The following is a 91012-nucleotide window of genomic DNA, read 5'->3' on the forward strand; positions in this document are numbered from 1 at the left end:
TACGGCGCGGCGAGATCGACCTGCTGGACGGGGCCTCCCCGGAGGAGATCGCCGCCGCGACCCGCTGGCGGCACTGACCCGGCGCGCCGTCCCGCCTAGAACGTGACGAGCGGGTCGCCCACGAAGTCGGCCACGAAGTTGACGAAGAAGAACCCGAAGAACAGGAAGTTCAGCACCAGGATCGCGTGGTGCCACGGCCGGGGCCGCGCCGCCCGCGGCAACCGGGAGTTCAGGTACATCAGCATGAACGGGTAGATCAGCGCGCCCAGGTTGGACATGTTGGCCGACCACTGCACCAGGCTGACCGGCAGCGCGAGGTGCAGGACGACCGCGATGACCACCAGCAGCACCAGCATGAACGGGTAGTACAGGCGGCGCGGGTCGCCCTCCAGGAGCGCGCGCAGGCGGGGGCTGGTGGCGTGCGCGGTGTCGGTCGCCGCCCGCACCATCCCCTCGAAGATCCCCAGCTGGGTGCTGAACAGCACCAGCACGCCCAGCAGCAGCGCCAGGTAGAACAGCCACCGCCCGTACTCGGCGTCGAGGGCGGAGGCGACGAACGTGGGCATGTCGGCCTGCGTGGGCCGGGTGCCGGTCAGCTCGACGGCGCGGGCCATCAGGATCGTCGGCAGCAGCATGCCGAGCATCGCACCGACGAAGAACACGCCCCACATGTCCGCCAGCAGCAGCCGGTACCAGCGGCGCCACAGCGCGGTGTTCTTCTCGTCGTCGGGGAAGGTCACGCCGCTGGGCAGGAGCTTGACGCGTTCGCCGCGCATCCCGGCGATGAACCCGGCGCGGTGGCCCATGCCGTAGCCCTTGTCGCGGTAGTGCCCCATGACGTACCAGTTCAGCCCGGACGCCAGCGCGGTGAACCCGGCCAGCCCGCCGATCTGGGTGGCGGTGATGCCGTCGGGCGGCGCGGCCGGGGTGACGAAGCCCTTGAGGCCGTCCCACCACAGCCCGAAGGGCACCACGAACAGGCACAGGATCAGCAGGCCGAGCAGGATCGTCCCGACCATCAGCCAGTTGGCCAGCTCCAGCGCGCGCGACACGCGCCGTGCCCCGGCGGCGATCAGGAAGACGACGACCAGCAGCGCGATCGCCCACAGCCGCGGCTCCTCGGCGCCCTCCCCCGGCACCTCCCCGTGCACCAGCGCGTACATGCCCTGCCCGGCGGACGCGGCCCAGCCGCCCGCGATGAACGCGAAGATCACCACCAGGACCGACAGCGGCACCCACAGGAACCAGCCGGGCGGGACGCGGCCCCAGCCGACCACCGGCGCCTCACCGGTCGCCATCACGTACCGGGAGCACTCGATGTTGTAGAGGGTCTGCAGCACCGCCGACACGACGATGACCCAGCCGACGCCCTCGAAGCCGAACTGGCCGACCGCCTGCGGGCCGAGCAGCCACTCGCCGCTGCCGATCGAGATGCCGAGCGCGATGAGGCTCGGCCCGAGCGCGTGGCGGAACAGCTCGCGGGGGCCGATGCGGCGCACCCCGAAGACCTCTTCGGGGGTGGGCAGGTCAGTGATCGGCAGGTCGGGCCGGCTGACGCCGAGCGGGCGGGTGGCGGAGCGAGCGTCGGGGGCGGGGGTGGGGCCGGCCATACGGATCTCCAGGCGGACGCGCCCCCGACTTCCTCGGCTGACTGCATGATCCGTCACCGAGGCGACGCCGACAACCCCCTCCAGCAAACGTTTTCCGGATTTCGCGGCGTCAGCTCCGGCGCGCCGGGCTCACAAGCCGGGTGGAGCGGGGTCGGTGCGGGAGGGACCGCACGAGGCCGTGACCACCCGTCCGGCCGCGTACGGCTGCACGCGGACCTGCACCTCACCGCAGGCGCAGCGGGTGTAGGCGACCACTCCCTCGGAGGTCAGGTGCCGCGACAGCACCTGGTAGATCTCGCTTTCCGGCCAGCCGCAGCGCGGGCACTCGTCCACGACGCTCCCGTCCGTCTGTGTCTCCGGCGTTCCCACCGGACGTCCGTAAGGGTTATAACTAATATGTCGTTTACAGCATGACATGGGAGTGGGAGCCGGGGCAACGATGCGGATCACGGGATACAAGAGCCACGGGGTCGCGGCCGCCGTGGCCCTGGTGAACGCGGTCACCTCACGGGACGGCGATGACGGCGAGGACGCGCTGCGGGCGGTGCTGCGCGAGAACGGTTTCTTCTGGCACCAGTTCGAGTCGCGCGACGCCGAGCCGTTCCGCCGCTGGGGGCGGGCGCTGCGGCCGTTCTTCGAGGCCACCGAACTGGAGCAGGCCGTGGCGCTGCTCAACGAGCTGATGGCGGAGGTGCCCATGCACCCCCACCTGGCTGACCACGACCCGCACGGCCTGCACATCCACTACGCGCCGCCGTCTGCGCGCCTGCCGCACCGCTTCCGCGCGACGACGCTGATGAACCTGTCGGAGCTGGTGGTCGAGCACGGGCTGAGCCGCACGGGCGTGTGCGCCGCGCCCGGCTGCGACCGCGTCTACGCCGACACCTCGCGCGCCGGGCGGCGCCGGTTCTGCTCGGAGAACTGCGCCAACCGCACCAACGTCGCCGCCTTCCGCGCCCGCCGGCGCGCCCCCCGCGACGCCGACCCCGGCCCCGGCGACTCCGGGCCCGACGACTCCGGGCTCTGAGCCGCGGCCGGGACGCCGCTGGGGCACGGTGCCGGTCGTCCGGACAGCGGGACGCCCCGTCCCGCCGAGGGCGGGACGGGGCGTTGGGGGGAGGAGAAGGGATCAGTGGGTGCCGTGGTCCCGGGCCGCCGAGGCGCCGCCGGGGAGCGACGGGCCCCGCGGCGGGATCCTGTCGGCGGCGGCCGGGTCGAGGCGGTCAAGGGCGCCGGACGCGGCGGCCTCGGCCAGCTCGACCATCGACCGGTAGGCCGTGCGGACCTGGAAGTGCTCGCGCTCGGGCGGCAGGGCGCTCAGCTCGACCAGCAGGGAGGCGCTGCCGAGCAGGCCGTAGGCGTTGCGCGCGATGCCCTGGTAGGTGCCGCCCGGGTACTGCGACACCACGGCGCCCGCGCGGGTGAACGCGTCGTGCACCGCCACGCCGACCTGCTTGGAGCGGCGCAGCGCGGCGGCGGACACCGACGGGTGGTTCGGCCACAGGATCGACGTGGTGATCTCGCGGCCGTCCGGCGGCGGGAAGGCGTAGCGGCCCTGCATGTGGTAGTCGACGACGATCGACGGGCGGAACGCGGCGTAGGTCCGCTGGATCACCGCGGCCTCGGTCGCCGGGTTGTCGCCGGGCGCGACGGCCGGGTCGTGGTAGCGGTTGATGTCGTAGCCCTTGCCGGGCTCGCCGTACTCGGGGTCGGCGTCGGGGTCGTAGTTGTAGCGCCACTGGTGCTCGTGGCCGTCGGGGTTGGCGCGCACCACGATCCCCAGCGTGATCTTCGAGCGGACGGCGCGGGCGGCGCGGCTGTCGGACTGGCCCAGGGTGCGCAGCGCGGCCAGGGCCGACTCGGTGCCCAGGGGCTCGTCGCCGTGCTGCTGCGTCACGTACATCACTCGCCTGGGTCCGGAGCCGAGCGTGGCGAACCAGATGGGACGGCCCTCGTTGGACTTGCCGACGCTGCGGACGGTGACCCGCCCGTGGGAGGCGCGCTCGATCTGCTTGAGGGTGCGCGCCAGCTCGGCGTTGCTGTGCAGCCGGACGCCGCCCTTCTGCGCCTGGGGCGCGGCGGCCTGCGGGGCGGCGGTGATCGTCGTGGCGTGGGCCGGGGCCACCAGTGCTCCGGCGGCCATCGCGAGTGCGGCCAGGCCGACGGTTCCGGTGCGGGCACGCGGATGCGTCACGGGGGGATTCCTCCAGATGGGGGGTTCGGGGGATGTGACCTCGGAGGGCTTTGGGGTTTCCTGGACCCGCCGCGCGTGCCGCCTCAGCGGAAGGTGGTCTTCAGGATGTCGATGCCGCGGGCGTGGTCGGCCACGTACACGTAGTCGCCGTGGTAGTAGGCCGCCCATGCGCGGGCGTCGTCGGGCCGGTAGTAGGCGATCTGGCGCGGGTTGGTGGGGTCGCGCACGTCGATGAACCGGGTGCCCTGCGAGTAGAACGCCTGGGCCAGCACGCCGTTCTTGACGTCGAAGTAGTGGGCCGAGCAGTCGTCGGTGTCGGGACGGCTGCCCTCCTGGCCCGCCACGCCCCAGGTGCCGAGGGTCTGCAGCCGGAACGGGTTGGCGGGCGTGGACCGCCAGCCCTGACCCCCGTACGAGCCCTTCAGCGACGCGATGACGAGCAGCCCGTCGTTGGCGCAGCCGTCGTTGAAGGTCTCCTCGGTGACGACGAGCACCTGCCCTTCGCCCCACTTGCGGGGGTCGGGCCCCTGGTCACGGGTGCGGCCCACGGCACGGAAGCTGTTGTGCATGAACGAGGAGTTGGTGGTGGCCTCGTCCAGGCCGCCGCCCGCGTACGGCACCGGATCCCAGGCGGTGGCCGTGCGGTGGCGCTTCTTCACCGGGTCCCAGTGCCGTCCGCTCGTGTAGTAGCCGCGCACGCCGCCCCGGCCGGACGCCCAGGCGACCCCGGCCGAGTCGACCTGGATGTCGTGGGTGTAGTCGGTCTTGCCGTCGTTGCGGCCGGTGTCGATGGGGTCCTTGAAGACCTTGGGCTTGCGCGGGTTGCGCACGTCCGTCACCCACACCGGGCGGCCGCCCCAGTCGGCGGGCATCCAGTTCGCCTTGGCGGGGCCGCCCGACCACAGGTACTGGCAGTCGTTGATGCACGAGGTGGTGTGCCCGGCGGGGATCACCTGGTAGGCGATCTGCCGCGGGTTCTCGGGCTTGGCCACGTCGATGACGTAGACGCCGGACTCGCCGGTGTCGGTGGTGCCGCCGAAGGCCCGCGGGTCCCGGGACAGGTAGATGATCTTGCGCTTGTGGTCGGCCTCGGTGTCCTCGCCCTGCCAGAAGCCGGGCAGGTCGAACTTCCCGACCAGCTTGGGGCTGCGCGGGTCGGCGCTGACGTCGTAGGCCTTGAGCCCGAACCGGCCGCTCACGTACATGATCGTGCGCTTGCGCGGGCCCGAGCCGTAGTCCATGAAGACCAGGGACGTGGCCTCCTTGGCGTCGGGCACGTTGCCGACGCGCTGCGCGCCCTTGATCGCCTCGGACACCTGGGAGGACGTCTTGCCGACCGGTCCGCTGCCGTGGCCGGCGTGCGCGCCGAGGTCGCGTCCCTCGCCCTGGGCCTGCGACACGGTGGTCCGCTGGTTGCCGGGCTCGGGCGGGCAGGCCCACGCCGTGCCGGCCATGGCGAGCGCGGAGGCCGCCGCCGCGGCGGTGCCGACGAGGACACGCCTGGACTGTCGCTGGGGTCGGGTACGCATCGCGCCTCCACGCCGAGGGGATGAGGGGCCTAGGCAAGTGTGGACGCGTAGATCGCCGCGCTCAATCGGCGAGTAGTCACAAAAAACCCGGCCCGGTTGGTGATCAGATGATCGCCCGGCAGGTGGACACCGGTAATCCGGCCCATGCGCCCGGCCGTTTTCGGACGGCCCATGACGGCCGCGTGCCCTTCCCGCGCCAGGGGACGGTGCCGTACGCTCACCCGCGTCGTCCGCCACCGCCGTCGGAAGGGACCGGTTGAGCTCTGGAAAGGCCCCGGGGAGGGGCGGGTGAGGAGCGTCACGCGCACGGCCGCGCTGGTGACCGGCGCGGTGGCGATGCTGGTCGCGCCGGTGGTGGCCCTGCGGGCGTGGAGCGACCCGGCCGAGCCGCGGATCTCGGTGGGCGCGGCGCCGCCCGCCACGCTGGTGCCCGGCGACGTCCACGACCCCGCCGGCCGCATGATCGCCGGTGCGGTGTGGACCGGGCTGACCGCCCACGACGGGCGGGGCGGCACGCCGGTCGACGCCGCCGCCGAGTCGATCACCAGCCCGGACCGGCGGGTCTGGACCGTACGGCTGCGTCCCGGCGGGCGGTTCCACGACGGCTCCCCGGTGACGGCGCGGTCGTTCGTCGACGCCTGGCGCGCCACGCTGCGCGAGGGCTGGCACGGCGCCCGCCTGTTCACCGACGTGGCCCGGGTGAAGGGCGCGGGCGGCCGGGACGACGACGTCGACGGGCTGAAGGTGCGCGACGAGCGCACGTTCGAGGTGACGCTCGACCGTCCGCTGGCCGGCTTCCCCGCGCTGCTGGCCGATCCGGCGTTCCTGCCGATGCCCGACGCCGTGCTGCGCTCCCGCGACTGGGCCTCCTACGGGCGCGCGCCCGTGGGGAACGGCCCGTTCCGCGTACGCTCCCACGACGCCCGCGAAACGGTGCTGGAACCGCGGGACGGCCGCGGCCGCACGGTCGTGGTGCGGGCGATGCCGGACGCCGCCGCCCAGTACCGCGCCGTCCAGGCCGGTGACCTGGACGTGGCCACCGCCGTCCCGCCGGACCGGCACGGGTCGATGGACACCGACTTCCGCCGTCATCACCTGGTGGTGCCCGGCCGGGCCATGACGTACCTGGTGATCCCCGAGTGGGAGAAGCGGTTCGCCGGTCCGACCGTGCGGCACGCGCTGTCGATGGCGGTGGACCGGCGCGCGGTGACGGAGGGGCCGCTCGGGCATCAGGCCAGCCCCGCCAACGCCCTCGTCCCGCCGGGCATCGCGCTGGGCCGCCGCGAGGGCCAGTGCCGGGTGTGCGTGCACGACGGGCCCGCCGCGTCCGCGGCGCTCGCCGACGCCGGCGGTCTCGACGGTCCCGTGCCGATCTGGTACGAGGCGGGCGCCGGTGACGACGCGTGGGTGAAGGCGGTCGCCGACCAGTGGCGTTCGACGCTGAAGCTGGACGCGCGCCCCAGGGCGGTGCCCGCCGCCGAACTCCGCGAGGCCATCGCCGACCGGAAGGTCGACGGCCCCTTCGTGCAGCACTCGGCCGCGGACTACCCCGCCCCCGCCGCCGCCCTGGCCCCGCTGCCGAACCCCGGCGGCGACGCGTCCGACCTCATCGAGCAGGCCGAACGCGCCGCCGCACCGGACGAGAGCGTGGTCCCGGCGCGGCTGGCCGAGTCGTCGCTGCTGCGCGACATGCCGGCGATCCCGCTGTGGTACGGGCACGATCACCTGGTGTGGTCGGAGCGCACCCGCGGGGTCACCGCCGACGCCTTCGCCGGGCTGGCGCTGGCCCGTCTCACGGTGACGGACTGACCTCGGCCAGGGCGGACCACTCGGCCCTGACGCTCGCCGACTCCTCCTCACGTTCGAGGATGGCCAGCCCGCGCCACAGCCGGTTCAGCACCTCGGTGAGCCGCCGGCGGTGGAAGGCCGAGCCGTCCCGGGCCGGCGGACGGTACAGATCGGCGGACTCGGCGAGCGCGGCCACCGCCTCGGCGTCCCGGTCGATCTGGATCAGGCACACGGCCAGGTCGCGCAGCGAGCCCGCCAGCTCGTCGCGGACCTCGGGGTCGGCCGGGTCGCGGCGACGGTGCTGCCGGACCGCCTCCTCGAAGTACGGCACGGCCTCGCCGTCGCGTTCCAGCATCGACAGGGCGACGCCCAGCCGGTTGGCGGCGACGGCCAGGTTGGCGCGGGCGTCGGGACGGCCGGGGTCGTCGGCGTGGTCGCGGTAGACCTCGACGGCCTGCCTCAGCCGCCCGGCCGCGTCGTCCAGGCGGTCCTGGACGAGCAGCCGCAGGCCCAGGTCCAGGGCGGCGTCGCCGAGCTGGACGGTGTCGGCGAGCAGCCGGGCGTGCGCGACGGCGCTCTCCCCCACCCGGATGCTCTCGTCGACGCGCCCGGCCTCCTCGAGGAGCTGGCCCAGCAGCAGCTCGCACGCCACCAGCGGCTCGGCCTTCCCCGCGTCGTCCGGCGCGGGCGGGTCGGCGGGCTCGGGCGACTCGTCGCGGGCCGAGGTCGCGGCGGCGATGGCGCCGTCGAGGTCGCCGGCGGCGCGCAGCCTCCGCGCCAGCCGCGTCAACGCTCCGATGCGGTGGCCGTGCAGCGAATCCCGGGTGCCGTTGGCCAGTTCCTCGTCGCGGTAGCCGGTGGTGGCCGCGACGATCTCCCTGAGCAGCGGCACGGTCTCGTCGGCCCGTCCGGACGCCGCCAGCCGCCCCTCCAGGTTGCGCAGTGCGACGACCAGCACGCTGCGGTACCGCACCGGGTCGCGGTCGAACAGCCGCCGCGCGGCGGGCACGGCCCGGCGCAGGTCGCGGACGGCCTCGTCCATGCGGCCGGCCGCCGCCAGGTCGTGCGATCCGTTCACCAACGCGACGACGGTCTCGGCGTCGAGCTCATCGGCGTCGGGTGGGGAGGCGCTGCGGGACACCTCGGTCAAGACGGGAACCCCCTCGGGAGACGCGAAACTGCGGTTGATCAACGTAACGGACGGGGCCGCCGGGCGATCGGTTCCGCACGCGCCGTCACGCCGGGGCGGCCAGGCGGTGGGCCAGGGCGGTGTGGCGGCGTCCGGCGCCGGCGGTGCGGACGGCTGCGGCCAGCGCGCGGCGCGAGCCCACCAGCACCACCAGCTTCTTGGCGCGGGTGATGCCGGTGTAGAGCAGGTTGCGGCGCAGCATCATCCAGGAGCCGGTGGTCAGCGGCATGACCACGGCCGGGTACTCGCTGCCCTGCGAGCGGTGGATGGTGATCGCGTACGCGTGGGTGATCTCGTCCAGCTCGTCGAAGGCGTAGTCGATGTCCTCGTCCTCGTCGGTGCGGACGGTGAGGGTGTGCTCCTCCTGCGAGACCTTGGTGACGACGCCGACGGTGCCGTTGAACACCCCGGCCTCGCCCTTGTCGTAGTTGTTGCGCAGCTGCGTGACCTTGTCTCCGGGCCGGTACACCCGGCCGCCGTAGCGGCGTTCGGGCTGCCCTTCGCGGTGCGGGGTGAGGGCCTCCTGCAGCAGCGTGTTGAGGGCCCCGGCGCCCGCCGCGCCCCGGTGCATCGGCGTGAGGACCTGCACGTCGCGGCGCGGGTCCAGGCCGAACCTGCGGGGGATCCGGTTGGCCACCACGTCCACGGTCAGCTCGGCGGTCTCCTCCGGGTCGTCGCACGGGAACAGGAAGAAGTCGGGGTAGCCGCGGGTGTGCGGGTGCTCGCCGGAGTTGACGCGGTGGGCGTTGACGACGATCCCGGACTGCTGCGCCTGCCGGAAGATCCGGGTGAGCCGCACGCGCGGGATCACCTCGGCGTTCAGCAGGTCGGCCAGCACCTCCCCGGCGCCCACCGACGGAAGCTGGTCGACGTCGCCGACCAGCAGCAGGTGGGCGCCGCGCGGGACCGCCCGGACCAGCTTGTTGGCCAGGATCAGGTCGACCATCGAGCTCTCGTCGACCACCACCAGGTCGGCGTCCAGCGGGTTGTCCAGGTCGTACTTGGGGTCGCCGCCGGGCTGCAGCTGCAGCAGCCGGTGCACGGTGGCGGCCTCGTGCCCGGTCAGCTCGGCCAGCCGCTTGGCGGCGCGTCCGGTCGGCGCCACCAGCACGATCCGGGCCTTCTTGGCGGCGGCCAGCTCGACGATCGACCGCACCGTGAAGCTCTTGCCGCAGCCCGGCCCGCCGGTGAGCACCGCGACCTTCGAGGTCAGCGCGAGCCGCACCGCCTCCTCCTGCTCGGGCGCCAGCTCGGCGCCGGTGCGCCGGCGCAGCCACGCCAGGGCCCTGTCCCAGTCGACGTCGGCGAACGCCTTCAGCCGGTCGTGCCCGGCGTCGAGCAGCTCCCGCAGGCCGCGCGCCAGCGACCGCTCGGCCCGGTGGAACGGCGGCAGGTAGACCGCCGGGACGGTCCCCGCGCCCTCCGCCGTCCCCGGCACCGGCTCGCGGACGACGCCCTCCTCCTCGGCGGCGAGCTCGTCCAGCGCCGGGCCGATCAGCTCGCGCGGCACGCCGAGGATCTTCTCGGCGGCGGTGATCAGGTTGGGCTCGGGCAGGAAGACGTGCCCGTCGTCGGCGGCCTCCGACAGCGTGTACCGCAGCCCCGCCTTGATCCGCTCGGGGCTGTCGTGCGGGATGCCGACCGCCTGGGCGATGGTGTCGGCGGTCTTGAACCCGATGCCCCACACGTCGGCGGCCAGCCGGTACGGCTCGCGGCGCACGGTGTCGATGGACGCGTCGCCGTACTGCTTGTAGATCCGCACCGCCAGCGACGTGGACACCCCGACGCCCTGCAGGAAGACCATGACCTCCTTGATGGCCTTCTGCTCCTCCCAGGCGTCGGCGATGCGCCTGGTGCGCTTGGGGCCGAGCCCCGGCACCTCGACGAGCCGCTCCGGCTCCTCCTCGATGATCCGCAGGATGTCGGTGCCGAAGTGCTCCACCATCCGGTCGGCCATCACCGGGCCGATCCCCTTGATCATGCCGGAGCCCAGGTAGCGGCGGATCCCCTGCACGGTGGCGGGGAGCACGGTGGTGTACGACTCGACCTCGAACTGCCGCCCGTACTTGGGGTGCGACCGCCAGCGTCCGGTCAGCCGCAGGCTCTCCCCCACCTGCGCGCCGAGCAGCGCACCGACCACGGTCAGCAGGTCACTGCCGGTCTTCTCGGTGGCGACACGGGCGACCGTGTACCCGGTGTCCTCGTTGGCGTAGGTGATGCGTTCGAGGACGGCCTCCAGCACCACGGGCCCCGGCGCCTGCCCCGCGTGCTGCGGTGCTCGGCCTGAGTGCCGCGGGCCCTGGCCCGCGTGCCGTCCAGAATCCGGCGCGCCGTTCGTCACAGATCACATCATGTCGGATGCGCCGCCGCGCTCGGCACCGAACGCGGCGGGCTCGCCCTCCGTCCCCGCGGCCGGCGGCCCCCACGACTTCGGATTCGAGATCATCTCGTGGAACGATGAAGTCCCCGCCCCCGCACCCGGAACCTGGAGCCATGCAGCCGCCCCACGACCTCCCTGAGAAGATCGGCCCGTACCGGGTGCTCGGGCGGCTCGGCGAGGGCGGCATGGGCCAGGTGTACCTGGCCGCCTCGCCGAGCCGCCGGCTGGTCGCCGTGAAGATGATCAGGCCGGAACTCCTGGACGATCCGCACTGGCGGGCCCGGTTCCGCCGGGAGGTCGCCTCGGCGCGTTCGGTCAGCGGCTTCTACACCGCCGCCGTGGTCGACGCCGACCCCGACGCCGAGCTGCCCTGGCTGGCCACGCAGTACATCCACGGCATCAGCCTCGCCGAGGCGGTACGGGAGAAGGGCCCGATCCCCGAGCAGGCCGCCTGCCATCTGGGCGCCGGGCTCGCCGAGGCGCTGATCGCCATCCACCGCGCGGAGATCGTCCACCGGGATCTCAAGCCGTCCAACGTGCTGCTGGCCGGCGACGGCCCCCGCGTGATCGACTTCGGCATCGCCCGTCCGCTGGACGCCCGTCCGCTGTCGCGGTCGACGATCGTGGGCACGCCCGCGTTCATGTCGCCCGAGCAGGCCCTCGGCGAGGCCGTCACGCCCGCCAGCGACGTGTTCTCCCTGGGCTCGACGCTGGTGTACGCGGCGACGGGCACGGCCCCGTTCGGCACCGACCGCAAGACGCGCGGCCGCATCGTGCACCGCGCTCCCGACCTGACCGGCCTGCCCGACCCGCTGCGCGGGCTGGTCACCCTGTGCCTGGCCAAGGCCCCGGAAGAGCGGCCGACTCCCGAGCAGGTGCTCACGGCGTTGTCCACGTTGCTGGACGCCCACTACGGCGAGGAGTGGCTGCCCTCGGCCGTCGGCGAGCTGATCGGCGCCCAGGAACTCACCCTCGCGCAGCTGACCGCCGAGCTGACTCCCCCGCACGAGTAGTTCACAGGCCGTCGGCCAGGGCGTCCCAGAACGCCTTCTCGTAGGCGTGCAGCAGCCGGGCGGCGCGGGCCATGTCGGCGGGCTTCTCCCCCGCCTCCAGCGCGGCCGCGATGACGGCCGTGGCCTGCCCGTCGAACCCCGGCGGAGGTTCGGCGAAGAACCGGAAGAACCCCACCGCCTCCTCATCGAACCCGTACCGCTCCGTGAGCGCGTCGGCGGCATGCCCGCAGTACGCCCCCCACTCCTCCAGGTTGGCCAGCATCGCCAGCGCGACCTCACCGGCCGTGCCGAACACCGCACGCTGCGCCACATAGGCGGGGTAGGTCTGCGCCGAAGGACGCGGCTCGTAGGCGATGAGATCCATATCACTCAGCCCCAGTGCCGCGGCGAAGGCACGAAGGAGCTCCAGCGCCCGCCCCTCGCCCTGCGCGAGCGCCAGGAACATGTCACCGGCGGGCGGCTCCGGGTAGCGGGAGGCCAGCAGCGCGAAGCTGCGCCGGTCGCTGCCGAGGATCCGGTACTGCTCCCCCGCCAGCCACACCAGCCGCTCGCGGGGCACGTCGCCGCCCTCCAGCAGCTCGAGGAACCGGTTGCCGGAGGCGGCCGCCTCCTCCCGCACGGCTCGAACCAGCTCCGTCGCGTCATGGGTCGACATGGCCTCAACCCAGCATCCGGCGCCCCGCCCCGTCAACCCACGGCCGGTCAGAGGACCCCATCAGCGGACTGATCACCAACTTTCGGATCTTCCGTGACAAGACCGCCCAGCCCGCAGCAAGACCCATCTGATCACGTGGATACGATGAAACTCGGAGCGTCTACGCAGGTGTGGACAGCAGTTGGGAGCGAGTGCATGTCCGATTTCGAGCTCAACCACACGGGCGGGCGGATGCCTCTTGAGGTGACGCAGGCCACCGAGGGACCCTCGGGGCTCGGCATCAACAGTCTCCTCAAGGAGACCGGCCACGTCACCCTCGACGCGGGGTTCACCAACACCGCGTCGACCACGTCGTCGATCACCTATATCGACGGCGAGGCGGGCATCCTGCGGTACCGCGGCTACCCGATCGAGGAGCTCGCCGAACGGTCGTCCTTCCTGGAGGTCGCCTACCTGCTGATCTACGGCGAGCTGCCGACCGCCGATCAGCTGGAGCGGTTCACCGACCGGGTGCGGCGGCACACGCTCCTGGACGAGAAGTTCCGCAACTTCTTCTCGGTGTTCCCGCGGCGGGCCCATCCGATGGCGGTCCTGTCGTCGGCGGTCAGCGCGCTGTCCACCTTCTACCAGGACAGCCTGGACCCCTTCGACGACGAGCAGGTCGACCTGTCCAGCGTCCGGCTGATCGCCAAGCTGCCGACGATCGCCGCGTACGCCTACAAGACCTCCGTCGGACAGCCGCTGCTCTACCCCGACAACTCCCTGGGGTACGTGGAGAACTTCCTGCGGATGACGTTCGGCCTGCCCACCGAGCCGTACGAGGTCGACCCCGAGATCGTACGAATCCTGGACATGCTGTTCGTCCTGCACGCCGACCACGAGCAGAACTGCTCGACCTCCACGGTGCGGCTGGTCGGCTCCAGCCACGCCAACCTGTTCTCCTCGGTCTCGGCGGGCGTGGACGCGCTGTTCGGCCCCCTGCACGGCGGCGCCAACCAGGCCGTCCTGGAGATGCTCGAACGCATCCACGCCGAGGGCGGCGACGTCGAGGGCTTCGTCCGCCGCGTCAAGAACAAGGAGCCGGGCCTCAAACTCATGGGCTTCGGCCACCGCGTCTACCGCAACTACGACCCGCGCGCGGCCGTGGTGAAGAAGGCCACCAAGAAGGTCCTGGAGACCCTCGGCCAGGACGACCCGCTGCTCGACCTGGCCATGCGCCTGGAGGAGGTCGCGCTCAGCGACGACTACTTCGCCGAGCGCAAGCTGTACCCGAACGTCGACTTCTACACCGGCGTCATCTACAAGGCCATGGGCTTCCCCACCAACGCCTTCACCGTCCTGTTCGCCCTGGGCCGCCTTCCCGGCTGGATCGCCCAGTGGCGCGAGATGATGAGCGACCCCGCCACCAAGATCGGCCGCCCCCGCCAGGTCTACGTCGGCCCCGGCGAACGCCACTACGTCGACATCTCCGACCGCTGACCCTTCACGCACACGCGCCGGGGACACGGGCGGTGTCCCCGGCGCCTCGTTTTGTGCGGCGGTTATCCCCAGAACGTCGTTCTATTTTCGTGGGGGTCGCCGACGGCCGAACCTGTATGGCGAACGCACGCCACAGGAGGCCGCCATGTCCGAAACGATCGACGTCACCGTGCCCGAGGAGGTCACCGCGACCTTCGTCGTCGCGGCCGACCAGGCCGATCTGCCGCTTCCTTTCGAGGGACTGCCCGAGCCGTTCGCCGCCGAAGCGGCCGAGCGGCTCGGCACGCCTGCCCTGTCGGTGACCACGTACAGCGCCGACGCCTCACCATGGGACCTCCACCGTCCACTGCACGCGCCCGACGAGGACGAGCCCGAATCGGCGCGGAAGGCCGCGCACCATATCGGAGTCACCGCCACCGTCCCCGCGCACGACCTGCCGTTCGGCCTCCAACTGGCCCGCGCCGTGACCGGCGCCGTCGCGGACGCCGTCACGGGCGTCCCGATCGACATCGACACCCGCCAGGTCGTACCGTTCTGGGACGCCCCCGAACCGTCACGGTTCGCTCTGGCCGACGACTGGCTGGGCGCCTGGCTGCCGCCCTTCCCCGTCAACCCCCAGTGCCCGGCGGCCGACGACGACCACGACGGCTGCGCGTGCCTGGAACTCACCACCCGCGGCCTGACCCGCTTCGGCCTCCCCGAACTACGCATGACCGCCGTCAGTTGCCGCCATGACCTCGCCGCTCTCAACATCCTGCGCACCACGGCCCAACGCCTGCTCCCCCTCGGAAGAAGCCCCGGACGCCACGCCCTCTCCAGAGAACTCGCACTCACCGGCATCGACTTCGGCGCCTACTGGGGAACCGACGAACCGATGTGGAGCGGCGGCCCGGTGCCCGTCCAGCTCACCCGCCTCCGCCCGGACCTGCTGAGAGTCGGCCCTCCCCCCGACTGGCCCGGCTCACAGAACGAGTGGCTCTGGGACGAACTCCCGCCAGTCCTCTACGACCTCCTCAGCTACACCCCCGACCCCCCAGCCCCCGTGGCCCCGCAGTAACCCACCCCAAAACAAGAGACCCGTCGTCCCACGCCGCAACCGAACAGACGGCCCCCACCCAGCCGCCCTAGAAGCCCCTCCACGAACCGCAGCGACGCATGAACGCCACACGACAGCACACGGCCCACTCGCAAGAATCGTGCCCGCCAGGCCGCGACGAAGGTCCAGCAGCAAACGCTGTTTCCTCAGGGGCGTTGCGGCCGGCCGGTGAAGTGACGCCGCCGGATCATTCAGGACAACAGCGCGCAACCGCCAGCCACGCCTTCAACTCACCGAGCACGACTCTCACCACAACGTCGATTCGGCTAAGAACCTGTCCGACAAATGGGCGCCGCAAGGTGGCAGCGCCCAGCGCCATGTCGCAGCGCCCGACGACCCACGTCACACAACTCGACGGCCCACGTCGCAGCACCCGGCGGCCGCGTCACACGACTCGGCAACCGCGCCGCACAGCTCGACGGCTCATGTCGCAGCGCCCAGCCGCCGCGTCACACGGCTTGGCGGTCTGTGTGGCGCGGCTTGGGGCGGGTGGCAGGGGGCGGCGGGCCAGTAGGGGTTCTACTCCCCTGGCTGCAGGCTGTGGACGGCGACGACGTCAGCATGTCCCGGATTCGCTGCGCCGCGTCTGCCAGTGGCAGCACGCCATCTCGCTGGCATTGACCGGCGAGATGGCGGCCAGTAGCGGGCGTACTGCCAGTCCGGCGGTGAAGGGGGCGGCGTCAGGGCGATGCCGACGCCGGTGGTGGCGTGGTGCTGTGTCGTAGGGCTCGGCTCGTGGGCGGGAGACGGCGGGGAGGGGCGTGCTGAGGCGGTGTCAGCGTTCGACGGCCAGGCGTACTCCGAGGCCGATGAACACGCCGCCCGTCGCGACGTCGATCCGGCGGCGGGCGGCCCGCCTGCGGCGCAGCCATCCGCCGATCCGTCCCGCCAGCACGCCGACCGTCCCGTCGACCAGGAACTCCAGCACGATCAGGAGCGTCCCGAGAATCGCGAACTGCAACCACACATGGCCGAGCCCCGGGTTGATGAACTGCGGGAGGAAGGCGATCGTGAACGTGACCATCTTCGGGTTGAGCAGGTTCGTCAGCAGGCCGGACAGATACGCCCGGCGCCCCGGCATCCCGCCGCTCTCGACCGGCACGTCCTCCATGGCGGCCTTGCGGTGACGGATCATCTGGACTCCGAGGTAGATCAGGTAGGCGGCACCGACGACGCGCACCACCGTGAAGGCGACCGGCACCGCCGCGAACAGGGCGGCCAGCCCGGCGGCCGCCACCGCGACGTGCACGGCCTCGCTCGTCGCGACCCCGGCCGTGGCGAGCAGGCCGGCGCGCGGCCCGCCCCGCATCCCGCACCCCAGGACGAACAGCATGTCAGGCCCTGGAGTGATCATGGCGACCATGGTGGTGACGGTGAACGCCACAAGAAGGTGCTGGTCAATCGGCATGGGGTGATCGTCGCACATCGACACATCCCACGATTACTGAATATTCGCTCGACAACGGTTGCGAGTCTGTGGAACAGGCGCCATCCCCGGCCAGGTGGTGGGTGCAGCAGAGGCAGGTTGGCACCCGAAGGCATCCGGAAAAATGGGAAGCACCTGCGCACCGCCCTCCACCGCCGCAACGCAGCGGCGAACAAACGACGTGCGCGCCGACATGCTCGGCGTGACGGCAGCGCCGCCCAGTTCCGAGGCCACGGCCAGACCGCCGGTTTCAGGATCGCTCCGCGCAATTCCACCGGGTCGACCGCTTCCACGAGCCGCCACCGCGGCCTGATCGGGACCATCGCCCACCAACTGCCTGTGGCGTTTCCGTACCACGCCTGCACGTCCGGAAAATCCTGCTTGACCCGTTGGGGAGCGGACGGGGTGGGGTGTTCGCGGCTTGGGGGTGTGGTGGAAGTCAGGCTGGGCGGTGTAGGGGGGTGTGGCGTTTGCGGAGGCTGTCCAGGCGGCTGGCGGTCAGGTCGTAGCGCAGGGTCAGGGCGATGGACGCGGCGGTCAGCGCGGCGGGGACCAGGGTCGCGCCGAAAAGAATGGCGTCGACGGCGCTGTCCGGCTGGGCCACCGGCTCCTCGGGTTCGGACGAGACGAATCTGGTGGCGGCCAGCAGCCAGCCGAACAGCAGGGCGCCGAGTGCCATCGTGACGGTTTCGAGGGCGGTCCACAGTCCGGTGAACACTCCGGCGCGGCGCGTGCCGGACCGCAGTTCGTCGTAGACGAGGGTGTCGGCCAGCATGGAGAACTGCAGCAGTTGCAGACCCGCGTATCCGATACCGACCAGCATCGTGCACAGGTGCGCGTACACCGCGCCGAACATCGGGGTCAGCGTCAGGCACGCCCCGCCGAGCAGGAACAGGCCGCCGGCGACGACCATGGCGCCGCGCTTGTCGTAGTGGCGCGCCACCGCCACCCAGCCGGGCATCACCAGCACCATCGGGCCGATGAGGGCCAGGAAGATCGTGGTGATCGCGCCGGTGTCCTCCAGGATGTAGGACGCGAAGTACGGCGCGCCCGCCAGCATGATCCCGACGGCCAGCATCTGGGCGCAGCTGAGGCAGGCCAGCAGGACGAACGGCCGGTTCCCGCGTGCCGCGGCCAGTTGCCGCCGGAGGGTGGCGTGTTCCGCGGGGCGGTCGGAGTCGCTCCGGACGATGCGGGGCGCCCGGGCCGTGCCGAAGAACGTGCCGACCATCCCGGCGAGCATCACCGCGCCGATGACCAGGCCCATCAGCCGGTAGCCCGGAATGGTCGGGTCACCGCCCCGCGAGTTCACGAGTAGCGGAGCCAGGCCGCCCGACAGCAGGATCGCCAGGCCCAGGAAGGCCATCCGCCAGGTGAGCAGCACGGACTGCTCGTGGTAGTCGTCGGTCATTTCCGCCGGCATGGCCTTGTACGGGACCTCGAACAGCGCGTACGCGGTGGCGGCGAGCACGAAGCATCCGCCGATGTACAGGGCGGCGGGCACCCCGCGCAGCGAGGTTCCGGCGAACATCAGCACGAACAGCGGGGGCAGAGTGATGGCGCCCGCCAGCAGCCAGGGCCGTCGCGCGCCGTGTCGTGACACCGTGTGGTCGGAATACCGTCCCACCAGCGGATTGATCAGCAGGTCCCATACTTTTGGCAGGAAGACGGCGACCCCGGCGACTCCCGCGGGAACGTCGAGCACATTGGTGAGGTAGTAGAGAAGCAGCAGGCCGGGGATGGTGCTGAACGTTCCCGTACCGAAAGAGCCGATCCCATAGCCGATGCGCAGCGAGCGGGGCAGTGGAGCCGGAGGCATTGGCCCATTAGAACGTGTTCCACCACGGTGGAGCAATGTGACTATATGGTCATTTTTGGCCGGTTATGGCGTACTCGCTTGTCGATTGCCAAGAAGGCGCCGTAACGGGCGGCTTGTGCCGCGGCGCGCCGTACCGCCTGCGTGCCGGACCTCCTAGTGAACGTGCCGCCGACCGTGGGGAGATGGTCGTCCTTTTCACGGCTGCACCGGCCCGGTGGAGGCGCATCGGTGCCGCTGGGAGGTCCGGCAACCGCCTGCGCGTGTCTTCGTCGCGGTGCTGTTCGGACCTGTCTTAGTACTCCCACCAGGTCCCGGTGTGCAGGGCGAACAGGATTCCGCGCAGCACCTTGCGATCGTCCAGCCGCTTGCGGCCGGGGTGACGCTTGCGGCGCTCGACCGTCGGCAGAAGCGGCTCGATCCGCTCCCACAGGCTGTCGGGCACGATCCACGGGGATTGCTCGCCTTACGCACACCGCCACACCACACCAGCCATCACCATGTGCCGCGCTGCATGCTTTTATGACCTCTTAAGCGCGGTCGGGGCCGCGGTTGCGACGTCTGCGAGCCGTGGTGGCGGCCATCCTGGCCGGCCTCGGCAACATGGTGGACGCCGGGCTTCCATGCTGGCGGTGGACTGCCGCGGGCACCGTGCTCAGGTTCGCACCGGCGGCTAACGTCGTCTGCCATGGAGACCGAGGGAGTGCCGGGGGCGCTCGGCCGGGTGCTGGACGACATCGCCGAGGAACGCGCCGCACAGGATCGTCGGTGGGGTGTGCAGGAGTTTCCCGACGGCAGCGGGCCGCAGTACGCCGAGGCGGCCGAGCGCGCGAAGCGCGAGTGCGCGGAGGCGTGGACGCGCGGAGAGCTGACCTGGCGGCACGTGCTGACCGAGGAGTTCTACGAGGCGCTCGCGGAGTCCGATCCCGCCGAACTCCGCACGGAACTGATCCAGACGGCCGCCGTCGCGGTGAAATGGGTCCAGGATCTGGACCGCCGGCACGGCGCCGCGTCCCGTCCCGGTGGCAGCGGCGGCGCACGAGCCGAGAAGCTGGTCCGCGACCGCGTTCCCGACATCATCCGGGCCGACGGCCGCGAACCGGACGTGCGCGTCGTCGCGGAACCGGAGTACGCGGCGATGCTGCGGGCGAAGTTGTACGAGGAGGCCGGGGAATACGTTTCGAGCGGGGACGCGGAAGAACTCGCCGACCTGCTTGAGGTCGTCCACGCGCTGGCGGCCCTGCACGGCCTCGACCCGGAGGAACTCGAACGGCGACGTGCGGCCAAGGCCGCCGAACGTGGTGGATTCGCCGGCCGCACCGTCCTGCGGCTGCCTTCCGGCAGTTCGCAGAGCTGACTGTGGGACGTCGCACCGGGCCTCCGTCTACGGGCAACGGCCCCGGGCGGGCAGGGAGGTCGGGCCGAGCGAGTGCACGTCGGTCTGATGGCGGACGGCGTCGATTGTCCTTCTCTAGACGAGTGATTCCTAATGATCACGATGTGGTGGGCCAGCCACCGGACGCGAAGAGGGTGTCCAAGATCGTTGTGTGACGAACAACCTGGACACCCTCGTGATCGCACTGTACGTCAAGATCGACGACGACGCGGCCGGGATCGCCCGGCTGCCCGGACGGCCACCCAAGCTCAGCCATGCCGAGCTGCTCTGCCTGGCGGTCATGCAGGCCATGCTCGGGTTCACCTCCGAGGCCCGCTGGCTGCGTCACGTCCGCAGCCACCTGGGCCACCTGTTCCCCTTCGTCCCACAGCAACCCGGCTACAACAAGCGGCTGGCCGCGCCGTCCGCCCGTTCAACCGAAAAAGATCAGGCGTCCATACGGTGGCGGCGGCGGTGGGCCTTCTGGCGGCAGGCCTGGCCGCAGTACCGGGCCGGACGCCCCGTCCCCGCCGTCTGCAACGGGGCACCGCAGACCGCACACCCCTTAGTTTCGTTACTATTTTCGTTACGTGACGGATGTTTCGTTACGGGACCGTCCGGCGGGCGGAGCGCGTCGCCGACCAGCTCGATCATTCGCCCCGGGCGCCCCGCCGCCCGGCGCTGCCGTTCCATGACCAGGCATCCGCTCATGACGGCTCGCACGTCGGCCACGTCCACGTCGCCGCGCACGGCACCGGCCTGCTGGGCGCGGCGGAGCAGTGCGCCGAGGACGTCGTTGAAGTCAGAGTCGATGCAGCCGACTTTGAACCGGTCGATGCCCCCCTCGTCGGCCAGGGCCTCGCACAGCGCGTGGTTGAACATCGCCCGGTCGACGACGGCGGCGAAGAAGCCGAAGAACGCCGCGCCGGGATCAGCGGCGGTCAGCAGGGCGCGCGCATCCGTCACGATGCCGTTCAGCCGGTGGCTCACCACCTCCCAGAAGAGCGCCTCCTTCGTGGGGAAGTGCCGGTAGACCGTGCCGGCGCCGACGTTGGCGCGGCGGGCGATCTCGTCCAGCGGGACCAGCCTGCCCTCCTCGGCGAACGCCTCCTGCGCGGCCCGCAGGATCCGCTCGCGATTACGCCGGGCGTCAGCCCTCAGCCGCGTCCCCTCGTCAACGCCCACCTGACCGGTCACCTCCCAGACCCCCTTCACGACGTCCTGGAACCCGAAGACCCCCGCACGACCTGCCGCCGATCCCCAGCCTCCCAGAACTTCACGTCAAGGCGACACATTCCATGTCCTCACCCGAACGACGGACGGCGCCACCGGGCGATGGCGATCTTCGAAAGCCTGTATGCCGAATCGGTACGGGCGTGCCGTGACGGCGCCATGACCCGGCGCACCGGTGCCTGCCGTCCCAAGAAGCCCGCGTCGAGCAATCGTCGGAGGGGTACAGCAGGGGGCGGCCGACGACCAGCCGCGCACGGCCGGCAGCACAAGGGCCTTCAGCCAGGCGGCCAGGGCGTCGCCGGGATCGGCGGGCAGCGTGGAGGCCGTCATGACCTGTTGCGTCCGGTCCACCTTCAGCCAGGTGTACGCCGGACGTCGTGCCGGGCCGGGCGACCACGGGGCCCACCAAGTGACGTTCCCAGGCGCAGCACGCTGGACGACCATAACGCCGCCACACCGGCAACCACGGCGGGCTCGCCCACGAAGCCACAGCGCCGTGCGCACCGCCCGCGCGTTCACCTTCCGGCGGCTCGGCAGGGCCGACCGTCGACCCGCAGGGGGCACGACTACGTTGACAAGCGGGGCGAGCGTTCCGGTATGTTCCCTCTTAACCGGGCCGATCGTTCCGGATCATCGGACGTCACGGCTGGGCGACGAGACGAGGAGATGTGCGGGATGACGAATACGGCGGTGGTCGAGGCCCGGCGGCGGCTCGGCCGGGTCGGAGCGGGGCTGATGGTTCCGATCGCGCCGGCCGAGGAGTGGCGGCGGGCGGTCGGGCGCGTGGAGAAGGCCGGTTTCGGGTCGGTGTGGATCAATGAGGCGATCGGCGGGCGGGAGGCGTTCGCGCAGCTGGGGGTGCTGCTGGCGGCATCCGACCGGCTCGTCGCCGGAACCGGCATCGCCAACCTGTGGGCGCGCCACCCCGCGGCCATGCAGGGCGGCGCCGCGGTGCTGGCCGACGCCTATCCGGGGCGGGTGGTGCTCGGCGTCGGCGTCAGCCTGGGAGCCATCGTCGAGGGCAGCGGCCAGAAGTGGGACGCGCGGCCGCTGCGGCGCGTGCGCGAATACCTCGACGCCATGGACGCCTCCGCCGAGCAGGCGCCGAAGCCGGCGGTGCCCTTCCCCCGCCTGATCGCCGCGCTCGGCCCGAAGATGCTGGAGCTGGCCGCCGAACGCGCCGACGGCGCCATCACCGCCGCGCTGCCGGTCGAGCACACCCGCATGGCACGCGAGGTCCTCGGCCCGGACAAGCTGCTGGTCGTGGGGCAGGCCGTCGTCCTCGAGACCGATCCGGACAAGGCCCGCGCCATCGCCCGCCAGGTCACGAACCCGGGACTGCCCGAGTCCCCCTACGACAAGGCGCTCAGGCGGATGGGATACGGCGACGAGGACCTCGCCGACGGCGGAACGGACGAGCTCGTCGACAAGCGCGTCCCCTGGGGCACCCCGGACGCCATCGCGGCGAAGATCGCGGCGCACCTGGACGCCGGCGCCGACCACGTGTCCGTCTTCGCCCTCACCCCGGACCTGGAGGCCACGACCGATCAGCTGGAGGCGATCGCCCCCGCCCTGGTGAAGCTCGGTTAAGCCCGGCTGGGGCCCGGTCAGCGGGGGCGGACGACGCCCGTCTCGTAGGCGACGATGACGAGCTGGGCCCGGTCGCGCGCGTGCAGCTTGGCCAGCAGGTGCCCGATGTGGGTCTTGACGGTGGCCAGGCTGAGCCGCAGATGGTCGGCGATCTCGGCGTTGGACAGGCCGCGCGCGACCAGTTCCAGCACCTCCAGCTCGCGGGAGGTCACCCCGTCCAGCTCGCGGGCCACCGGGCGGGACGGTTCGGGGCGGCGGACGAACTCGGCGATCAGCCGCCGGGTGACGGTCGGGGCGAGCAGCGCCTCCCCCGCCGCGACGACGCGGACGGCCGCCAGCAGGTCGGCGGGCGGGGTGTCCTTGAGCAGGAATCCGCTGGCGCCCGCGCGCAGCGCCGCGTAGACGTAGGCGTCCAGGTCGAACGTGGTGAGGATGAGCACCCGCACGTCCGAGGTGGCGCAGATGCGGCGGGTGGCCTCGATGCCGTCCATCTCGGGCATCCGCACGTCCATCAGCACCACGTCGGGCCGTTCACGGGCCGCCAGGTCGACGGCCTCGGCGCCCGTCCCGGCCTCGCCGACGGCGACCAGGCCGGGCGCGGTGTCGACCAGCAGCCGGAAGCTGCCGCGCACCAGCGCCTGGTCGTCGGCGACCAGTACCCGGATGTCGGTCATCCGCCCCTCACGGTGTCGTACGGCAGGCGGGCCCGCACCGCGAAACCGCCCTCGGGGCGGGGCCCGGCGGTGAAGTCCCCGCCGTACATCATGGCGCGTTCGCGCATGCCGATCAGTCCGTGCCCGGCACCGGGCGCGGGGTCGGGCGGCAGCGTGCGCGCGCCGGGCCCGTCGTCGGTGACCTCGATGCGCACCTCGTGCCCGTCGGCCTCGACCAGAACGCGGCAGCGCGCCGGGGCGGCGTGCTTGACCACGTTCGTCAGCGCCTCCTGGACGATCCGGTACGCCGACAGCGCGACGCCTTCGGGCAGCTCCCCCACCCTCAGTTCCAGCTCGACGCGCACGCCCGCCAGCGCCGCGCGTTCCACCAGTCCCGCCAGTCCGGCCAGGCCCGGCGCGGGCGCCAGTTCGGCGTCGGCCGGACCGCCGGTGCGCAGCACCCCCAGCAGCTGGCGCATCTCGGCGAGGGCGCCGCGGCTGGCGGATTCGATGACGCGCAGCGCGTCGCGGGCTTCCTCGGGACGCTCCTCGGCGACGTGGTTGGCGACCCCCGCCTTGACGGCGATCAGGCTCATGCTGTGCGCGACGACGTCGTGCAGCTCGCGCGCGATCCGCAGCCGTTCCTCGGCGACCGCCTGATCGGCCAGCCGTGTCGCCGACTGCTCCGCCTGCGCGCGCCGTTCCCGCACGGCGCGTCCGAGCGTCCACGCCCCGCCGAGGACGGCCAGGGCGAGCAGGATGTCGAGGAGGCGTTCGGCGCGCCAGTCGCGGGGCCCGACGAGGGCGCCGGCGAACAGCGTCACGCCGCTGAACGCGCCGATCGCGGCGGTGGGGATCCAGCGGCGCCGTGGCTGGACGAGCGCGACCGCGTACAGCGCGTACGCGGCGGCGGCGAACGACAGGTTCGGCAGGTCGGCGGGCACGGAGACGATCGACAACGCCAGGACCAGCGCGAACACCGCGACGGGCCAGAGGCGGCGGACGGCGAGCGGCAGTCCCGTGCCGGCGATGACGAGCCATTCGGCCGGGCCGGGCAGCGCGGCGTCGTCAGGGGCGCGAGCGCCGGTCAGCCCCATCAGGAACAGCGTGTAAAGGACGGCGAACGCGGCGTCCATCGCGATGAGCTGACGGCGGTCCAGCCGTCTGGCCAACAGGGAACGCAACTCCGAATCCGCCACGTGCCGACCGTAACGGCGCCGACGCCCGATCGCCTCCGGCCACGGGATGTCATCCCTGGGTCTGACAAGCGCGCGCGAGGAGAGCCGCCGTCGCCCCCTGGTCGCAGGTGCGGTTTCGGCTCGTGCTCCGATGCCTCACCATGCCGTGACACGCGACCGTTGGCGGCATGATCGAAGTACGTGAGCTGACGAAACGCTACGGCCCCACCACGGCCGTGGACCGGCTGTCGTTCCAGGTCTCCCCCGGCACCGTGACGGGTTTCCTGGGGCCGAACGGCGCGGGCAAGTCCACGACCATGCGCGTGCTGCTCGGCCTGGCATCGCCCACCTCCGGCGCTGCGCTGGTCAACGGCAGACGCTACGCCGAGATGCGCCGTCCCCTGTGCGAGGTGGGGGCGCTCCTGGATGCGACGGCCGTGCACGGCGGCCGCACCGCCTACGACCACCTGCGCTGGCTGGCGCGCAGCAACGGCATAGGCACGCGCCGCGTGGCGGACGTGCTGGAACAGGTCGGTCTGGCCGGGGTGGCGCGCAAGCGCGCCGGCGGTTTCTCCCTGGGCATGAAGCAGCGGCTGGGCATCGCGGCGGCGTTGCTGGGCGACCCCGGCGTGCTGGTGCTGGACGAACCCGTCAACGGACTCGATCCGGACGGCGTGCGCTGGATCCGCGAACTGCTGCGCGCGCTCGCCGCCGAGGGACGGGCCGTGCTGGTCTCCAGCCATCTCATGAGCGAGATGGAGATGACCGCCGACCGTCTCGTCATCGTCGGCCGGGGACGCCTCATCGCCGACACCTCCGTCAAGGAACTGGCCGCGCGGTTCCAGCGCGGCGTCCTCGTCCGGTCCCCCCGGCAGGCCGAGCTCACCGGCGCGCTGGCGGCGGCGGGCGCGAGCGTGGACACGCTGCCCGACGGCGGGCTGTCGGTGAGCGGCCTGGACGTCGCCCACATCGGCGAGCTGGCCGCCGCGCGGGGAATCCCGCTGCACGAAGTGAGGCCGCGCGGCGCCTCCCTGGAAGAGGCGTACATGGAGCTGACCGGCGCGGACGTCGACTACCGCGCCGCCGGGAGGGCGCGGTCGTGAGCGGGGCGCTCGCCGCCGAGTGGATCAAGCTGCGGTCCGTCCGCTCCACGTACTACGTGTTCGCCGTGGTCGCCTCGACGCTGCTGCTGGCGGCGCTGATGGCGTGGAACGGCACCAACGCCTGGGACTCGGGGACGCCGGAGCAGCGCGCGGCCTGGCAGCGGGCACAGCCGCTGGAGACGATGTTCCTGCCGCTCGTGCAGTTGTGCGCGGCGGTGCTCGGCGCGATGGCGATCACCTCCGAGTACACGACCGGGATGATCCGCACCAGCCTGACGGCCGTGCCGTCCCGCCCCGCCGCGCTGGCGGCCAAGGCGGCGGCCGTGGCCGCGCCCTCGCTCGCCACCGGGCTCGCCGCGATGTTCGCCACGCACGGCATCGTGCGGCTGGTCATCGGCGACCGTCCCCTGGCCGACTACGACACGCCGTTCCTGGACTCGGTGCCACTGCTGCTGTCGCTGGGGGTGTCGGTGGGGGCCGTGGCGTTGGTGGGCCTGGGCGTGGGCACGGCGTTGCGCTCCACGGCCGGTGCCATCGTCACTGTCTGCGTGCTGCTGTTCGTGTTGCCCGTCCTGCCGGCGTTCCTGCCTTCCCCCTGGGACGAGCGTCTGGCCGGTGTGCTGCTGCCCAACCTCGCCATGCAGCTGGCGGGGGCGGCCGATGACCCGCTGCTGCCACCCATGGGGGCCTTCGCGGTCATGGCCGCGTACGTGATGGTCGCCCTGGGCTCCGGTGCCGTACTGCTTCTGAGGAGGGACGCATGACGAACACGACCCCCGGGTTCACCGCGGGCAGCGTCCTCGCGGCCGAATGGCTCAAGCTCCGCACGCTCCGCTCCACCTTCTGGACCCTGACGGCGGCGGTCGCGTTCGTCGGGCTGGCCGCCCTGCTCGCCTGGTACTCCGCCAACGTCTGGGACGACCTCACCCCGCAGCGACGGGAGCGGTTCGCGCTGTCCCCGCTGGCGGACCTGACGTCGTGGGCGGTGTCGCTGTGCATGGCCGTCCTGGGCGTGCTGGCCGCCACGTCCGAACACCGCACCGGCACGATCCGCGCGACGTACGCCGCCGTGCCGCGGCGCGGGATGGTGCTGGCGGCCAAGGCCGCCGTGGTGGGCGCGGTGGCGCTGGCCGCCGGGCAGGTCACGGTGTTCGGTACGTTCCTGGCGTCCTCGGCGATCATCGGCGACCGGCCGATCACCGGCCAGAACCTCGTCCTCGCCGACCAGGCGGCGCACCTGCTCGTCGTCGGCCTGTCGGTCGCGGTGTTCGCCCTGCTGGGCCTCGCCCTCGGCGTCCTGCTGCGCTCGACGGCCGGCGCCATCGTGATCGTCGTGCTGCTGTGGCACATCGTGCCGCTGCTGGTGGCCAACCTGCCCGCGCCCTGGGACGCACGGATCGGCTCGTTCATGCTCGCCGGCCTGCCCGAGCAGGTGGCCGAAGGGACCGGCACACCGTCCGTCTACGGCGACCTGCTGGCGCCGCCGGCGGCGCTGGCGGTGCTGCTGGCCTACGCGGCGGTGCCGCTGGCCGCCGCCGCGATCACGGCCGGTCGCCGCGACGCCTAGCCCGCGCGCAGGTGGGCCGTCCTGACGGACAGGCGCCTGCGCATCAGGTCGATCGCCTCGGCGAGGTCGGGGGCGGCGGCCTGGGCGCGCAGGCGCCTGCCGTCGATCTCCACGACGGCCTGGGCCAGCGCGGGCCGCGGCAGCGACGGGTCCTCGACCACGCTCAGGGTGACGCGCACGGACCGGACCCTCTCGCGCGTGCCGGCCAGCGCCTCGTGGACCGCGTCCGTGGCGGCCGCCCGTTCGGCCTCGCCCACCTTTCCCGAGGTCAGGAATGCTGGTGCCGGCAGTTCATGACGTGTCGCGTTCATGATCTCTCCCACTGTGCGGCGGTCAACGCCGAATGGTCGGATCGCCTCCATGAACAAGGACTTCGAAGCCCTTCCCGGAGTTCACCCGGCCAGGCGAGAGCTTCATCACGAGAGCCTCGTCACGAGACCCCTGTCACTCGGCCGGCGCCCCCCGGATACCGCCACGCGCCAGGCCGACCCGGTCCACCCGGGCGGCGGCGTGGGCGGCCGTGCGGGCGGGAGCCCGATCCGGGGACGCCGAAAAGATGAGATATGGAAATGAAGGTTTTCGGGTTCATCAGCGAGGAAAGCCGCGTACAGTTGAGGCCAACGGTTCGCACCAGTACTTGAGTGACGGCCGGGTGGTCTCGGCCACTCGCATGCTCCCATGCCGTCACGGCGGCGCAGCGACGCCGCGTGTTTTCGTGTGCATCCCACAAAACCCATCAGATCCTCTAGCATGGGGCGCGTATCTCCCGCCTGAGAGCGGGCCCGTCGACTGGCTGGTGAACCCTTGCCCCAGGATGCAGCTGCCCCCACTCCTCCTCCGGCCGAGGGTGACTCACCCGCCGGCCGGCTGATCGACTACCCGCGCCGCGGCGGTCCGACCGTGCTGCGCATCCTGCTCGGCGCGCAGCTGCGCCGGCTGCGGGAGGCTCGGGGGATCTCCACGGAGGAGGCCGGGTACGAGATCCGCGGCTCCCACTCCAAGATCAGCCGCATGGAGCTGGGCCGGGTCGGCTTCAAGGAGCGCGACGTCGCCGACCTGCTCACCCTCTACGGCGTCACCGACCCCGAGGAGCGCACCCCGCTGCTGGAGCTGGCGCGCGAGGCCAACACGCCGGGCTGGTGGCACCGCTACGGCGACGTGCTGCCCAACTGGTTCGAGCCCTACCTGGGGCTGGAGGAGGCGGCCTCGCTGATCCGCGCCTACGAGGTGCAGTTCGTGCCGGGGCTGCTGCAGTCGGAGGACTACGCCCGTTCGGTGGTGCTGCTCGGCCACTCCGACGCCGCCGAGGAGGAGGTCGAGCGCCGCGTGCAGGTGCGGCTCACGCGCCAGCAGCGGTTCACCGAGCCCGGCGCGCCCACGCTGTGGGCGGTGCTGGACGAGTCGGTGCTGCGCCGCCGCATCGGCAGCCGCGAGGTGATGCGCGGCCAGATCGAGCACCTCATCAAGATGTGCGAGCTGCCGAACGTCACGCTGCAGATCGTCCCATTCGGGGCGGGCGGGCACACTGCGGTGGGCGGCCCGTTCACGATCCTGCGGTTCGGCGAGCCCGGCCTGTCGGACGTGGTGTTCATCGAGCAGCTCACCAGCGCCCTCTACCTGGACAAGCCGACCGACGTCGACACCTACATGCGCACGATGAACAACCTGTGCGTGACGGCCCACCGCCCCGACGAGACGGCGACGTTCCTCACCAAGGTCCTGCGCGAGACCTGACGATCCCGGGGCGCCCGGCACCGCCAGGTCTCGGCGGTTTCCGGCGTCAGGAGCCTTCGTTCAGCACGGCCAGCTCGCGCCACTCGCGGGTCGTCAGGCCCTGCGGCTGCGCGGTGATGACCTGGATGGCGACGTGGTCGGCGCCCGCGTCGAAGTGCTCGGCGACCCGCCGCGCCGCCGTGTCGACGTCGCCCAGCGCGAAGACCGCGTCCAGCAGCCGGTCGCTGCCGCCGTCGGCGAAGTCCTCCTCGCCGAACCCCAGCCGCAGCAGATTGCCGGTGTAGTTGGGCAGCCGCAGGTACATCTCCAGGTGGCCGCGGGCGGCGGCGCGGGCACGGGACAGGTCGTCGTCCAGCACCACCTTGACCTCGGGCGCCAGCACGGGGCCGGGGCCCAAGATCTCGCGCGCGTTGCGGGTGTGCTCCGCCGTGACCAGGTACGGGTGGGCGCCCGCCGCGCGGTCCCGGGACGCGGCCAGCATCCGCGGGCCGAGCGCCGCCAGCACCCGCTGCGAGGCGGGCGATCCGGCCGCGTCCAGCCGGTCCAGGTAGTCGATCATCTTGGTGTACGGCCGCTGGTACTTGTCCCCGATCAGGGGTCCGTGGCTGGCGCCCAGGCCCAGTACGAACCGGCCCGGGTAGTCCTTGGCGAGCAGGGACTGCTCCTCGGCCACCCGCTCGGGCTCGTACTCCCAGATGTTGAGGATGCCCGTGGCCACCACCAGGCGGGACGTGGTCTCCAGCAGCGGCCTGGCGTGGTTCACCCCCGGGTTGCCGCCCAGCCAGACGGCACCGTATCCGAGTTCCTCCAGTTCGGCCGCGGCCTCCGCGATCCGCGGACGCGCCGCGGGATCGTCCGACCGCAGCCCGATGCTCCAGATGCCCACCCGGCCGAGTTCCATGGCCACCTCCATACCGTCACGGCTTCGCTCATGGCGCGTTCGGTCGCGACAACCGCGGCGCCGCCGGCCGTATTTCACCGCCGTGGTGCTCCGGCGGCGTCAGCTCCCCGGCCCGTCCGGCTCCGCCTCGGCGATCACGCTTTCGTTCCTGCTGCGGCTACTACCCCGGAACTCGGCGATGACGACCCCATCGCCCATCCGGCGCACGGTGACGTCGTAGACGCCGTTGCGGCCGTAGCGGACGCGTTCGTCCGCCACCGCCTCCAGCACGTCGCCGGCGCGGGCGGGCGCCACGAAGGTCACGTCGGCGGCCGCCGCGACGGTGACCGCTCCGTGGGTGTTGCAGGCATAGGCGAACGCCGTGTCGGCGAGCAGGAACACATAGCCGCCGTGGGCGATGCCGAACCCGTTGACCATCACGTCGGTGACGGTCATCCGCACCCGCGCCCGCCCCGGCGCGACTTCGGTGATCTCCATGCCGAGGTGCCGTGTCGCCTCGTCCCGTTCGTACATCGCCTTGGCGCATCGCCGCGCCCTGTCCGCCGCCTCGCTCACCCGCCCAGCGTATTGTTCCGTGCCGGCCGGGTAAGGATCTTCGGCGATCACCGCGATGTCCCGGCTCCGAGCCGCCGCGTCCGGCTGCGCGGTACGGCTCGGCGGTGCGCGGGCCAACGCCGACCGAGAGGGGTTTCATGCTGTACGGCAAGGAGCACGTCAAGCGGTACCAGGAGACCGACGGGGCCGAAGGGCACGACTGGCAGGGCACCGTGACCCTGCTGCTCACCACCAAGGGTCGCCGCACGGGCCGCGAGTACACCACGCCGCTCATCTACCAGAAGGTGGGGGACGACTACGTCATCGTCGCGTCCAAGGGCGGCGCGCCCGAGCACCCGGAGTGGTACCTGAACCTGCAGGCCGACCCGGAGGTGAAGGTGCAGGTCAAGGGCGACAAGTTCACGGCGCGGGCGCGGACCGCCACCGCCGAGGAGAAGCCCGGGCTGTGGCGGACGATGGTCGCCGCCTGGCCCGACTACGACGAGTACAAGCGCAAGACCGACCGCGACATCCCCGTGGTGGTCCTCGAACGCCGCTGAGATACCACCGGGCGGCGCCGGGCGCGCCGGGCCGTGCGCCGGGGCGCACCGCGCCGCCGGTTCCGCTTCCACCGCACCGGGCGGACGTGTAGCGTCGGTACGTGAACATCCGTTCGAGGGCCACCGAGGTGCTGGGGTGCCGACGTCACAGAGCGCTTGCGACACCGAGCTTCCACCGCGGCTGCTGAAGCGCTGGCCGATCGGCGCGCCCGCCGGGGCGCCGACACCGGTGGCCGAGCGGCCCGGCCGCCGGTGCTGGCGGGTGGACACCGCCGACGGGGCGTACCTGCTCACCGGGTACACCGGCGTCGACCGGCGCGCGGTGCTGTTCCAGCACGCGGTCACGACCGAGCTGGACGCGGCGGGGCTCCCCGTCCTGGCGCCGGTGCCCGCGCGCGGCGGCCGCACGCTCGTCACCTCGGCCGGAACGGCGTACGCGCTGCATCCGTGGGTGGCGGGGCGGCGGCGCGGCGGGCTGGAGCTGACGTTCGTCCAGTGCGAGCGGCTCGGCGAGCTGCTGGGCGCCCTGCACGCCGAGCTCGACCGGCTGACCCCGCCGGTCCAGCAGAGCATGCTGGTCCCCACGCCGCGCGCCGCCGACGCGATCGACGCCGTCGACCGGATGCTGGACGCGCTGCCCGGCGACGGCACCGACTTCGACGCGCTCACCGCCCGCCGCCTGCATGAGCGTCGCGAGCTGCTCGCCGAGTTCGCCGACCACCAGCCCCCCGAGATCGAGGTGTGCACGGTGGGGCACCTGCACGGGGCGTTCCACGCCGGGAACCTGCGCTACGGCGGGTCGGGCAACGTGACGGCCGTGCTGGGCTGGGACGCACTCACCACCGGACCGGTCGCCGGTGAGGTGGTGCGCGCCGCCGCGTCCCTGTTCGCCTCCGACGACGAGCCCGGCCTCGACCTGGACCGGGTGCGCGCGTTCGTCCGCGGTCACCGCGCGGCGTTCCCCCTGGACGCGGGGCAGATCCAGTCAGCGGTGCACCGGGTGTGGTGGGAGCGCCTGTGCGACGTGGCGCCGCTGCGGCAGCGCTACCTGGGCGACGACCGTCCCGGCGACCGCGCCCCCGCGGGTCCGGCCGGGCTGGTCACCTGGTGGTCCGCGCACCTGGAGCGCACCCTCGACCTGTTCGCCGCCCCCTACACCGACATTTCCGACGAGGCTCCCGCCTACGGCTGATCCGAGCCCTCCGCCCCTTACTTGACTGATCGTTACAGAAAATCCTAGGGTTGGCGGCATGGGGCGTACCCGGGAGTTCGACGTGGACGCGGCCGTCGCCGACGCCATGGAGCTGTTCTGGCGGCGGGGCTATGCGGCGACCTCCATCCAGGATCTGGTGGCGGCCACCGGCATCGGCCGGGGATCGCTGTACGCGGCGTTCGGCAGCAAGGACGGACTGTACGAGGCGGCGCTGCGGCGCTACGCCGAAGAGTCGCTGGCGCGCATGCGGGAGCGGCTGGAGCGCGACGAGCCGGTCCGCGTGGTGCTGCGCGACCTGCTGCTCGAGCTGGTGGACGACACGGTCGCCGACCCGGCCCGGCGCGGCTGCCTGATGACCAACACCGCCGTGGAGCGCCTGCCGGGCGACCCGCTGGCGGGACGCGTCGTCGGCCGCGCGTTCGACCTGCTGGCCGAGCTGGTGGCGGCGGCGCTGCGGCGCGGCCGCGAGCGCGGCGAGCTGCCGCCGGACGCCGACGTGACGGCGCTGGCCGACTTCCTGGTCACCACCATCCAGGGCCTGCGCGTGCAGGGAAAGGCCGGTGCCGACCGGCGGCGCCTGGCCGCCGTGGTCGACACCGCCGTGGGCGCTCTGCCGGCCGCCCCCGCCAACTAATCGGAACGATCGGTCAAGAATTTCTGGGAGAGCGTCATGTCTTCTGTCGCCGTGCTGGGCACCGGGATCATGGGAGCGGCGATGGCCCGCAACCTGGCGAGGGCGGGCCTGGACGTGCGGGTGTGGAACCGCACCCGTGCGCGCGCCGAGCCGCTGGCCGCGGACGGCGCGACCGTCGCCGACTCCCCCGCGCGGGCGGTCGACGGCGCCGACGTCGTCATCACGATGCTCAGCGACGGGGAGGCGGTGCGCTCGGCCATGTCCGACGCCGCGTCCGCGCTGCGGCCCGGCCAGGTGTGGGCGCAGATGAGCACCGTCGGCGTGGGCGCGTTGCGGCCTCTCGCCGACCTGGCCGCCGAGCACGGCGTCACGTTCGTCGACGCGCCCGTGCAGGGCACGAGGCAGCCCGCCGAGCAGGGCAAGCTGGTCATCCTCGCGGCCGGCCCGGAGGAGGCGCGCGCGGCGCTGGAGCCGGTGTTCGGCGCGGTGGGACAGAAGACGCTGTGGCTGGACGAGGACGGCGCGGGCGGCGCCGGCACCCGGCTGAAGATGGCGACCGTCAGCTACGGCATCTCGCTGACGTCGGTGCTGGCCGAGGTCCTCGCCCTGGTCAAGGCGCTCGGCCTGGACCCGGCGCTGTTCGGCGAGGTCGTCACGGGCGGCCCCGTGGACAGCCCGTACCTGCAGGCCAAGATGAAGGCCATCCTGGCGGGCGACTTCACGCCCAGCTTCACCGTGGGCAACGCCGAGAAGGACACCCGTCTCATCAGCGAGGCCGCCGCCTCGGCGGGCGTCCGGGTGGACATGAACGAGGCCGCGGGCGAGCGGTTCCGCCGCGCCAAGGCCAAGGGCCACGCCGACGACGACATGGCCGGCGGCTACTTCGCCAGCTTCCCGGACTGAGCGGCTTCGGACGCGTTCAGTCCAGGTAGGACGCGCGTGCCGGGGCGGCGGGCTGGGCGGTGGCGGCGCCGGCCAGGTGGGTCGTGCCGCCGCCGACGACACGGAACCCGTGCTGGCCGTTCGGCCGCCACAGTTCCGTGACAGCGCAGTTGGGGATGTCGCACGCGCCCTGGAACCGCCGGTAGGAGCGCATGGCGGCGGCATCGGGGTCGGTGACGCCGGAGAACAGCGTCCAGATCACCGCGCGCATGAAGATGCCGTGGGTGAACACCGTGATGAGTCCGTCCTCGGGGCGTTCGGCGAGGCGGTCCAGGAACGCGCGGGCGCGCGTGATCAGTTCCCGGAACGACTCGCCGTCGCCGCCGCTGACGTGCGCGGGGTCGCAGCGCTCCCAGTACGCCCGGGCGAACGGCTGCCGCTGCTCGGCGGTGGTCCGGTGGGCGTGCAGGGCGCCGAGGTAGGTGAACTCCTGGACGGGCCACTCCTCGTACGGCACGTCCGGGAAGCGGTCGAGGGTGGCCTGGGCGGTCTGCCGCGCGCGGACGAACGGCGAGCTGACGACGAGGTCGGGCGGCGCGGTGAACGCCGCCGCCATGCGCGCCGCCTGCTCACGCCCCAGTGCGGTCAGCGGGGCGGCGCCCGGTCCGTTCGTCGGGAGCCCGGCGTTGGACTCGCTCTGCCCGTGCCGGATCAGCCACACCGGCCGCACCCTCGTGTCGATCATGTCGTCCACCCTGGCACGCGGCGTCCGCGTCGGGAAGGCCCCGGCACCTCCTGGTGATCGTTATCGTGGGGGCTCTCCGACGACCACGACCGCCGCGCCCGGCCCCCGCGCGGCCCGCCCCCCAGGAGGACGCGTGCCCCTTCCGGCGACATCGGACCCGGCGCACGACTACTGGAACCACAACACGCACTACCACGGCGTGGTGCTGAGCTCGGTGCCGCGCGGCTGCGGCGCGGCCCTCGACGTGGGGTGCGGCGACGGCCTGCTGGTGCGGCGGCTGGCGCCGCGCGCCGAGCACGTCATCGGTCTCGACGCGTCCGCCGAGATGGTCGCCAGGGCGCGGGAGCTGAGCGAGGGCGTGGGCAACGTCGAGTTCGTCGAGGCCGACTTCCTGGAGTACGACGTGCCGCGCGAGCACTTCGACTTCGTCTGCAGCGTCGCGGCGATCCACCACATGGACTTCACGGCGGCCCTGAGCGCCATGCGCGACGCGCTGCGCCCCGGCGGGAGCCTGGTGGTCATCAGCGTGGCCGGCAACGGCGAGCTGACGGACCTGCTGTACGACGCCGTGGCCGTGCCGACGCACTACTTCCACCGGTGGCGCAACCGGCGCCGCGCCGGGAACCCGGGCGCGCCGGTCGCCGACCCCGACATGACGTGGGCCGAGGTGCGGGACGAGGCGCTGCGGGTGCTGCCCGGCGCGCGATTCCGCAGGCACGCGCTGTGGCGCTACTCGATCATCTGGCGCAGGCCCCGCTGACGCTCCCCCGACGCCACAGCCGACACTCCAATCACTGGAAAACACTGGAACTGTCGGGAAGCTGCGTTAGTCTCACCCGCATGCCGACGTCACCCGACGCGCTCACGCCCGAGGCGCTGGAGGAGCGCATCGCCGAGCTGCGCGCCGCGGTCCGGCGCGCCATGGCGGCCGGTGACCGCGGGCAGGCCCGCACGCTGCGCGCCGAGCTGCGCGGCGCCGAACGCGCCTGGGACGAGGCGGTGCTCGGTGACGGCGGCGATCCCGCCGACGAGCGCCCCCGGACGGGCGGCGGCGCCGAACGCGGGCTGCTGCCGGTGCGCGACCAGGTCCACCAGGCCCTGACGCTGCTCGGCGTGCCCGCCGCGCCCAAGCTGATCGGGTCGGTGTACGCGGCGTTCTTCCCCGGCGAGATCCCGGGCACGCGGCTGACCAGCCTGCGCCGCGACGAGGAACGCTCGTTCCGCGCCGCCCCGTACGCCCGGCCGTACTACCTGTGCGCCGGGCTCACCGCCGACCTGCTCGCCGCGGCGCGCGGCCTGGTGACGGTGAGCACGTGGCCGCTGGAGCAGCGGATCGTCGGGCCGCTCAGCCCGCGCACCGACTTCCTCACCGCGGCGATGCGCGTCGCCGAGCACGCCGGGCGCGGCGACGCGGCGTCGTCGCCGGAGGTGCGGCGGCTGCTGTGGCGGTTCGCGGCCAACATCCCCGGCGCGGCCGACGTGCCGGCGACGGGGACGGTCGGCGTCGTCGACCCGGCGGTGCTGGCCGAGGCGGCGCGGGCCGAACTCGACGTCCACGAGGCGGCCGACCGCGACCAGCGCAGGCAGGCCGCCGAACGCGCCCGCGCGCAGCTCGACGAGGCCGAGCTGCTGTTCGGCACCCGCCTGCGGGCGATGCGCACCGCCGCGTCCGCCGTCGGCGGCGTCCCACCGGGCGCCCCGGCTCCCGCGGTGCCGCGCCAGCGCCGGGCCGGCACCACCGCCTCACGCAAGAGCACCGCCGCCGCGTCCCGCAAGAAGACGCCCAAGCGCCGCTCGTCCGCGCCGGCCCCGGCCGCCAAGCGCGGCAGGGCGGCGACGGTGCCGTCCGGCGGCCCGGGCGGCGAGGCGGCACCCCGCACCTCCCGTCGGACGAGCGACCCGGCCCCGCCGCGGCGCCGTCCGGACGGCGCCAGCAACGGAGACGACCGATGACCGACACCGCACTCGACCTCGACCGGTTGCGCGGCGGCGCGCAACCGCGCAACCACGACGCCCGCACCATCGCCGCGCTGACGGCCAACCCCGGCTGCGCGCGGCGCGGCGTGATGGACGCGGCGGGGGTGGACAAGGACGCCGTCGCCCGCGCGCTGGGCTTCCCCGCGCAGTTCGGCCAGTCGCAGTTCGCCATCACGCGCGGCAACGCGTTCGAGGCGCAGGTGAAGGCCGACGGCTGCGCCGAGCTGCTCACCCTGCTGCGCGACCGCCTCGGCCTGGAGGTGCCCGAGGTCGCCTACGACGACCTCGAGGTGGTCGGCGGCAACGAGGGCCGCGAGCTGCGCTACACGCGCACCCGGCGGCTGCTGGCGCGCGCGCTGGAGTCGGGCGAGGGCACGCTGTTCGACCATCCGCTGCTGCGGCTGGACATCGCGGGGCAGCCCGCCTACCTGGAGCCCGACGTCATCGCCTTCCAGCTGGAAGGACGCTTCCACGTCATCGAGATCAAGTCGTTCGCGGTGATCGACGGGCAGGCCGAGCCCGACCAGGTGGCCGCCGCCGCCCGCCAGTCCGCGGTGTACGTGCTGGCGCTGCGCCGCCTGCTGGCCGAGCTGGGCGCGCCCGCCGACCGGGTGTCGCACGAGGTGTTCCTGGTGTGCCCGGAGAACTTCTCCAACCGTCCGACCGCGTCGCCGCTGGACGTGCGGCCGCAGCTGGCGGTGCTGGAGCGGCAGCTGGCGCGGCTCACCCGCGTCGACCGCATCCTGGAGACGCTGCCGGACGACCTGACGTTCACGCCCGGCGACACGCTGCCCGAGGCGGTGCGCGCGGTGGCGGCCCGCTACGCGCCCGAGTGCATGTCTACCTGCGAGATGGCGTTCTTCTGCCGGGACGAGGCGCGCGCGTGCGGCTCGACGGGGGCGCTGGGCCGGTCGGTGCGCGACGACCTGGGCGGCGTCGACTCGGTCGGCACCGCGCTGGCGCTGGCGAACGGCACGATCGAGCCGTCGCCCGATCTGGCCGAGACCGCCGCGCAGCTGCGCACCGCCGCCCGCCTGCGCCGCGAGGCCCTGGACGGTGCCGCGTGACCCGCGCCCCGCGAACGCCGGTGGAGGGGCACCGGTAATGAGGGAGCCGGAGGGGCGCGGCGTCGCCTGGACTGACGAGCGAGGGACGAGTGAGGAGGGAAGGCGGCGCCTTCTCGGCGCCCCGGAGGCGAGCGGGGGGCAGGCATGAGGGAGCCGGAGGGGCGCGGCGTCGCCTGGACTGACGAGCGGGCGAGCGGGGGGCAGGGTTGAGTGCGCTGACGTCGCTGGCGCAGCTGGAGGCGGTGGCCACGGGCCGGGCGCAGCCGCTGGCCACGGTGCGGCACTGCCATCTGGCCGAGGCGCCGCTGGTGATGGTGCCGCTGAAGCTGGCCGGTGAGGCGGCCGCGCCGCTGGCGGTGATGCTCGGCACGCGCCCGTCCGACCCGACGCTGCTGGTGGTGCCGCAGCCGCGCAACCGCGACCTGCGGTTCGCGTTCGCCGCCGACCTGGCCAAGGTGGTGCTCGACCACGTGGAAGCGAGCCGCGGGTCGGTGGAGCAGCTGCCGCCGGGACGCGACGGCGAGGAGAAGACCCGCTACAGCGACGCGCCGCAGCTGCTGGTGCCCAACCGGGGCGGGGTGGCGTTCCTGCGGATGCTGGGGCGTTCCACGCGGTTCCGGCGCACCGAGGGCCCGTACGCGGTGGACGCGGCGGTCCCGGCGCTGGGCCGGTGGCTGACCTGGTTCACCGAACGCCACGACCACCCGGGCAGCTCGCTGCTGCTGGCGATGACCGAGGTGCTGCGGCTGCACTGGGCGACGGGGCAGAGTTCGCTGGAGGACGGCAACCTGGCGGCGCTGCTGGGCTGGATCGACCCGCCGGACGGCATGGACGGTCCCGCGGCGGCGGCGCTCGCCGAGGACCCGGTGACGTGTCCCCCGGCCGGTCCGGCGACCGACCCCACGTTCGACAACGAGGTGCTGGCCCCGGCCATCGCCGCCTACAACGACCGGGCGCCGCAGGCGGAGGAGAGGATCCGCGCGGCGCTGGAGAGCCAGCTGACCCCGACCTGGGATCTGATGTGGCGGGGGATGCGGTTGCTGCGCGAACTGCCGGAGGGCGCCAGCGTGCCCGCCCGCTGGGAACGCGACCGCGACGCGTTCACCTACTACCACCAGACGTTCGGCGAGGCGTATCCGCAGGCCCGCCGCGACCCGCCGGTGCGGGCGGCGCGGCGGCTGCACGACCTGGAACGCGCCCAGGAGAGCTACGACGCGCAGCGCGCGTTCGACGATCCGCTGGTGATGGCCGAGCACCGGCTGGCGGGCCAGGCGTTCGGCGGCGTGGTCACCGAGTGCGACCCGACCCGGCTGGACGAGACGGGCAAGCGGCCCCGGCTGCGGCCGTACCTGCGCGTCGGCACCGAGGACCCGGTGCGGCTGGAGCCCGGCACGACGGTGTGCAGCGCCGACCGTCCCGCGCTCAAGGGCCGCGTGGTGGAGCTGGACGCGGGCGGTGTGCTGCTGGAGCTGACCGGCGGGATGGGCCGCAAGCTGACGCCCGAACCCGGGACGATCCCGCAGGTCGGCGACCGGGTGTGCTTCACCTCGCGGGTCGCCGACTCCTGGGGCGCGGCCCGGTTCCCCGACCGGGAGGAGACGCCGTGGACCCACGGCGGCCCGCCCGAGGACTACGTGCCCACCGACGAGGACGCCGCGGAGGAGTGGTCATGACGGACCGTACGGTCATGACGGGCGCACGCCCGTCCGCTGCGGGCCCGCTGCGCCTGGTGCGCGGGCCGCAGGACGAGCCCGAACCCTCGGTCGCGGCGGCCCGGGTCGTGGACGCGGTGCTGGCCGACCTGGCGGGCGAGCACCGGGGCGTGGTGGTCGACTCCCCGCCCGGCGCGGGCAAGTCGACGCTGGTGGTGCGGGCCGCGGCGCACCTGGCCGAGGCCGGGGAACGGCTGATGATCGTCGCGCAGACCAACGAGCAGGTCGACGACCTCATCGACCGCATCGCCGTCAGGCATCCGGCGCTGGGCATCGGGCGGCTGTCGGCGTCGACCTACGCGCCGTCGGAGCGGGTCACCGCGCATCCCTCGGTGCGGGTCGCACAGAAGGCCGACGACCTGGCCGACCGCGACATCGTGATCGCGACGGCGGCCAAGTGGGCGACGCTGGCGGACGGGTCGTGGCCGTGGGCGATCGTGGACGAGGCGTACCAGATGCGCTCGGACATGCTGCTGCGCATCGCCGGCCGGTTCGAGCGAGCGCTGTTCGTCGGCGACCCCGGGCAGCTCGACCCGTTCTCCACCGTGGAGGTGGAACGGTGGGCGGGGCTGACCTGGGACCCGCTGCGCAGCGCCGTGGCGGTGCTGCTGGCGCACAACCCCGACCTTCCGGTGCACCGGCTGCCGGTGTCGTGGCGGCTGCCCGCGTCGGCGGCGCCGCTGGTGTCGGAGGCGTTCTACCCGTTCACCGGGTTCCGTTCGGGCACCGGTCCGGACGACCGGCGGCTGGAGTTCGGCGCGCGCGGCATGGGCACCACCTACGACCGGGCGCTGGAGGAGGCCGCGGCCACCGGCTGGGCGCTGTACGAGCTGCCCGCCCGGCACACGCTGCGCACCGACGCCGAGGCGGTGCGGGCGACGGCGGCGCTGGCGGTGCGGCTGCTGCAGCGCGGCCCGGTCGCCCACTCCGAGCTGGGCACCAAGCAGGTGAGCGCGGACCGCGTGGCGATCGGCGCGGCGCACCGCGACCAGGTCGCCGCGATCCGCGCGGCGCTCGGCTCGCTGGGCGCGGGCATCACCGTCGACACCGCCAACCGGCTGCAGGGCCGCGAGTACGACGTGACGGTCGTGCTGCACCCGCTGTCGGGCCGCCGCGACGCCACCGCGTTCCACCTGGAGTCGGGGCGGCTGTGCGTGCTGACCTCGCGGCACCGGCACGCGTGCGTGGTGGTCGCCCGCGCCGGGATTCCCGAGCTGCTGGACGCCCATCCGTCCACCGAGCCGGTGCATCTGGGCGTGCCGGTGAAGTTCCCGGACGGGTGGGAGGCCAACCAGTCGGTGCTTGCGCACCTGGCCGCCCACCGCGTCCCCGCCGACGCCTGAGGCCCGTCGCGCCGCGTGCCACGGGGCGCCCGCTGCGGCCGCGTGCCTACGGGGTTCCGGCGGTGGCGGCCCAGCGGCCGTTGTGCCGGGAGATCGTCACGGGGTGCTCGAAGCACGCGCTGACCAGCTCGGTGGTGAGCACCTCGTCGGCCGGGCCGGCGGCCAGCACCCGGCCCTCGTTGAGCAGCAGGGCGTGGCTGGTGCTGGTGGGCAGCTCCTCCAGGTGGTGGGTGACCAGCACGGTCGTCAGGTCGCGGCGCCGCTGCCGCAGTTCGTCCAGGCTGGCCAGCAGGCGTTCGCGGGCGGCCAGGTCCAGGCCGGTGGCGGGCTCGTCGAGCAGCAGCAGCGGCGGGTCGGGCATCAGCGCCCGCGCGATGAGGGTGCGGCCGCGCTCGCCCTGCGACAGGTGGGGCCAGCGGGCGTCGGCGCGGCGGGCCAGGCCCATCAGCTCGATCAGCTCGTCGGCGCGGGCCCGCTCGTCGTCGGTGGGCGTCCAGCGCGGCACCAGCTCGATCGTGCCGGTCACGCCGGTCAGGACGATCTCGCGGACGGTGCGCGCCGACTGCAGCGGGTGCCGCGGGTTGACCTGCCCGATGAGGGCGCGCAGCTCGTGCACGTTGACCCGGCCGAGCCGGTGCCCGAGGATCTCGGCGGTGCCGCGCGTGGGGTGGGTGTAGGCGCCGAGGATGCCGAGCAGCGTGCTCTTTCCCGCGCCGTTGGGTCCGAGGAGGGCCCAGTGCTCGCCGGTGAGCACCGTCATCGTCACCTGGTCCAGCAGTGTCCGGCCGTCGCGGACCAGGTCCACCTTGTCGGCGTTGAGGACGACGTCGGTGCGGGCGGGAACGAGTGACACGGAACCTCCTCGGTCGGGCTCGGGCGTGGAAACCGGCGCGGAGAGCCGGATGCGGCGGCCGGAGGGAAGGGGACGGGGGCTGCCGGGATCACCGGAGCGCACCAGGGAGGATCATCAAGGTACCCGACGGTGCGCGCCCCCGCCCGCGGGGCACCCCGGATCCCGGTGCCCGCCCCGGCGGACGAGCACGGCCGCGGCCGGATACTGTGAGAGCCGGTGCCCAGCGAACCGGGGAGGGACATGGAGGACATCGGCTTCATGTGCGCCCGCTGCGGCGGCGAGGTGCATGACGTGACGCACAACCGCGAGGGCACGCTGGACGGCGTCGGCTACCGCCACAACCGGCGGGTGGAGCCGTGGGACCACGAGCTGGAACTGGCCGTGGGCGCCCCCGAGCAGCGCGACCGCATGTGCGACTTCTGCGGCTGCTCCGGCCCGCGCTGGCTGTACTACCCCACCCTGGACCCCGACGACACCGACATCTTCGAGGTCGAGCTGGACACCACCCACCTGTCGGACGACGACACGGCGGTGGCCGTGCTCAACATGCTCTACCCCTGGTACGCGTGCGACACGTGCTCGGTGCTGGTCGCCGATCGCAACGTCGAGCAGCTGATCGCCCGGGCGCTGGAGCGCACCCCCGTCCCCGAGGACGGTCCGGTGGACGAGGCGACGGTGCGCGCCCGGCTCACCGGGTCGCTGTCGGTGTTCTTCACCACCCGGCCGGGTCGTCCCCAGCCGTCCCGCGCCCTGTGACCGCGCCGTCGTTCTGACGGGAACGGTTGACGCGCTCCCATGCGAAAAGGTCTCGGGAACGCGCGAGCCTTGACGGAACGGGCTTACCGCTGCGAGTGGTCCACGGCGCGGCCGCCCTTCCCCGGGCCGGGCAAGGGCCGTTGCTCACGGTAGTAGCGGCAGGTCACCCGGGGTGCGGAACTGTCGGGGCGGATCACTATTATCGGCGGAGTTTTCATACCTAGGCGGACTCCGGGGGATTCAGTTGATCATAGAGACGCGGTTCCGGGGGCCCGAGGGGTCGGGCAACGGCGGCTATGTGGCGGGGCTGCTCGCCGGTCACCTGTCCACCGACACGGTGACCGTCACGCTGCGCCGCCCGCCGCCGCTCGACACCGAGCTGCGCGTGAGCGTGGACGACGAGCGGGGGCTCAGCGCCCGGCTGTGGGACGGCGAGGCGGTGGTCGCCGAGGCCCTGGCCGGGGCGATCGTGGTGCCGCCGGTGGCGGCGGTGCCGTACGAGGATGCGCTCGGGGCGGCCGCGAACTTCCGCGGCGTGGACGACCATCCGTTCCCCGGCTGCTTCGTGTGCGGCACCGACCGCGAGCCCGGCGACGGGCTGCGGCTGGCGCCCGGCCCGGTGGGCGACGGCACCGTGGCGGCCCCGTGGACGCCGGCCGAGGAGCCGGGACGGGAGCTGGTGTGGGCGGCGCTGGACTGCCCGGGCGTGTGGTCGTTCCTCGAACCGGGCCGTCCGTCGGTGCTGGGCACGATGACCGCGCAGGTCACCGATGTCCCCGCGGCGGGCGAGCGGTGCGTGGTGATGGGGCTGGCGCGCACCCGCGAGGGCCGCAAGACCCACGCGGCGACGGCGCTGTACGGGGCCGACGGCCGCCTGCTCGGCCGGGCCGAGCAGATCTGGATCGAGGTCGATCCCGAGCGGTTCGCGCCGCCCGCCGAGTCCGCCCCCGCGGCCAAGCCTGAGATGTCCCCTTCGGTGAGCTTCGCTCTGGAGGAGACCACGCCGTCGACCGAGCACTGCTGGTCGTCCTGACCGCGGGGCGCGTCCGGCCGTTGCCGCCTGCCCACTGCGGCGGGCACGGCGGCGTTTCCGGAGCCGTCACGGGCCGGTGAACAGCGGGTCCTCGCGGTCGGTCGGCACGGCGCCCTGCTGCCCGCGTGCGGCCGCCGAAGCGCCGCCGGGGACGGGGAGGCCGGGGACGGTCGGTGACGGGCCCTGTTCGCCGCCCTGCTGCGCCAGAAGCGCGTTCGGGTAGGGCGGGGGCGTCCCGAACTGCGGCGGATGCCCGGCCGCGGGCGGCGGCGGGGCGGGCACGAAGTTCGACGAGAGCGTGCCCTGCGTGAGCTGGTCGATCTGGCGGCGCGCCCGGTCGGCCTCGGCGCGGGCCGCGTCGCGCTCCTCGGCCAGCGCGGCGAGGGCGGCCTGCTGCTCGGCCACCGACTGGGACAGCTGCCGCAGCTGCAGCGCCTGGTCGTTGACCTTCGTGGCCAGCTCGTCGCGTTCGGCGGTGGCCTGCCGGGCCTGCGCGAGCGCGGCGTCGCGTTCCTTGACGGCGTCCTCGGCGCGGGCGTTGGCCCGCACCACCTCGGCCTCGGCCTCCGACTGGGCGCGCAGCGCGGCCGCCCGTTCGGCCTCGGCCTTGCTGGCGGACTGCATGGCGCGCTGCCGCTGCGCCTCGGTGTCGCGCATGGCGGTGCGCAGGTCCTCGGCGCCCTGCTTGGCGACGGCGGCCTCCACCCGCTGGGCCTCGACCGCGCCCTCGGTCTCGGCGAGCTTGGCGTGCAGGGCGACCAGCTCGGCGCGGGTGTTCTCCAGCGCGGCCAGCAGCTCGGTCTCCCGGGCGGCGATGCGGTCGCGTTCGCTCTCGGCGGCCAGCTTGGCCGACACCGCCTGCTGGGCGATCTGGTGGGCCTCCTCCCACGCCTGCTGGGCGGCGTCCCGCTTGGAGGTGGCCAGCTTGGCCTCCTCGCGGGCCTTGGCGGCGGCCTGCTCGGCGTCGTCGGCGCGCTGGCGGGCCGCGGCGGCCTCCTGCCAGGCCTCCTCGGCACGCCGCTGGGACACGTCGCGCTCGCTCTGCGCGATGGCCAGCTCGCGGGCGGCCTCGGCCCGCACCTCGGCGACGCGCCGCTCCACGCCGGCGACGCTCAGTTCCTGGGTGAGCGACTCGGCGAGCAGGTCGGCGGTGCGCTCCAGCCGTTCCACCATCTCCCAGGTGGCGGCGACCTGCCCGGTCAGGCCGGGCGCGTCCCGGCCCCGTTCGCGCCGTTCGCGCGCCTCGCGGGCGCAGGCGCCGTCGTTGTCCTGGCAGTAGCGGACGGTGCGCACGGCCCCGACCGGCTGCGGCACCGGACGGCCGCAGTTGGCGCACGGCCAGACCGCGACGGGATCCCCCACCCGCGCCACGGCGGCGTCGGTACGGCGCTCGGGCACGGCGGCGGAGGTTCCGGTCTCGGCGGCCGTGTCGACCGCCGCGGCGGCGTTCTCGGCGGCGTTCTCGGCGGCGGTGGTCTCGGGAGCGGCGGGAGCGCCCTCGGTGGACTGTGCGCCTGCCTCTGCGACAGCGGCTTCGGGAGTCACGGTCTGCCCCCCAGGACCGCTGTTGTCGCGCTCATCGCTATTAGGCATGGAATGAACGATACGCACTAGTACCCGTGACTGCAGTGACTTGGGGGGCGACGAAGATGATCAACACGCGGGCTGACAGACTCCGACCGGGCGGCCGACAACCCCGCCTCAGACCGTGATCTGCGCCATCGCCTTGCGGATGCGCTTGTCCGACACCGGGACGCGCGTGCCGAGCTGCTGGGCGAACAGCGACACCCGCAGCTCCTCCAGCATCCAGCGGATCTGCCGGACCGCCTCCTCGTCGCGACGCGCCGGCGGCAGCCGGTGCAGCAGCGCCTCGTACTCCTGCTCCACCTGGTGGACCTGGAAGGTCAGCTGCCGGTCGCGGCCCGGGTTCTCCGGCAGCTTGTCCAGCCGGATCCGCAACGCCCGCAGATAGCGGGGCAGGTCGGGCAGCCGGTGCCAGCCGGTCGCGGTCACGAACCCCGGATGGATGAGCCTGCCGAGCTGCTCGCGCACGTCGGTCAGGGCCGGCACCAGCGTGAGGCTCGTCGTGCCGCGCAGGCGCCGGTCGATCTCGTGCGCCTCCGCGAGGATCCGCTCGACGTGCGTCACGATCGCGGCGGTCGCGTCGTGCAACTCGGCGCGCACGTGGTCGTACAGGCGGCGGAAGCCCGCCTCGTCCCACGCCGGCCCGCCGGCCTCGGCGATCAGCCGGTCGGCGGCGGCCGTGACGCAGTCGTCGAACAGCTTGGCCACCGAACCGTGCGGGTTGTGGCTGAGCGCCAGCTTGCCCTGGTTCGTCAGCCCCTTCTGGATCAGCTTGGCCGGGGACGTGCAGTTGAGCAGCACCAGGCGGCGCGTGCCGAGCCACATGGCGCGGCGCTGCTCGGCCTCGGTCTCGTACATGCGGACGGCGACGGCGTCGCCCTCGTCGGTCAGCGCCGGATACGCCTTGACCTCGTACCCGGACTGGCTGCGCTGGTAGGTGCGCGGCAGTTCGCCGATCGTCCACTCGCGCAGCCCGGCGCGTTCGATGCCCTCGCTCGACGCGGCCTTGGCCAGCGTGCCGCGCATCGTGCCGCGCAGCTTGCGCTTCAGCGCGTCCAGGTCGGTGTGCTCGCCGAGCACGCGATCGCGCTCGTCCACCACCCGGAAGTTCATGCGCAGGTGGGCGGGCAGGCGCGCCAGGTCCCAGTCCTCCCGGGCAACCGGCACGCCGGTCATGGCGGTCAGCTCGCGTTCCAGCGCGGCCAGCAGCGGCTCGGTGCGCGGCGACACGCGCTCCAGGACGCGCCGCGCGAAGTCGGGCGCCGGGACGAAGTTGACGCGCACCGGCTTGGGCAGCGACCGGATCAGCTCGGTGACCAGCTCCTGCCGGAGCCCCGGCACCTGCCACTCGAACCCGTCTGGCCGCACCTGGTTGAGGATCTGCACGGGGATGTGCACGGTGACGCCGTCGGCGTCGGTGCCCGGCTCGAACTGGTACGTCAGCCGCAGCCGCAGCGGCCCCTGCCGCCAGGCGTCGGGATAGTCGGCCTCGCTGACGTCGTCGGCGCTCTGGTTGATGAGCATCGACTTCTCGAAGTTCAGCAGGTCCGGCTCGGTGTGGCGGGCCTTCTTCCACCAGGCGTCGAAGTGCCGCCCCGACACCACGTCCGGCGGGATCCGCTCGTCGTAGAAGTCGAACAGCGTCTCGTCGTCGACGAGGATGTCGCGGCGCCGCGCCCGGTGCTCCAGTTCCTCCACCTCGTCCAGCAGCGCGCGGTTGTCGTGGAAGAACCGGTGACGGGTGTCCCAGTCGCCCTCGACCAGCGCGTGCCGGATGAACAGCTCGCGCGACAGCTCCGGGTCGATGCGGCCGTAGTTGACGCGGCGCTGCGCCACGATCGGCACCCCGTACAGGGTGACCTTCTCGTACGCCATGACCGCCGCCTGCTTCTTGGACCAGTGCGGCTCGCTGTAGGTGCGTTTGACCAGGTGCTGGGCGAGCGGCTCGACCCACTCCGGCTCGATGCGGGCGTTGATGCGGCCCCACAGCCGGGACGTCTCCACCAGCTCGGCGGCCATCACCCACCGGGGCGGCTTCTTGAACAGCGCCGACCCGGGGAACACGGCGAACTTGGCGCCCCGCGCGCCCAGGTACTCCACCTGCGGACGCCGCCGCTGGTTCCCCTCGTCCTTCTTGCGGTCGGTGTCCTGCAGGCCGATGTGCGACAGCAGGCCCGACAGCAGCGCCACGTGGATGCGGTCGGGGTCGGCGTCGGCGCTGTTGACGGTGACGCCCAGCGACTTGGCGACCTGCTTGAGCTGCGAGTGCAGGTCCTGCCATTCACGCACCCGCAGGTAGTGCAGGAACTCCTCGCGGCACATCCGCCGGAACGCGCTGCCCGACAGCTCCCGCTGCCGGTCCCGCAGGTAGTTCCACAGGTTCACGTACGCCAGGAAGTCCGACGTCGGGTCGGCGAACCGGCGGTGCTTCTCGTCGGCGGCCTGCTGGTGCTCGGCGGGACGCTCCCGCGGGTCCTGGATGGACAGCGCCGAGGCGATCACCAGCACCTCGCGGACGCAGCCGCCCTCGTCGGCCGCCAGGATCATCCGGGCCAGCCGCGGGTCGATCGGCAGCTGCGCCAGCCGGCGGCCCAGCGGGGTGAGCCGCTTGCGCGGGTCCTTCTCGGCCGGGTCGATGGCGCCCAGCTCGTGCAGCAGGTCCATGCCCGCCTTGACGTTGCGGCGGTCCGGCGGCTCGACGAACGGGAACGCGGCGATGTCGCCCAGGCCCAGCGCCGTCATCTGCAGGATGACCGACGCCAGGTTGGTGCGCAGGATCTCCGGCTCGGTGAACTCCGGCCGCGCCTCGAAGTCCTCCTCCGAGTACAGCCGGATGCAGATGCCCTCCGACACGCGTCCGCAGCGGCCCTTGCGCTGGTTGGCCGACGCCTGCGAGATCGGCTCGATCGGCAGCCGCTGCACCTTGAGCCGGTGGCTGTAGCGGGAGATGCGCGCGGTGCCCGGGTCGATGACGTACTTGATGCCGGGGACGGTCAGGGACGTCTCGGCGACGTTGGTGGCCAGCACGATGCGCCGTCCGCCGTGCGGCTTGAACACCCGGTGCTGCTCGGCCGCCGACAGCCGCGCGTACAGCGGCAGCACCTCCGTCTGCGGCCCCCGCCGCCCCTTGAGGTGCTTGCCCAGCGCGTCCGCCGTGTCGCGGATCTCCCGTTCGCCGCTGAGGAACACCAGGATGTCGCCCGGCGCCTCGCCGGACAGCTCGTCCACCGCGTCGCAGATCGCCTGGATCTGGTCGCGGTCGGGGTCGGCCTGCGGGTCGTCGGGGTCGACCAGCGGACGGTACCGGACCTCCACGGGATACGTCCGGCCCGACACCTCCACGATCGGCGCGTCGTCGAAGTGCTTGGAGAACCGCTCGGGGTCGATCGTCGCCGAGGTGATGATCACCTTGAGGTCGGGCCGCCTCGGCAGGATCTCCTTGACGTATCCGAGCAGGAAGTCGATGTTGAGGCTGCGCTCGTGCGCCTCGTCGATGATCAGCGTGTCGTAGCGGCGCAGCAGCCGGTCGGTCTGGATCTCGGCCAGCAGGATGCCGTCGGTCATCAGCTTGACCAGCGTGTCGTCGCCGGACCGGTCGGTGAAGCGCACCTTGTACCCGACCGCCTCGCCGAGCTCGGTGCCCAGCTCCTCGGCGATCCGGTCGGCCACGGTCCGGGCGGCCAGCCGCCGCGGCTGGGTGTGCCCGATCGAGCCGAGCACGCCGCGGCCCAGCTCCAGGCAGATCTTGGGGATCTGGGTGGTCTTGCCGGACCCGGTCTCCCCCGCCACGATCACCACCTGGTGGTCCCGCACGGCCGCCAGGATGTCGTCCTTCTTCTGCGACACCGGCAGCGCGGCCGGATAGGTGATCGCCGGAACGGCCGCACGCCGCCGCGCCACCCGCCGCTCGGCGGCCTCGATCTCGGCGCCGATCTCCGCCAGCACCCGGGCGCGCCGCCGCTCGTCACGCAGCTTCTGCGCACCGTCGAGACGGCGGCGCAACCGGTGCGAGTCGTACAGGGTCAGCTCGGGCAGGCGCGCGCGCAGGTCGGCGAGCGGCGATTTCACGTGCGTCCTCATTACCGTCGAACGGGTGACCAAGGGCGGGGCAGGGCGGCCGGGCGGCGCCGGGCGGGCGTCCCCGCAACCTTGGCACCGTAGCCGGGACGACGCGCCCAAGGCGATCGGTTTTCCCGGCCGTCCCAGGGTCTAACAACATCATCCACACGCCCGTCATTCCACCGCCGGCACCCCCCGCCCGTCGATCGCGGAGGAGGCGGCGAACCCGGCGGGCGGCGGCTGCGGGAACAGAACACCGGTCCATGTTGCGGGGTTGCGGCCGGACGGCCGCCGCGCCTATCTTGGAACAATCGTTCCAAGATAGGTGGTGACGCGGATGCCCGACGTGAAGCACTTCGATCCCGACACGGTGCTGGATCAGGTGGTGCGGCTGTTCTGGGAGCGGGGGGCCGCCACGGCGGGCATCGCCGAGGTGGTGAACGCGACCGGGCTCAGCCGCTCCAGCCTGTACGCCACCTTCGGCGGCAAGCGCGACCTGTACGCGGCCGCGCTGCGCCGCTACGTCGAACGCCAGTCCCGCCCGGTGTTCGAGCGCCTGGCCGCCGACGTGCGCGGGCTGCCCGCCATCACCGAGTTCTTCGACCGCCTGGTGCGGGCGCGCTGCGAAGGCGAGCACGCCCGCTGGGGCTGCATGGTCTCCAACGCCCACGCCGGTCCCGACCGGGACGACCCGCAGGTGCGCGAGGTCCTGGACGACCACCACCGCGGCCTGCGCGCGGCGATGCGCGCCGCGCTCCAGGACGCCCGCACCCAGGAGCAGATCCCGCCGGACCTGGACCTGGACGCGGCCGCGGACATGCTGGCGCTGCTGGCCTACGGGATGAACCTGCGCTCCCGCGCCGGCGCCCCCGCGGCCGACCTGCTGGCCACCGCGACCACCACCCTGCGGGTCCTCACCGGCGCCGCCCGCCCCTGACCGGGCGCGACCACAGATCCGTTCACCCCGAACCCACACCACGGAGGACCGCCGATGACCGGCTTCACCGTCTACGACGAGACCAACGCCCCCGAGGCGGCCCGCCCCCAACTGGAGGCCGCCAAGCGCCGGATGGGATTCGTGACCACCCTCAACGGGGTGATGGCCGAGTCCCCCCAACTGCTGGCCGGGTACAACGCCCTGGCCGAACTGTTCGGCAGGTCATCCCTGCCCGGCCCCGCCAAGCACGTCGTGTGGATCACCGCCAGCGTGGAGAACAACTGCGAGTACTGCGTGGCGGCCCACTCCACCCTGGCGCTGCGCTCCCGCGTCCCCGCCGACGTCGTACGGGCGCTGCGCGACGGCAAGCCGCCGGCCGACCCCGCGCTGGAGGCAGTCCGCCGCTTCACCCAGGCCATGGTCACCCGGCAGGGATGGGTGGAGGAGGAAGAGGTCGAGGCCTTCCTGGCGGCCGGCTACACCCGCCGCCACGTCATGGACATCGTCCTGGGCGTCGGCATGAAGACCCTGTCCAACTACACCAACCACATCGCCCACACCCCGCTGGACCCCGCCTGGCAGGACCAGCGCTGGAGCCGCGCCTGATCCGGCCCGGTCGTCAGCCCGTCGTCCAGGGCCGGAGCTTCTCGGGGTTGCGCACCGCCCAGATGCGCCTGATCCGGTCGCCGACGACGTCGAACGCCATCACCGCCACCGTGACGTCGTCCGGCCGGGCCACCAGACCGGGCTGGCCGTTGACCAGGCGCTCCGTGATCGTCAGGTCGGTCGCCCGGTCGGCGATGTCGACCAGGAAGCGCGCGACCCGCTCGGCGCCCTCGACCGGCTCGAGCACGGCGCTGACGAGGCCGCCGCCGTCGGCGATGCCCGTGGCGTCGGGGTCGAGGAGGGCGATGAGGGCGTCGAGGTCCTTGGCCTCCCACGCCTCCTTGAAGCTCCGGACGACGGCGGCGCGCTGGGCCGCCGGGGTCGCGGGCCCCTGCGACGCGCGGACGCGGCGGCGGGCCGAGGAGGCCAGCTGGCGGCATGCCGCCGGGGTACGGCCGACGATCTCGGCCACCTCCGCGAAGGAGAAGCGGAAGACGTCGTGCAGGACGAACGCCACCCGCTCGGCCGGGGTCATCGATTCCAGCACGACGAGGAAGGCCATGGTGACCGACTCGTCCAGGGTGACGCGGTCGGCCGGGTCGGCCGGGGCGCTCCCCTGCCGCCCGTTGATCCACTCGGTGGAGTCGGGCAGCGGCTCGGGGATCCATTCGCCCACGTAGCGCTCGCGCCGGGCCCGCGCCGAGCCGAGCAGGTCGTAGCAGATGCGGCCGGCGACCCTGGTCAGCCATGCGCCGGGGGACTCGATGGCGTCCTGCTGCGGCCGGGACATGGCGTACCAGCGGGCGTAGGTCTCCTGGACGACGTCCTCGGCCTCGGCCAGGGAGCCGAGGAGCCGGTACGCCATATTGATCAGCTGACGCCGCTCACTGATGATCGCGTTCAGGCTCGGATCGGGCCGGTCCCGTTCCGGCTCGGAGGTGGTCATGGTGTCGCAGGCTCCCTTGGTCGCGTCCGCCCTCACCAGTCCGACGAGACAGCCGGCCGAACTGTGAGGCCGGCGCCGGCGACGTCACCGTGCGACGGGGCCCGGCCGGCTCCCCCGGTCGCCGACGCCTTCGCTGACGCCTTCGCCGGCGGCCGGTGGGAGCTTGGTACGGGCGACGGCCTTGACATAGTAAGGTGCGCGCCGCGATCTTCCGTCAGGGATTCCAGACGCCGGTGGCGGCCGTGGACTTGACGTAGTCGGCGAAGGGGCGGGGAGCGCGTCCCAGGGCGCGCTGGACGCCGTCGCTGAGGTGTTCGCCCCGGCCGTCGGCGATCTTGCCCAGGAGCGCGGTGACCGTCTCCACCACGTCGGACGGCCACCCCTGCGAAGTCAGCGCCGCCGTGAAATCGGCGACGCCGACGGGCAGGTAGCGGATGTCGCGGCCGGTGGCCTCGGAGATCAACGAGGCGACGGAACGCAGTGACAGCGCCTCCGGCCCGGACAGCTCGTAGATCTCCCCCGCGTGGCCGTCCGCGGTGAGGGCGGCGACGGCCACGTCGGCGATGTCCTCGGCGTCGACGAACGCCTCACGGCCTTCTCCGGTGGGCAGCGCGAGCTCGCCCGCGAGCAGCGGGTCGAGGAAGAAGTCCTCGCTGAAGTTCTGGGCGAACCAGGCCGGACGCAGGATCGTCCATTCGGCGCCGGAATCGCGCACCGCGCGCTCGACGGGCTCCTGCTCCGGCAGCGCGCGGCCGTCCCCACCGCGTGCCGACAGCAGGACCAGCCGCCGCACCTTCGCCTCGGCGGCCAGGCGAACGAAGTCCTCCACGGCGGACTGGTCGACGAACTCGTTCATGGGGACGACGTACACGGCGCCCACGCCGTCGAGCGCCGGGCCCCACGTCTCGGGGGCCGTCCAGTCGAAGCGGGTGCCGGTCGTGCGGGAGCCCACGCGCACGGGCACGCCGCGGTCCTGCAGGCGGGCGACGACGCGGCGGCCCGTCTTGCCGCGGCCGCCGAGAACGAGAATCGGTGCGTTTTCGGTCATGCGCCCAGCTCACCAGGCGGGGACGCGACGGACCATGGACGAGCGTCCACGTCCCATACGCGATCGTCTCGTTCGGGCGTCTCGCTCAGGCGTCTCGTGCGGGCGTCTCGTTCAGGCGCCGTAGGCGGGTTCCGGGGCGGGTGCGCTGGAGAGCAGGCCGGCGACCACGTCGTCCAGTTCGGACGGGTCCCAGCGGCCGCCCTTGTCGATCATCGGGCCGTGCCGGAAGCCGTCCATCACGCAGATCCTCCCGCCCTCGACCTCGAAGACGCGGCCGGTGACGCCCCGCGAGCGCGCCGACCCGAGCCAGGCCACCAGGGGCGAGACGTTCTCCGGGGCCATCGGGTCGAACTCGCCTTCGGCGGGCGGCGCCATCGTCCGCGCGAAGACCTCCTCGGTCATGCGGGTGCGGGCGGCCGGCGCGATCGCGTTGACGGCCACGCCGTAGCGGGCCAGTTCGGCGGCGGCGACCAGGGTGAGGCCGACGATCCCGGCCTTGGCGGCGGAGTAGTTGCCCTGGCCGACGCTGCCGAGCAGCCCGGCGCCGGAGGAGGTGTTGACGACGCGGGCGTCCACGGCCCTGCCCGCCTTGCTCTCGGCGCGCCAGTGGCGGCCCGCGTGCTTGAGCGGCAGGAAGTGGCCCTTGAGGTGGACGCGCATGACCGCGTCCCACTCCTCCTCGGTGAGGTTGACCAGCATCCGGTCGCGCAGGAACCCGGCGTTGTTGACGAGGGTGTCCAGGCGTCCGAACGCCTCCAGGGCGGCGGCGACCAGGGCGGCGGCGCCGTCCTCGGTGGCGATGTCGTGAACGCTGGCGACCGCGCGGCCGCCCAGCCGCTCGATCTCCTCGACGACCCGCTGGGCGGGGCCGTCGGCCGCGTCCCCGGTGCCGTCGCGGGCCACGCCGAGGTCGTTGACGACCACGGCGGCGCCCTGGCGGGCGAACTCCAGGGCGTGGGCGCGGCCGAGGCCGCGGCCCGCTCCGGTGACGGCCACGACGCGGTCCTCGCAGATCACTTGGCGTCCTCCTCGTTCAGGCCGGGCCTGTTGGCGGTGGCGGCGTCCAGGAAGGCGGGGCGTTCGCCGCCGCCGTGCATGAGCAGTGCGGAACCGGTGACGTAGGCCGCCAGGTCCGAGGCGAGATAGACGCAGGCCGCGCCGACGTCGGCGTACGGGTCGGCCAGGCGGCCCAGGGGGACGGTGCGTTCGACGGCGGCGATCCCCGCCTCGTCGCCGTAGTGCAGGTGGGAGCTCTCGGTGCGGACCATGCCGAGGACGAGCGCGTTCACCCGGATGTCGTCGGGGGCCCATTCGACGGCGAGGGAGGTCGCCAGGCTGTGCAGGCCCGCCTTGGCGGCGCCGTAGGCGGCGCTGCCGGGCGAGGGCCGCACCCCGCTCACGCTGCCGATCATGATGATGGAGCCGCCGCCGGGCCGGGCCCGCATGCGGGCGGCGGCGGCCCGGGCGCAGATCAGCGGGGCGGTCAGGTTCAGTTCGATGATCTTGGCGTGGGTGCGGAGGTCGCCCTCCGACAGCGGCAGGAACGGGGTGCCGCCCGCGTTGTTGACCAGCACGTCGATCCGGTCGAGGCCGTCCATGAAGTCCCGCACGGCGTCCGGGTCGCGCACGTCGAGGGAGACGAAGCGGGCGGTGCGGCCGTCCACGGACGGAAGGTCCGGCGGCTCGCGGCGGGCGACGGCGACGACGTCGGCCCCGGCGGCCAGGAACGCCCGGCTGATGCCGCGTCCGACGCCCCGCACGCCCCCGGTGACCACGGCGAGGCGGCCGCTCAGATCCAGCGTCAGCGACATCGGGCCCTCCCGGCGGGTTCCTGCTACCGTCTGTTCTAACAAATGTTTGGTGGAAAGGTAGCGCATGGGAGTCTCCACCACGACCCACCCCGACGGGGTGGCCGAGATCGTCGTCACCGCGCCCCCGGTCAACGCGCTCACCGTCCGGGGCTGGTACGACCTGGCCGACGCCGTGCTGGCGGCGGGCCGCGACCCGGACGTCGGGGCGGTGGTGCTCCGCGCCGACGGACGCGGCTTCAACGCGGGCGTGGACATCAAGGAGATGCAGGCCGCCGAGGGGCACACCGCGCTGGTCGGCGCCAACCGGGGGTGCTACGCGGCGTTCGCGGCGGTGTACGAGTGCGAGGTCCCGGTCGTGGCGGCGGTGCACGGGTTCTGCCTGGGCGGCGGCGTCGGGCTGGCCGGCAACGCCGACGTCGTCGTGGCGTCCGAGGACGCCTACTTCGGCCTGCCCGAGGTGGACCGGGGCGCGCTGGGCGCCGCCACCCACCTGGCCCGGCTCGTCCCACAGCACCTGATGCGCGCCATGGTCTACACCTGCCGCAACGTCACCGCCGAGGAACTGCACCGGCACGGATCGGTGCTGGAGGTGGTCCCGGCGGCGCGACTGCGCGACGCGGCGATGGCGGTGGCCCGCGACATCGCCGCCAAGGACCGGTACGTGATCCGGCGGGCCAAGGAGTCGCTGAACGGCATCGACCCGGTCGACGTCAAGCGCAGCTACCGGTTCGAGCAGGGCTTCACGTTCGAGCTGAACCTGACCGGCGCGGGCGACCGGCACCGCGACGCCTTCGTCCGCAGCGGCCGGGACGGCCGGGCCGCCGAGGAGGGCCGATGAGCAAGGTCATGACGGTGGACGAGGTCGTCGCGTCGCTGGACAGCGGCATGACGGTCGGGATCGGCGGCTGGGGCTCGCGCCGCAAGCCGATGGCGCTGGTGCGGGCGATCTGCCGGGCGCCGGTCACCGACCTGACGGTGGTGTCCTACGGCGGCCCGGACGTGGGCCTGCTGTGCGCGTACGGCAAGGTCCGCAGGCTGGTCGCGCCGTTCGTCACGCTCGACTCGATCCCGCTGGAGCCGCACTTCCGGGCGGCGCGGCAGAACGGGGCGATCGAGCTGACCGAGTACGACGAGGGCATGTTCATGTTCGGGCTGTACGCGGCGGCGCACCGGCTGCCGTTCCTGCCGACGCCGGCGGGCCTGGGCTCGGACGTGCTGCGCGTCAACCCCGAGCTGAGGACCGTCCGCTCGCCGTACGCGGACGGCACCGAGCTGATCGCCGTGCCCCCGCTGACGATGGACGTCGCGCTGGTCCACATGAACCGCGCGGACGCGCGCGGCAACGGCCAGTACCTCGGCCCCGACCCGTACATGGACGACCTGTTCGCCAAGGCCGCGGCCCGCGCGTACGTGTCGTGCGAACGCCTCGTCGACACCGGCGACCTGCTCAAGGAGGGACCGGTGCAGTCGCTGCTGATCAGCCGCTCGCACGTCGCGGGCGTGGTGGAGACCCCGAACGGGGCGCACTTCACCACCTGCGAACCCGACCACGGCCGCGACGAGGCGTTCCAGCGGCTGTACGCGCAGTCGGCGGGCGATCCGGAGAAGTGGCGGGCGTTCCGCGACCGCTTCCTGTCGGGCGACGAGGCCGCCTACCAGGACGCCGTCCGGACCTGGCAGGAGGAGTCGCGATGAGCGCGGCGACGCGGGCCGAGGTGTGCGCGGTGGCGTGCGCGGAGCTGTTCCGGGGGGACGGGGAGATCGTCGCGGCGGCGGTGTCCGGGATGGTGCCCGCGCTGGGGGCGCGGCTGGCGCGGATGACGTTCGAACCGGACCTGCTGACCACCGACGGCGGGCCGAACCTGACCGCCGAGCCGGTGCCGCTGGGCGCGCCCGCCGGTGCGGTCGAGGGCTGGCTGCCGTTCCGCGACCACCTGTGGCTGGTGCTGAACGGGCGCCGGCACGTGGTGCTGGGCGCCAGCCAGATCGACCGGTTCGGCAACTCCAACATCTCCTGCATCGGCGACTGGGAGCGCCCGGCGCGGCAGCTGCTCGGCGTGCGCGGGGCGCCCGGCAACACGCGCGTCAACACCACCAGCTACTGGATTCCCCGGCATTCGCCCCGCGTGTTCACCGAGAAGGTCGACTTCGTCAGCGGCATCGGCTGCGACCGGGGCGCCTTCGAGCTGCGCACGGTGGTGACCGACCTCGGCGTCCTGGACTTCGACACCCCGGACCGGCGGATGCGGCTGCGCTCCACGCACCCCGGCGTGACGGTCGAGGACGTCGTCGCCCGCACCGGTTTCGAACTGGTCGTCCCGGACGAGGTGCCCGAGACGCGCGCGCCCACCGCCGAGGAACTCCGGATCATGCGCGAGGTGCTCGATCCCCACGGACTGCGCGAACGCGAGGTCCCCGCGTGACCGGCGACGCGACCGGGCACACGACCGGGCAGGCGTCCGGGGAGGTGACAGGGCAGGTGCTCGACACGCCGCTGACCCGGCTCACCGGCGTGCGGCACCCGATCGTGCAGACGGGCATGGGCTGGGTGGCCGGGCCGCGCCTGGTCACGGCGGTGGCGAACGCGGGCGGCCTCGGCGTGCTGGCGTCGGCGACCATGACGGTCGACCGGCTGGCCACGGCGATCCGCGAGGTCAAGGACCGCACGGACGCGCCGTTCGGGGTCAACCTGCGGGCCGACGCCGCCGACGCGGGCGAGCGCATCGACCTGATCGTCAAGGAGGGGGTGCGGGTCGCCTCGTTCGCCCTGGCCCCCAAACGCGAGCTGATCGCCCGGCTGAAGGACGAGGGCGTGGTGGTGATCCCGTCCGTGGGGGCGCGGCGGCACGCCGAGAAGGTCGCCGGGTGGGGCGCGGACGCGGTGCTGGTGCAGGGCGGCGAGGGCGGCGGGCACACCGGCCCGGTCGCCACGACGCTGCTGCTCCCCCAGGTCGTGGACGCCGTCGACATTCCCGTGATCGCCGCCGGCGGGTTCTTCGACGGGCGCGGCCTGGCCGCCGCGCTGGCCTACGGGGCGGCGGGCGTGGCGATGGGCACCCGGTTCCTGCTGACCGCCGACAGCTCCGTGCCCGACGCGGTCAAGAGCGTCTACCTGCGCGCCGCCGAGACCGTGGTGACGCGGCAGGTCGACGGGCTGCCGCACCGGGTGCTGCGCAGCGACCTGGTGGACGGCCTCGAACGCTCCGGCCGCGTCACCGGCCTGGTCCGGGCGGTGCGCAACGCCGCCCGCTTCCGGCGGATCTCCGGCATGTCGTGGCGGGCGATGCTGGCCGACGGGCGGGCGATGCGGCACGGCAGGGACCTGTCGTGGTCGCAGGTGCTCATGGCCGCCAACACCCCCATGCTGCTCCGGGCGGCGATGGTCGACGGGCGTCCCGACCTCGGCGTCATGGCGTCCGGCCAGGTCGTGGCGATGATCGACGACCTGCCGACGTGCGCGGAGCTGATCGGCCGGATCGTCCGCGAGGCCGCCGAGGCGATCGCCGCGCAGCAGTCGATGATCGTGCGGGGTTAGCGGCGGGTCAGCGGGCGCCCGCCTCGATCCCGGCGAGCACGGCGGCCAGCCCTCCGTCGAACTCCTCATCGGGCGTGACGGTCTTCGCGCTGCGGGCGGTCTCGGCGAGCCGGGGGTAGGTGTCGTCCGGCAGGGCGGCCATCACATCGGTGCCGGCGCCGGCCAGCGGGCCGAGGTGTTCGAGCTGGATGGCGCCGAGGAGGTAGCCGAGCAGGGCGCGCAGCGCGATGACGCGGCTCCGGGCGTCGAACCCCGCCCCGGCCAGCACGTCCACCACCGCCTCCCCCCAGCGCAGCGAGGCGGGCGAGCTGTGCCGGTGCGTCATCGTCAGCGGGACGACGGCGGGATGCGCGGCGACCGCGTCGCGCACCCGCCGCACCAGCGTCGCGACCTGCTCGCGCCAGGGCGCGCCGGGCGGCGGCACGGTGTCGACGGCGCCCAGCACCAGCTCGACGACGAGCCCTTCCAGCTCCTGCCGGTCGTCGACGTACCGGTACAGCGACATCGTGCCCATGCCCAGCTCCTGGGCGACCGCCCGCATGGTGAGCGCGGGCAGGCCGTCCCGGTCGATCACGGCGAGTGCGGCCTCGGCGATGCGGGCGGGGCTGAGCGAACGGGGCCTGGGCATGCGTACAACATACGCCTACACTCGTAGGCGTATGTTGTACGCCTACGAGCGGAGGTTCCCATGTCCAGGCTTTCGGTGGGCTCGCCGGTCACCGCCCGCGAGCTGGCCGCCGTCGGCGGCCCGCCGGTGCCCGTGCCCGATCCGGAACGGCTCGTCCACCTGCAGTTCCGGCGCTTCGCCGGATGCCCGGTCTGCAACCTGCACCTGCGGTCGGTGACGCGGCGACACGCCGAGATCGAGGCGGCCGGCGTCCGCGAGGTCGCGGTGTTCCACTCCCCCGCCGAGGAACTGCTCCCGTACGCGGCCGACCTGCCGTTCGCCGTCGTCGCCGACCCCGGCAAGCGGCTGTACCGGGAGTTCGGCGTGGAGGCCGGCCGCCGCGCGCTGCTCGACCCGCGCGTGTGGGGCCCGATCCTCGTCGCGGTGTCCCGCTCGGCGGTGCGGGTGGCCCTCCGGCGCGACCGCACGCCGGCCGCCCGCCAGCCCCACGGACGGCTCGGCCTGCCCGCCGACTTCCTCATCGCCCCGGACGGCCGCGTCGTCGCCGCCGGGTACGGCCGGCACGCCTACGACCAGTGGCCGGTCGACGAGCTGCTCGCCCTGGCCGCCGAGGCCAGGCGCGCGGCCCCGGTCGCGTGAACGCGGCCGTCCGGCCGTGAGCCCGCGTGCGGCGCGCCCGCCCTTGCGAGGTGACGAGAAAGCCACGCCGTGACGAGGAGGCGCGCCGCGCCGCGGGGACGGGTCAGTAGCGGCTGCCGGCCGGCGCCGGGATGTCGTCCAGTTCGGCCAGGTCCTGCTCGGTGAGGTCCAGGTCGGCGGCGCCGGCGTTGTCGCGCAGGTAGCGCTGCTTCTTGGTGCCGGGGATCGGGATGACGTGCTCGCCCCGCGCCAGCGTCCAGGCGATGGCGACCTGCGCGGGCGTGGCGCCGTGCCGTTCGGCCACCCGCCTGACGACGTCGACGATGCGCATGTTCTGCTGGACCGCCTCATCCTGGAAGCGCGGGTTGCGCCTGCGGAAGTCGTCGTCGTCCAGGTCGGCGGTGGTCACCGTGCCGGTGAGGAAGCCGCGGCCGAGCGGTGAGAACGGCACGAACGCCGCGCCGTGGGCGGCGCACCAGCCGACCACGTCGCCCGGTCCCTCGCCGCCCGCGGCCGGGTCTCCCCCGGAGAACGCGCCGACGATGCCGCCCGGCGCGCCCATGGCGTCCCGCGTCCACAGCGACAGCTCGGACTGGATCGCGGCGACCGGGTGGACACGGTGCGCCTCCTCGGCCTGCGCGACCGTCACCTCCGACAGGCCCAGGTGCCGCACCTTGCCCTCGGCGACCAGCTCGGCCATGGCGCCCCAGCTCTCGGCGAGCGGCACGGCCGGGTCGACGCGGTGCAGGTAGTACAGGTCGATGACGTCGGTCTCCAGGCGGCGCAGGCTCTCCTCGGCCGAGCGCTTGACGTACTCGGGGGTGCCCCGGGTGGCCATCCTCATCTTCTCGACGTCCTCGACGACCAGCCCGGTCTTGGTGGCGAGCACGGCCTCGTCGCGGCGGCCCCGCAGCGCGCGGCCGACCAGGGTCTCGTTGTGCCCGACCCCGTAGACCTGGGCGGTGTCCAGGAACGTGACGCCGAGGTCGAGCGCCTCGCGGATCAGCGCGACCGACGCCTCGTCGTCGCGTTCGGAGGCGCCGTAGGCCCAGCTCATGCCCATGCAGCCGAGCCCGACCGCCCCGACCGGCGTCCCGGCGAACGTACGTGTCCTCATGGGGTCCCTTCTGGCGGATGTGGAGATCGCGGCGGCGTCGTCGCCGCGCCGGTTCACGCCTTCGATCCTGCCCGGCGCGCGGCCGCTCAGACAGGCTCCCCTCTTCCTGGTGGTGCCACCACCACCCTCGCGACCCGTTGACGCCGCGAACGGGACGACCCTAACGTTTAACCGACCAGTCGGTATGTGTTCTCGAGCACGACGGACCGGCCGGAGGAATCGCCGGCACACGCATTCGCCCCCCCGGAGAAACGCATGATCCGAAGCACGATGCAGGACTTCCCGCTCACCGTCGGCGCGATACTCAGGCACGGGTCCCGGGTGTTCGGGCGGAGCGAATGCGTGACCTGGACCGGCGCGGGCGCGCGCCGCGCCACGTACGCGGAGGTCGCCGAGAACGCCGAGCGGCTCGCCACCGCGCTGACCCGGCTCGGGGTGCGCACCGGCGAGGCGGTCGCCACGTTCTGCTGGAACCACCAGGAGCATCTGGAGGCGTACTTCGCCGTGCCCGGCATGGGCGCGGTGCTGCACACCCTGAACATCCGGCTGTTCCCCGACCAGCTCGCGCACATCATCGGCCACGCCGAGGACCGGATCGTCATCGTCGACGACAACCTCGTCCCGCTGCTGGCGCGCGTCGCCGGGCGGGTGCCGAGCGTGGAGACCTACGTCGTGGTGGGCGACGGCGACGCGACCGCGCTGGAGGAGGCGTCGGGCGGCCGGGCCCGCGTGCTGCGCTACCGCGAGCTGCTGGCGGCCGAGGAGCCGGGCTTCGCCTGGCCCGAGGTGGACGAGCACGCGGCCGCGTCGATGTGCTACACCAGCGGCACCACCGGCGACCCCAAGGGCGTGGTGTACTCGCACCGTTCGACGTTCCTGCACGCCATGGCGGTGCAGTCGGCGTCGCTGGTGGGCGTCACCGAGGCCGACCGGGTGCTGACGATCGTCCCGATGTTCCACGTCAACGCCTGGGGCCTGCCGTACGGGGCGCTGCTGTCGGGGGCGACCCTGCACATGCCCGGGCCGTTCATGCAGCCCGAGCACCTCACCCGGTTCATCGCGGCCGAACGCAGCACCGTGGCGTCCGCGGTCCCGACGATCTGGAACGGCATCCTGGAGTACGACGCCGAGCGGGAGATCGACCTGTCGTCGTTGCGCACCGCGACGTCCGGCGGCGCGGCCGCGCCGCGCGCCATGCTGGAGCGCTTCGAGGAGCGGTACGGGCTGCGGATCATCCAGGGCTGGGGCATGACCGAGACCAGCCCGCTGGGCGGCATGGCGTTCCCGCCGCCCGGCGTGAAGCCCGGCACGCCCGAGGACGTGGACTGGCGGATGCGGTCCGGCCGGGTCGCGGCCGGCGTGGAGATGCGCGTCGTCGACGACCGGGGCGAGGAACTGCCGTGGGACGGCGCGTCCGTCGGCGAGATCGAGGTCCGCGGGCCGTGGATCACCGGCTCCTACCACCGCGACCCGGCGCCGGAGAAGTTCCACGACGGCTGGCTGCGCACCGGCGACATCGGCACGCTCGACGAGCGCGGCTTCTTCCAGATCACCGACCGGGCCAAGGACGTCATCAAGTCGGGCGGCGAGTGGATCTCCTCGGTGGAGCTGGAGAACCACCTGATGGCGCATCCGGACGTACTGGAGGCCGCGGTGATCGGCGTGCCCGACCCCCGCTGGACCGAGCGTCCGCTGGCGTGCGTGGTGCGGCGGCGGGGCGCGACCGTCTCGGCGGCGGAGCTGGCGGCCTTCCTGGACGGCAAGGTGGCGCGCTGGCAGGTGCCGGAGAACTGGACGTTCCTCGACGAGATCCCCAAGACGACGGTCGGCAAGTTCGACAAGAAGCCGCTGCGGGCGCGGTTCCGCGAGGCCGCCTTCGAGGTGGAGCGGGTCGAGCGGGCCGCGCGGGGCTGAGCCCGCGCCGGTCTCAGGCGGACGTCGCGCCCCGGTCGTCCCGTCCGGGACGGCCGGGCGCCGCCGCCGGGGCCTCGGGACGCGCCCGCAGGCCGTTGAGGAACAGCTCGACGTAGTACTCGCTGATCTCCTGCGCGTCCAGCCGCCCGTCCGGGCGGTACCACGTGCTGATCTGGTGGACTGCGCCGAAGAAGTAGTGCACCGACAGGTCGGCGGGGACGTCGGCGCGGAAGACGCCCTCGCGCTGCCCCTCCTCCACCAGGGCGCGGAACTCCTCGTGGTAGCGGCGCCGCTCGGCCCGCACGGCGCGGCGGCGCTCCTTGGGCAGCACGTGCATGGAGCGGAAGAAGACGGTGAACTCGTCCAGGTACTGGAAGCTGGTGGACAGCACGTCGACCGCGGCCGCGCGCAGCCGCTCCTCCACCGTGCCGGGGCCGCCGGCGAACTCGCGCAGGCGCCGCGTCTGCAGGCCGAGGAGCCGGTGGTAGATCTCGTAGAGCAGGTCGTCCTTGGCGCCGAAGTAGTGGTACATGGCGCCCTTGGTGACCCCGGCGGCGGCGACGATCTCCTGGACCGAGGTGCTCTCGTAGCCCTTCTCCGCGAACAGCCGCGTCGCCACGGCCAGCAGGCGGTCCGGGATGGACGCGTAGGCGGACGCGTTACCCGCCAGCCGCTGCGCCATGACTCTCCCCTGTCCCGAGGCCGGTCCCGCCGCGGGGACGGCCTTCCCTCGTGATCAGCGTTCAGCGTACCGGCGCCGGTCTCCCAGCCCGGCACCCGCAGGCCCTCGCCATGTCGCCGAACCGGCTATTGACGGGTTCCCGCCCCGATCATACGCTGCTGAGACCGACTGGTCGGTATGCAATTCCCCGCACATTTTCCGGGCTCGCGTCGTCACTCGGAATGGGGCCGCCATGTCCGAAGATCCGACTCGCACCGACCCCGAAGCCCCCGAACTCCCTGAACTGCTCGGCCTGCGCGAGGTGACCGTCCGTTTCGGCGGGCTGGTCGCCCTCGACGCGGTGTCCCTGACCGTCCCGTCCGGCCGCGTCACCGGCGTGATCGGCCCGAACGGCGCCGGCAAGACGACCCTGTTCAACGTGATCTGCGGTTTCGTCCGGCCGCGGCGGGGCGAGCTGCGCTGGCGCGGGCGAACCCTGTCCCGGCACCGCCCGCACGACCTGGCCCGCCTCGGCATCGCCCGCACGCTGCAGGGCGTGGGCCTGTTCCCCGGCCTGACCGTGCTGGAGAACGTGCTGGTGGGCGCCGACCGGCACGCCCGCTCCGGTTTCCTCGGCGACCTGCTGGCGCTGCCGCGCGCCGACCGCGACGAGCGCGCGCTGCGCGAGCGGGCGATGGCGCGGCTGGACCGGCTCGGCGTGGCCGGCGTCGCCGGGCGGCTGCCCGGCGAGCTGTCCTACGGCGTGCGCAAGCGGGTGGCGCTGGCCCGCGCCCTGGCCGCCGAGCCGGACCTGCTGCTGCTCGACGAGCCCGCGGCCGGGCTGTCGGCCGGGGAGATCGCCGACCTGGCCGAGCTGGTCCGCGGGCTGCGCGAGGAGCTGGCGGTGGTGCTGGTCGAGCACCACATGGACCTGGTGATGGACGTGTGCGACCGGGTGCTGGTGCTGGACTTCGGCAGGGTCATCGCGCACGGCACGCCCGCCGAGGTCCGCGACGACCCGGCCGTGGTCGCCGCCTACCTGGGCGAGGAGGTCCGCGAGCCGGAGGTGCCGGGTGCTTGAGGTGAGGGATCTGGTGGTCGCCTACGGGGCCGAGCCGGTGCTGGACGGGGTGAGCCTGTCGGTCGCCGGCGGCGCCCTGACGGCGGTGCTCGGGGCGAACGGCGCGGGCAAGACGACGCTGCTGCGCACGATCTCCGGGCTGCTGCGGCCCCGGGCGGGCGGGGCGGCGCTGGACGGCCGCGACCTGACCGGGCTGCCGGTGGAGGAGATCGTCCGGCTCGGCGTGGCGCACGTGCCGCAGTCCGGCGGCGTCATCACCGAGCTGACCGTCGAGGAGAACCTGCGGCTGGGCGGGCTGTGGCGGTGGCGGCGCGGCGACCTGGCCCGGCGGACCGGCGCCGTCTACGAGCTGTTCCCGCCGCTGGCCGGACGGCGCGCCCGCGCCGCCGCCACCCTGTCGGGCGGGGAACGGCAGATGCTGGCGCTCGGCCGGGCGCTGGTCGCCGAACCGCGGCTGCTGCTGGTGGACGAGCCGTCGCTGGGCCTGGCCCCCCGCGTGGTGGCCCAGCTCATGGCGGTGCTGCGGCGGCTGTGCGACGACACCGGCCTGTCCGTGCTGCTGGTCGAGCAGAACGCGCGCAGCGCGCTGTCGGTCGCCGACCGCGCGCTGGTGCTGAACCTCGGCGCCGTCGCGGCCGAGGGCGCCGCCGCCGCGCTCGCCGCCGACGACCGCCTCCGTCACGCCTACCTGGGGTTCTAGGGGGTCGCCGCCATGGTCCGGTTCGTCAACCTCACGCTGGCCGGGATCACCTCCGGCATGGTGTTCGCCACGGTCGCGCTGGCGCTGGTGCTGATCTGGCGGTCCACCCGGATCGTCAACTTCGCGCAGGGCGCGATGCTGATGGTCACCACGTTCCTGGCCTGGTCGGTCATCGACGCGGGCGGCTCGTACTGGGTCGCGCTGGCGGTGGCCCTGGCGTCCGGGCTGGTGCTCGGCGCGGTGGTCGAACGGGTGGTGATCCGCCCGGTGGAGGACAAGCCGCCGCTCAACGCGGTGATCGTCACGCTGGGGCTGTTCGTGCTGCTGCAGGCGGGCGCCGGGATGATCTGGGGCGACACGCCGCACTCCTATCCCCCGGCGTTCGGCATCCGCGGCTTCTCGGCCGGCGGCACGCGGCTGCTGCTGTCGCCCAACGACCTGTTCGTCCTCGGCGCGGCCGGCGCGGTGATGGTGGCGCTGACGGTGCTGTTCGTGCGCACCGACCTGGGGCTGCGGCTGCGGGCGGCGGCGTTCGCGCCGGAGGTCGCGCGGCTGCTGGGCGTCCGGGTCGGGCGGATGCTCACGCTCGGCTGGGCGCTGGCCGCGCTGGTCGGCTCGCTGGCCGGGGTGCTGATCGCCCCGTCGGTGTTCGTCGGGCCCGCGCAGTTCGACGCGGTGCTGGTGTTCGGGTTCACCGCGGCGGTGATCGGCGGCCTGGACAGCCCGGTCGGCGCGGTCGTCGGCGGGGTGCTGCTGGGCTGCGCGCTCAGCTACGTGTCCGGGTACGTCAGCGCCGACCTGGTCACGCTCGGGGCGCTGGCGGCGCTGATCGCCGTGCTGCTCGTCCGGCCGGACGGGCTGTTCGCCGCGACCACCGGGAGGCGGGTGTGACCGAAGCGACCCGGCGGGCCTCGGGCCCCGTGCGCGCCGCGGTCCGGGCGCGGCTCGTGCTCGGCCGGTACCGGCTGGCGCGGCACGCGCTCGGCGCCGTCGCCGCCCTCGCCGCGCTGTACCTGCTGACCGGCGCGGCCGGCCCGTACCGGGACCTGCAGATCGCGCAGGCGGCCTACCTGACGTGCGCGGTCGCCGGGCTGACGGTGCTGACCGGGCTCGGCGGGCAGATCTCCCTCGGGCACGGCGCGTTCATGGCGGTCGGCGCGTACACCACCGCGCTGCTGCTGATCCACCGGGCGTGGCCGCTCGCCGCCGTGCTGGTCGCGGCCGTCGCCGTGACGGCCGCGGTGGGCACGGTGGTCGGGGCGGTCGCGGCGCGGCTGCACGGCCCCTACCTGGCCGGTGCGACGCTGGCGTTCGCGGTCGGCCTGCCCGGGCTGGCCGGGTACACGCCGCTGCTGGACCTGCTGGGCGGGCAGAACGGGCTGGCGGTTCCGCCGGCGGCACCGCCGGCGGCGCTCGGCGAGACGTTCCCGGTGGAGCGCTGGCAGGCGTGGATGGCCTGCCTGGGCGCGGTGCTGACGCTGTTCCTGCTGGCCAACCTGACCCGCGGCCGGTTCGGCCGGACGCTGCGCGCCACCCGCGACGACGAGATCGCCGCCGCCCTGCACGGGGTGCGGGTCGCCCGCGTCCGGATCGCCGCCACGGTGGTGTCGGCGGCGTGCGCGGGCCTGGCCGGGGGCCTGCTGGCGGTGGTGACCGCGCTGGCCGCGCCGGGCGCCTTCCCGCTCACCCTGTCGCTGCAGCTCATCGCGGCGATCGTCATCGGCGGCCCGGGCAGCCTGGCGGGCGCGGTCTGGGGCGCGCTGGTCCTGGTGTTCGTGCCGGCCTGGGCGTCGGACGTGGCGCAGCGGGCCGACCTGTCCCACAACGTCGCCTCCAACCTGCCGCTGGCGCTCTACGGACTGGTGCTGATCGTGGTCACCCTGGCGTTCCCGCGCGGCGTGCAGGGCGGGCTGCGCGCGGCCTGGGCCGCGCTGAGCCGGGCCGCCCTGGCCCGCCGCCGCCGTCCGACCCGCGGCGCCACCGGCTGACCGGCTCGTCCATCGGGGGCCCACCCACCGCTCAACTGGAGGAACGCATGAAGCGACCTCGACTCGCGCGGGCCACCGCCGCGCTCACCGCACTCGTGCTCGCGGCCGGCACGACGGCCGCGTGCGGTTCCGGGGACGACGGCGGAGGCGGCGGGGCCTCCGCTCCCGGTGTCACCGACACCACCGTGACCATCGGCAGCCACCAGCCGCTCACCGGGCCCGCCGCGCCGGGGTACAGCGCCAACTCCGCCGCGTCCAAGGCGTTCTTCGACCACGTCAACGCCAACGGCGGCGTCCACGGCCGGAAGATCGTCTACCGGTACGTCGACGACGTCTACAACCCGACGCAGACCGTCGGCGTGGTGCAGCGGCTCGTCCTGCGGGACAAGGTCTTCGCGATCTTCAACGGGCTGGGCACGCCCACCCACTCCAAGGTGGTCGGCTACCTCAACGCACAGCGCGTGCCCGACCTGTTCGTGGCGTCCGGCTGCGGCTGCTGGGACCAGCCGAAGCGGCATCCGCAGACGTTCGGCTGGCAGGTCGACTACGTGCGCGAGGGCAAGATCCTCGGCGACCACGTGCGGCGCGCGTTCGCGGGCAGGAAGGTCGCCTACTTCTACCAGAACGACGACTTCGGCCAGGACGGCGTCAAGGGCCTGGACAAGTACATCCCGGCGAGCCAGGTCGTCACCCGTCAGTCCTACCAGCCGGGCGGCACCGACGTCGGCGCCCAGGTGCAGGCGATCGCGCAGTCAAAGGCGGACGTGGTGGTGCTGTTCTCCATCCCCACCTACACCGCGCTGTTCCGCCTGGCGGCGCTCAAGCTCGGCTACAGGCCGCAGATGGTGGTGAGCAACGTCGGGTCGGATCCCGTCACGCTGACCGGGCTGCTGGAGAGCCACGCCAAGCGCGGCGGCGCCCAGGTCGAGGGCAACCCGCTCATCCAGGGCATCATCACCGACGCGTACCTGTCGGCGCCCGGCAGCGACGACAGCTGGATCCGGCTGTTCCGCCAGATCCACCGCCAGTACATCCCCAAGCTGCCGTTCAACGGCAACATCATCTACGGCATGTCCGTCGCCTACACCTTCGTGCAGGCGTTGCAGGCCGCCGGGCCGCACCCCACGCGCAAGGGCCTGGTCGAGGCGCTCGAGAAGTCCAAGTTCACCGGGCCGGGGCTGGTGCCGTTCGCCTACAGCAAGGACTCGCACGCCGGATACACCGGGGCGCAGATCGGTGTCATCAAGGGCGACACGGTCGTGCTCCAGGGACAGCCGATGACGACGGACGCGGGCGACGGCCCCATCCAGCCGTACACGGGCGGGCAGCCCCAGGCCCCCGCCAACGGCATCCCGCCGCGGAACTGAGCACGGCCGGGCGGCGGGACCGGCCCGCCCGAGTTCGTCACGCGGGCCGGTCGGCGGAGGCCGCCGTCAGCGGGTGGCGGACCGGCGTCGCGAACGACGGCGTGCCGCACGGCCCAGGGAGCGACCACGACGCGACGGCGGTGTCGGGATGGTCCCGCATACCGCGATATGCGCCATCCTCTCCCGGCCCGCGGCGGGCCCGGCGGGGCCGGGCCTTAGGCTGACCGCGTGACCGGTCCGGGAGCGGCTGTGCCGCGGTACGTGCGAGGCGGGTTCCTGGCCGCCGCGTGCACGCTGCTGGCGCTGGGCGGTCACGTGTGGGGCGGCGCGCGGGACTGCTGCCTGCCGCCGCTGCCCGCCGTCCTGGTCACCGGCGGCGCGGTGGGCGCGTTGAGCGTCGCCGTGACGCGCCGGACGACCTCGTTCTGGAAGATCCTCGCCGTCATCGGGTGGGCGCAGGTCGCCTTCCACATGGCGTTCACGGTCACCGCGGGCTCGGCGTCCGCCGCCGCGCACCATCCGTCCGCGGTCCCCGAAGCGGCCGCCACAGGTCCGTCGATGCTGGCCGGGCACGCCGTGGCGGCCGTCGCGGGCGCCGCGCTGCTGGCGGGCGCCGACCGGGCGCTGTGGTGGCTGTGCGGGGCGATCTTCGCGATCGTCGTGGCGCGGCTGGTGTCGCGTCCGGTCGCGGTCGAACGCCCCGCCTGGGTGGTGGTCGTTTCCGGCGACCGGCCGCCGCCCGCGGGCGTCGTGCTGGCCCGGGCCGTCCGGCGCCGCGGCCCTCCGGTGATCGGCCCGCACGCCGTCTGAGCCCGTCCGGCGACGGGCCGCGCGGCGTGCCCGCGCATGTCCTGATCACCGGAACGCGAGGAAGTCTTCGATGTTCGACCGGCCGTTCCGGCGCGCCGCGCTGTCTGCGTGCGCCGCCGTGACGCTCACGACCACGCTCGTGACGTCGGGATGCGCGAACTCCGCTCCCGACGACGAGCCGGACACGACGCTCAGAGCCGTCCTGTCCGCCCCCCGCAGGACCACCTATCCGCTGACCCTCGACAACTGCGGCCGGAAGGTGACGTTCACCGGGCCGCCCCGGCGCCTGCTCATCCTCAACGGGACCTCGGTCGCCGAGGTCGAGAGCGTCGTCCTGCTCGGCCTGCAGAAGCACGTGCTGGCCAACGCGCAACGCTACGGCGTGTCGGACCACCCCACGATGCTCCGCGACGTCCAGGCCCTGCCCGACGGCGGGTTCACGATGAACAAGAACTTCGAGGTGCCCGCCGAGCGGGTGCTGTCGGCCAAGGCGGACCTGGTGCTGTCGACCTGGTCGGGCGGGTTCGACGCCAGGCGCGGCCTCGCCACGCGCGAGCAGCTCGCCGCGACGGGCGTCAACACGCTCGTCAACCCCGTCAACTGCGCGCTGGGCAAACCGGACGCCTCGCCGGAGGAGAAGGCCGCGTACGAGGGCATCTCCATCGAGTCGTCGTACGAGTTCCTGGCGCTGCTCGGGCTGGTCTTCGACGTCCAGCACCGGGCGGCGCGGGTCAGCGCCGAGCTGCGGCGGCGGGTGGAGGCGGTGCGCGCCCGCGTCCACGGCCGACCCGCCAGGAAGGTGCTGATCGCCTACCCGGGCATGGCGATGATGAACGTCAACGGGCTGCCCGCGGTGATGACCGGCCGCCTCACCGACGAGGTCGTCCGCGCGGCCGGAGGCGTCAACGCGTTCGCCGGCCGCTCCCGCGACGTCACCTCCACCCTCAACCGCGAACAGCTCGCCGCCGCCGAGGTGGACGTGCTGGTGGTGGGCGCCTTCGAGCCGAACGTGGACCTGGACGCCGAGGCGCGGAAGCTGTTCGCCGCCTACCCGCAGTGGCGGGCGTCCCGGACCCGCACGTACACCACCGCCTCCGACGGGGTGTTCCTCGGGCCGCTCAACGCGTGGGCCGTGGAGAAGATCGCCAAGGCGGTGCACGGCGATGGCTGAGGCGCGGGTGCGCGGGCGCGGCCCGCACATGGTGCCGGGGCACATGACGGGCGTGCTCGTCGCGGGCCTGGCGGTGGCGCTCGTCGCGGTGTCGGTGGTGGCGATCTCGATCGGCTCGGTCACCGTTCCGGTCGGCGCGGTGTGGCAGGTGATCGGCGCGCATCTGACCGGTGCGCCGTCCGATCCGCTGCGCGAGCAGGTCGTCTGGGAGATCCGCACGCCGCGCGTGCTGGTGGCGGCGCTGGCCGGCGCGGGACTGAGCGTCGCGGGCGTGGCGCTCCAGGCGCTGGTGCGCAACCCGCTGGCCGACCCGTACGTGCTGGGGGTGTCGGCGGGGGCGTCGCTGGGCGCGGTGCTGGTCGCCGCCGTCGGCGCGAGCGCGCTCGGCGGTCTCGGCGTGACCGGCGCGGCGTTCTGCACCGCCATGCTGACCGTGCTCGCGGTGTACGCGCTGGCGCAGCGCGGCGGGCGGCTGGTGGACTCGCGGCTGGTGCTGGCGGGCGTCGCCGTCGGCTACCTGTGCTCGGCCGCGACCAGCTACGTGCAGCTGCAGATCGACGAGACCGAGCTGCAGGGGCTGATGTTCTGGCTGATGGGCAGCGTGGCGGGCGCGTCCTGGTCCGACCTCGGGCTGCCCGCCGCGGTCATCGCCGGCTGCACCGCCTACCTGCTGCTGCGGGCCCGCGGCCTCAACGCGCTGCTGGCCGGGGAGGACGCGGCGGCCGGGCTCGGCACGTCGGTGCGGACGCTGCGCGTCACGCTGCTGGTCGTCGCCTCGCTGCTGACCGCGACGGCGGTGAGCGTGGTCGGCGGGATCGGCTTCGTCGGGCTGATGGTGCCGCACGCCACCCGGTTCCTCGTGGGCGCCGACCACCGGCGGGTGCTGCCGGTGGCGCTGCTGCTCGGCGCGGCGTTCCTGGTCGTGGTGGACGTCGCCGCCCGCACCGTGGACCGTCCCGACGAGCTGCCCGTCGGGGTGATCACCACGGTGCTGGGGGTGCCGTTCTTCCTGTGGCTGCTGCGCCGGGGGACGCGCTGATGCGGCTGGTCATCGACGGCGTGACCGCCGAGATCGAGGGCGTGCCGATCGTGTCGGACGTCGACCTGGTGGCCGAGCCGGGTGACTTCGTCGGGCTGGTCGGGCCGAACGGCAGCGGCAAGTCGACGCTGCTGCGCACCGTCTACCGGTCGCTGCGCCCGGCCGCCGGGGCGGTGTCGCTGGACGGCGACGACCTGTGGCGGATGCGGGCCCGGCAGGCGGCGCGGCGCCGCGCCGTGGTCACCCAGCACGGCGAGCTGGGCGGGGAGTTCTCGGTCGCCGAGGTGGTGGCGATGGGACGCGCCCCGTACAAGGGACTGCTCGACCGGGAGGACGCCGGCGACCGCGCGATCGTCGCCGACGCCCTGGAACGCGTCGGCATGGCGTGGGCGGCCGACCGGCTGTTCTCCACGCTGTCGGGCGGCGAACGGCAGCGGGTGCTGGTGGCGCGGGCGCTGGCGCAGCGGGCGCCGCTGCTGGTGCTGGACGAGCCCACCAACCACCTGGACGTGCGGGCGCAGCTCGGCCTGCTCGACCTGGTGAAGTCGCTGGGGCTGACCCTGCTGGCCGCCCTGCACGACCTGGACCACGCCGCGTCCTACTGCGACCACGTCGTCGTGCTGAGCGGCGGCACGGTCCGGGCCGCGGGGCCGCCGCTGGAGGTGCTCACGCCCGAGTTCGTGGCCGAGGTGTTCGGCGTGCGGGCGCACATCGGCCCGCATCCCCTGACGGGCCGTCCGCACATCGCCGTGGCGTCGCTGCCGTGAGCGACGAGGGCGTCCGGCGCGGCGCCGGACGCCCTCCGCTCAGCTCTCCTCCAGCAGGCGCCGCCCGATCACCATCCGCTGGATGTCGGCCGTGCCCTCGCCGATCAGCAGCATGGGCGCTTCACGGTAGAGCCGCTCGATCTCGTACTCGGTGGAGTAGCCGTATCCGCCGTGGACGCGGAAGGCGTCCTCGACGACCTCCTTGCAGTACTCGCTCGCCAGGTACTTGGCCATCCCGGCCTCCAGGTCGTTGCGTTCGCCGGAGTCCTTGCGGCGGGCGGCCATCACCGTCATCTGGTGCGCGGCCTCCACCTTGGTGGCCATCTCGGCGAGACGGAACAGCACGGCCTGGTGCTCGGCGATCGGCCTGCCGAACGTCTCACGCTGTCTGGCGTGGCCGAGCGCCAGCTCGTAGGCGCGCCGCGCCACCCCGCAGGCGCGCGCGGCCACGTTGACGCGGCCGACCTCCACGCCGTCCATCATCTGGTAGAAGCCCCGCCCGGGCTCCCCGCCGAGCACCCGCTCGGCGTCGATGCGGTACCCGTCGAACAGCAGCTCGGTCGTGTCGACGCCCTTGTACCCCATCTTGCCGATCTTGCCGGGAACGGTCAGGCCGGGCGCGACCTCCCCGAACCCGGGTTCCTTCTCGACCAGGAACGTGGTCATCCCCCGGTGCCCGGCGGCGGGGTCGGTCTTGACGAGCACGGCGACGAGGTTCGCCGTGGCGCCGTTGGTCAGCCACATCTTCTGCCCGTCGATCACGTACGCGTCGTCGTCGCGCACCGCGCGGGTGCGGATCGCCGCCACGTCCGACCCGCATCCCGGCTCCGACATGGAGAAGGCCCCGCGCACCTCCCCGGCGGCCATCCGCGGCAGGTACCGCGCCCGCTGTTCGTCAGTCCCGTGCTGGACGATCATCCAGGCGACGATGAAGTGCGTGTTGACGATCCCCGACAGGCTCATCCAGCCGCGCGACAGCTCCTCGACGACCAGCGCGTAGGTCAGCAGGGACTCCCCGAGCCCGCCGTGCTCCTCGGGGATCGTCAGCCCGAACAGCCCGAGCTCCCGCATCCGGTCGACCAGCTCCCGCGGGTAGGCGTCGGCATGCTCCAGCTCCGTCGCGACCGGCAGCACCTCCTTGTCCACGAACGCCCGGACGGTCGCGATGATCTCCCGCTGCTCGTCGGTCAACCCGTACGTCTGCTGCAACCTGTCGCCCATGCCACCAACCTTCCAGAATCTCCCGGCCCCGCACCAGATTGATCGTTAGTGTTGGATCGCTCCCACTGGTGGATCGCCCCCACGGGGGCCGGGCGGTTCGGGGAGACCATGGGATACATGTGGGCGGTGTCGCGGGCCCTGTTCAGGGCGTTGCGCGACAGCGGACGGGCCAGGCGCAGGCGCCGCCGTCCTTCGCGTGGGCGGCGGCCGCCGGCCGACCCGTAGACCCCGGTCAGGCGAAGGTCGCGGTCATGGCCGTGACGGCCGCCGGGGCCTCGATGGACAGGTGGCCGTCCGGGGAGCCCGCGGCGACGAACGGCTGCCCGACATAGACGGGTTTGCGGGCGCGGAACGCCAGCTCGCTCACCTTGTGACCGGCGCGGCGCGGCAGTTCCAGGCACAGGATCGCCAGCAGGGGGCCGTGCACCACCAAGGCCGGATGGCCTTCCACCTCGGTCGTGTAGACGGGGTCGTAGTGGATGCGGTGGGCGTTGTAGGTCAGCGCGCTGAACCGGAACAGCAGCACCGGGTCGGTGGTCGCCGGCAGCGTCCACGGCGCCTCCACCTGCGGCGGCTCGTACGAAGGAGCGGACGTGGGCGTGGCCGGGTCGCCGCTGCGGTAGACGAGGTCCTGTTCCTCGACGGCGATCTCGGCGCCGTCGCGCAGGTAGGTGTGGCGGACGGTCACGAACAGCAGCTCGCCGCTGCGGCCGTGCTTGAGCGTGGTGTCGGCCGTCTCCGAGCGGCGGGTGAGCGTGTCGCCGAGGCGGATCGGCTGGCGCAGGGTGAGCCGGCCCCCGGCGAACATGCGGCGCCGGTCGGGGATCGGCGGCAGGAAGTGGCCGTCGCGGGGATGGCCGTCGGCGCCCAGGTCGCCGGTGCGGGGACGGTCGAGGAAGTACAGCCACTGCCACAGCGGCGGCAGTTCCGGACCGGGCGGGTCGACGTCCAGCAGTCCCGCCAGCGCCAGGGCGGGCGCGGGGTGGATCGTCTCCGTGCGCTCCTGCGGGCCGGGCTCCCAGCCGGCGATGTCGATCAAGCGACCACTCCCTTCGCGCGCAGCCCGGCGGGGTCCAGCCCCAGCTCGGCCAGGACGGCGTCGGTGTGCTCGCCCAGCCTCGGGGCGGGCACGACCGTGCGCCGGCCGGTGTCCAGGGGCGAGGCCGGGGCGTGCACGCGGCCGACGCCGGGCTGATCGATCTGTTCGAGCAGGGGGCTGGCGGCGGGGTCGAGGTCGGCGAAGCGGCGGTACGGGGCGTACAGCACCGACGTCGGCGCGAGCGCCTTGTCGACCTCGGCGAGGGTGCGTCCGGCGAACCAGGGGGCGAGCAGGGCGAACAGGGACTCGCGGTGCCGGTAGCGGTCGCCGTCCAAGGTGAAGTCGGCGCCCAGCAGGCGTTCCAGCTCGGCCACGGTCCCGGTCAGCCCGGTGGCCGCGCACAGGTCGGTGAAGTGCCGGGCCGTCAGCGCCACCACCATGACGCGTTCGCCGTCGGCGAGGGGGAAGTCGCGGCCGAGGCCGCCGTACAGGTCGTTGCCGATGCGGGGACGCTCCGCGCCCAGTTGCGCCTCGGCGAGGAAGCCCAGGTTGCCGGCCATGGCCAGCGCCACGTCGTGCAGCGCCAGGGTGATCCGCGCGCCGGCGCCCGTGCGGGTGCGGCGCCGTTCGGCCGCGAGCAGGCCCACGGCCGCGTACAGCCCGCACGCCACGTCCCAGGCGGGCAGCACGTGGTTGACCGGGCCGGCGTGGTCGGCGGGCCCGGTGACCAGCGGGAACCCGATCTCGGCGTTGACGGTGTAGTCGACCGCCGCGGTGCCGTCCGCGCGTCCCTGGATCTGCAGGTGGATCAGGTCGGGGCGGGCCTGCGAGAGCGTCTCGTACGACAGCCAGGCCCGGCCCACCGCGTTCGTCAGCACGGCTCCGGCGTCGGCCACCAGGCGGGTGACGACGTCGCGTCCCTCCGGGGACCGGAAGTCGACGGTGACCGACCGTTTGCCCTTGTTCAGCCCGGTCCACACCAGGCTGGTGCCGGACGGGGCCAGCGGGTGGCGTCCCACGTCGGCCGCGCCGCCGAGCGGGTCGACGCGGACGACCTCGGCGCCGAGCTGGGCCAGTGTCATGCCGCCGAGCGGGGCCGCGACGAAACTCGACACCTCGACGATCCGCAGGCCCTCCAGCATCCGCCCATTATGCAACTCGGCGGTCGCGGCGCCGTCAGAGGCGTTCGAGGATGGTGACGTTGGCCTGGCCTCCGCCTTCGCACATGGTCTGCAGCCCGTAGCGGCCGCCGGTGCGCTCCAGTTCGTGCAGCAGGGACGTCATGAGGCGGGCGCCGGTGGCGCCGAGCGGATGGCCGAGCGCGATGGCGCCGCCGTTGGGGTTGGTGCGGGCCGGGTCGGCGCCGGTCTCCTTCAGCCAGGCCAGCACCACGGACGCGAACGCCTCGTTGATCTCGATGGCGTCCATGTCGCCGATCTTCATCCCGGCGCGGCGCAGCGCGTGCGCGGTCGCGGGGATCGGCGCCGACAGCATCCGGATCGGGTCCTCGCCGCGCGCGGAGATGTGGTGGACGCGGGCGCGGGGCGTCAGGCCGTGGTCGCGCACGGCGCGTTCGGACGCGACGAGCAGCGCGGCGGCGCCGTCGGAGATCTGCGAGGCCAGCGCGGCGGTGAGGCGCCCGCCGTCCACCAGGGTCCGCAGCCCGGCCATCTTCTCGGGTGAGGTGTCGCGGCGCGGCCCCTCGTCGGCGGCGACGTCCTCGTAGGGGACGATCTCCCGTTGGAAGCGCCCCTCGTCGATCGCGCGGATCGCGCGCCGGTGCGAGGTGTAGGCGAACGCCTCCATCTCCTCCCGCGAGATGTCCCAGTCACGGGCGATCATCTCGGCGCCGTTGAACTGCGACACCTCCGCGTCGCCGTACCGGCGCGTCCAGCCCCTGGACCCGGCGAACGGGCCGGAGCCGAAGCCGAGCGGCTCGGCGGCGGTCATCGCGTAGGCGATGGGGATCTGCGACATGTTCTGCACGCCGCCCGCCACCACCAGGTCGGCGGTGCCCGACAGCACCGCCTGCGCGGCGAAGTGCACCGCCTGCTGGGACGAGCCGCACTGCCGGTCGACGGTCACGCCCGGGACCTCCTCGGGCAGCCCGGCCGCCAGCCAGCAGGTGCGGGCGATGTCACCGGCCTGCGGCCCGACGGTGTCGACGCAGCCGAAGACGACGTCGTCGACCGCGGCCGGATCGGCGTCCACCCGGTCCATCAGCGCCGCCAGCACGTGCGCGCCCAGGTCGGCGGGGTGCGCCCCGGACAGCCCCCCGCCGCGCCTGCCGACCGGTGTGCGGACCGCCTCGACGATGAATGCCTCGGCCACCTTAGGGCCTCCCTCCTCAGGCCTGGATGCCCTCCAGGACCATGGCCAGGTACTGCTTGGCGATGTCGTCGGCCGCCAGCCGCCCGCCGTGCCGGTACCAGCTCGCCGCCACCCACACGGTGTCGCGGACGAACCTGTACACCAGCGGCAGGTCGAGGTCGGCGCGGAACGCCCCCTCCCGCACGCCCCGCTCCAGCAGCGACATCCACATCCGCTCGAAGCGGCGGTGCGAGTCGAGCAGGTAGGAGAAGCGTTCGCTGGTGGCGGCCAGGTGGCGGGACTCGTTCTGGTAGACGACCACCGCGGCCCGGTGCCGGTCGATCGAGCGGAACGACTCCACGACGATGGCCTCCACGGTCTCGCGCGCGCCGAGCCCGGCGGCCAGCACGCGGTCGTAGGCGGCCCACATCTCGTTGAGGAACGTCGAGAGGATCTCGTCGACCATCGACTCCTTGGAGTCGAAGTGGTAGTACAGGCTGCCGCCGAGGATCCCGGCCGCGTCGGCGACCTGCCGGACGGTGGTGGCGGCGTAGCCCTTCGCCGCGAAGACCTCGGCCGCGGTGGCGAGAAGCTCGGCGCGCCGTTCCGCGCGCGCGGCCGCGGTGCCCTCGGTGTCGCGCCGTCGTGGGCTCATGGGCGGTGTGCTCCTAAGGATGCCGGCTGGAAACGGAGACCACCTCGCCCGTCATGTAGGACGAGTAGTCGCTGGCCAGGAAGACGATAACGTTGGCCACCTCCCAGGGTTGGGCGTAGCGGCCGAACGCCTCCGCGCGCGTCAGCTCGTCCAGCAGGTCCTGTGACGTCACCTTCACCAGGTGCGGGTGCATCGCCAGCGACGGGGCCACCGCGTTGACGCGGACGCCGTGCGGGGCGGCCTCCAGCGCGACGCAGCGGGTCAGCGCCATCACCCCGGCCTTGGCCGCGGCGTAGTGGGCCTGGCCGCGCTGCGCCCGCCATCCGATCACCGACGCGTTGTTGACGATGACGCCCGAGCCGTGCTCCCGCATGATGCGCAGCGCGGCCCGGGTGCAGCGCATGGTGCCGTTGAGCGTGACGTCCAGCACGCGGTTCCACTGCTCGTCGGTCATGTCGGCCAGCTCGGCGGTGCCGCCCAGCCCGGCGTTGTTGACGGCGACGTCGAGGCGTCCGAAGCGCTCGACGGCGGCCGCGTACAGCGCCCGCACCTCGTCCTCGGACGTGACGTCGCAGCGGCGGGCGGCCACCCGGTCGGCGCCGAACTCCTTCTCCAGCGCGGCGCGCGACTCGGCCAGGCGCCGCTCGTGCGCGTCGGACACCATCACGGCGGCGCCCTCCTCCAGGCAGCGGCGCGCGGTCGCACCGCCGATCCCGGCCCCGGCCGCCGCCGTGATCACCACGACGCGGTCGCGCAGCAGGCCGTGCCCTTCCACGTACCGCGGCATCGCCTCGGTCATGCGGTCCCCTTCGGCTCGCGCGGCAGGCCGAGCACGCGCTCGGCGATGATGTTGCGCTGGATCTCGTTGGACCCGGCGTAGATGGTGTCGGCGCGGGAGAACAGGAACAGCCGCTGCCAGTCGTTGAGGTCGTAGGGTTCGCCGTCGGCGACGAGCCCGGCCGCGCCGAGGACGTCCATGGCCAGCTCCCCCAGCTCCCGGTGCCACGTCCCCCACACCAGCTTTGAGATGGACGACTCGGGGCCGGGGGCGCCCGAGGCGACGCCCGCCATGGTGCGCACCGCGTTCAGCCGCATGATCTCCAGGCCCATCCAGGCGCGGGTGAGCCGGTCGCGCAGCAGCGGGTCGTCGACGGCGCCGGTGCGGCGGGCCAGCTCGACCACGCCCTGCAGTTCGCGGCGGAACCCGACCTGCTGGCCGAGCGTGGCGACGCCGCGTTCGAAGCCGAGCGTCGCCATCGCGATCCGCCAGCCGTCGCCGGGCGCGCCGACGATGTTCGCGGCGTCGGCGCGGGCGCCGTCGAAGAACACCTCGTTGAACTCCGAGGTGCCGGTCATCTGCACGATCGGGCGGATCTCCACCCCGTCCTGGCGCATCGGGACCAGCAGGTAGGACAGCCCGGCGTGCCGCGCGGACCCGGGTTCGGTGCGGCAGAGCGCGAAGCACCAGTCCGCCTCCGTCGCCAGGGACGTCCACACCTTCTGCCCCGTGACGCGCCACTCCCCGCCGACCAGCTCGGCGCGGGTCTGCACGCCCGCCAGGTCGGACCCCGCGTCCGGTTCGGAGTAGCCCTGGCACCACAGCTCCTCCACCGCGACGATCGGCGGCAGGAACCGGGCGCGCTGCGCGTCGGTGCCGAACGCGATGATCGTCGGGCCGAGCAGGTTCTCCCCGATGTGGCCGACCCGGGCGGGCGCGCCGGCCAGCGCGTACTCCTCGTGGAAGATCACCTGCTGGGCGACGGTGGCGCCGCGTCCGCCGTGCTCGACCGGCCAGCCGAGGCAGGTCCAGCCCGCGGCGGCCATGTGCCGCTCCCACGCCAGCCGGGCCGGGAACGCCTCGTGCTCGCGGCCCGGCCCGCCGAGGCCCCGGGCGCCGGCGAACTCGCCCGCCAGGTTGGTCTCCAGCCAGTCGCGGACCTCGGCGCGGAAGGCGCGGTCCGCCGCGCTCTCCCGGCCCGGCGCCCGGCCCGTCCCGTACCGCGTCCTCACACCGGAGGACTCTACCAAACGATTGTTAGAAAATATCGCCCCGGCCCCGGCGGCTAGGCCACGCGGACGACGAAGAGCGTGGTGTCGTCGGCGAACGGGTCGTAGCCCATCCGGGTCAGCACCAGGTCCAGCAGCCGGTCCGGCTCGCAGTCGTGCTTCTCGACGATCCGGGCCAGCCGGTCGATCTGCTCGTCCAGGTCGCTGTCGCGCCGCTCCACCAGGCCGTCGGTGTAGAGGACGACCACGTCGCCCGGCTGCAGCTGCGTGGTCAGCGTCCGGTACGTCAGCCGGGGGAAGGCGCCCAGCAGCGGGTCGGGCGTGTCGTCCAGCAGCCGCGCCCGCCCGTCGCGCACCAGCAGCGGCGGCGGGTGACCGGCGGTGGCCCACTTCATGCGGCAGGTCTCGGGCTCGAAGTGCGCGATCACGGCGGTGCCGGTGGCGGTCGGCTCCTGGTCGTTGGCCAGGTCGTTCAGCCAGCCCATGAGGCGTCCGGCGGACTCGCCGGTGTAGGCCAGGCCCAGCAGCCCGTGCCGCATGCGCGCCATGTCGGCGGTGGCGGCCAGGCCGTGGCCGCTGCAGTCCCCGACGGCGAACAGGGCCCGCCCGTCCGACAGCACCCGCGTCACGTGCCAGTCGCCGCCGATGCGCGCGGTGTTCTCGGCGGGAATGCTGCGGACCGCGGCCCTCAGCCCGCTCGCCCCGGCCAGCACCAGGTCGGGCGGCAGGATCGCGCGGCGCAGCGCCAGCGCCACCTGCCGCTCCCGGGCCGACTGGCCCTGCAGGCGCAGCAGGTCGCGGCGGGTCTCGGCGAGGGCGCCCTCCAGGGACCGGCGGTGACTGATGTCCTGGGTCAGCATCCGCACGCCGACCAGCAGGCCCGAGGAGTCCAGCACCGGCTCGGCGTACAGCCACAGGTGCCGCCGCTCGCCGTCCGGGGTGCGGATGCGGTGCTCGTACTGGACGGACTCGCGCCGGTCCAGCACGGTGTGCAGCGCGTCCTCGGCGAGCGGCAGGTCCTCGGGGACCACGACCTCGGATATCTCCTTCAGCGTGACCGGCCCGTCCTGCTCCGTGCGGCCGTAGTTGGCCAGCATCTGCGACGACCAGTCCTGCTCCCCCGTCGCCACGTCCCACTCCGCGAACCCGATGCGCGCCAGCCGCTCGGCCTGCTCCAGCCGCCGCGCCGTGCGCTCCTCCTCGTCGTGAAAGCGCCAGATCAGGCAGATACCGGTGGGGACGCGCACCGACCGGATGGTGAGCCGCATGGTGCGCGGAGTGCCGTTACGGCTGGTGGTGTAGGAGAACGGGCCGCGGGCGAACGGCCGTCCCGTCTCCAGCACGTCGACGTGGGCGGCGAAAAGGCCGCTCAGCACCGCGCCCGGGTCGGCGCGCAGCAACCGGCGCCCCCGCAGCTCGCGGATGCCGCGGCCGAACGGGTCCACGGCGTGCTCGTTGAGCGCGGCGTAGACGAAGTCGACGACACGCCCCTCGGGCGAGCGGACCGGCACCAGCCAGGCCGCCGAGACGATCGCCGCGTCCAGGATCGCCCGCGCCACCGGGTCGTCCGGGGTCGCGGCCAGCAGGTCGGCGTCGGCCTCGGCGTCCTCGGTGATCGGCCGGCCCAGCAGCTCCTCGACGGCCACCATCGGATCGGTGTCGCCGCGCGGGGTGGTGCGCCGCCGCGCCCTCAGCGCGCTCTCCCGGACCACGGCGTACGCGTCGCCGCCCGTCTCCCGGGCCGCCGGACGGTCCCCGACCAGCAGCGCGGCCGTCTCCTCCAGCTCCATGCCGAGGTCGCGGGCCAGCCAGATCAGGTGCTGCAGGGCCTCGCCGGGCTGGCAGCCCAGCCGGTCGGCCAGCACCACACGGGCCTCGGCGATCACGGCGCGTCCACGCGCCGCGGCCTGCATCCCCTGCAGCATCGGCACGCGCCGCCGCCCCGGCTCAGCAGCGCGCGCGGCCTCACCGGATTCGTCGCGGGTCCCCGCCTGACCGGGAGCAGCCCCCTCCTCAGGTACACCCGTCTCCTGGCCCTCAGCTTGCTCTGAGGCCGCCGCCTGCTCCGGCGCGGCGGTGGGTCCAGGCGCAGCGGGCTGCGCCTCCTTTGCAGGCTTGGTGGCCCGTGGGGGCTTGCTCTCGTTCGGAGGGCCGCCGTCCGGCTGGGCGGCGTCGTCCACGTCGTCGGACGCCGGCGCGTCCGACGGCGTGACCTTGCCCGGCACCTTGGGCGGCGGCTCCGCCCGCACCGGCTCTCCGGGAGCCTCTGGCGCGGCGTCCCGGGGGCGTCTGCCGCCCGCCGGAAGCCGCGGCTCGCCGTTCGTGGAGGAGCCCGCGCCGACCGCCCCGGCGGCGTGCCCCGCCCGCCCGGCGGCGGACTGGGCGCGCTCCGTCCCAGGTCCGGCCTGTCCGGCTACGTCGTCCGGCCGCGACCGCCCACCGGGCGGCCGCTTCCACCCCGCGTCCACGATTTCCACAACACCGGAATATAGGACGAACCGCAATGAGTGTCGGCATCGTCGACAAACCGGTCGAGGGGCGGGAACTGCGGTACTACAAAGCCAGGGTCAAGAGTCCTCCTCGGAGGCATCACCAGCACGTACGCCCGTTGAAGATCTTCTGCTCCGCCGCCATGGACCAGTAAATTCCTCGTCAGCAAAAGATGTTTCTGGAATCGGCTCGGAAACGATCGGCACGTTCCGGTGCAGCAACGTGAAGAGCCTTTCCCAGCGGTCGAGGACGGCGTCGGGACGGTAGCGCTCCACCGACGCGCGGGCCCGCGCCCCCATGGCCCGGCGCAGGGCGTCGTCCCGGATGAGCCGTCCGAGGGCCGCCGCGAGGGCGGCGGTGTCGCCCGGCGGCACGAGCAGCCCGTCCTGCCCGTCGGTGAGCAGGGCGCGGACGCCGGGGGCGCAGTCGAAGGCCACGGTCGGCAGGCCGTAGGCCATCGCCTCCAGCACCGACATCGGGAACCCCTCGGCCCGGGACGGCAGGACGAAGATCGAGGAGCCGGCGAGCGCGGTCTCGACGTCGGAGACGACCCCGCGGAACTCCACCGACGTGGCGATCTCGGGGATCGAGGCGACCTGGCGGCGCAGTTCGTCCTCCTCGGGTCCGGCCCCGTACACGCGCAGCAGCCAGCCGGGGTACCGGGACGCGACCCGTGCCCACGCCTCCAGCAGCAGGTCCACGCCCTTCTCGGCCGACAGCCGCCCCACGCAGGCCACGATGGGGGCGTCGAGCGATGGCAGGCGGCGCGGCGTGACGTGCAGGGGGTTGGGCATGTGCCCGACGTTGGTCATGCCGTCGCGCGCCCAGGCGTCGGCGTCCTCGGCGGTGAGCGCCAGCAGGCGGTCACAGTGGGCGAACAGCTCCCTGACGCGGGGATAGCGGGACGATTGACGCGTGGCCTCGTACGACTCGTGCGTCATGCCGATGACCTTGAGCCCGGTGGTGTCGGCCGCACGGACCCACTCCATCGCCCACACCTGCGCCGCGATGACCACGCCGCCGGGGCTCGCCCCGGCGAACAGCTCCGACAGGCGCGCCGCCCCCTGGCGGAGGGTCCTGGTGCGCCACAGGTCGCGCCCGTAGGCGGCGACGTTGAGGCGCTGACGCACGGAGTGGGGGCGCCATGCCATCATGGGGGGCCGCCACTGCTCGTGCAGGGTGACGACGGCGTACGAGCCGTCCGCCTCGTAGTCGTGCCGCTCGGCGGCGTGGGTGACGCCGACGAGGGTGACGTGGTGCCCGCGCCCGGCCAGCAGGCGCGCGAGGTGATGCGCCCACCGTTGCAGGCCTCCCACGGCGTCGGTGTTGTTGCACACGATGAAGACGTCCCTGGGCTCAGCCATCGCGGGCCCCCTCCCTGGTGGTGAAGAACCGCTCCACGACGGCGCGGGCGGCGGTGCCCCGGTCGTACTCGCCGAACCGCTGGACGAAGGCGCGGCGGCGCCGGGCGTATCGGGCGCCGACGCAGTCCAGGTCGGCGAGGGCGGCCACCAGGTCGTCCTCGGTGGCGGTGACCGGGCCCGGGGCGTGCTCGGTCAGGTCGAAGTAGCCGCCGCCCAGCGTCTGCGGGTCGGGCACGTGCAGGATCATCGGCCGGTCCAGCAGCGCGTAGTCGAACATCAGGGACGAGTGGTCGGTGATCAGCGCGTCGGCGAGCAGCAGCAGCGGCGTGACGTCGGGCAGGCGGCCCGCGTCGAGGGCGCGGATTCCGGCTGCCGCGGGCCGCCGGGTACGGCACAGGTAGTGCGGCCGTACCAGCAGGACCATCACGTCGCCGAACTCGCGCGCGAACCGCCGCGGCTCGATCGGCGGGTCGACGTGGCGCACCGGCTCCCCGTCCGGGCCACGGCGGAACGTGGGCGCGTACAGCACCACCCGCCGCCCGTCGTCCAGGTCGAGGGAGCGGCGCAGCGCCTGCGCCTCCGCGGCCACGTCGGGATCGGCATTGACGAGCGGGTCGTTGCGCGGATATCCGGCCGGCACCAGTTCGGCGCGTACGCCGAGACCTCTGACGAGCGTGTCGACATCGTGCCGCGAGCGGATCAGGAAGCAGTCGTAGCGTTCCACCATGCGACGCAGCCGCGCGCGTTCGGCCCGCCCGGCGCGCTTGATCCGGGGCTGGTCGAAGCCCATCAGCTTGAAGGCCGAACCGTGCCAGGTCTGGATGTAGGTGGTCTGCGGCCGCTTGCGCAGCCCGCCGGGGAATCCCTGGTTGTCGATCCAGAACTGGGCTCGGGCCAGCTCCCAGTGGTACGCCCACGAGTTCCGGCGCACCAGCACGGCGTCCTTGGGGAAGCCCCGGGGTGAGGAGTCGTACGCCCACACGGCCCGTACCGGAACCCCTGCCCGGCGTAGCTCACGATGGATGTACTTGGGGTTGTCGGCGTAGTGGCGTCCCATGTGGCTTTCGAAGACGACGGTGCCCGTGCGCACGGGCAGCCGGCTCAGCACGTGGTTGAACACGGCCGTCTTGGTGGTACGGGACGTGACCGCACGCCGGGCCGCCCTGTGGAGGCGTCGCGCGGCTCTCAGCGTGCGGCGGGCGCTACGGAGAGCACGACGCCCCAGCGGCGCTTTCGCGGCCGCCCGGGCGGTACGCCACGCGCGTCCGCTCCTATGCAGGACGAAGGCCAGATTCCCCCTCGTGGTGATGTAGGGACGCAGACTCCCGGCCGCGAGTCGTGAAAGGCGCGGACGCACCGGCAACAGCACGTGCTCCACCGCACCGCCGAGTTCCCTGCCGGACAGACGGGTGACGACCTCCTCGCCGTCCACGTTCAGGCGCAGCCGCACGTCCCACACCGCGTCGGCGACGCCCACGGGACCAACCTGCCGTACCGGATCGAAGTCCGCCGCCCACAGGAGCCGATCCCCCGCGTGGGTGACGGTCGCGGTGACGCGGAAGACCCGCCGGGGCCTCAGCCTGGCGGACAACTCAAGGCTCGCTGTCATGGTCGCGTCCCCCGCCACCCTGCCCAGGGGATTCAGAACGTGCCCGCGCAAGCGCGCGCGGCCGTCCCGCACCGTCAGCCCGGTGACCACATTGAGGGGGCGAAGCTCACTGAGCGGGCACTGCTGCAGCCCCAGATGCGTCACGTCCAGAATCCGGCGCGCTTCGCGCGACGAGGCATACCGCCCGCTCCAGAAGACACGTTTGTCGTGTTGGACCAATTCGGCACCGAGCACGGGATACTCCGCCGCCGCCAACGCCCCGTCTTGGTCGCCCTCACGCAACAGGTACGCGGCGATGGCGGCCATGGGGCTGGCCGCCTCGTAGACCCGAGGGTCGAGGCCGGCCAGATAGTCGGCGGCCAGTGCACGGAAACCCTCCCTGTAGACGGCGTCGCGGCACGGCAGATCGCGCATGTAGAGCAGCAGGTCGTGGTTGACGAACTTGACGTCCTTGGCGAGCCGCAACTCCTCGTCACCGTGCCGTCGCAACAGCGCGTCGATGCGCCGGTGTATCTCCAGCCGGTCGGCGAAGTTGGCCAGTTCCGAACGCCGGCTGGAGATCGACCGCGTATGGGGCTCGACCAGCCAGTTGTAGACGCGATGCGGAATGAGCGCCGTACGGGACGCCGCCAGGTACGCCTCCGCCGTGAACAGCAGATCCTCGTAGTGCAGCCGTTCCGCGAACCGCAGCCCATGCCTCTCCAGGAAGGCGCGCCGGTAGAGCTTGTTGGTGGCGAGGGTGTCGTACAGCAGGTCCGGGTTGTCGCACAGCGCGCCGTAGACCGCCGTCCGCTGGTAGAGCCACGGGTACCAGGGGCGCTCCCGTTTGCGCACCCGGTCCATGTGAACGCGCGTGCACAGCCCGGAGACCAGGTCGGCGCCCGTGTCCTCGGCCGTGGTCAGCAGGTTGAGGCAGGCGTGCGGGTCCAGGACGTCGTCGCTGTCGAGGAACATCACATACCGGCCGCGTGCCCGCTCCACGCCCGCGTTGCGCGGGCGGCCGCACCCGCCGGAGTTGACCGGCAGCCGCACGACCCGCATCCGTCCCGGATGCTCGGCGGCCAGCCGTTCGGCCACCAGCCCCGTCCCGTCGGTGCTCCCGTCGTCCACGACCACCACCTCAACAGCGCTGAGCGACTGCCTCAGCGCCGAACCGACCGCCCGGGGCAGCCGACCCGCGTCGTTGAAGGCGATCACGACCACGCTCACGTCAGGGCCGCGCGGACCAGGCCGGTGGGAGCCGGGCAGGAGGCGCCCAGACGGGACGTGCCCGTGCGGCCCTGCCCTCATGGACGTGTCCTCCCCCCGTCCCTGCCCGCGTGCCGGATACCTTTCCGGCCACCGCAACGACGGAGTAGAAGACACCACAAAAAAAGTGAATGATTGCGGCATTCAGGACGACAAAGGGCGCCCGGCGCGTGCCGGACGCCCTCCGCTGCCCGCCGATCGTCAGTCGGCGTCGTAGTCCGGGTACCCGTACCCGGCGACGAGCGACTTGGGACGCACCCGCTTCTCCACGGCGTTGTTGGTGTTGCCCTCAACGGTGGTGATGGTGCCGTCCCCGTTGTCCTCGACGACCAGGCCGACGTGGTCGATGCCGTAGATGCCGCCCCCGGACCCGTTCTGCCAGTCGAAGAACACCACGGCCCCGGGCTTGGCCTTGTGGCCCCAGCGCCCCTTCTTGGCGAACCACTTGGCGTGCTGGACGGTGTAGGCGTCCCAGCCCATGTCCTTGACACCGAGCTGCGCACCGACCCAGGACACGAACATGTTGCACCACTCGGCGCCGTTGTAGGCGTCCACACTGAACCCGCCGTCACGCTTGGCCGTCATCTTCGCGTTGGGCGTCGAGACGAACCAGTCGTGGTACTTGGTCTGCCGGTCCGGCCCCTCCTTGACACCGACCTGCTCCAGGGCCAGACGGATCGCCTCGGACGGCTCGACCTTGCGGATCGGAACCGCGTAGCCCTCGGGCTTTTCACCGATGGCGACACTCCTGTGCGCCTTCTCCACCTGTGCCTGGGCGATAGGCCCCTTGACCTGCGGCTCCTCGTTCGAGGAAGGAGCGATGAGGGCGAAACCGACGGCTCCGGCCAGCACCGTCCCCATGGCGACGCCCACGCCCAGACGAGCCTCGGGGGATTGAGAAGCGATTCGATCGGGCATGCAGAGAACTCCTTGTCTCCCATGGCGCCTACCGGGTTAGCTGACGGATTCGGGCATGGAAGAGCCCTACGGCGCGCATCGTCGACGCGCCGATTCACCCCGGGGCCTGCTCGGCCCGACTTGGGTCCCCGGCTCCGGTCCTCGCTCAGGCGACGGACACGGACTCGGCCACGGCCACCGCTGCCCACGGCGGCCGCTCACTGGTCTGATCTCGGTGGGGGGCGCGTTCCCGCGCGCCACGGTCGCGCCCCGGTCCCTCCCGGGTCACGACGGGCCACGACGCATGGCGCGCGTCGCGGGATTCGGGCCTGACGTTATCAGATGCCCACGCTAGGGCAAAAAACGTAAAGGCACTCTGACCTGCAACAACACCAGGAACGAGCCCCCCATTCCCCCCTGCTGTCACAAGGCGCACACCTGGCGGGTCAAGGCCGTGATCCTGGCGGCCGCCGTGGGGTAGGACGTCCCCGCCGGCTGCAGCGTGAGCACCGCCACGACGTACCGCTCCCCCGGCCCCACGAGCCCGGTCGTGTGCAGGACCGGCCGCCCCAGCCCCAGATCCCCCGGCACGACCCCGGACGCGCCCTGCCCGAAGCCCGACCAGCCCTGCTTGACCGCCCACGGCTTCGGCACGGCCCGCGGAATCCCGAAGTACTGGTCGTAGCCGTCCGTCCCCCGCCTGGTGGCCCTGCGCAGCTCCCGCAGCACGACCTCGCGGTGCTCGGGCCGCGCCCTCTCCAGCAGATAGCGGTACGTCTTCACCACGTCCGCGGCGCTGAGCGCGGTGTACCCCCAGAACCCCGGCTTGTCCGTCGGCGGCGGCCTGGTGTCGGTGAGCCCCATCCGCCGCGCCATCCGCTCGACGATCGCCCCGCGCCCACCCCGCCGCCACAACGCCGTCGCCGCCGCGTCATCGCTGGACCGCAGCATCGGCCCCAGCCGCGGATCGGCCTCCCGGCTCCGCTCCAGATGATCGAGCGCGATGAGGATCTTCACCACCGACGCCGACCGGAACACCCGGTGCGCCCGGTACTCCCGCACCGTCCTCCGGCTCTCCCGGTCGAACACCACGTACCCGGCCCGTGTTCCCCGAGGCACCACCGGCTCCCGGGCCACCTTCGGGGTCGCCCTCTGCGTCGCCTGCTGCGTCGCCTTCTGGGTCGACTCCACCGCCCCACCACTCACCGGCCCAGCCCCCGGCGTCCGCTCCGCCCCCTGGTCACACCCACAAACCACCCCGAACGCCGCCACCAGAGCCACCCCGACCCGGCCCACCCGAGCCCAGGCTCCCGCTATCTCGGTACGCATGACCCCGCAGACTGCGCTACAGTAATCACGCCTGCTGCGGCAGGCGCCGGGACGTAGCGCAGTTTGGCAGCGCACTTGACTGGGGGTCAAGGGGTCGTGGGTTCAAATCCCGCCGTCCCGACAGAGAAGTAGCAGGTCAGAGGCCGGTTCTCAAGATCGAGAACACGGCCTCTTGATCATTTGTTAGCCGCTCGTTAGCGAACCCGGCACCCCCTCCCCGCACGAGAACGGTTCACACAGCACCCGACGGCACGCCTCCCCCAACGCATTGTGTTCACTGAGCGCTTTTCATCCTTGGCGGCGGCGGCGATCTCACGGTGTTGCAGGACGTGGATGGCCCCGGCGAGGCAGCCGGCCTTGTGCGGGCAGCGCAGCTTGAGCAGGACGCGCCAGGTCTTCAACTGGGCATGGGCTCGTTCGCCGCGGCCGCGCAACCTGGCGTGCGCGCGGTTGGCACCCTCCTGAGACTCCGGCTCACCCTCCCCCTTGTACGGCGTGATCAACGGTTCACCCGCGCCCCAGTAGCCCTTGTCGCCCAGCGCGAGCACTCCGGCAGCGCGCAACTCGCCCAGGACACCCCCAGATGCGAGCCGCAGTCACATCACCACGCGCCCGGCTGCGCCCCGACACCCACACGATGTCGCCGCCAAGAGTGACGATGACCTCCAGGCTCATGCCGTGCTTCTTGCGCTTTCCCGAGTAGAACAGCCGGGCGACGGCCACACGGCCGATCGGGAGTGCCGTCCAGCACCAGATAGGCGTGCCCGTCGGCCTAAACGCGCCGCAGCGCCGCACGCAGCCCGGGAGCGCGGACGCCAGCAAAGCCGCCCCAAGATCCCAGCATCCGGGAGCAAGTCAAAGAGTTCTTCCGGCGTCCGGACGCGTCGGCGGTTTGGCAGACGACGGTCCGCAGTACGGCCGGGCGGGCCGCCGGGGCATATCCCGACCGGATACCGGACGGTAGTCCGTGGACGCCCGACGAGCCTGTGGACGGTCGCGTCCGCAACGGCGCCGAAGCGTGGGAAGGATCAGGTCAGCGGCGAGTATGCCGCCGCCGTACCAAACCGGCTGTCCGCCATGCACGCCGCCGGGACCATCCCCGCGTGTGCGAGGAGCACACCGGCCGCGATGGTGGCCTCACCGGTCAGGGGCCCTCCCCGCCGTGCGCGGGGAGCGTCGATGCGTGTTGAGGGTCCCCGGGACCGGGGGCCACCCCGCGTGCGCGGGGAGCACGACTCGACGCTTCACGTCTGTATCTCCCGCGCCGGACCATCCCCGCGTGCGCGGGGAGCACATCACGAGCACGTGGCCGGGGTTGGCCGGGAAGGGACCATCCCCGCGTGCGCGGGGAGCACCTGGACGCGGGCCATCGCGTCGCGGCCTGAGCCGGGACCATCCCCGCGTGCGCGCGAGCACATCGGCGGCGCGCGCGTCGGCCTGGTCGAGCCGGGACCATCCCCGCGTGCGCGGGGAGCACTGACGCCCTGTCTCGGGTCGGACACCCGGGGGGGACCATCCCCGCGTGGGCGGGGAGCACCCGCCCGCCGTGCGGTACAGGTTCTGGCCCCGGGGACCATCCCCGCGTGCGCGGGGAGCACGCTACGGCGTTCCACATCTTGACGATGCCGCCGGGACCATCCCCGCGTGCGCGGGGAGCACCGGCATCTCCACCGGCCCGGGACGCGATGGGTGGGACCATCCCCGCGTGCGCGGGGAGCACACTGAACATCCCGCAGCCAGTCTCCGTCAATGGGGACCATCCCCGCGTGCGCGGGGAGCACGCCGCCCGCAACCCCACCGACCGGGCGAAGGCGGGACCATCCCCGCGTGCGCGGGGAGCACTCGGCGCGGGCCCACTGCCCGATGCCGGTGACGGGACCATCCCCGCGTGCGCGGGGAGCACCTCGCGTGCTGCATCCTGAACGGGCGGCCGTGGGGACCATCCCCGCGTGCGCGGGGAACACGACGCCGACCGGATCGTGTGGACGGCGCACCTGGGACCATCCCCGCGTGCGCGGGGAGCACAGCTCACGGTGAGAGATCGTCGCGTGCTGGCCGGGACCATCCCCGCGTGCGCGGGGAGCACTTGTAGATGGGGCCGAGGTAGAGCAAGTCCGGGGGACCATCCCCGCGTGCGCGGGGAGCAGGTCCTGCTCGACGCCCTGGGCGCCACGCTGACGGGACCATCCCCGCGTGCGCGGGAAGCACTGAGTTGATTCCAACTTCATCTGGCCTGGTGGTGAAGGGTGAGGATGGCCTGGACGATGGCGGTCAGGCGGCTGGGTGAGCAGCGGGCCTTCCGAAGGATGTGCCAGCCCTTGAGCGTCGCGGCGCCTTGCTCGCCGAGCGCGCGAGTGCAGGCATGGTCCCGGTTGAACAGCTTTTTGCGTTTGCCGAGCTTGCGGCCCTTTTTCCGCTTGTACGGGGTGCCGATCGCGCCGCCCGCGCCGACATACCCCTTGTCGGCGTAGCAGGCGATCGCCCGCGCGGTCAGGCCCTGGACAATGCCGTGCGCGCGGGCGGCGGTCAGATCGTGGGTCGAGCCCGGCAGCGCGGGCGACGCCCAGATCAACTCGCCGTGGGGACCGGTGAGGAACTGGACGTTCACTCCGTGCCGACGATGCTTCCCTGAGTAGTACAGCCGGTCGTTCTCGCCCGAGAGACGGTCGGTGCAACCAGGGTGCCGTCCAGGATCACGTACGCCTTGCGGGCCGCGATCCGCAACGCTTGCCGCAGGTCAGGTGCCAGTTCGGCGAGCAGGTTCACCACCTCGGTGACGTACCGGTGGGCGGTCGCGGCACCGATCCCGAACGCCGCGGCCAGGCCGGCGAAGGTCTCGTTCCGCCGCAGATGCACCAAGACCAGCAACGCCTGGCGGCCGGGTGGCAGCACCCGCCAGCGCGATCCGATTCGGCGTCGGTGGTCACGGATGAGGCCGGCTACGAATCTGCCGGTCGCGGGCGACAGATCCAGCGCAGCGCGATAGAACAACACCAGAAGCTCCTGGCAGGGCGGTTCGTCTTGGTCGACTCCGCATCTACCAGGAGCTTCGCCACGTCATGATCGCTTCCCGCGCCTCGCAACCAGCCTGTGACCAGCCAGATCAGGACGGAAAGGGCTCACTGCCGGACTGAGCAGGTCGCGATGATCCGGTCGGGACCATCCCCGCGTGCGCGGGGAGCACTCCTTCTACCAGGGGCCCACACCCGCACCCGGGGGACCATCCCCGCGTGCGCGGGGAGCACGGCGCTGGGGCTGGGCGCCCTGGTGGGTGCGGTGGACCATCCCCGCGTGCGCAGGGAGCACTCGAACCCGTCCTCGTCCCAGTCGATCCCCACGGGACCATCCCCGCGTGCGCGGGGAGCACTATGGGCCCGACTTCCGGATAAGGCTGGCCCAGGGACCATCCCCGCGTGCGCGGGGAGCACTTCGACGGCGCGCTGCTCGGCCTGGTGGGCTCGGGACCATCCCCGCGTGCGCGGGGAGCACTCTCGCTCCGTTCTCGCAGCGGAGGCTCGGCTGGGACCATCCCCGCGTGCGCGGGGAGCACTTCGACGGCGCGCTGCTCGGCCTGGTGGGCTCGGGACCATCCCCGCGTGCGCGGGGAGCACTCTCGC

80 protein-coding genes, 1 tRNA gene, 2 pseudogenes, 1 CRISPR repeat array and 1 riboswitch (1 of these 85 only partly in view) are annotated in these 91012 nt (G+C 73.2%); of the genes and pseudogenes, 41 read left to right on the forward strand and 42 right to left on the reverse strand.

What is annotated here, in order from left to right; all coding sequences use genetic code 11:
- Positions 1–77: the 3' end of a glutamine synthetase family protein gene (locus ABZ801_RS24380; RefSeq protein WP_360701657.1), read on the forward strand. It extends 1369 nt beyond the left edge of the window; 77 of the gene's 1446 nt are visible here — the last part of the coding sequence; its start codon lies beyond the left edge, outside the window; its stop codon occupies positions 75–77.
- 18 nt (positions 78–95) lie between these two features.
- On the opposite strand, the gene ABZ801_RS24385 is transcribed toward ABZ801_RS24380, so the two are convergent.
- Together ABZ801_RS24385 and ABZ801_RS24390 are read right to left on the reverse strand one after the other, a co-directional pair.
- Entirely contained in the window at positions 96–1610 is a 1515-nt protein-coding gene (locus tag ABZ801_RS24385) for an Nramp family divalent metal transporter (protein WP_360701660.1), read from the reverse strand.
- 129 nt (positions 1611–1739) lie between these two features.
- Positions 1740–1979 carry a hypothetical protein gene (locus ABZ801_RS24390; RefSeq protein WP_360701663.1) on the reverse strand — a complete coding sequence of 80 codons (240 nt, stop codon included), beginning with the start codon at positions 1977–1979 and terminating at the stop codon, positions 1740–1742.
- Positions 1980–2049: 70 nt separating this feature from the next.
- Here ABZ801_RS24390 and ABZ801_RS24395 point away from each other — a divergent pair, with 70 nt between their 5' ends.
- Complete coding sequence (locus ABZ801_RS24395) at positions 2050–2637, forward strand: CGNR zinc finger domain-containing protein (protein ID WP_360701666.1); 588 nt, start codon at positions 2050–2052, stop codon at positions 2635–2637.
- A gap of 102 nt (positions 2638–2739) precedes the next feature.
- On the opposite strand, the gene ABZ801_RS24400 is transcribed toward ABZ801_RS24395, so the two are convergent.
- Both ABZ801_RS24400 and ABZ801_RS24405 read right to left on the reverse strand, forming a co-directional pair.
- Entirely contained in the window at positions 2740–3804 is a 1065-nt protein-coding gene (locus tag ABZ801_RS24400; protein WP_360701669.1) for a M14 family zinc carboxypeptidase, read from the reverse strand.
- A gap of 83 nt (positions 3805–3887) precedes the next feature.
- Positions 3888–5333 carry a hypothetical protein gene (locus ABZ801_RS24405; RefSeq protein WP_360701672.1) on the reverse strand — a complete coding sequence of 482 codons (1446 nt, stop codon included), beginning with the start codon at positions 5331–5333 and terminating at the stop codon, positions 3888–3890.
- A gap of 288 nt (positions 5334–5621) precedes the next feature.
- Here ABZ801_RS24405 and ABZ801_RS24410 point away from each other — a divergent pair, with 288 nt between their 5' ends.
- The gene (locus ABZ801_RS24410; protein WP_360701675.1) at positions 5622–7142 is read left to right on the forward strand and encodes an ABC transporter substrate-binding protein; all 1521 of its coding nucleotides are present in this window, start codon (positions 5622–5624) and stop codon (positions 7140–7142) included.
- On the opposite strand, the gene ABZ801_RS24415 is transcribed toward ABZ801_RS24410, so the two are convergent.
- Positions 7126–8262 (reverse strand): tetratricopeptide repeat protein, encoded by a 1137-nt coding sequence (locus ABZ801_RS24415; RefSeq protein WP_360701909.1) that lies wholly within the window; start codon positions 8260–8262, stop codon positions 7126–7128. The two genes, ABZ801_RS24410 and ABZ801_RS24415, sit on opposite strands and share 17 nt — an antisense overlap.
- Before the next feature lie 94 nt (positions 8263–8356).
- Positions 8357–10555 carry an ATP-dependent RecD-like DNA helicase gene (locus tag ABZ801_RS24420; RefSeq protein ID WP_344946850.1) on the reverse strand — a complete coding sequence of 733 codons (2199 nt, stop codon included), beginning with the start codon at positions 10553–10555 and terminating at the stop codon, positions 8357–8359.
- A gap of 248 nt (positions 10556–10803) precedes the next feature.
- On the opposite strand from ABZ801_RS24420, the gene ABZ801_RS24425 reads away from it, so the two are divergent.
- Complete coding sequence (locus tag ABZ801_RS24425) at positions 10804–11703, forward strand: serine/threonine-protein kinase (RefSeq protein WP_360701677.1); 900 nt, start codon at positions 10804–10806, stop codon at positions 11701–11703.
- Position 11704: 1 nt separating this feature from the next.
- Here ABZ801_RS24425 and ABZ801_RS24430 read toward each other — a convergent pair whose 3' ends face one another.
- Positions 11705–12358, reverse strand: a complete 654-nt coding sequence (locus ABZ801_RS24430) for a hypothetical protein (protein ID WP_360701680.1) — start codon at positions 12356–12358, stop codon at positions 11705–11707.
- A 195-nt stretch (positions 12359–12553) separates the two neighbouring features.
- Between ABZ801_RS24430 and ABZ801_RS24435 the strand changes: the two genes are divergently transcribed.
- Together ABZ801_RS24435 and ABZ801_RS24440 are read left to right on the forward strand one after the other, a co-directional pair.
- Entirely contained in the window at positions 12554–13837 is a 1284-nt protein-coding gene (locus tag ABZ801_RS24435; RefSeq protein ID WP_344946502.1) for a citrate synthase, read from the forward strand.
- Between the two features lie 145 nt (positions 13838–13982).
- Positions 13983–14894 (forward strand): hypothetical protein, encoded by a 912-nt coding sequence (locus ABZ801_RS24440; protein ID WP_360701683.1) that lies wholly within the window; start codon positions 13983–13985, stop codon positions 14892–14894.
- A gap of 814 nt (positions 14895–15708) precedes the next feature.
- On the opposite strand, the gene ABZ801_RS24445 is transcribed toward ABZ801_RS24440, so the two are convergent.
- The 3 genes from ABZ801_RS24445 to ABZ801_RS24455 all read right to left on the reverse strand — a co-directional run bounded on the left by ABZ801_RS24445 (position 15709) and on the right by ABZ801_RS24455 (position 18620).
- Positions 15709–16341 carry a LysE family translocator gene (locus ABZ801_RS24445; RefSeq protein WP_344946495.1) on the reverse strand — a complete coding sequence of 211 codons (633 nt, stop codon included), beginning with the start codon at positions 16339–16341 and terminating at the stop codon, positions 15709–15711.
- 457 nt (positions 16342–16798) lie between these two features.
- Positions 16799–18178 carry an MFS transporter gene (locus ABZ801_RS24450; RefSeq protein ID WP_360701687.1) on the reverse strand — a complete coding sequence of 460 codons (1380 nt, stop codon included), beginning with the start codon at positions 18176–18178 and terminating at the stop codon, positions 16799–16801.
- Between the two features lie 292 nt (positions 18179–18470).
- Positions 18471–18620 (reverse strand): transposase, encoded by a 150-nt coding sequence (locus tag ABZ801_RS24455; RefSeq protein WP_344946489.1) that lies wholly within the window; start codon positions 18618–18620, stop codon positions 18471–18473.
- A 243-nt stretch (positions 18621–18863) separates the two neighbouring features.
- Between ABZ801_RS24455 and ABZ801_RS24460 the strand changes: the two genes are divergently transcribed.
- Positions 18864–19532, forward strand: coding sequence for a nucleoside triphosphate pyrophosphohydrolase (locus ABZ801_RS24460; RefSeq protein ID WP_360701690.1), 669 nt, complete (start codon positions 18864–18866; stop codon positions 19530–19532).
- 136 nt (positions 19533–19668) lie between these two features.
- On the opposite strand, the gene ABZ801_RS24465 is transcribed toward ABZ801_RS24460, so the two are convergent.
- Positions 19669–19920 carry a hypothetical protein gene (locus tag ABZ801_RS24465; RefSeq protein ID WP_360701693.1) on the reverse strand — a complete coding sequence of 84 codons (252 nt, stop codon included), beginning with the start codon at positions 19918–19920 and terminating at the stop codon, positions 19669–19671.
- A gap of 77 nt (positions 19921–19997) precedes the next feature.
- Positions 19998–20735, reverse strand: a complete 738-nt coding sequence (locus ABZ801_RS24470; RefSeq protein ID WP_360701696.1) for a helix-turn-helix domain-containing protein — start codon at positions 20733–20735, stop codon at positions 19998–20000.
- A gap of 723 nt (positions 20736–21458) precedes the next feature.
- Between ABZ801_RS24470 and ABZ801_RS24475 the strand changes: the two genes are divergently transcribed.
- Positions 21459–22373 (forward strand): TIGR03620 family F420-dependent LLM class oxidoreductase, encoded by a 915-nt coding sequence (locus ABZ801_RS24475; RefSeq protein ID WP_360701698.1) that lies wholly within the window; start codon positions 21459–21461, stop codon positions 22371–22373.
- A 17-nt stretch (positions 22374–22390) separates the two neighbouring features.
- On the opposite strand, the gene ABZ801_RS24480 is transcribed toward ABZ801_RS24475, so the two are convergent.
- Positions 22391–23047, reverse strand: coding sequence for a response regulator transcription factor (locus ABZ801_RS24480; RefSeq protein ID WP_344946472.1), 657 nt, complete (start codon positions 23045–23047; stop codon positions 22391–22393).
- The gene (locus ABZ801_RS24485; RefSeq protein ID WP_360701702.1) at positions 23044–24225 is read right to left on the reverse strand and encodes a sensor histidine kinase; all 1182 of its coding nucleotides are present in this window, start codon (positions 24223–24225) and stop codon (positions 23044–23046) included. The genes ABZ801_RS24480 and ABZ801_RS24485 overlap by 4 nt, the downstream gene beginning before the upstream one ends.
- Before the next feature lie 167 nt (positions 24226–24392).
- Here ABZ801_RS24485 and ABZ801_RS24490 point away from each other — a divergent pair, with 167 nt between their 5' ends.
- From ABZ801_RS24490 to ABZ801_RS24500, 3 genes are read left to right on the forward strand one after another with little or no spacing between them, the layout of a single operon-like run.
- Positions 24393–25307 (forward strand): ATP-binding cassette domain-containing protein, encoded by a 915-nt coding sequence (locus tag ABZ801_RS24490; RefSeq protein WP_360701705.1) that lies wholly within the window; start codon positions 24393–24395, stop codon positions 25305–25307.
- Positions 25304–26071: an ABC transporter permease gene (locus ABZ801_RS24495; protein ID WP_360701708.1), complete on the forward strand. Its 768-nt coding sequence runs from the start codon at positions 25304–25306 to the stop codon at positions 26069–26071. Before ABZ801_RS24490 ends, ABZ801_RS24495 begins: the two co-directional genes overlap by 4 nt.
- Positions 26068–26874: an ABC transporter permease gene (locus ABZ801_RS24500; RefSeq protein ID WP_360701710.1), complete on the forward strand. Its 807-nt coding sequence runs from the start codon at positions 26068–26070 to the stop codon at positions 26872–26874. Before ABZ801_RS24495 ends, ABZ801_RS24500 begins: the two co-directional genes overlap by 4 nt.
- Here the strand turns inward: ABZ801_RS24500 and ABZ801_RS24505 are convergent.
- Complete coding sequence (locus tag ABZ801_RS24505; RefSeq protein ID WP_360701712.1) at positions 26871–27185, reverse strand: hypothetical protein; 315 nt, start codon at positions 27183–27185, stop codon at positions 26871–26873. The genes ABZ801_RS24500 and ABZ801_RS24505 overlap by 4 nt on opposite strands.
- A gap of 556 nt (positions 27186–27741) precedes the next feature.
- Between ABZ801_RS24505 and ABZ801_RS24510 the strand changes: the two genes are divergently transcribed.
- Positions 27742–28608, forward strand: coding sequence for a helix-turn-helix transcriptional regulator (locus ABZ801_RS24510; protein ID WP_360701911.1), 867 nt, complete (start codon positions 27742–27744; stop codon positions 28606–28608).
- Between the two features lie 46 nt (positions 28609–28654).
- On the opposite strand, the gene ABZ801_RS24515 is transcribed toward ABZ801_RS24510, so the two are convergent.
- Together ABZ801_RS24515 and paaI are read right to left on the reverse strand one after the other, a co-directional pair.
- Positions 28655–29509, reverse strand: coding sequence for an LLM class F420-dependent oxidoreductase (locus ABZ801_RS24515; RefSeq protein ID WP_360701715.1), 855 nt, complete (start codon positions 29507–29509; stop codon positions 28655–28657).
- A gap of 99 nt (positions 29510–29608) precedes the next feature.
- Complete coding sequence (paaI, locus tag ABZ801_RS24520) at positions 29609–30022, reverse strand: hydroxyphenylacetyl-CoA thioesterase PaaI (protein ID WP_360701914.1); 414 nt, start codon at positions 30020–30022, stop codon at positions 29609–29611.
- Positions 30023–30201: 179 nt separating this feature from the next.
- On the opposite strand from paaI, the gene ABZ801_RS24525 reads away from it, so the two are divergent.
- The 4 genes from ABZ801_RS24525 to ABZ801_RS24540 all read left to right on the forward strand — a co-directional run bounded on the left by ABZ801_RS24525 (position 30202) and on the right by ABZ801_RS24540 (position 33353).
- Entirely contained in the window at positions 30202–30603 is a 402-nt protein-coding gene (locus ABZ801_RS24525) for a nitroreductase family deazaflavin-dependent oxidoreductase (protein WP_344959152.1), read from the forward strand.
- 136 nt (positions 30604–30739) lie between these two features.
- Complete coding sequence (locus tag ABZ801_RS24530; RefSeq protein WP_360701717.1) at positions 30740–31795, forward strand: phosphotransferase; 1056 nt, start codon at positions 30740–30742, stop codon at positions 31793–31795.
- Between the two features lie 58 nt (positions 31796–31853).
- Positions 31854–32450 carry a helix-turn-helix domain-containing protein gene (locus ABZ801_RS24535; RefSeq protein ID WP_360701719.1) on the forward strand — a complete coding sequence of 199 codons (597 nt, stop codon included), beginning with the start codon at positions 31854–31856 and terminating at the stop codon, positions 32448–32450.
- 36 nt (positions 32451–32486) lie between these two features.
- Entirely contained in the window at positions 32487–33353 is an 867-nt protein-coding gene (locus ABZ801_RS24540; protein ID WP_360701722.1) for an NAD(P)-dependent oxidoreductase, read from the forward strand.
- Between the two features lie 16 nt (positions 33354–33369).
- Here the strand turns inward: ABZ801_RS24540 and ABZ801_RS24545 are convergent, their stop codons facing one another.
- A complete protein-coding gene (locus ABZ801_RS24545) occupies positions 33370–34077 on the reverse strand; it encodes a histidine phosphatase family protein (RefSeq protein WP_360701725.1) in 708 nt (235 codons plus the stop codon).
- Positions 34078–34210: 133 nt separating this feature from the next.
- Here ABZ801_RS24545 and ABZ801_RS24550 point away from each other — a divergent pair, with 133 nt between their 5' ends.
- From ABZ801_RS24550 to ABZ801_RS24570, 5 genes are all read left to right on the forward strand, one after another.
- Positions 34211–34837 carry a class I SAM-dependent methyltransferase gene (locus tag ABZ801_RS24550; protein ID WP_360701728.1) on the forward strand — a complete coding sequence of 209 codons (627 nt, stop codon included), beginning with the start codon at positions 34211–34213 and terminating at the stop codon, positions 34835–34837.
- A gap of 80 nt (positions 34838–34917) precedes the next feature.
- On the forward strand, positions 34918–36030 hold the full coding sequence (locus ABZ801_RS24555) for a hypothetical protein (protein WP_360701731.1): 1113 nt from the start codon (positions 34918–34920) through the stop codon (positions 36028–36030).
- Positions 36027–37121 (forward strand): hypothetical protein, encoded by a 1095-nt coding sequence (locus tag ABZ801_RS24560; protein ID WP_360701734.1) that lies wholly within the window; start codon positions 36027–36029, stop codon positions 37119–37121. Before ABZ801_RS24555 ends, ABZ801_RS24560 begins: the two co-directional genes overlap by 4 nt.
- Positions 37122–37327: 206 nt before the next feature.
- On the forward strand, positions 37328–38794 hold the full coding sequence (locus tag ABZ801_RS24565) for a hypothetical protein (RefSeq protein WP_360701737.1): 1467 nt from the start codon (positions 37328–37330) through the stop codon (positions 38792–38794).
- Positions 38791–40176, forward strand: coding sequence for an AAA family ATPase (locus tag ABZ801_RS24570; protein WP_360701740.1), 1386 nt, complete (start codon positions 38791–38793; stop codon positions 40174–40176). Before ABZ801_RS24565 ends, ABZ801_RS24570 begins: the two co-directional genes overlap by 4 nt.
- A 46-nt stretch (positions 40177–40222) precedes the next feature.
- On the opposite strand, the gene ABZ801_RS24575 is transcribed toward ABZ801_RS24570, so the two are convergent.
- The gene (locus tag ABZ801_RS24575) at positions 40223–41029 is read right to left on the reverse strand and encodes an ATP-binding cassette domain-containing protein (RefSeq protein WP_344959172.1); all 807 of its coding nucleotides are present in this window, start codon (positions 41027–41029) and stop codon (positions 40223–40225) included.
- A 240-nt stretch (positions 41030–41269) separates the two neighbouring features.
- Between ABZ801_RS24575 and ABZ801_RS24580 the strand changes: the two genes are divergently transcribed.
- Together ABZ801_RS24580 and ABZ801_RS24585 are read left to right on the forward strand one after the other, a co-directional pair.
- A complete protein-coding gene (locus ABZ801_RS24580) occupies positions 41270–41785 on the forward strand; it encodes a hypothetical protein (RefSeq protein WP_360701743.1) in 516 nt (171 codons plus the stop codon).
- A gap of 244 nt (positions 41786–42029) precedes the next feature.
- Positions 42030–42818 carry a hypothetical protein gene (locus tag ABZ801_RS24585; RefSeq protein ID WP_344959177.1) on the forward strand — a complete coding sequence of 263 codons (789 nt, stop codon included), beginning with the start codon at positions 42030–42032 and terminating at the stop codon, positions 42816–42818.
- Between the two features lie 66 nt (positions 42819–42884).
- On the opposite strand, the gene ABZ801_RS24590 is transcribed toward ABZ801_RS24585, so the two are convergent.
- Positions 42885–44411 carry a chromosome segregation ATPase gene (locus ABZ801_RS24590; RefSeq protein WP_360701746.1) on the reverse strand — a complete coding sequence of 509 codons (1527 nt, stop codon included), beginning with the start codon at positions 44409–44411 and terminating at the stop codon, positions 42885–42887.
- 108 nt (positions 44412–44519) lie between these two features.
- On the reverse strand, positions 44520–48470 hold the full coding sequence (hrpA, locus tag ABZ801_RS24595) for an ATP-dependent RNA helicase HrpA (RefSeq protein WP_344959181.1): 3951 nt from the start codon (positions 48468–48470) through the stop codon (positions 44520–44522).
- A 328-nt stretch (positions 48471–48798) separates the two neighbouring features.
- Between hrpA and ABZ801_RS24600 the strand changes: the two genes are divergently transcribed.
- Entirely contained in the window at positions 48799–49398 is a 600-nt protein-coding gene (locus tag ABZ801_RS24600) for a TetR/AcrR family transcriptional regulator (protein WP_360701750.1), read from the forward strand.
- Between the two features lie 54 nt (positions 49399–49452).
- Positions 49453–50004 carry a carboxymuconolactone decarboxylase family protein gene (locus tag ABZ801_RS24605; protein ID WP_360701753.1) on the forward strand — a complete coding sequence of 184 codons (552 nt, stop codon included), beginning with the start codon at positions 49453–49455 and terminating at the stop codon, positions 50002–50004.
- 13 nt (positions 50005–50017) lie between these two features.
- Here the strand turns inward: ABZ801_RS24605 and sigJ are convergent, their stop codons facing one another.
- From sigJ to ABZ801_RS24625, 4 genes are all read right to left on the reverse strand, one after another.
- Positions 50018–50950 (reverse strand): RNA polymerase sigma factor SigJ, encoded by a 933-nt coding sequence (gene sigJ, locus ABZ801_RS24610; RefSeq protein WP_360701756.1) that lies wholly within the window; start codon positions 50948–50950, stop codon positions 50018–50020.
- Between the two features lie 214 nt (positions 50951–51164).
- Positions 51165–51998 (reverse strand): NAD(P)H-binding protein, encoded by an 834-nt coding sequence (locus ABZ801_RS24615; protein WP_360701759.1) that lies wholly within the window; start codon positions 51996–51998, stop codon positions 51165–51167.
- A 111-nt stretch (positions 51999–52109) separates the two neighbouring features.
- Positions 52110–53015 (reverse strand): SDR family oxidoreductase, encoded by a 906-nt coding sequence (locus tag ABZ801_RS24620; protein ID WP_360701762.1) that lies wholly within the window; start codon positions 53013–53015, stop codon positions 52110–52112.
- Positions 53012–53809 carry an SDR family oxidoreductase gene (locus ABZ801_RS24625; RefSeq protein ID WP_360701764.1) on the reverse strand — a complete coding sequence of 266 codons (798 nt, stop codon included), beginning with the start codon at positions 53807–53809 and terminating at the stop codon, positions 53012–53014. Before ABZ801_RS24625 ends, ABZ801_RS24620 begins: the two co-directional genes overlap by 4 nt.
- Positions 53810–53873: 64 nt before the next feature.
- Here ABZ801_RS24625 and ABZ801_RS24630 point away from each other — a divergent pair, with 64 nt between their 5' ends.
- The 4 genes from ABZ801_RS24630 to ABZ801_RS24645 are packed head-to-tail and all read left to right on the forward strand — an operon-like array spanning position 53874 to position 57344.
- A complete protein-coding gene (locus tag ABZ801_RS24630) occupies positions 53874–54647 on the forward strand; it encodes an enoyl-CoA hydratase family protein (RefSeq protein ID WP_344959199.1) in 774 nt (257 codons plus the stop codon).
- Entirely contained in the window at positions 54644–55504 is an 861-nt protein-coding gene (locus tag ABZ801_RS24635; protein WP_360701768.1) for a CoA-transferase, read from the forward strand. The genes ABZ801_RS24630 and ABZ801_RS24635 overlap by 4 nt, the downstream gene beginning before the upstream one ends.
- Positions 55501–56232: a CoA-transferase gene (locus ABZ801_RS24640; RefSeq protein WP_344959204.1), complete on the forward strand. Its 732-nt coding sequence runs from the start codon at positions 55501–55503 to the stop codon at positions 56230–56232. Before ABZ801_RS24635 ends, ABZ801_RS24640 begins: the two co-directional genes overlap by 4 nt.
- 44 nt (positions 56233–56276) lie before the next feature.
- On the forward strand, positions 56277–57344 hold the full coding sequence (locus ABZ801_RS24645; protein ID WP_360701916.1) for a nitronate monooxygenase: 1068 nt from the start codon (positions 56277–56279) through the stop codon (positions 57342–57344).
- A 7-nt stretch (positions 57345–57351) separates the two neighbouring features.
- Here ABZ801_RS24645 and ABZ801_RS24650 read toward each other — a convergent pair whose 3' ends face one another.
- Positions 57352–57972, reverse strand: coding sequence for a TetR/AcrR family transcriptional regulator (locus ABZ801_RS24650; RefSeq protein ID WP_360701773.1), 621 nt, complete (start codon positions 57970–57972; stop codon positions 57352–57354).
- A 60-nt stretch (positions 57973–58032) separates the two neighbouring features.
- Between ABZ801_RS24650 and ABZ801_RS24655 the strand changes: the two genes are divergently transcribed.
- Positions 58033–58611 (forward strand): peroxiredoxin-like family protein, encoded by a 579-nt coding sequence (locus ABZ801_RS24655; RefSeq protein WP_360701775.1) that lies wholly within the window; start codon positions 58033–58035, stop codon positions 58609–58611.
- Between the two features lie 103 nt (positions 58612–58714).
- Here ABZ801_RS24655 and ABZ801_RS24660 read toward each other — a convergent pair whose 3' ends face one another.
- The gene (locus ABZ801_RS24660; RefSeq protein ID WP_360701778.1) at positions 58715–59728 is read right to left on the reverse strand and encodes an aldo/keto reductase; all 1014 of its coding nucleotides are present in this window, start codon (positions 59726–59728) and stop codon (positions 58715–58717) included.
- Positions 59729–59983: 255 nt separating this feature from the next.
- Here ABZ801_RS24660 and ABZ801_RS24665 point away from each other — a divergent pair, with 255 nt between their 5' ends.
- Entirely contained in the window at positions 59984–61642 is a 1659-nt protein-coding gene (locus ABZ801_RS24665; protein WP_360701780.1) for a long-chain fatty acid--CoA ligase, read from the forward strand.
- 13 nt (positions 61643–61655) lie between these two features.
- Here ABZ801_RS24665 and ABZ801_RS24670 read toward each other — a convergent pair whose 3' ends face one another.
- A complete protein-coding gene (locus ABZ801_RS24670; RefSeq protein ID WP_360701783.1) occupies positions 61656–62324 on the reverse strand; it encodes a TetR/AcrR family transcriptional regulator in 669 nt (222 codons plus the stop codon).
- 232 nt (positions 62325–62556) lie between these two features.
- Here ABZ801_RS24670 and ABZ801_RS24675 point away from each other — a divergent pair, with 232 nt between their 5' ends.
- From ABZ801_RS24675 to ABZ801_RS24715, 9 genes are all read left to right on the forward strand, one after another.
- Positions 62557–63384 carry an ABC transporter ATP-binding protein gene (locus tag ABZ801_RS24675; RefSeq protein WP_360701785.1) on the forward strand — a complete coding sequence of 276 codons (828 nt, stop codon included), beginning with the start codon at positions 62557–62559 and terminating at the stop codon, positions 63382–63384.
- Positions 63377–64084: an ABC transporter ATP-binding protein gene (locus tag ABZ801_RS24680; RefSeq protein WP_360701787.1), complete on the forward strand. Its 708-nt coding sequence runs from the start codon at positions 63377–63379 to the stop codon at positions 64082–64084. The genes ABZ801_RS24675 and ABZ801_RS24680 overlap by 8 nt, the downstream gene beginning before the upstream one ends.
- A 12-nt stretch (positions 64085–64096) precedes the next feature.
- Positions 64097–64975 carry a branched-chain amino acid ABC transporter permease gene (locus tag ABZ801_RS24685; protein WP_344959220.1) on the forward strand — a complete coding sequence of 293 codons (879 nt, stop codon included), beginning with the start codon at positions 64097–64099 and terminating at the stop codon, positions 64973–64975.
- Positions 64972–66072 carry a branched-chain amino acid ABC transporter permease gene (locus tag ABZ801_RS24690; protein WP_360701790.1) on the forward strand — a complete coding sequence of 367 codons (1101 nt, stop codon included), beginning with the start codon at positions 64972–64974 and terminating at the stop codon, positions 66070–66072. The genes ABZ801_RS24685 and ABZ801_RS24690 overlap by 4 nt, the downstream gene beginning before the upstream one ends.
- 47 nt (positions 66073–66119) lie before the next feature.
- The gene (locus tag ABZ801_RS24695) at positions 66120–67439 is read left to right on the forward strand and encodes an ABC transporter substrate-binding protein (protein WP_360701793.1); all 1320 of its coding nucleotides are present in this window, start codon (positions 66120–66122) and stop codon (positions 67437–67439) included.
- A gap of 228 nt (positions 67440–67667) precedes the next feature.
- Positions 67668–68249, forward strand: a complete 582-nt coding sequence (locus ABZ801_RS24700; protein WP_360701795.1) for a hypothetical protein — start codon at positions 67668–67670, stop codon at positions 68247–68249.
- 70 nt (positions 68250–68319) lie between these two features.
- A complete protein-coding gene (locus tag ABZ801_RS24705; RefSeq protein WP_360701798.1) occupies positions 68320–69420 on the forward strand; it encodes an ABC transporter substrate-binding protein in 1101 nt (366 codons plus the stop codon).
- Positions 69413–70459 (forward strand): iron ABC transporter permease, encoded by a 1047-nt coding sequence (locus ABZ801_RS24710; RefSeq protein ID WP_360701801.1) that lies wholly within the window; start codon positions 69413–69415, stop codon positions 70457–70459. Before ABZ801_RS24705 ends, ABZ801_RS24710 begins: the two co-directional genes overlap by 8 nt.
- Complete coding sequence (locus tag ABZ801_RS24715) at positions 70432–71226, forward strand: ABC transporter ATP-binding protein (protein ID WP_344959233.1); 795 nt, start codon at positions 70432–70434, stop codon at positions 71224–71226. The genes ABZ801_RS24710 and ABZ801_RS24715 overlap by 28 nt, the downstream gene beginning before the upstream one ends.
- Before the next feature lie 39 nt (positions 71227–71265).
- On the opposite strand, the gene ABZ801_RS24720 is transcribed toward ABZ801_RS24715, so the two are convergent.
- The 12 genes from ABZ801_RS24720 to ABZ801_RS24775 form a co-directional block, all read right to left on the reverse strand.
- The gene (locus ABZ801_RS24720) at positions 71266–72447 is read right to left on the reverse strand and encodes an acyl-CoA dehydrogenase family protein (RefSeq protein ID WP_360701804.1); all 1182 of its coding nucleotides are present in this window, start codon (positions 72445–72447) and stop codon (positions 71266–71268) included.
- Between the two features lie 232 nt (positions 72448–72679).
- Positions 72680–73486, reverse strand: a complete 807-nt coding sequence (locus ABZ801_RS24725) for a MaoC family dehydratase N-terminal domain-containing protein (protein ID WP_344959237.1) — start codon at positions 73484–73486, stop codon at positions 72680–72682.
- Positions 73483–74628 (reverse strand): CoA transferase, encoded by a 1146-nt coding sequence (locus tag ABZ801_RS24730; RefSeq protein ID WP_360701807.1) that lies wholly within the window; start codon positions 74626–74628, stop codon positions 73483–73485. Before ABZ801_RS24730 ends, ABZ801_RS24725 begins: the two co-directional genes overlap by 4 nt.
- A 34-nt stretch (positions 74629–74662) precedes the next feature.
- Positions 74663–75817 carry an acetyl-CoA C-acetyltransferase gene (locus tag ABZ801_RS24735; protein ID WP_344959242.1) on the reverse strand — a complete coding sequence of 385 codons (1155 nt, stop codon included), beginning with the start codon at positions 75815–75817 and terminating at the stop codon, positions 74663–74665.
- Positions 75818–75833: 16 nt separating this feature from the next.
- Positions 75834–76451, reverse strand: a complete 618-nt coding sequence (locus ABZ801_RS24740) for a TetR/AcrR family transcriptional regulator (RefSeq protein WP_360701810.1) — start codon at positions 76449–76451, stop codon at positions 75834–75836.
- Positions 76452–76464: 13 nt separating this feature from the next.
- Positions 76465–77250 (reverse strand): SDR family oxidoreductase, encoded by a 786-nt coding sequence (locus ABZ801_RS24745; protein ID WP_360701813.1) that lies wholly within the window; start codon positions 77248–77250, stop codon positions 76465–76467.
- The gene (locus ABZ801_RS24750; RefSeq protein ID WP_360701816.1) at positions 77247–78461 is read right to left on the reverse strand and encodes an acyl-CoA dehydrogenase family protein; all 1215 of its coding nucleotides are present in this window, start codon (positions 78459–78461) and stop codon (positions 77247–77249) included. The genes ABZ801_RS24745 and ABZ801_RS24750 overlap by 4 nt, the downstream gene beginning before the upstream one ends.
- A gap of 53 nt (positions 78462–78514) precedes the next feature.
- The gene (locus ABZ801_RS24755) at positions 78515–80383 is read right to left on the reverse strand and encodes a SpoIIE family protein phosphatase (RefSeq protein WP_360701919.1); all 1869 of its coding nucleotides are present in this window, start codon (positions 80381–80383) and stop codon (positions 78515–78517) included.
- 642 nt (positions 80384–81025) lie between these two features.
- Positions 81026–82312 (reverse strand): glycosyltransferase, encoded by a 1287-nt coding sequence (locus ABZ801_RS24760; RefSeq protein WP_360701819.1) that lies wholly within the window; start codon positions 82310–82312, stop codon positions 81026–81028.
- Positions 82305–85130, reverse strand: a complete 2826-nt coding sequence (locus tag ABZ801_RS24765; protein WP_360701821.1) for a CDP-glycerol glycerophosphotransferase family protein — start codon at positions 85128–85130, stop codon at positions 82305–82307. Before ABZ801_RS24765 ends, ABZ801_RS24760 begins: the two co-directional genes overlap by 8 nt.
- A 240-nt stretch (positions 85131–85370) precedes the next feature.
- Positions 85371–86087: a CHAP domain-containing protein gene (locus ABZ801_RS24770; RefSeq protein WP_360701823.1), complete on the reverse strand. Its 717-nt coding sequence runs from the start codon at positions 86085–86087 to the stop codon at positions 85371–85373.
- An 11-nt stretch (positions 86088–86098) separates the two neighbouring features.
- Positions 86099–86249: riboswitch (cyclic di-AMP (ydaO/yuaA leader) on the reverse strand.
- Between the two features lie 240 nt (positions 86250–86489).
- The gene (locus ABZ801_RS24775) at positions 86490–87257 is read right to left on the reverse strand and encodes a serine hydrolase (RefSeq protein WP_360701825.1); all 768 of its coding nucleotides are present in this window, start codon (positions 87255–87257) and stop codon (positions 86490–86492) included.
- Between the two features lie 185 nt (positions 87258–87442).
- Between ABZ801_RS24775 and ABZ801_RS24780 the strand changes: the two genes are divergently transcribed.
- A tRNA-Pro gene (locus tag ABZ801_RS24780) sits at positions 87443–87516 on the forward strand.
- Between the two features lie 190 nt (positions 87517–87706).
- Here the strand turns inward: ABZ801_RS24780 and ABZ801_RS24785 are convergent.
- Positions 87707–88206: pseudogene (locus ABZ801_RS24785) on the reverse strand (transposase family protein); the annotation flags it as partial.
- Between the two features lie 278 nt (positions 88207–88484).
- Positions 88485–89603: a CRISPR direct-repeat array (repeat unit 29 nt; unit sequence GGGACCATCCCCGCGTGCGCGGGGAGCAC).
- 16 nt (positions 89604–89619) lie between these two features.
- Positions 89620–90389 (reverse strand): annotated as a pseudogene (locus tag ABZ801_RS24790) (transposase family protein).
- Between the last annotated feature and the right edge of the window lie 623 nt (positions 90390–91012).

The sequence above is a fragment of the Actinomadura sp. NPDC047616 genome, from assembly GCF_040642915.1.
GTDB lineage: Bacteria > Actinomycetota > Actinomycetes > Streptosporangiales > Streptosporangiaceae > Spirillospora > Spirillospora miaoliensis.

What these genes read in the sequence shown, in the direction of transcription:
- ABZ801_RS24560 (WP_360701734.1), top strand. Translation starts at nt 36,027, where the DNA reads ATGACCGACACCGCACTCGACCTCGACCGGTTGCGCGGCGGCGCGCAA.
- ABZ801_RS24515 (WP_360701715.1), bottom strand. Translation starts at nt 29,509, where the DNA reads ATGGAACTCGGCCGGGTGGGCATCTGGAGCATCGGGCTGCGGTCGGAC.
- ABZ801_RS24435 (WP_344946502.1), top strand. Translation starts at nt 12,554, where the DNA reads ATGTCCGATTTCGAGCTCAACCACACGGGCGGGCGGATGCCTCTTGAG.
- ABZ801_RS24745 (WP_360701813.1), bottom strand. Translation starts at nt 77,250, where the DNA reads ATGACCGAGGCGATGCCGCGGTACGTGGAAGGGCACGGCCTGCTGCGC.
- ABZ801_RS24685 (WP_344959220.1), top strand. Translation starts at nt 64,097, where the DNA reads ATGGTCCGGTTCGTCAACCTCACGCTGGCCGGGATCACCTCCGGCATG.
- ABZ801_RS24660 (WP_360701778.1), bottom strand. Translation starts at nt 59,728, where the DNA reads ATGAGGACACGTACGTTCGCCGGGACGCCGGTCGGGGCGGTCGGGCTC.
- ABZ801_RS24605 (WP_360701753.1), top strand. Translation starts at nt 49,453, where the DNA reads ATGACCGGCTTCACCGTCTACGACGAGACCAACGCCCCCGAGGCGGCC.
- ABZ801_RS24600 (WP_360701750.1), top strand. Translation starts at nt 48,799, where the DNA reads ATGCCCGACGTGAAGCACTTCGATCCCGACACGGTGCTGGATCAGGTG.
- ABZ801_RS24440 (WP_360701683.1), top strand. Translation starts at nt 13,983, where the DNA reads ATGTCCGAAACGATCGACGTCACCGTGCCCGAGGAGGTCACCGCGACC.
- ABZ801_RS24425 (WP_360701677.1), top strand. Translation starts at nt 10,804, where the DNA reads ATGCAGCCGCCCCACGACCTCCCTGAGAAGATCGGCCCGTACCGGGTG.
- ABZ801_RS24640 (WP_344959204.1), top strand. Translation starts at nt 55,501, where the DNA reads ATGAGCGCGGCGACGCGGGCCGAGGTGTGCGCGGTGGCGTGCGCGGAG.
- ABZ801_RS24760 (WP_360701819.1), bottom strand. Translation starts at nt 82,312, where the DNA reads ATGGCTGAGCCCAGGGACGTCTTCATCGTGTGCAACAACACCGACGCC.
- ABZ801_RS24395 (WP_360701666.1), top strand. Translation starts at nt 2,050, where the DNA reads ATGCGGATCACGGGATACAAGAGCCACGGGGTCGCGGCCGCCGTGGCC.
- ABZ801_RS24490 (WP_360701705.1), top strand. Translation starts at nt 24,393, where the DNA reads ATGATCGAAGTACGTGAGCTGACGAAACGCTACGGCCCCACCACGGCC.
- ABZ801_RS24675 (WP_360701785.1), top strand. Translation starts at nt 62,557, where the DNA reads ATGTCCGAAGATCCGACTCGCACCGACCCCGAAGCCCCCGAACTCCCT.
- ABZ801_RS24720 (WP_360701804.1), bottom strand. Translation starts at nt 72,447, where the DNA reads ATGGGCGACAGGTTGCAGCAGACGTACGGGTTGACCGACGAGCAGCGG.
- ABZ801_RS24405 (WP_360701672.1), bottom strand. Translation starts at nt 5,333, where the DNA reads ATGCGTACCCGACCCCAGCGACAGTCCAGGCGTGTCCTCGTCGGCACC.
- sigJ (WP_360701756.1), bottom strand. Translation starts at nt 50,950, where the DNA reads ATGACCACCTCCGAGCCGGAACGGGACCGGCCCGATCCGAGCCTGAAC.
- ABZ801_RS24590 (WP_360701746.1), bottom strand. Translation starts at nt 44,411, where the DNA reads ATGCCTAATAGCGATGAGCGCGACAACAGCGGTCCTGGGGGGCAGACC.
- ABZ801_RS24525 (WP_344959152.1), top strand. Translation starts at nt 30,202, where the DNA reads ATGCTGTACGGCAAGGAGCACGTCAAGCGGTACCAGGAGACCGACGGG.
- ABZ801_RS24545 (WP_360701725.1), bottom strand. Translation starts at nt 34,077, where the DNA reads ATGATCGACACGAGGGTGCGGCCGGTGTGGCTGATCCGGCACGGGCAG.
- ABZ801_RS24755 (WP_360701919.1), bottom strand. Translation starts at nt 80,383, where the DNA reads ATGCTGCAGGGGATGCAGGCCGCGGCGCGTGGACGCGCCGTGATCGCC.
- ABZ801_RS24555 (WP_360701731.1), top strand. Translation starts at nt 34,918, where the DNA reads ATGCCGACGTCACCCGACGCGCTCACGCCCGAGGCGCTGGAGGAGCGC.
- ABZ801_RS24385 (WP_360701660.1), bottom strand. Translation starts at nt 1,610, where the DNA reads ATGGCCGGCCCCACCCCCGCCCCCGACGCTCGCTCCGCCACCCGCCCG.
- ABZ801_RS24480 (WP_344946472.1), bottom strand. Translation starts at nt 23,047, where the DNA reads ATGACCGACATCCGGGTACTGGTCGCCGACGACCAGGCGCTGGTGCGC.
- ABZ801_RS24665 (WP_360701780.1), top strand. Translation starts at nt 59,984, where the DNA reads ATGATCCGAAGCACGATGCAGGACTTCCCGCTCACCGTCGGCGCGATA.
- ABZ801_RS24505 (WP_360701712.1), bottom strand. Translation starts at nt 27,185, where the DNA reads ATGAACGCGACACGTCATGAACTGCCGGCACCAGCATTCCTGACCTCG.
- ABZ801_RS24650 (WP_360701773.1), bottom strand. Translation starts at nt 57,972, where the DNA reads ATGCCCAGGCCCCGTTCGCTCAGCCCCGCCCGCATCGCCGAGGCCGCA.
- ABZ801_RS24695 (WP_360701793.1), top strand. Translation starts at nt 66,120, where the DNA reads ATGAAGCGACCTCGACTCGCGCGGGCCACCGCCGCGCTCACCGCACTC.
- ABZ801_RS24570 (WP_360701740.1), top strand. Translation starts at nt 38,791, where the DNA reads ATGACGGACCGTACGGTCATGACGGGCGCACGCCCGTCCGCTGCGGGC.
- ABZ801_RS24635 (WP_360701768.1), top strand. Translation starts at nt 54,644, where the DNA reads ATGAGCAAGGTCATGACGGTGGACGAGGTCGTCGCGTCGCTGGACAGC.
- ABZ801_RS24535 (WP_360701719.1), top strand. Translation starts at nt 31,854, where the DNA reads ATGGGGCGTACCCGGGAGTTCGACGTGGACGCGGCCGTCGCCGACGCC.
- ABZ801_RS24630 (WP_344959199.1), top strand. Translation starts at nt 53,874, where the DNA reads ATGGGAGTCTCCACCACGACCCACCCCGACGGGGTGGCCGAGATCGTC.
- ABZ801_RS24445 (WP_344946495.1), bottom strand. Translation starts at nt 16,341, where the DNA reads ATGCCGATTGACCAGCACCTTCTTGTGGCGTTCACCGTCACCACCATG.
- ABZ801_RS24615 (WP_360701759.1), bottom strand. Translation starts at nt 51,998, where the DNA reads ATGACCGAAAACGCACCGATTCTCGTTCTCGGCGGCCGCGGCAAGACG.
- ABZ801_RS24450 (WP_360701687.1), bottom strand. Translation starts at nt 18,178, where the DNA reads ATGCCTCCGGCTCCACTGCCCCGCTCGCTGCGCATCGGCTATGGGATC.
- ABZ801_RS24770 (WP_360701823.1), bottom strand. Translation starts at nt 86,087, where the DNA reads ATGCCCGATCGAATCGCTTCTCAATCCCCCGAGGCTCGTCTGGGCGTG.
- ABZ801_RS24580 (WP_360701743.1), top strand. Translation starts at nt 41,270, where the DNA reads ATGGAGGACATCGGCTTCATGTGCGCCCGCTGCGGCGGCGAGGTGCAT.
- ABZ801_RS24460 (WP_360701690.1), top strand. Translation starts at nt 18,864, where the DNA reads ATGGAGACCGAGGGAGTGCCGGGGGCGCTCGGCCGGGTGCTGGACGAC.
- ABZ801_RS24730 (WP_360701807.1), bottom strand. Translation starts at nt 74,628, where the DNA reads ATGCTGGAGGGCCTGCGGATCGTCGAGGTGTCGAGTTTCGTCGCGGCC.
- ABZ801_RS24740 (WP_360701810.1), bottom strand. Translation starts at nt 76,451, where the DNA reads ATGAGCCCACGACGGCGCGACACCGAGGGCACCGCGGCCGCGCGCGCG.
- ABZ801_RS24710 (WP_360701801.1), top strand. Translation starts at nt 69,413, where the DNA reads ATGGCTGAGGCGCGGGTGCGCGGGCGCGGCCCGCACATGGTGCCGGGG.
- ABZ801_RS24625 (WP_360701764.1), bottom strand. Translation starts at nt 53,809, where the DNA reads ATGTCGCTGACGCTGGATCTGAGCGGCCGCCTCGCCGTGGTCACCGGG.
- ABZ801_RS24430 (WP_360701680.1), bottom strand. Translation starts at nt 12,358, where the DNA reads ATGTCGACCCATGACGCGACGGAGCTGGTTCGAGCCGTGCGGGAGGAG.
- ABZ801_RS24705 (WP_360701798.1), top strand. Translation starts at nt 68,320, where the DNA reads ATGTTCGACCGGCCGTTCCGGCGCGCCGCGCTGTCTGCGTGCGCCGCC.
- ABZ801_RS24475 (WP_360701698.1), top strand. Translation starts at nt 21,459, where the DNA reads ATGACGAATACGGCGGTGGTCGAGGCCCGGCGGCGGCTCGGCCGGGTC.
- ABZ801_RS24670 (WP_360701783.1), bottom strand. Translation starts at nt 62,324, where the DNA reads ATGGCGCAGCGGCTGGCGGGTAACGCGTCCGCCTACGCGTCCATCCCG.
- ABZ801_RS24655 (WP_360701775.1), top strand. Translation starts at nt 58,033, where the DNA reads ATGTCCAGGCTTTCGGTGGGCTCGCCGGTCACCGCCCGCGAGCTGGCC.
- ABZ801_RS24500 (WP_360701710.1), top strand. Translation starts at nt 26,068, where the DNA reads ATGACGAACACGACCCCCGGGTTCACCGCGGGCAGCGTCCTCGCGGCC.
- ABZ801_RS24540 (WP_360701722.1), top strand. Translation starts at nt 32,487, where the DNA reads ATGTCTTCTGTCGCCGTGCTGGGCACCGGGATCATGGGAGCGGCGATG.
- paaI (WP_360701914.1), bottom strand. Translation starts at nt 30,022, where the DNA reads ATGTACGAACGGGACGAGGCGACACGGCACCTCGGCATGGAGATCACC.